The 115,343-nt window shown below is 63.3% G+C and carries 81 protein-coding genes, 1 tRNA gene and 17 pseudogenes (2 of these 99 cut by a window edge); 38 read left to right on the forward strand and 61 right to left on the reverse strand.

What is annotated here, in order from left to right:
• Positions 1-695, forward strand: the end of a protein-coding gene (locus BF95_RS01560) for an ArnT family glycosyltransferase (protein ID WP_235209517.1). The gene continues 880 nt to the left of window position 1, outside the view; 695 of the gene's 1,575 nt are visible here — the last part of the coding sequence; its start codon lies beyond the left edge, outside the window; the stop codon is at positions 693-695.
• 16 nt (positions 696-711) lie between these two features.
• On the opposite strand, the gene BF95_RS26020 is transcribed toward BF95_RS01560, so the two are convergent.
• On the reverse strand, positions 712-1,221 hold the full coding sequence (locus BF95_RS26020) for an energy transducer TonB (protein WP_161774203.1): 510 nt from the start codon (positions 1,219-1,221) through the stop codon (positions 712-714).
• A gap of 216 nt (positions 1,222-1,437) precedes the next feature.
• On the opposite strand from BF95_RS26020, the gene argJ reads away from it, so the two are divergent.
• Together argJ and BF95_RS01570 are read left to right on the forward strand one after the other, a co-directional pair.
• Complete coding sequence (gene argJ, locus BF95_RS01565; RefSeq protein WP_043148886.1) at positions 1,438-2,661, forward strand: bifunctional glutamate N-acetyltransferase/amino-acid acetyltransferase ArgJ; 1,224 nt, start codon at positions 1,438-1,440, stop codon at positions 2,659-2,661.
• Positions 2,661-3,458 carry an inositol monophosphatase family protein gene (locus BF95_RS01570; RefSeq protein WP_043148887.1) on the forward strand — a complete coding sequence of 266 codons (798 nt, stop codon included), beginning with the start codon at positions 2,661-2,663 and terminating at the stop codon, positions 3,456-3,458. The genes argJ and BF95_RS01570 overlap by 1 nt, the downstream gene beginning before the upstream one ends.
• 22 nt (positions 3,459-3,480) lie before the next feature.
• Here the strand turns inward: BF95_RS01570 and trxA are convergent, their stop codons facing one another.
• The 9 genes and pseudogenes from trxA to BF95_RS01615 form a co-directional block, all read right to left on the reverse strand.
• The gene (trxA, locus tag BF95_RS01575; protein ID WP_043148888.1) at positions 3,481-3,801 is read right to left on the reverse strand and encodes a thioredoxin TrxA; all 321 of its coding nucleotides are present in this window, start codon (positions 3,799-3,801) and stop codon (positions 3,481-3,483) included.
• A 30-nt stretch (positions 3,802-3,831) separates the two neighbouring features.
• On the reverse strand, positions 3,832-7,269 hold the full coding sequence (gene addA / locus BF95_RS01580; RefSeq protein WP_043148889.1) for a double-strand break repair helicase AddA: 3,438 nt from the start codon (positions 7,267-7,269) through the stop codon (positions 3,832-3,834).
• Positions 7,250-10,221: pseudogene (gene addB / locus BF95_RS01585) on the reverse strand (double-strand break repair protein AddB). Before addB ends, addA begins: the two are co-directional and overlap by 20 nt.
• The gene (locus BF95_RS01590; RefSeq protein WP_043148891.1) at positions 10,214-10,924 is read right to left on the reverse strand and encodes a nucleotidyltransferase family protein; all 711 of its coding nucleotides are present in this window, start codon (positions 10,922-10,924) and stop codon (positions 10,214-10,216) included. Before BF95_RS01590 ends, addB begins: the two are co-directional and overlap by 8 nt.
• Positions 10,921-11,907 carry an aminoglycoside phosphotransferase family protein gene (locus BF95_RS01595; RefSeq protein WP_043148892.1) on the reverse strand — a complete coding sequence of 329 codons (987 nt, stop codon included), beginning with the start codon at positions 11,905-11,907 and terminating at the stop codon, positions 10,921-10,923. The genes BF95_RS01590 and BF95_RS01595 overlap by 4 nt, the downstream gene beginning before the upstream one ends.
• Positions 11,904-12,362, reverse strand: a complete 459-nt coding sequence (tsaE, locus tag BF95_RS01600) for a tRNA (adenosine(37)-N6)-threonylcarbamoyltransferase complex ATPase subunit type 1 TsaE (RefSeq protein ID WP_043148893.1) — start codon at positions 12,360-12,362, stop codon at positions 11,904-11,906. The genes BF95_RS01595 and tsaE overlap by 4 nt, the downstream gene beginning before the upstream one ends.
• Positions 12,355-14,699: pseudogene (locus BF95_RS01605) on the reverse strand (PAS-domain containing protein). The gene tsaE and the pseudogene BF95_RS01605 overlap by 8 nt, the downstream one beginning before the upstream one ends.
• A gap of 219 nt (positions 14,700-14,918) precedes the next feature.
• Positions 14,919-16,337 carry an adenosylhomocysteinase gene (ahcY, locus tag BF95_RS01610; protein ID WP_043149054.1) on the reverse strand — a complete coding sequence of 473 codons (1,419 nt, stop codon included), beginning with the start codon at positions 16,335-16,337 and terminating at the stop codon, positions 14,919-14,921.
• A gap of 140 nt (positions 16,338-16,477) precedes the next feature.
• A complete protein-coding gene (locus tag BF95_RS01615) occupies positions 16,478-17,038 on the reverse strand; it encodes a YqgE/AlgH family protein (protein ID WP_043148894.1) in 561 nt (186 codons plus the stop codon).
• An 869-nt stretch (positions 17,039-17,907) separates the two neighbouring features.
• Here BF95_RS01615 and BF95_RS01625 point away from each other — a divergent pair.
• Together BF95_RS01625 and BF95_RS01630 are read left to right on the forward strand one after the other, a co-directional pair.
• A complete protein-coding gene (locus BF95_RS01625) occupies positions 17,908-18,390 on the forward strand; it encodes a peroxiredoxin (RefSeq protein ID WP_043148898.1) in 483 nt (160 codons plus the stop codon).
• An 86-nt stretch (positions 18,391-18,476) separates the two neighbouring features.
• On the forward strand, positions 18,477-19,931 hold the full coding sequence (locus tag BF95_RS01630) for an AMP nucleosidase (protein WP_043148899.1): 1,455 nt from the start codon (positions 18,477-18,479) through the stop codon (positions 19,929-19,931).
• Here the strand turns inward: BF95_RS01630 and BF95_RS28635 are convergent.
• The 5 genes and pseudogenes from BF95_RS28635 to BF95_RS26025 form a co-directional block, all read right to left on the reverse strand.
• A complete protein-coding gene (locus BF95_RS28635; protein ID WP_235209518.1) occupies positions 19,884-20,414 on the reverse strand; it encodes a GGDEF domain-containing protein in 531 nt (176 codons plus the stop codon). The two genes, BF95_RS01630 and BF95_RS28635, sit on opposite strands and share 48 nt — an antisense overlap.
• On the reverse strand, positions 20,380-21,084 hold the full coding sequence (locus tag BF95_RS28640; RefSeq protein WP_235209519.1) for a hypothetical protein: 705 nt from the start codon (positions 21,082-21,084) through the stop codon (positions 20,380-20,382). The genes BF95_RS28635 and BF95_RS28640 overlap by 35 nt, the downstream gene beginning before the upstream one ends.
• 32 nt (positions 21,085-21,116) lie before the next feature.
• Positions 21,117-22,994 carry a M2 family metallopeptidase gene (locus BF95_RS01640; RefSeq protein ID WP_043148900.1) on the reverse strand — a complete coding sequence of 626 codons (1,878 nt, stop codon included), beginning with the start codon at positions 22,992-22,994 and terminating at the stop codon, positions 21,117-21,119.
• 53 nt (positions 22,995-23,047) lie between these two features.
• Complete coding sequence (locus BF95_RS01645; RefSeq protein ID WP_043148901.1) at positions 23,048-23,809, reverse strand: alpha/beta fold hydrolase; 762 nt, start codon at positions 23,807-23,809, stop codon at positions 23,048-23,050.
• 39 nt (positions 23,810-23,848) lie between these two features.
• Positions 23,849-24,426 (reverse strand): annotated as a pseudogene (locus BF95_RS26025) (DUF2238 domain-containing protein).
• On the opposite strand from BF95_RS26025, the gene BF95_RS28645 reads away from it, so the two are divergent.
• A complete protein-coding gene (locus BF95_RS28645) occupies positions 24,355-24,507 on the forward strand; it encodes a hypothetical protein (RefSeq protein ID WP_235209524.1) in 153 nt (50 codons plus the stop codon). The pseudogene BF95_RS26025 and the gene BF95_RS28645 sit on opposite strands and share 72 nt — an antisense overlap.
• On the opposite strand, the gene BF95_RS01660 is transcribed toward BF95_RS28645, so the two are convergent.
• The 3 genes from BF95_RS01660 to BF95_RS01670 form a co-directional block, all read right to left on the reverse strand.
• Positions 24,494-25,519 (reverse strand): aspartate-semialdehyde dehydrogenase, encoded by a 1,026-nt coding sequence (locus BF95_RS01660; RefSeq protein ID WP_043148904.1) that lies wholly within the window; start codon positions 25,517-25,519, stop codon positions 24,494-24,496. The genes BF95_RS28645 and BF95_RS01660 overlap by 14 nt on opposite strands.
• A 207-nt stretch (positions 25,520-25,726) precedes the next feature.
• Positions 25,727-27,946 (reverse strand): S9 family peptidase, encoded by a 2,220-nt coding sequence (locus BF95_RS01665; protein WP_043149057.1) that lies wholly within the window; start codon positions 27,944-27,946, stop codon positions 25,727-25,729.
• 114 nt (positions 27,947-28,060) lie between these two features.
• A tRNA-Val gene (locus tag BF95_RS01670) sits at positions 28,061-28,135 on the reverse strand.
• Positions 28,136-28,297: 162 nt separating this feature from the next.
• Here BF95_RS01670 and BF95_RS26030 point away from each other — a divergent pair.
• Positions 28,298-28,399: an entericidin A/B family lipoprotein gene (locus BF95_RS26030; RefSeq protein WP_443018319.1), complete on the forward strand. Its 102-nt coding sequence runs from the start codon at positions 28,298-28,300 to the stop codon at positions 28,397-28,399.
• Positions 28,400-28,427: 28 nt separating this feature from the next.
• On the opposite strand, the gene BF95_RS01675 is transcribed toward BF95_RS26030, so the two are convergent.
• The gene (locus BF95_RS01675; protein WP_043148905.1) at positions 28,428-28,616 is read right to left on the reverse strand and encodes a hypothetical protein; all 189 of its coding nucleotides are present in this window, start codon (positions 28,614-28,616) and stop codon (positions 28,428-28,430) included.
• A gap of 174 nt (positions 28,617-28,790) precedes the next feature.
• On the opposite strand from BF95_RS01675, the gene hslV reads away from it, so the two are divergent.
• Together hslV and hslU are read left to right on the forward strand one after the other, a co-directional pair.
• Positions 28,791-29,357, forward strand: a complete 567-nt coding sequence (hslV, locus tag BF95_RS01680; RefSeq protein ID WP_043149060.1) for an ATP-dependent protease subunit HslV — start codon at positions 28,791-28,793, stop codon at positions 29,355-29,357.
• Between the two features lie 147 nt (positions 29,358-29,504).
• Complete coding sequence (hslU, locus tag BF95_RS01685; protein ID WP_043148907.1) at positions 29,505-30,806, forward strand: ATP-dependent protease ATPase subunit HslU; 1,302 nt, start codon at positions 29,505-29,507, stop codon at positions 30,804-30,806.
• A 52-nt stretch (positions 30,807-30,858) separates the two neighbouring features.
• On the opposite strand, the gene BF95_RS01690 is transcribed toward hslU, so the two are convergent.
• Positions 30,859-32,082, reverse strand: a complete 1,224-nt coding sequence (locus BF95_RS01690; RefSeq protein ID WP_043148908.1) for a polyhydroxyalkanoate depolymerase — start codon at positions 32,080-32,082, stop codon at positions 30,859-30,861.
• Between the two features lie 126 nt (positions 32,083-32,208).
• On the opposite strand from BF95_RS01690, the gene BF95_RS01695 reads away from it, so the two are divergent.
• Both BF95_RS01695 and BF95_RS01700 read left to right on the forward strand, forming a co-directional pair.
• On the forward strand, positions 32,209-32,865 hold the full coding sequence (locus BF95_RS01695) for a glutathione S-transferase (protein ID WP_043148909.1): 657 nt from the start codon (positions 32,209-32,211) through the stop codon (positions 32,863-32,865).
• A gap of 42 nt (positions 32,866-32,907) precedes the next feature.
• Positions 32,908-34,566: a M28 family metallopeptidase gene (locus BF95_RS01700; RefSeq protein ID WP_043148911.1), complete on the forward strand. Its 1,659-nt coding sequence runs from the start codon at positions 32,908-32,910 to the stop codon at positions 34,564-34,566.
• Positions 34,567-34,673: 107 nt separating this feature from the next.
• Here BF95_RS01700 and acnA read toward each other — a convergent pair.
• Positions 34,674-37,341: pseudogene (acnA, locus tag BF95_RS01705) on the reverse strand (aconitate hydratase AcnA).
• Between the two features lie 298 nt (positions 37,342-37,639).
• On the opposite strand from acnA, the gene BF95_RS01710 reads away from it, so the two are divergent.
• Entirely contained in the window at positions 37,640-37,852 is a 213-nt protein-coding gene (locus BF95_RS01710; RefSeq protein ID WP_043148912.1) for a hypothetical protein, read from the forward strand.
• Here the strand turns inward: BF95_RS01710 and BF95_RS01715 are convergent.
• The 4 genes and pseudogenes from BF95_RS01715 to BF95_RS01730 form a co-directional block, all read right to left on the reverse strand.
• A pseudogene (locus BF95_RS01715) lies at positions 37,853-39,606 on the reverse strand (DUF885 domain-containing protein).
• A 43-nt stretch (positions 39,607-39,649) separates the two neighbouring features.
• Complete coding sequence (locus BF95_RS01720; RefSeq protein WP_043148913.1) at positions 39,650-39,853, reverse strand: DUF5818 domain-containing protein; 204 nt, start codon at positions 39,851-39,853, stop codon at positions 39,650-39,652.
• A 4-nt stretch (positions 39,854-39,857) separates the two neighbouring features.
• On the reverse strand, positions 39,858-40,043 hold the full coding sequence (locus BF95_RS01725) for a DUF1328 domain-containing protein (RefSeq protein WP_043148914.1): 186 nt from the start codon (positions 40,041-40,043) through the stop codon (positions 39,858-39,860).
• Positions 40,044-40,118: 75 nt separating this feature from the next.
• The gene (locus tag BF95_RS01730) at positions 40,119-41,117 is read right to left on the reverse strand and encodes a 2-hydroxyacid dehydrogenase (protein WP_043149062.1); all 999 of its coding nucleotides are present in this window, start codon (positions 41,115-41,117) and stop codon (positions 40,119-40,121) included.
• 90 nt (positions 41,118-41,207) lie between these two features.
• Here BF95_RS01730 and BF95_RS01735 point away from each other — a divergent pair, with 90 nt between their 5' ends.
• Positions 41,208-41,705: an SH3 domain-containing protein gene (locus BF95_RS01735; protein ID WP_043148915.1), complete on the forward strand. Its 498-nt coding sequence runs from the start codon at positions 41,208-41,210 to the stop codon at positions 41,703-41,705.
• Between the two features lie 179 nt (positions 41,706-41,884).
• Here BF95_RS01735 and BF95_RS01740 read toward each other — a convergent pair whose 3' ends face one another.
• From BF95_RS01740 to BF95_RS01755, 4 genes and pseudogenes are all read right to left on the reverse strand, one after another.
• Positions 41,885-42,502 carry a hypothetical protein gene (locus BF95_RS01740; RefSeq protein ID WP_152542521.1) on the reverse strand — a complete coding sequence of 206 codons (618 nt, stop codon included), beginning with the start codon at positions 42,500-42,502 and terminating at the stop codon, positions 41,885-41,887.
• Between the two features lie 87 nt (positions 42,503-42,589).
• Positions 42,590-43,876 carry an amidohydrolase family protein gene (locus tag BF95_RS01745; RefSeq protein WP_043148917.1) on the reverse strand — a complete coding sequence of 429 codons (1,287 nt, stop codon included), beginning with the start codon at positions 43,874-43,876 and terminating at the stop codon, positions 42,590-42,592.
• A gap of 119 nt (positions 43,877-43,995) precedes the next feature.
• Positions 43,996-45,393 (reverse strand): amidohydrolase, encoded by a 1,398-nt coding sequence (locus BF95_RS01750; protein ID WP_043148919.1) that lies wholly within the window; start codon positions 45,391-45,393, stop codon positions 43,996-43,998.
• A pseudogene (locus BF95_RS01755) lies at positions 45,390-46,912 on the reverse strand (peptide MFS transporter). The gene BF95_RS01750 and the pseudogene BF95_RS01755 overlap by 4 nt, the downstream one beginning before the upstream one ends.
• 139 nt (positions 46,913-47,051) lie before the next feature.
• Between BF95_RS01755 and BF95_RS01760 the strand changes: the two are divergent.
• Together BF95_RS01760 and BF95_RS01765 are read left to right on the forward strand one after the other, a co-directional pair.
• On the forward strand, positions 47,052-47,630 hold the full coding sequence (locus tag BF95_RS01760) for a nitroreductase family protein (RefSeq protein ID WP_043148920.1): 579 nt from the start codon (positions 47,052-47,054) through the stop codon (positions 47,628-47,630).
• 72 nt (positions 47,631-47,702) lie between these two features.
• On the forward strand, positions 47,703-48,047 hold the full coding sequence (locus tag BF95_RS01765) for a GntR family transcriptional regulator (RefSeq protein ID WP_043148922.1): 345 nt from the start codon (positions 47,703-47,705) through the stop codon (positions 48,045-48,047).
• A gap of 22 nt (positions 48,048-48,069) precedes the next feature.
• Here the strand turns inward: BF95_RS01765 and BF95_RS01770 are convergent, their stop codons facing one another.
• From BF95_RS01770 to BF95_RS01805, 8 genes and pseudogenes are all read right to left on the reverse strand, one after another.
• A complete protein-coding gene (locus tag BF95_RS01770) occupies positions 48,070-50,187 on the reverse strand; it encodes a tetratricopeptide repeat protein (RefSeq protein ID WP_081764001.1) in 2,118 nt (705 codons plus the stop codon).
• A gap of 3 nt (positions 50,188-50,190) precedes the next feature.
• Positions 50,191-51,553: pseudogene (gene prsR / locus BF95_RS01775) on the reverse strand (PEP-CTERM-box response regulator transcription factor).
• Positions 51,553-53,619: an XrtA/PEP-CTERM system histidine kinase PrsK gene (prsK, locus tag BF95_RS01780; RefSeq protein ID WP_152542527.1), complete on the reverse strand. Its 2,067-nt coding sequence runs from the start codon at positions 53,617-53,619 to the stop codon at positions 51,553-51,555. The pseudogene prsR and the gene prsK overlap by 1 nt, the downstream one beginning before the upstream one ends.
• Before the next feature lie 10 nt (positions 53,620-53,629).
• On the reverse strand, positions 53,630-55,018 hold the full coding sequence (locus tag BF95_RS01785) for a TIGR03013 family XrtA/PEP-CTERM system glycosyltransferase (RefSeq protein ID WP_043149068.1): 1,389 nt from the start codon (positions 55,016-55,018) through the stop codon (positions 53,630-53,632).
• A 268-nt stretch (positions 55,019-55,286) separates the two neighbouring features.
• Positions 55,287-55,424, reverse strand: coding sequence for a hypothetical protein (locus tag BF95_RS28650; protein ID WP_235209520.1), 138 nt, complete (start codon positions 55,422-55,424; stop codon positions 55,287-55,289).
• Between the two features lie 54 nt (positions 55,425-55,478).
• Positions 55,479-56,174, reverse strand: a complete 696-nt coding sequence (locus BF95_RS01795; protein WP_235209521.1) for a sigma-70 family RNA polymerase sigma factor — start codon at positions 56,172-56,174, stop codon at positions 55,479-55,481.
• Positions 56,175-56,234: 60 nt separating this feature from the next.
• Complete coding sequence (locus BF95_RS30255; RefSeq protein WP_043148926.1) at positions 56,235-56,366, reverse strand: hypothetical protein; 132 nt, start codon at positions 56,364-56,366, stop codon at positions 56,235-56,237.
• A 79-nt stretch (positions 56,367-56,445) separates the two neighbouring features.
• Positions 56,446-57,237 carry a response regulator gene (locus BF95_RS01805; RefSeq protein ID WP_043148928.1) on the reverse strand — a complete coding sequence of 264 codons (792 nt, stop codon included), beginning with the start codon at positions 57,235-57,237 and terminating at the stop codon, positions 56,446-56,448.
• 67 nt (positions 57,238-57,304) lie between these two features.
• Here BF95_RS01805 and BF95_RS28655 point away from each other — a divergent pair, with 67 nt between their 5' ends.
• Positions 57,305-57,751, forward strand: a complete 447-nt coding sequence (locus tag BF95_RS28655) for a NepR family anti-sigma factor (protein WP_152542522.1) — start codon at positions 57,305-57,307, stop codon at positions 57,749-57,751.
• Between the two features lie 88 nt (positions 57,752-57,839).
• Positions 57,840-59,350 (forward strand): annotated as a pseudogene (locus BF95_RS01815) (sensor histidine kinase).
• A gap of 3 nt (positions 59,351-59,353) precedes the next feature.
• On the opposite strand, the gene tgt reads toward BF95_RS01815, so the two are convergent.
• Positions 59,354-60,484, reverse strand: a complete 1,131-nt coding sequence (tgt, locus tag BF95_RS01820; protein WP_043148930.1) for a tRNA guanosine(34) transglycosylase Tgt — start codon at positions 60,482-60,484, stop codon at positions 59,354-59,356.
• A 492-nt stretch (positions 60,485-60,976) separates the two neighbouring features.
• Here tgt and BF95_RS01830 point away from each other — a divergent pair, with 492 nt between their 5' ends.
• Positions 60,977-61,876 (forward strand): crotonase/enoyl-CoA hydratase family protein, encoded by a 900-nt coding sequence (locus BF95_RS01830; protein WP_443018317.1) that lies wholly within the window; start codon positions 60,977-60,979, stop codon positions 61,874-61,876.
• An 11-nt stretch (positions 61,877-61,887) separates the two neighbouring features.
• Here the strand turns inward: BF95_RS01830 and BF95_RS01835 are convergent, their stop codons facing one another.
• Positions 61,888-63,870, reverse strand: coding sequence for a putative bifunctional diguanylate cyclase/phosphodiesterase (locus BF95_RS01835; protein WP_443018320.1), 1,983 nt, complete (start codon positions 63,868-63,870; stop codon positions 61,888-61,890).
• A gap of 84 nt (positions 63,871-63,954) precedes the next feature.
• Here BF95_RS01835 and BF95_RS01840 point away from each other — a divergent pair, with 84 nt between their 5' ends.
• The gene (locus BF95_RS01840) at positions 63,955-67,314 is read left to right on the forward strand and encodes a PAS-domain containing protein (protein WP_235209522.1); all 3,360 of its coding nucleotides are present in this window, start codon (positions 63,955-63,957) and stop codon (positions 67,312-67,314) included.
• Here the strand turns inward: BF95_RS01840 and BF95_RS01845 are convergent.
• Complete coding sequence (locus tag BF95_RS01845) at positions 67,300-67,923, reverse strand: LuxR C-terminal-related transcriptional regulator (RefSeq protein ID WP_043148936.1); 624 nt, start codon at positions 67,921-67,923, stop codon at positions 67,300-67,302. The genes BF95_RS01840 and BF95_RS01845 overlap by 15 nt on opposite strands.
• A 94-nt stretch (positions 67,924-68,017) precedes the next feature.
• Positions 68,018-69,961, reverse strand: coding sequence for an acetate--CoA ligase (gene acs, locus BF95_RS01850; protein WP_043148937.1), 1,944 nt, complete (start codon positions 69,959-69,961; stop codon positions 68,018-68,020).
• A 245-nt stretch (positions 69,962-70,206) separates the two neighbouring features.
• On the opposite strand from acs, the gene BF95_RS01855 reads away from it, so the two are divergent.
• The 3 genes from BF95_RS01855 (at position 70,207) to BF95_RS01865 (ending at position 75,233) form a co-directional block, all read left to right on the forward strand.
• The gene (locus BF95_RS01855; RefSeq protein ID WP_043148938.1) at positions 70,207-71,535 is read left to right on the forward strand and encodes a DcaP family trimeric outer membrane transporter; all 1,329 of its coding nucleotides are present in this window, start codon (positions 70,207-70,209) and stop codon (positions 71,533-71,535) included.
• A 12-nt stretch (positions 71,536-71,547) separates the two neighbouring features.
• A complete protein-coding gene (locus tag BF95_RS01860; protein WP_043148939.1) occupies positions 71,548-73,218 on the forward strand; it encodes an MFS transporter in 1,671 nt (556 codons plus the stop codon).
• Positions 73,219-73,364: 146 nt separating this feature from the next.
• On the forward strand, positions 73,365-75,233 hold the full coding sequence (locus BF95_RS01865; protein ID WP_043149074.1) for an AMP-binding protein: 1,869 nt from the start codon (positions 73,365-73,367) through the stop codon (positions 75,231-75,233).
• A gap of 15 nt (positions 75,234-75,248) precedes the next feature.
• On the opposite strand, the gene BF95_RS01870 is transcribed toward BF95_RS01865, so the two are convergent.
• Positions 75,249-76,421 (reverse strand): NAD(P)/FAD-dependent oxidoreductase, encoded by a 1,173-nt coding sequence (locus BF95_RS01870; RefSeq protein ID WP_043148940.1) that lies wholly within the window; start codon positions 76,419-76,421, stop codon positions 75,249-75,251.
• Positions 76,421-76,870: a YaiI/YqxD family protein gene (locus BF95_RS01875; RefSeq protein ID WP_043148941.1), complete on the reverse strand. Its 450-nt coding sequence runs from the start codon at positions 76,868-76,870 to the stop codon at positions 76,421-76,423. Before BF95_RS01875 ends, BF95_RS01870 begins: the two co-directional genes overlap by 1 nt.
• A 110-nt stretch (positions 76,871-76,980) precedes the next feature.
• Here BF95_RS01875 and BF95_RS01880 point away from each other — a divergent pair, with 110 nt between their 5' ends.
• From BF95_RS01880 to dxs, 5 genes and pseudogenes are all read left to right on the forward strand, one after another.
• Positions 76,981-77,403, forward strand: a complete 423-nt coding sequence (locus tag BF95_RS01880; protein ID WP_043148942.1) for an iron-sulfur cluster assembly scaffold protein — start codon at positions 76,981-76,983, stop codon at positions 77,401-77,403.
• Complete coding sequence (locus tag BF95_RS01885) at positions 77,403-79,217, forward strand: cation:proton antiporter domain-containing protein (protein ID WP_043148943.1); 1,815 nt, start codon at positions 77,403-77,405, stop codon at positions 79,215-79,217. Before BF95_RS01880 ends, BF95_RS01885 begins: the two co-directional genes overlap by 1 nt.
• Positions 79,214-79,540, forward strand: a complete 327-nt coding sequence (locus tag BF95_RS01890) for a DUF423 domain-containing protein (RefSeq protein ID WP_043148945.1) — start codon at positions 79,214-79,216, stop codon at positions 79,538-79,540. The genes BF95_RS01885 and BF95_RS01890 overlap by 4 nt, the downstream gene beginning before the upstream one ends.
• A gap of 45 nt (positions 79,541-79,585) precedes the next feature.
• On the forward strand, positions 79,586-80,053 hold the full coding sequence (locus BF95_RS01895) for a Fur family transcriptional regulator (protein WP_043148946.1): 468 nt from the start codon (positions 79,586-79,588) through the stop codon (positions 80,051-80,053).
• Between the two features lie 49 nt (positions 80,054-80,102).
• Positions 80,103-82,038, forward strand: a pseudogene (dxs, locus tag BF95_RS01900) (1-deoxy-D-xylulose-5-phosphate synthase).
• A 148-nt stretch (positions 82,039-82,186) separates the two neighbouring features.
• On the opposite strand, the gene BF95_RS01905 reads toward dxs, so the two are convergent.
• From BF95_RS01905 to gpmA, 9 genes and pseudogenes are all read right to left on the reverse strand, one after another.
• Complete coding sequence (locus BF95_RS01905) at positions 82,187-82,606, reverse strand: DUF3035 domain-containing protein (protein ID WP_043148947.1); 420 nt, start codon at positions 82,604-82,606, stop codon at positions 82,187-82,189.
• Positions 82,606-83,115, reverse strand: a complete 510-nt coding sequence (gene lspA / locus BF95_RS01910) for a signal peptidase II (protein ID WP_043148948.1) — start codon at positions 83,113-83,115, stop codon at positions 82,606-82,608. The genes BF95_RS01905 and lspA overlap by 1 nt, the downstream gene beginning before the upstream one ends.
• A complete protein-coding gene (locus BF95_RS30905) occupies positions 83,112-84,950 on the reverse strand; it encodes a class I tRNA ligase family protein (protein ID WP_443018318.1) in 1,839 nt (612 codons plus the stop codon). Before BF95_RS30905 ends, lspA begins: the two co-directional genes overlap by 4 nt.
• A 442-nt stretch (positions 84,951-85,392) precedes the next feature.
• Positions 85,393-86,178: pseudogene (locus BF95_RS30910) on the reverse strand (class I tRNA ligase family protein); the annotation flags it as partial.
• A gap of 123 nt (positions 86,179-86,301) precedes the next feature.
• A pseudogene (locus BF95_RS01925) lies at positions 86,302-87,257 on the reverse strand (bifunctional riboflavin kinase/FAD synthetase).
• 138 nt (positions 87,258-87,395) lie between these two features.
• Positions 87,396-87,887 (reverse strand): dihydrofolate reductase, encoded by a 492-nt coding sequence (locus tag BF95_RS01930; RefSeq protein WP_043148950.1) that lies wholly within the window; start codon positions 87,885-87,887, stop codon positions 87,396-87,398.
• A complete protein-coding gene (locus BF95_RS01935) occupies positions 87,884-88,954 on the reverse strand; it encodes a 5-(carboxyamino)imidazole ribonucleotide synthase (protein WP_043148951.1) in 1,071 nt (356 codons plus the stop codon). The genes BF95_RS01930 and BF95_RS01935 overlap by 4 nt, the downstream gene beginning before the upstream one ends.
• An 8-nt stretch (positions 88,955-88,962) precedes the next feature.
• Complete coding sequence (gene purE / locus BF95_RS01940; RefSeq protein WP_043148952.1) at positions 88,963-89,451, reverse strand: 5-(carboxyamino)imidazole ribonucleotide mutase; 489 nt, start codon at positions 89,449-89,451, stop codon at positions 88,963-88,965.
• 227 nt (positions 89,452-89,678) lie between these two features.
• Positions 89,679-90,365, reverse strand: coding sequence for a 2,3-diphosphoglycerate-dependent phosphoglycerate mutase (gene gpmA / locus BF95_RS01945; RefSeq protein ID WP_043149076.1), 687 nt, complete (start codon positions 90,363-90,365; stop codon positions 89,679-89,681).
• 333 nt (positions 90,366-90,698) lie between these two features.
• Here gpmA and sppA point away from each other — a divergent pair, with 333 nt between their 5' ends.
• A complete protein-coding gene (sppA, locus tag BF95_RS01950; protein ID WP_043148953.1) occupies positions 90,699-92,582 on the forward strand; it encodes a signal peptide peptidase SppA in 1,884 nt (627 codons plus the stop codon).
• A gap of 125 nt (positions 92,583-92,707) precedes the next feature.
• On the opposite strand, the gene BF95_RS01955 is transcribed toward sppA, so the two are convergent.
• Positions 92,708-93,352, reverse strand: a complete 645-nt coding sequence (locus BF95_RS01955) for a trimeric intracellular cation channel family protein (RefSeq protein ID WP_043148954.1) — start codon at positions 93,350-93,352, stop codon at positions 92,708-92,710.
• Between the two features lie 119 nt (positions 93,353-93,471).
• A complete protein-coding gene (locus BF95_RS01960; protein ID WP_043148956.1) occupies positions 93,472-95,055 on the reverse strand; it encodes a M28 family metallopeptidase in 1,584 nt (527 codons plus the stop codon).
• A 121-nt stretch (positions 95,056-95,176) separates the two neighbouring features.
• On the opposite strand from BF95_RS01960, the gene BF95_RS01965 reads away from it, so the two are divergent.
• Together BF95_RS01965 and BF95_RS01970 are read left to right on the forward strand one after the other, a co-directional pair.
• On the forward strand, positions 95,177-95,884 hold the full coding sequence (locus tag BF95_RS01965; protein ID WP_043148959.1) for a head GIN domain-containing protein: 708 nt from the start codon (positions 95,177-95,179) through the stop codon (positions 95,882-95,884).
• Positions 95,885-95,980: 96 nt separating this feature from the next.
• Positions 95,981-97,767: pseudogene (locus BF95_RS01970) on the forward strand (cation:proton antiporter domain-containing protein).
• Here the strand turns inward: BF95_RS01970 and BF95_RS01975 are convergent.
• From BF95_RS01975 to BF95_RS01990, 4 genes and pseudogenes are all read right to left on the reverse strand, one after another.
• Entirely contained in the window at positions 97,764-98,708 is a 945-nt protein-coding gene (locus tag BF95_RS01975) for a glutaminase (RefSeq protein WP_043148961.1), read from the reverse strand. The pseudogene BF95_RS01970 and the gene BF95_RS01975 overlap by 4 nt on opposite strands.
• Before the next feature lie 118 nt (positions 98,709-98,826).
• Positions 98,827-100,238: pseudogene (locus BF95_RS01980) on the reverse strand (efflux transporter outer membrane subunit).
• A gap of 2 nt (positions 100,239-100,240) precedes the next feature.
• Entirely contained in the window at positions 100,241-103,393 is a 3,153-nt protein-coding gene (locus BF95_RS01985; RefSeq protein ID WP_043148963.1) for an efflux RND transporter permease subunit, read from the reverse strand.
• 3 nt (positions 103,394-103,396) lie between these two features.
• Positions 103,397-104,569, reverse strand: coding sequence for an efflux RND transporter periplasmic adaptor subunit (locus BF95_RS01990; protein WP_043148964.1), 1,173 nt, complete (start codon positions 104,567-104,569; stop codon positions 103,397-103,399).
• A gap of 117 nt (positions 104,570-104,686) precedes the next feature.
• On the opposite strand from BF95_RS01990, the pseudogene BF95_RS01995 reads away from it, so the two are divergent.
• Positions 104,687-105,293, forward strand: a pseudogene (locus BF95_RS01995) (TetR/AcrR family transcriptional regulator).
• Between the two features lie 21 nt (positions 105,294-105,314).
• On the opposite strand, the pseudogene BF95_RS02000 reads toward BF95_RS01995, so the two are convergent.
• The 3 genes and pseudogenes from BF95_RS02000 to BF95_RS02010 all read right to left on the reverse strand — a co-directional run bounded on the left by BF95_RS02000 (position 105,315) and on the right by BF95_RS02010 (position 110,487).
• A pseudogene (locus BF95_RS02000) lies at positions 105,315-108,204 on the reverse strand (M16 family metallopeptidase).
• Between the two features lie 121 nt (positions 108,205-108,325).
• Positions 108,326-109,711, reverse strand: coding sequence for a DEAD/DEAH box helicase (locus BF95_RS02005; RefSeq protein ID WP_043148966.1), 1,386 nt, complete (start codon positions 109,709-109,711; stop codon positions 108,326-108,328).
• Positions 109,712-110,016: 305 nt separating this feature from the next.
• Positions 110,017-110,487 (reverse strand): pyridoxamine 5'-phosphate oxidase family protein, encoded by a 471-nt coding sequence (locus BF95_RS02010; protein WP_043148967.1) that lies wholly within the window; start codon positions 110,485-110,487, stop codon positions 110,017-110,019.
• 95 nt (positions 110,488-110,582) lie between these two features.
• Here BF95_RS02010 and BF95_RS02015 point away from each other — a divergent pair, with 95 nt between their 5' ends.
• From BF95_RS02015 to miaB, 7 genes and pseudogenes are all read left to right on the forward strand, one after another.
• Positions 110,583-111,158: a NifU family protein gene (locus BF95_RS02015; protein WP_043148969.1), complete on the forward strand. Its 576-nt coding sequence runs from the start codon at positions 110,583-110,585 to the stop codon at positions 111,156-111,158.
• Positions 111,159-111,244: 86 nt separating this feature from the next.
• Positions 111,245-111,874: a tRNA (adenosine(37)-N6)-threonylcarbamoyltransferase complex dimerization subunit type 1 TsaB gene (gene tsaB / locus BF95_RS02020; protein WP_043148970.1), complete on the forward strand. Its 630-nt coding sequence runs from the start codon at positions 111,245-111,247 to the stop codon at positions 111,872-111,874.
• Positions 111,871-112,349 (forward strand): annotated as a pseudogene (locus tag BF95_RS02025) (GNAT family N-acetyltransferase). The gene tsaB and the pseudogene BF95_RS02025 overlap by 4 nt, the downstream one beginning before the upstream one ends.
• Positions 112,350-112,462: 113 nt before the next feature.
• Positions 112,463-112,891: a MucR family transcriptional regulator gene (locus tag BF95_RS02030; protein WP_043148971.1), complete on the forward strand. Its 429-nt coding sequence runs from the start codon at positions 112,463-112,465 to the stop codon at positions 112,889-112,891.
• A gap of 137 nt (positions 112,892-113,028) precedes the next feature.
• The gene (locus BF95_RS02035; RefSeq protein WP_037474568.1) at positions 113,029-113,451 is read left to right on the forward strand and encodes a Fur family transcriptional regulator; all 423 of its coding nucleotides are present in this window, start codon (positions 113,029-113,031) and stop codon (positions 113,449-113,451) included.
• 4 nt (positions 113,452-113,455) lie between these two features.
• The gene (locus BF95_RS02040; RefSeq protein ID WP_043149078.1) at positions 113,456-114,214 is read left to right on the forward strand and encodes a lysophospholipid acyltransferase family protein; all 759 of its coding nucleotides are present in this window, start codon (positions 113,456-113,458) and stop codon (positions 114,212-114,214) included.
• Between the two features lie 9 nt (positions 114,215-114,223).
• Positions 114,224-115,343, forward strand: a pseudogene (gene miaB / locus BF95_RS02045) (tRNA (N6-isopentenyl adenosine(37)-C2)-methylthiotransferase MiaB) (it continues 229 nt past the right edge of the window).

The raw sequence follows: 115,343 nt of genomic DNA on the forward strand, positions 1-115,343 counted from the left end.
CGCCAGAGCGCAAGCTGCCAGAACACAGGTTGATAGTCTGGATGATAGTCGGCGCATTGATCGGCGCAGCCTTACCGACCCCGACCCAGGTCCAGTATCTCATGCCCCTGTTGGTGCCGCTGGCATTGGCGCTGGGCTATCTGCTCGACGATGCGCACCGCTGGTCACCTACCTGGCGATACGCGCTGCTTGGACTGCTCGGCTTGGCAGCAATCCCGGGCTTGTGGGGCGCAGCCCGCGACATGACCGTCATGCTGCGCGACGGGTCCGCTGTGATCGCCGCGACGCGCGATGCGCGCTGGGCGGGCGATCGAGTGCGGGCCATGACCGGCGATGATGAGGTTCTGACTCTCTCTCCACATATGGTGGCCGACAGCGGCCTGACGATCGACCCGCGTCTGGCCACCGGGCCGTTCGTCTATCGCACCGGTTGGACGCTTGCCCCGGATCGCGCGCGCCTGCTCCATACGCTCACCCCCGCCACGCTCCCTGACCTCAACCGCGACCGGCCCGATGCGATCCTCGTGGGTTATGAAGCGGGCACTCGCAACCTGCCGCTTCGACCAGACGATATGCTGACGGCCTATGCGGTGCGGAATGGCTATCGCATGCTGACCATGCCTGACGGGATCGGGCGGCTTTTTGTTTGGACAAATCTAAGATCAGACCACGATCAGCGTCTTGAACATCCTTAAGATATGAGCATAAAAATCAGCGCGGCGTAATCTTCGTTTCAGTCACCGTTTCAACATGCGCTTTGACCGGATTACCGTCTGCATCCAGAATTGGACTGGGGCGATTTCGCTTCATCATAACCTCGCACGGATTGACTGACCGCGATAGCGCGGCGACAAATGTTGCATTCCCTACATTGTCCATAACCTTGCAGTTTTCTGTTACACCATTTTCATCGACATCAAAGGATAGGTGAAGACGCTTTGGATAATCCGCTAAGCGCAACGCGTGATTTTGCGGAATTCTCCAAGTAACACGACCGTTATAACTGCCTGGGATTGGAATATTTTCCTTATTGAGTGCCGTTTTGAAACGCGCACGCTCTTTGATCACAGTGCATGTCGTTTCGTCGAGGATGTCTGAACCGCTACTGCTAGTTATGATGCAATTTACGACACGCCCATCAACTCCGACTTCGAGCTGGAAGCCGACTCTACCCTCCGTGCCGTCAAGATTGGCAGCGACAGGATAATCCTGATCGGTCAACCAGCTTCCAGGACTTCCCAAGGGCTCTGGCTTCGTCGCATCAACAACTGGCTCACGGGCGGTGGCGGGTGATACCATAGGCAAGAGCAACAACAAGCCTAGGCCCCAGACATAACTACGCCAAAATTCCCTCATTACGATCTCCGCGAAAAACATGTTTGTTCAGTGAGAGGGTCTGCCTAAAGAAGCACCGTTCCACAATATAGCGAGACAAAAATGCAGCCCTCCCCGCTCGCCCCCGCCCACTTCCCCACGCTGCCGCCGATCGCAGGCGTGACGCTGCGCGTGGCGCAGGCGCGTTACAAGAATTGGGACCGCTGCGACCTGACCTATATCGAGCTGGATGCGGGCACGGCGGCCGCGGGCGTGACGACTCAAAGCAAATGCCCCTCGCCCGAAGTCGAATGGTGCCGTGACGCCATCCCACTGGGGTCGGCGCGGGCGCTGGTGGTCAATGCGGGCAATGCCAATGCCTTTACCGGACATCGTGGCCGCGCAGCGGTGGAAGCGATCGCGGCCAAGGTCGCCAACCATCTGGGCTGCCTGCCTTCCGACGTGCTGATTTCCTCGACCGGGGTGATTGGCGTGCCCCTGCCGATCGACAAGGCCGAAGCGGGCCTCGAAGCGGCATTCGTCGCTACACCCTGCGATTGGGAGGCGGCAGCTAGGACGATCGGCACGACAGACACCTATGCGAAGGGTGCCCATGCCTCCGCCATGATCGGCGACACGCGCATAGAGTTGGTCGGCATCGTCAAGGGATCAGGTATGATCGCGCCCGATATGGCAACGATGCTGGGCTATATCTTCACCGACGCGGCGATCGATCCAACGCTGCTTCAACAGATGCTGTCGGCGGCTAACAAGCGGACCTTCTCCTGCATCACCGTCGATAGCGATACCTCGACCAGCGACACGGTGCTGGCCTTTGCCACCGGCAAGGCGGGCAATACGCCGATGACCAGCATGGACGATGCGGGGGCGGACGCCTTCCACGCCGCGCTGTCGGACATTTGCCGCCAGCTCGCGCATCTGGTGGTGCGCGACGGCGAAGGTGCGACCAAATTCGTCGAGATCAGCGTCGAGGGTGCAACGAGTGACGAGAGCGCCCATCGCATCGGCCTGTCGATCGCCAATTCGCCGCTGGTGAAGACCGCGCTGGCGGGCGAGGACGCCAATTGGGGGCGCGTTGTCATGGCCATCGGCAAGGCGGGCGAACCGGCCGATCGCGACCTGCTCTCCATCCGCTTTGGCACGACGCAGGTGGCAACCGGCGGCCTGGCGGTCGAAGGCTATGACGAAGCGCCGGTGGCCGCGCACCTTAAAGGGCAGGACATCGAGATCGGCGTCGATCTGGGCCTGGGCGAGGGGCGCGCGACGATATGGACCTGCGACCTGACGCACGGCTATATCGCGATCAACGCGGATTATCGCAGCTGATGCGGCTCGATCTGCACATTCCCGTCGTCGATCTGATGCGTGAAGTCGCGCGCGACATCGTCATGCCGCGCTACCAGAATCTGGCGCGTCATGAGATCAGCGAGAAAGCCGCAAACGACTTCGTCACCATCGCCGACAAGGAAAGCGAGATCCGCCTGGCCGAAGGGCTGAGTGCGATCCTGCCCGAAGCCGGGGTCATCGGCGAAGAAGCCTGTGCGGCCGATCCGACGATCCTCGATCGAGCCGGCGAAGGGCTGAATTGGATCATCGACCCGATCGACGGCACCGGCAATTTCGCGGCGGGCAATCCACCCTTCGGCATCATGATCGCGCTGGCCGATGGCGGCGTGACGCTGGCGGGATGGATCCTTGATCCCCTTACGGGCCGCATGTGCCACGCCATGCTGGGCGGAGGCAGCCATATCGACGGAGAGCAAGTGCAGGCGCGCGAGAGCGGCGGCGACCTGCCGATCGCGGCGCTGGCGGTCTATTTCATGACGCCGGAGGAACGGGCGGACATTCAGCAGCGGTCGCAGGACCATTTCGCCCTGGTGGACATTCCCCGCTGCGCCGCCGAACAATATCCCCGGCTGGTGCTGGGGCAGAATGACGTGTCGGTGTTCGCGCGCACCTTGCCCTGGGACCATGCGGCCGGCACCTTGTTCCTGAACGAGGCGGGCGGTTGCTGCCAGCGGCTCGACGGGTCACCCTACCAGGTCGGCGATACGCGCCGGGGGCTGCTGGGCGCGTCCTCGCCGCGCTTGTGGGACAGGGCAGCGGACATATTGTTCCGCTAACCCTGCCCCGCATGCGCCGATGTTACAGAACGCTTTCGAGCCAGCTCTTGAGCGCGCTCTTGGGCGCGGCACCAACCTTGGTCGCGGCGGCTTCGCCATTTTTGAACAGGATCATCGTCGGAATGCCGCGCACGCCATATTTGCCGGGCGCGTCGGGATTCTCGTCGATATTGACCTTGGCGATCGTCACCTTGTCGCCCAGTTCTTCGGAGATTTCCTCCAGAGCGGGGCCGATCATCTTACAGGGGCCGCACCATTCGGCCCAGAAATCGACAAGCACGGGCTTGTCGGCGTCGATCACGTCCTGCTGAAAGCTGGCGTCGGTTACTGCCTTGGTGGCCATGTCACTATTCTCCTTGCGTTGCTTGGCTATCTAGGACGCCTGCCCGCCCGGCTCAACGGGCGGGAGCGGCAAATTCTCCTGCGCGGGCACAAAGCCGGGCTTGTGTGCGGCCAGCAGTTCGGACGGCAGGGTTATAAGACGCGGGGCGCTGGTATAGAGCAGCCCCGCCTCGATGGCCCGGTCGGGGAAGATGACTTGCAGCGCCGCGACATAGGCCGCCATCTGGCGGACATGCGCCATCGGCACCTCGGCCAGCGTCAGCGGCGCAACCCGCCCGGTCTTGAAATCGACGATCTGGACGCGATCCGCACCGACGCAAAGCCGGTCCACCGTGCCAGCAATCACGGCTTCGCCCACCACCGCCGCGATGGGCGCTTCGGCCAACGCATCGGGACTGAACAGTCCGGCGAAATCGGGCGCTTCGATCACGCGCAAAGCCTGGTCGATCACCTCCTGGCGCAGCGCGGTGTCCTCTGCCCCCTGCTGGGCCAGCCAACGGTCGGCCGCGTCCCGGCGGCGATCGACCGGCACGGCGGGCAGCCGTTCGAACAGCGCATGAAGCCAGCGGCCGCGGTCGGCGGCCGCGCGCATCGCAGGGGTGGGCGGCGGATAGGGCTGGTCATCCTCCACCGCCGCCGATGGCGCGAGCGGACGTGGTGGACGCGCTTCGACCGGCGCGGGCTGGCGCAGCCATGATGGCTCGGCGACGCTATTGCGCGCCTCGGCCACGTCCATATCGGCCTTGGCGGTCGGGAGGTTCTCGGTCCCCCGCCAACGACGCATCTGTCCCCAGATCGGTGCCTCTTCCCACGGCGCACCGAGCGATTCCATCGCCGCCTCGACCGCGCCATACCAGCTTTCAGGCTTCACCTGCCCCTTGGCCGCCGGACCCAGCGATCCCGCAACGACCAGCCGCTCCTCTGCCCGCGTCAGCGCGACATAGAGCAGCCGCCAATGCTCCTGCCGCTCGACCCGCGCCGCCTCGTCGGCGAGGGCACCGATCGGCCCCTGCCGTTCGGGCTTACGCGGTGGCAGGATTGGCAGGCCGTTCCATTCCAGCCCGTCCATCCGGTTGCCCGCATCAGGATCAAGGCAGGCGTCGGCGAGAATGACGATGGGGGCCTGCAAGCCCTTGGCCCCATGTACGGTCAGCAACCGCAACATGTCGCCCTGCCCCGCGGCATCACGCACAATCTCCACCTCGCCCCGATCGAACCAGTCGATGAAGCGCTGCAACGAAGGATGATCGTCATTTTCGAACGCCAGCGCGGCGTTCAGCAATTCCTCGATCGGATCGGCCGCTTCGGTGCCCAGTCGCCCGATCAGACGGCGACGGCCATCCATTGGCCCGGACAGGATCGCTTCGAGATAGCGGTAGGGCGTCGAAAAATCCGCCACCGCCAACAGGTCACGCAAGGGCTGGAGCAGGCCATCGTCCAGAGAACGGGTCAGGTGCCGCCACAATCCGCCGCGTCGCCCGATCAGCCGGGTCATGAGATCGTCCTGGCTCCAGCCGATCAAGGGCGACACCAGCAGCGCGGCGAGGTTGAGATCATCCTCCGGCTGCACCGCAAAGCGCAGCGCGGCGAGCAGGTCGCGCACGGCAAGCGGCGCATTGAGCCGCAGCCGGTCGATCCCCGCAACCGCGACCTTTTCCTCATAGAGGCGCGCGACGATCAGCCGCGCCAGTTCATTGCGGCGGCGCACCAAGATCATGATGTCGCCCGCGCGCACCGGACGCCCCCGGCTCTCCAGCATCAACCCATCGTCGATCCAGCTCTTGATCTGCCGCGCGATATTCTCGGCCAACTTGCGTTCCTGATCGGCGGCCCAATTTTCCTCGCCCTCGGCATCCTCGGTCAGACCCGCGATTACCGGCTTCCACAGTTGCACTTCGCCGGGGTGGAGATTGGCGCTGATGTGCCGCACATCGCCCGGTGCCAGCCCCAGACGCCCCGCGTCGAGGGTCGCGATGGTGCGGTCCACCACGTCCAGCACCGCAGGGGTAGAGCGGAAACTATGGTCCAGCGACAGATCATGGAGCCGGTGGCCCGACTGGTCGGCATCCCGCTGGAACAGAATTTGCGCGGCAGCGAAATTAGCGGGGCTGGTCCCCTGAAAGCCAAAGATCGCCTGTTTGAAATCGCCAACCGTGAAGATGGTGCGGATTTTTTCGCCGACTTCCCATTCACTTGCGAAAAACTCTTCGGCCAATGTGCGAACAATACGCCATTGGGCGGCGTTGGTGTCCTGCGCCTCATCCACCAAAATATGGTCGATCCGCTGGTCGAGTTTGTAGCGGATCCATTCGGCAATACCGTCCTGCTCCAGCAGGCGGGCGGCGCGGGCGATTAGATCCTCGAAATCCACGGCTCCCGCCAGCCGCTTACCTTCGGTATAGGCCATTGCATAGGCGCGCCCGGCATGAAGTCCTTGCGCCAGCAGCGCAGAGTAATCGGCGCGGGCCTTGGTCGCGAGCAGGCCGCCGCAAAGCGCGTACAGCCTTGCCGACAAGGCACCATAGCCATCGTCCGGCGGCACCCACCCCTTGGCCTCGATCAGATCGCCATCGGTCTTGGCCCAGGCGCGATGCAGATCGGCCAGAGTGGCCGCGCGCGTGGCGGGATCGGCAGCGCGCCAGACAGCGATCCGGTCACAACGTTCCAGCCCCCGCCCCTTGCCCCAGGCGACATTGGCGGCGACCAGCGCGGACAAGGTCCGCAGATCGAAGATATCATCGGAACATTGGACAGCAAGCCATTGATCAATATCACCTTCCGGCAAATCGAACTGCCCCGCGAGCCAGGGCGCGATGGGATCGGGCAGTGCCGCCAGCGCATCGCCCCGCGCGGCGCAGCGCAGCAGGAAATGCTCCGCCCCGCCCTCGCCCAGCCGCAGGCTGATCGCCTGTAGCGCGCCGATCAGGGCGCCATCGCCCTGCTCCTGCGCCCGCACCGCCATGTCGGCCAAGGTTTGCCGCGCCAATGCGCTCTGCTCGCGCTGGTCGAGCGGGCGGAAGCCGGGCACCAGGTCCGCCTCCAATGGAAAGGCTGTCAATAATTGCTGGCAAAAGCCATGAATGGTCTGGATGCGCAGGCCGCCGCCGATCGATTCCAGCACTTCGGCAAACAGGCGGCGGGCGCGTTCGCGGGCATCGGGGCCGGACTCTTCACCCAAAGCCTCAAGGTCAGCGAACAACCCCTTGTCATCCATCTGCACCCAGGCGGCGAGCCGGTCATGGATCCGATCGGCCATTTCCGCCGCGCCCGCCTTAGTGAAGGTCAGGCACAGGATATTTTCTGGGCGCACGCCTTGCAGCAGCAAGCGGAACACGCGCGCGGTCAGCACATGGGTTTTGCCCGTTCCCGCCGATGCGGACAGCCAAACATGGGCGTCGGGCGCAGCGGCCTGCGCCTGATTGCCGAGCAGCTTCTGGAGCGGGCGCGCCTTAGCCATCGTCGCGGCCATACCATTCCTCCAGCCGCATCAGCTGGTCATAATCACCATAATTGGCGACTTCGGGGTTAATCTGCGCGGTAAAGGGCGCGGAGCCAAGCAGATAGGCCTCGACCAATCCACTGAATTGCTCATGGGCATGAGCGGTGAAGCTCGACGTGACGATCTTGCCACGGCTGCCTGTCGGATCGACCGGGCTTTCGCGATAGCCAAATTGATCGCCCTTCTTGGCGAGGGACCAATATTCGAAGTCGGCCGCGCGCGGCTGATCGCCCAGCCCCGCAAACCCGCCCAGTTCGGCGATGACGCCTAGCAGACCGAGTTGCAACGAATAGCCCGCCTTCACCATCTTGGCGCTGGGCGGCTTGCCGGTCTTATAGTCGATGACGCCCAGCGTACCGTCGGACAAGCGATCGATCCGGTCGGCCTTCCCCATCAATGTGACGTCGGCGACCTCCGCCCGGCCCTCGCGCTCCACCGCCAATATGGTCCGCCCCGCCGCCTTGTCCTTGGCGACCTCCGCCGCGATCCAGCGGATCGCTTCCATCAGGCGCGGTTGCCACAAGGCTTTGAGCAAGGGATGGACTTCGGGCCGGTCGAACATCGCCTGCGCGCGGGCTTCAAGGTCAGCGGGGTGGAGCGTGCCCGCCTCCGCCCAATGCTGCAGGATTTCATGCACCGCCGTCCCGCGCCAGGCCGGTCCGGCATCGGCATCGACCGGATCGAGCCGGGCGAGGCGCAGGATACGTCGAGCATAGAAAGCATAAGGGTCGGCCTTGAGCCGATCGACATCGGTGACCGGGATCAGCCTTGGCCGCACGGCCAAAGGCGGCACTGGCGCGGGCCGCGCAGCCGGGTGATGGCCATCGGGCCGGTCGATCGCCTGCGCCAGCGCGACATAGCGATCAGCGCTTTTCCATTGCGGGCCGGACATAGCCTTCAACCGCAGCCAGAAACGCGAAGCGACCGCCGGGCCGCTGCCGCCGCGCCGGGCGCGAGTAATCATGACATGGGGCGCACCCAAAGCACTGGCGAAATCATGCGCCGCAAGGCCGATGCGGGTTTCGAGCCCCGGCAGACCGAGTTCGCGGCGGATGCGCGGCGCGAGCCAAGGGTCGGGCGCGGGCAAGCCCGGCCAGGTGCCTTCATTGAGGCCGCCCAGCACCATGAGGTCCGCTTGCTGTAACTGCGCCTCGATCAAGCCCAAGATCGATATTCGCGGATGGCCTCCTTGTGGCGGACGCACAGGCACGCCGCCTAGCATATGATCGAGCAAGACCGGCAGCGCGCGCATGTCGGCCTGACGCGGCCCTTCCGGTGCGGCGGCCTCCATTTCGGCGAAGAGGTCGGCGGCCGCCTGCCCCTGATGCCCGGTCCAGACAGCATCGGCGGTAAGCGCGCCTGCCTGCTCACGAATAGCCGCAAGTTGCCCCGACAGATCAGGCGCGGCAAGGAAGGCGCGCTCCAGCGGTTCCAGCAAGGCGCGCGCCTGGGGCCACCAGTCGCGCACCTGTTCACGCAAGGCACCTTGTCGATCCTCATCCTCGCGTGGGCGCAGCAACTGATCGATGCCGATCAGCCCGGCCTGCGGACGCGGCCCGCGCAGCAGCAGGTCAAGCCCGCGCGCGCCCTCCAGCCAGGCGAGACGCCCCGGCCCGCGCATTACCAATGGATGTTTGATCAGCGTGAGCAGCGCAACCGGCGCAAAGCGCTCCGCCACGGCCTGCGCCATCGCGATCAAGAGCGTGCCCGGCGGCAGGCGAGAGAGCGGCAGGCCCGCCGAATCGTCCGCCTCTATGCCCCAGCGGCGCAGATGCGCGGACACGCGCGTCGCCAATTGCCGGTCGGGCGTTACCAAAACCGCCGTGCGGCCCGGCGTTTCCAATGCCTCTCGCAGGGCGATGGCAATGGCCTGCGCTTCTTCGCCCGGCGTCGCGACATCCAGCGCTTCGACCCCGGCGAGCGAGCGATCGGCGGTCTTGAGATCGCGCCAGCCGCTGGTCAGGCGTGGCGGCAGCATCGCGTTGGAAATATTGCGCCCGCGCACCGCCCGCGCATCATGTTCGCTGCCCCAGCGCCACTGCGCCACATCATCGCGGGTCGCGCTCATGGCGTGAAGCAGGCGCTTGAGCGCATATTGGGGATGGCTCTCATGCCCCGCAGCGCGCGGCCCGTCACAGGGTCAGGATCGAACGGGCCGATCGCCTGCCAGGCGGCATCGTCCATATGCTGGTCCAGCCCGGCGAACACCACCATGCCGCCCGGCATCTCGCCGATCCGGCGCAACAGTCCCGCCACGGCAGGGGCGGTGGTCGAAATACCCGCTGCCACGACGAAGCCCGAAGGTGGCGCATCCGCCCAGCGTTTGGCCAACCGATCGAACAGGCGATTGCGCCGATCGACCAGATCGATACAGCCAAGTCGTGCCAGTTCGACTGGCCATCGCGCGATGATGATCTCGAACAAGGTCAAAGACTTCTGCCAATGACCTGATAGTTCGTCCGAAAGGCTGAGCTTGCGCAGCGCGTCGGGTGCGAGCCGCTCGACCTGCATCTGGTCCAGCACCTGCCCCAATGCCTGTCCGAGTTTCAGCGCCTGTCCGGCATCGACGCCGGGTTGGGCCTCTTGCACCAGACGGGCCAGGATCATCTGCCGCTGCATCGGCGCGATCGCGGGTGCAAGGGGATCATCCTCGCCCAGCGGATCGAGCGCCCCGCCGACCTGCTCACCTATGTCCGGGTCGCCGACCGGAATAAGCCGTGGGAGCAGCAATCCACCGCCCGATGCGCGCACGAAAGCGTCGGCGACGGCCCGCACGCCACGATTGCTCGGCAACAGGATCATGCCGCGCGACAGTGCCAGCGGATCGCGCCCCTCTCGCGCCATGATGCCCGCCACCAGCGCGTCGGCGAAGGCGCGATGCGCAGGAATTGTGAAAAGTGCGGGTTGTCCGCGATCACCCATGGGCGAGCATGGCTTCAACCACTGGAATGGCTTGCGGTGTGCCGACGTCGAACCAAAGCCCCTGGTGCGACACGCCATAGAGCCGCCCGGCCGCGATCGCGCGAGACCAGAAGATGTTGGTGGAGAAGACGTCCGAGGGCGGATCGACCAGCAGCGACGGGGATAGTATCTGTACGCCGGTAAAGACGAAGGGCGCGACATGCGCGCTCTTGCGCCGGGTCAGCCGTCCATTGGCGTCCATATGGAAATCGCCCGGTCCGCTATGGCAGTTGGCCCGCGCCAGCGGCACCAGCAGCAGCAGCGCGTCCATCCGCTCGGCATCCCAATGGCGCTGCATCAGCGCCAACGTATCCTGGGGCCCGTCGATCCACAGATTGTCGCTATTGGCGCAGACGAAGGGCTTGTCGCCCAGCAGCGGCTTGGCGTGGACCAGGCCACCGCCGGTTTCCAGCAATTTGGCGCGCTCGTCCGAGATCAGAAACTCGGCCCCGCCCTTGCGCGCACGCAGATGCGCCTCGACCGTGTCGGCGAGATAATGGACGTTCACCACCACCTTACGGATGCCGCCCGCTTCCAGCCGGTCGAGCGCATGGTCCATCAACGGCTGACCCGCCACCTTGACCAGCGGCTTTGGCCGGGTCGCGGTGAGCGGGCGCATCCGCTTGCCAAGGCCCGCCGCCATCAGCATCGCCGTGTCGATCATGCCGCCGCAAACTCCGTGAGCGCCTCATGGCGTTTGTCGGCGGGAATGTTGGCGGCGAACCAGTCCGCCACCGGAGCCAGCGCGGGATGGGCGAGGTCGCGCTCCAACAGCCCCCACATGCGCGGCAGATAGGAGAGATAGCGCGGCTTGCCATCGCGCTGCCACAGGCGGGTGAAGATGCCGATGATCTTGGCATTGCGCTGCGCCCCCAACACGGCATAGGCCGCATCGAAATCGGCGGGCGGGTTCGCCACCGCCTTGTAGTGCGCCAGCATCGCAGCTTCGACTGCCGGCGGCACATCGCGCCGTGCATCCTGCAACAGCGACACGAGATCATAGGCAGGATGGCCGGCGAGCGCATCTTGAAAATCGAGCAGACCCAGGCCATGCGATGCCGCCCGGTCGATCAGCATGATGTTTTCGGCATGATAGTCGCGCAGCACCGTAACGGTTGGGCTGGCCGATTGCTCGACCAGCGGCAGCACGGCATCCCAGGCCTTTGTATAGGCAACGCCATCGACCGACTGGCCGATGGCAGGACAATACCATTCCGTCAGCAATCCGGCTTCGCGCCGATAGACGGCACGATCATAGGCAGGCAAAGATGCGGCGGGCAGCCGGTGCAGGTCGGCAAGCAAATCGATCGCGCGGGCATAGACGGCCATTTCCTCATCGGGCCGGGCATCGAGATGCTCCTTGACGCGTAGGTCGCCAAAATCCTCGATCAGCACCAGTCCGTCGTCCAGGTCGCGCGCCAATATCCGTGGCGCGGCAAAGCCGTCGGTCAACAGATGTTCGGCGATGGCGATAAACGGGCGGGGATCTTCGTGCGGCGGGGGCGCATCCATCAAAACCGCGCGCCGGCCACTATCGATGACGCGGAAATAGCGGCGGAAGGACGCGTCGCCTGCGAGCGGAAGGATGGCGGCGTCGCCCCAACCCGCGCGGGCGAGGAAAGCGGGCGCGGCGGCGGGCGGGATCATAGCTGTGACCATCGCGCCGTCCAAGCGTCCGGCACGTCCGCTGTCAAGCACCGTCCGCCATCCGGGTCGAACGCAATGGTCAATCGCAACGCATGGGGCCATAGCGCGTCGCCCAGCCGATCTGGCCATTCGATGATCAGCAGGCTGTCCATGAGATAATCGCCCAGCGCCAGCTCATCGGCCTCGCGCGCGTCGTCCAGCCGATAGAGATCGACATGGGCGACCGGCAGGCGGACTTCGGGCACATCATAGGGTTGGACGATCGCGAAGCTCGGACTGGGCGCCTCACCTTCCAGCCCCAGCGCTTCGAGGATGCCGCGCGCCAGCGTCGTCTTGCCTGCACCCAACCCGCCATACAGCGCGATCACATCGCCGATGCGCGCCTGCCCAGCGAGGCGCTGGCCAAGGTCGAGCATCGCCGCTTCGTCGGCCAGATGGACCACGCGGTCAGCCACGCGGCAATTCGATCACGATCATCGTGCCTTGCCCTGCTTCGGATACCAGTTGCAACGTGCCGCCATGCGCTTGCGCCAGTTGCCGGGCGAGCGGCAGGCCGATGCCCGCGCGTCCCCCGGCCCGCGCCTGCCCCGCGCGCGCGGTCGGATCGAAAATCGCATCCTGTTGCGCCGTCGGGATGCCGGGGCCGTTGTCGGAAATCACGATCCGCGCCTTGTCCGCCCCGCCATCGCCGTGGAGCAGTACCCGTGCGCCCTTGCCGCAATGGGTCAGCGCATTGTCGAGCAGATGGTCGATCGCCTGGCCGATGCGCCGCGCGTCGCCCTGCACCACGCCCAGGCTGTTTTCCAGCGAGACGGCGAGGTCAATGCCCTTGGCCTTGGCATCGGCGCTCAGCCGTGCGGCGCTTTCCCGCGCCACGGTGGCGAGATCGACGGGCGCACGGTCGATCGGCAAGGTGCCTGCTTCACCTTGGGTCAAGTCCAGCACATTGTCGATCAGCATCGCCAGGCGGCCCGTGCTCTGGAGGATGCCATCGACATAGTCCTTGGCCGATGGGCTGAGTTCGCCAGCATAACCCGCGCTCATCATTTCGGCAAAGCCCGCGATGGTGGTCAGCGGGGTCCGCAGTTCATAGCTCATATTGGTAACGAAAGCGGTCTTGACCTGGTCCGCCTGCTCCAGCGCTTCATTACGGTCGCGCAACACCTGTTCGACCCGGCGGCTGTCGGTCACGTCGAGCATGGTGAAGAGCGCATTGCCGTCGGCAGCGGGATGGCGGCGAACTCGAAGATGCGCCCATCGGCAAAACCGACATGCCCTGCGCGCTGCTTGCGCTCGATCGTTGCGGCGCGGACCAATTCGCGTACCAGAGTGGCCTGCTGCGGCTTGGCGAGCCGGGACTGCACATCGCGCATCAGATCGTCAATGCGCGGATGGGTCGCCAACATCTCTTCGGTCGCGCCCCAAATGGCACGAAACCGGCTGTTCCACATCTGAAGGCGCCCGTCGGACGAAAATACCCCGATCGATTCGAACAGATTGTCAAAAGTTGCCGTCCGCACCCGCAGCAGCGTGTCGCGCGCGCTCGACAATTGCACCTGTTCGGTGCGATCCTCGAAGATCAGCAGCAGGCCGCCATCGGGCAAAGGCTGCGCATAGACGCGCAAATGCGTGCCGTCCTGCAACAGCCAGTTTTCCTCGCGCGGGTCGGGCGACAGGAACCAATCGCGCCGTTCCGCGCGCCATGCGGGAAAGTCGCGATGTTCAGGAATGCGCCGTGCATCGCGCATCTGGTCCAGCACCCGTTCGAACAGTGGCGCATCGGTCAGCCGGTCCTGATGCAGGGCGAATAGGCTGATGAAAGGCTGGTTCCAGAAACGCAACGCCCGATCAGGTCCGAAGCGCGCCACGCCCGCTGACAGGCGATCGAGCAAGTCGCGCTGTGCCGCTTCCAGCCGTCGATGTTCGACCCTAGCCTGTTCCAGTTCATGCTGATCGACTGCGTAGCCTGCAACCCCTGCTACACCGAGCGGCACATCGACAACGTGCATCGTGCGCCGTTCGCCATCAATCGTCGCGGGCACCATGCGCGCGACCGGCTCGTCCTGAGCGATGGCATCCGCAGCGGCGGCTTGTGCCGAATGGCCGCCCACCGGCTCGACCAGTTCGATGCCTTGGGCGATCACATCATGCGCGCTGCCGCCATCCACGGCGCGGACATAGGCGCTGTTGACGAGGCTAAGGCGCAGGTCAGGTGTGCGATGCCACATTGGAAAGGGCGCGGCCTCGACCAGACCGGCCAGCGCTTCGAGCGCATCGCTCAGCTGTTCGACCTTGCTCTGGAGCGAGCGGATTTCCGCCTGGCTGTCGGTTGCGTCGAATATCCACAGCACGACGCCGCCATTGGACGCCAGTTCCGGTCCGGCAGGGGCACCGCGCACCAGCAGCAACCGCGAAGACCCCAAACCCCGCACCGGCAAAGCAAAGCTCTTGCCCGCGCGCTGCGCCGATGCAATCTCGCCCGCCAGCGCGGCCGCATCCTCGCGCTCAAGCCCGCCGTCTGCGGCGGTGAGTTCGGACGCAAAGGTCGGGACGCGCGGCTTGCCCAACCATTTGGCCAGGCGATCGGCGGCTTCCAGCCGTCCGTCGGGATGGATTATGACCGGTGCGGCGGGCGCCGAGGCAAGGAGCGTGGCGAGCCGGTCGAACTTGCCCTGCGCCTGCATACCCTCGCGGCGCATGCGTTGCCCGCTGGCGAGTGCCCAGACCGCCGCAGCCAACCATCCGGCCAGCACGACTCCCAAAATGATGGCACCAAGGGGGCCGAGCGTCATCATAACGCCGTCTCCCCATTTCGCCGAACTCGCTTGTCCTTGTTCATAACTGCGCCCCGACTATCGCAAGTCGGGCGCAGCGGGAAGCGGGGATGCAAAGAATTGCACGGTTAGGGCAGAGCGGAGCGAATATGATGCTGCACGTCAAAGAAATACTCCCCCCGGCAGGAGAGGATCAACGAGAAAAGGGGGAAGGCATTGCCCTCCCCCTTTGTTGCATCAGTAGCGGTAGTGGTCGGGCTTGAAGGGGCCTTCGACCGGTACGCCGATATAGTCGGCCTGGCGATGGCTCAGCTTGGTGAGCTTCACACCCAGCTTTTCCAGGTGCAGTTCGGCGACCTTCTCGTCCAGATGCTTGGGCAGGACATAGACGTCGTTGCCGTACTGCTCGCTTTTGGTCCAAAGCTCGATCTGCGCCAGCGTCTGGTTGGTGAAGCTGGCCGACATGACGAAACTGGGATGGCCAGTGGCATTGCCCAGGTTAACGAGGCGGCCCTTCGACAGGACGATGATCTTCTTGCCATCGGGGAATTCGACCTCATCGACCTGCGGCTTGATCTCGGTCCACTTCATGTTGGCGAGGCCGGCAATCTCGATCTCGCTGTCGAAATGGCCGATGTTGGACACGATCGCCATATTCTTCATGGCGCGCATATGATCGACGGTCAGGACGGCTTCGTTTCCGGTCGCGGTGACGAAGATGTCGGCGCGGGGCGCGGCTTCTTCCATCGTCACGACTTCATAGCCTTCCATCGCCGCCTGCAACGCGCAGATCGGATCGACTTCGGTCACCAGCACGCGCGCGCCGCCATTGCGGAGCGAGGCAGCCGACCCCTTGCCGACGTCGCCGAAGCCCGCAACGCAAGCAACCTTGCCGGCCAGCATGACGTCGGTGCCGCGACGGATCGCGTCGACAAGCGATTCTTTGCAGCCATAGAGATTGTCGAACTTAGACTTGGTGACGCTGTCGTTCACGTTGATCGCCGGGAAGGGCAGCTTGCCCTTCTTGGCTAGTTCATAGAGGCGGTGGACGCCGGTGGTCGTCTCTTCCGACACGCCCTTGATCGACTGGACGGTCTTGGTCAGGAAGCCGGGACGTTCGGCCAATACGCGCTTGAGCACGGCGACGAAGATTTCTTCTTCCTCGTTCGACGGCGTGAACAATTCTTCACCGGCCTCGACACGCGCGCCCCACAGCGCGAACATGGTGGCGTCGCCACCATCGTCCAGGATCATGTTGCAGACGCCCGACTCATGATTGTGCCAGTCGAAGATACGCTCGACATAGTCCCAATATTCCTGCAGCGTTTCGCCCTTGATAGCGAATACGGGCACGCCCGATGCGGCGATCGCGGCGGCGGCATGGTCCTGCGTCGAATAGATGTTGCAAGTCGCCCAACGCACTTCCGCGCCCAGCGCGGTCAGCGTTTCGATCAGCACGGCGGTCTGGATCGTCATGTGCAGCGATCCGGTGATGCGCGCGCCCTTGAGCGGCTGCGACGCGCCAAATTCCTCGCGCAGCGCCATCAGGCCCGGCATTTCGGTTTCGGCAATATCCATTTCCTTGCGGCCAAAGGCAGCGAGGCCGATATCGGCAATCACATAATCCTGCGCCTGGGCGGCGGGTACAGTGGCCACGAGCATATCTCCGTCAGTCAAATAAAGGCTGGCACCGCTGACATGAGCCGGGCGGCGACGATGGGCCGGGCTTTACCAAGCGGCGGGCCTGATGGCAATGCAATATAAAGATGTCTTTATGTGCTTATCGCCGATGGCTTTCAGGCGGACCCGGCTCCGCCCACAAGATGCGACGAATCGATGCCCATCGCCGCGAAAATGGCCGACCATTTGCGGCGCGCAGGCGTTTCGAACAACAGGTCCTTGTCACCCGGTGCCAGGAACCAGCTTTCGCCGGTCATCTCCTGCTCCAACTGCCCAGCACCCCATCCGGCGTAGCCCAGCGCGACGAGATAGCGGCTCGGTCCCCGCCCCTCCCCGATCGCCTTCAAGATATCGAGCGAGCCCGACAGGCCCCAGCGGTCATCGACCTGCACCATGTCCTGTCCTGCCCAGTCGAGCGAATGCAACACAAAGCCCCGGCGCGGCTCGACAGGGCCACCGCGCAGCACCGGCATGTCCGGCACACCGCTGCCGTCGATATCGAAACTTTCGAGCAGGTCGCGCAGCCGCACCTCCTCCATTTCCTCGCCCACGGCTATGCCCAGAGCGCCATGGTCGTCATGAACGCACATCGCGATCACGGAATGATCGAAGCGGATGTCATCCATGCCGGGGAGCGCGAGCAGGAAATGCCCACCATAGAAACGCGACTGGTCCATGAAAGCAGCCTACAACTATCATCAGACGTCGGCAATCATGGCCGCTAACGGCATCGAACGGATATAATTCTGCCGTACAAGGCGGACGCTGGCCTTATGCCCTCTCATTAGGCACTTTTTAAACCAACATGGCCGATGACGGAGACTGGCTTCTTCTTACGGATCATTCTCGTGACCTCAGCAAGAGTATTGGGATTTACAACCCGGGCTCGTTTCAACCACCGCCGGCACACAGACGCTGATGGCAGTATCCTGTTTCTGCTCGCCCGGGGCGGGGCCGTTCGGCTTACACAAAGAGAATGGGCGAGAGTGGAGCGGAGGCACATCGACGCGATGGCGGTGATTGATCGACGTCTCTCGATAAGTTTTCTTTTTTCAATACCCATAGCCATGCTGACAATGGCGCTTATCCCGCGCACCCTAACTCAGTCGATCGACGATTTTGGCCCTGCGGCATCGCTGGCGGCGGGGCTCTTAACCCTATGTTGGTGGCCGCTCCTCCATATGTGGCTCCATTACCGATCCGTGCGCCACATTGATGGTGACCTCGACGCGCTCCTTACGCAGTTTCCGGCTGCGCCTGTTCCCAAGGGGCGGCCTCGGCTCTTCCAGGGGATTGAAATCGTCGCGATGGTACTGGCCGGCCCAGGCATTGCGATCGAGTTAGTCGCTCCACTCGTCCTCACTTGTTAGACGGCACGCCTTTAATGGGGCACCAGATTGGCGTATTTTCCGCCATCGGTCTGGCGGCTTTTCTCGTTGTGCTGGTTCGTAAGGGATGGCGACGGGACGGCGATTAAAGACCGTCCATCTTGAAAGCCTATGGAGCGAACACAATTTTGGGCGCTGCGCTTCAAGGAGAAATAATCATGACCATTGCCAAAGGCGACAGCCTGCCCAGCACGACTTTTACCAAGATGACGCAGAATGGTCCCGAACCCGTTGGTTCGGACGAATATTTCGCTGGGCGCACCGTTGCCATCTTCTCGGTCCCGGGCGCGTTTACCCCGACCTGTTCGGCCAAGCATCTGCCCGGTTTCGTTGAAAAGGCCGATGCGCTCAAGGCCAAGGGTGTTGACGAGATCGCCTGCACCGCCGTCAACGATGTGTTCGTCATGGGTGCCTGGGGCAAGTCAGCCGGTGCCGATGACAAGGTAACGATGCTGGCCGATGGCAATGGCGATTTCGCCAAGGCGGTGGGTTTGACCATGGACGGCAGCAAGTTCGGCCTCGGCACGCGCGGCCAGCGTTTCTCGATGATCGTCAAGGACGGCGTCGTCGCCGAACTCAATGTCGAGGAACCGGGCGACTATAAGGTTTCGTCCGCCGATCATATGTTGGGCCAACTCTGACAGCGATACAGGCGCGCCGGACATACCGGTGCGCCTTGTTGCGGTTCCGTCTTCCTTCCGTCACGCAAAGGCGGTAACAGGGGGCGATGACACAGAGCATCGGCAAAGCGACGGTCGCGCAACTCGACCATATCTATCAGACATCCATCGAAAATCTGCGTGAGGCGATGCGCGCCTACGCCCGGGATGGCCGCGTGCCTGCGGCTACCGCACGGAGCGAACGACTCTTCTGCTATCCCGAACTGCGGATCGTCTATCATGGCGAAAGCGACATGCCGCCGCCCGGCCGCTCGTTCGCGCGGCTGTCCAAGCCCGGCCGCTATGTAACAACCGTTACCCGCCCGGCCATGTTCGCCGATTATCTGGCCGAACAGATCGACCTGCTGGTCCGCGACTATGGCGTCGAGGTGGAGACGGGCCTTAGCACCCAGCAAATCCCCTTCCCCTATGTACTCGACGGGCTGGACATGAGCGCGCTCGATGGCACGCCGCCAACCGAGCTGGCACGGCATTTTCCGGCGACCGAACTGGCCGAGATTGGTGACGAGATCGCCGATGGCCTCTTCATCCCCAATGCCGATGGTGACCGGCCCCTGGCGCTGTTCGACGGGTTGCGCACCGATTTCTCGCTGGCGCGGCTTAAACATTATACCGGCACGCCCGCCGAAGATGTGCAGCGCTACATATTGTTCACCAACTATCATCGCTATGTCGATGAATTTGTGGCCTGGGCCTGCGCGGAGCTACAGCGGGAAGGCAGCCGTTTCACCGCCCTGTCGGGCGCTGGCGGCGTCTATGTCACGTCCGAAACCGCCGATCCCGCGCGGATGATCGCCGACAGCGCCTGGCGCAGGCATCAGATGCCCGCCTATCATCTGATCGCCCCCGACCGCAGCGGCATCACCCTCGTTAACATCGGCGTCGGCCCGGCCAATGCCAAGACGATCTGTGACCATCTGGCGGTGGTGCGCCCCGAAGCCTGGCTGATGATCGGCCATTGCGGCGGCCTGCGCCCCAGCCAGCGGATTGGCGACTATGTTTTGGCTCACGCTTATCTGCGCGACGACAAGGTTTTGGACGCGATGCTGCCGCCCGAAATCCCCGTCCCGGCGATCGCCGAAGTGCAGGTCGCGATGGCCAATGCCGCCGAGGCTGTGCTGGGTGGCGGTGATAAAGAGGATTTTCGCCGTCGCCTGCGCACCGGCACTGTCGTCACCACCGACGATCGTAATTGGGAATTGCGCTATTCCAGTTCGGCGCTGCGTTTCAGCCTGTCGCGAGCGGTCGGGATAGACATGGAATCCGCGACTATCGCTGCCCAAGGCTATCGTTTCCGCGTTCCCTACGGCACACTGCTATGCGTATCCGATAAGCCGATCCATGGCGAACTCAAGCTGCCGGGCCAGGCCAACCGATTTTATGAGGAAGCGATCGCCGGCCATTTACGCGTGGGATTGATGACCTGCGAACTGTTGCGCAAGGAGGGCGCTAAGCTACACAGCCGCAAGCTGCGTGCCTTCAACGAACCACCCTTCCGCTGATGGGCTAGCCGCGCGCCAGATGGCGACGCGGTTCTTGCCGTCTTTCTTGGCTTGGTAGAGCGCTGTGTCGGCGCGCGCGACCATATCCTCCAGGGTCGCATCGGATGCAATCAATTCGGCAACCCCAAAGCTGGCTTGCAAAGCGGCCTCTTGTGCATTCGGCACGATGAGACAGCTAATTTCCACGCGCACACGCTCCATGACATCGGCCGCAGCGGCGGCATCGGTGTCAATGAGCAGTAACCCGAACTCGTCCCCACCCATGCGGGCCACAATATCTCCGCGGCGCACCGCGCTGGTGAGTAACCGGGCGAAGCCGCGCAGCGCCTCGTCTCCGGCAATATGGCCGTGGCCATCGTTCAGCGCCTTGAACCCATCAAGATCGCATATTACCAATGCCAAAGGCCGTTGGTTTCGGTTGGCATGGCCTATGGCCCGGACCGCGGCTTCATCCAGCCCGCGCCGATTGAGGACATTTGTCAATGGATCGTGCCGCATCTGCTTGCGTAACTGGTAGGCGAGATCGCCAGCCACGACCATGATCGCCGCGACACCCAGCCCGACATAGATGGAAGGCAACCCCAGCCCCAGCAAAAACGCGATAGAATGCCAACCCCTCGCCTGGCACTCGCCCGAAATCCATAGCGGCACTGGCAACCAGTCCGACTTCGAATAGCGCCAGCGTAATACTCATACTGAAAAAGGCCAGCTCCGGCGCGTTCAGCCGCCGATTGCGCGGCCACAAGGCCACCGCCGACCAAATCATCAGCACACCAACATAGAACGGGACGATCATGCCCTGAAGCGACCTGTCGCCGATCACGGCCGCGTAAATGCCACCACCACCAGCCAGCGCGCCAAGGACGATCAAGGTAAGCCGGGGCAGTGGCCGGCCCGATCGCTGCCTAACCCCGACTAGCATTAACGTCCCGCTGACAACGATGCAGCAGGCAGTCACCGCCATCAACACGCCGCTCTGCAGCGCGACGCCACCTGCATTTGCCAGCCACTGTACTGCCGCGATGCCATACGACAGAGCCCAACTCAACACATGCCGCTGGCGACCAAAATGGAGCCACGCCACGCCCATCGCCAGCGCCATGATGACGCTGGTGAAGAACAACAAAGCAATGATGATAATCGTAGGGTCCATAGCGGGCAGCCTTTAAAGACTTTACGCCAAATTTACCAGCCGCATGACTTGCCCTTATTCTGCGTTATCAACCATTTCTGCAATGGTGCGAAGTAGGCCGTCATGGCTTTGCCGGAAATTGCGCGGCTTCCCGTGAAGGTTTGCAATGCATCGGGCCAAGGTTTGGACGCGCCCATTTCCAACATGGCATTAAGCTTGGCCCCGACGTCCTTGTTTCCGTAGAAAGAACAGCGGTGCAATGGCCCCTTCCAGCCGGCTTGCTTACAGGCTGCTTCATAGAACTGGAATTGCAGGATGCGAGCGAGGAAGTAACGCGTATAGGGCGTGTTGCCGGGGATATGATATTTGCCGCCTGCGTCGAACTTCGTTTCATCTCGGGGTGCAGGCGGTACGATGCCCTGATATTCCAGCCGCAAGTCGGTCCAGCCCTTCTGCATCTGGTCCTGCGGGATCGATCCGTCGAACACGCCCCAGCGCCATTTGTCGATCAGCAGGCCGAAGGGCAGGAAGGCGACCTTGTCCATCGCCTGCCGCAGCAACAACCCCAGATCCTTGTCCGCGCCTGGTACCTTGGCGGCATCGAGCAGGCCGATCTTCACCAAGTAATCGGGCGTGATCGACAGGGCGACAAAATCACCAATCGCTTCATGGAAGCCGTCATTGGCCCCGTCCAGATAGAGATAGGGATGCGCGTTATAGGCGCGCTGATAATAATTATGCCCCAATTCGTGATGAATGGTCACGAAATCGTCGCTGTTGATCTTGGTACACATCTTGACCCGCAGGTCGTCCTTATTGTCCAGATCCCAGGCGGAGGCGTGGCATACGACTTCGCGGTCGAGCGGCTTGATGAACTGGGTGCGGTCCCAGAAGGTCGCGGGCAATGGCGCAAGGCCGAGCGAGGAATAAAAGCCCTCGCCGATCTTGAACATCTGCTTTTCCCAATAGCCGCGCCGCTGCTGTTCCGGGGTATCGGGGCCGTCCACCTGATCGGGCCGGGTTTCGACAAAGCCCTTGGCCTTGAGCAGATCGCCGACGTCAAAGCCCAGGTCGCCAGCGCCTGCGGGTGCTACCACGTCATAGATGTTGCCCCATTCCTGCGCCCACATATTGCCGAGCAGGTCGGCGCGGATCGGGCCGGTCGCGGGCTGCACCTGCGCCCCATATTTTTCATTCAGCTTGCCGCGGGTGTAGCAATGCAATTCGTCATAAAGTGGTTTCACCTCGGCCCAGATCTTGTCGGTCAGCGCGGCAAAATCGTCGGCGGGCATGTCATATTTAGACCGCCACATTGCGCCGGTGTCGGCAAAGCCCAGTTCCTTGGCTCCGGCATTGGCGATGTCGACCAGTTGGGCATAATCGCCACGCATCGGCGCGCCGACATTGTCGTGCCAGCTTACCCACATTTCCTTGAGTTCCTGCGGGTTACGGCTTGAACCCATTTTCTCTTCGATGTCGCTGCCATTGATCAGCTGACCGTTGAGCGTGCCCTTCCCCCGGCCATAGGTGGACTGGAGCTTGGTGGAGAGATCATTCAGCTGTTGCGCAGCGCCCGGCGTGGTGGGCGCAGGCAGGGTCAAGGCGGTGCGGAGCAGGTCTAGCCGCCGCTTGGTTTCGACCGACAGACCCGGCGCCGTCGCATATTTCGCCGCCTCCAGCGCGTAATCGACAGTCATGCGGGTACCAATCGCACCGAAATGAGCAGCCACTGCATCGCTATCATCGCTGATATAGGTGGCATTGATCCAGGCGGCACGGCTCGAAATGAGCGAGTGGTCGAACATTGCCTTTTCCGCCTTGGCGAGGAAGGCGTCGGCCTCGGCCGCCGTCGGTGCGGGCACCTGCTGCGCCAGAACGGGTGAAACAACAAGAGCGGCCGCAAGCGCGGCGATCGAGACGGCGATTTTCATGGGATTCCCCTTTTAGGCGTATGCGGGGAAAGTGACCTGACCGTGCGATCCCGTCAAGCCGTCAGAAAATCCACCATTGCCTGCCCCATCTCTTTGCGGGTGACCGCATTCATATGATTGCCAGGAACTTCGACGAAATCACCGTGGGGGAGCAAGTCCGCCAGTTCCTGCGCCACGCCATTATCCTGGTCGTCCGCGCCACAGATAATCCTCGTCGGCTGCATGATCCCGGCGATGACCGGCTCGGGTGTGTCGACGAACGTATTGAGAATATGAAGCAACGCAACCGGATCGCCCTTGGTGGTCTTGAGGAAGGCTTCGGTCATCCATTGCGACGTGCCGCGTTCGAACGTGCCGAGATTGGTCAGCACATTCTTGTAATAGCCGCCATTATCGAGTGACTGCACCAGCCCGCGCAGCCCCATGCCTGCCAGGATCACTCGGCGCGGCGTCGCACCCCGCGCCAGCATCCGCACCGTCGTCCGCGCGCCCAGCGAATAGCCGCCAAGATCATAATCGGTCAGCCCCATCTGTTCGATCAGCGCCAGACCGTCATCGGTCAGCGCATCGGGCGGATAGGCGGCGTGATCATGCGGCTTGCCGCTTTCCCCATGCCCGCGCAAGTCCGGCATGATCACCCGAAACCCCGCCGCCACCAGTTTGGCGGCATGGCCATAGCGGATCCAGTTGGTGTAGGCGTTGGAGAAATAGCCGTGGATCAGCACCAGATCCCGCCCTTCCCCCGCAACATGTACAGCGATCGGCAGACCGTCATAGCCCTTTACGTCATGGCGTTCGATGGGGAGGTCGGTCATGGCATGGTCCTTTGGCTGGGGCGGTTTGCCGATATGGCGTCAGTCGGGGCGACGCAAGAGCGCGATCAATGCGAGGGCGCTGCCGACCTGTGCTGCCGCCATGTCCTTCTGCGCATCCCACACGTCGCCTTGCTGACCATTATAATAGTCCGCCGTCTCGCCCGCCGCGATGAGGGTGAGCAGCCATTCGAAAATCTCGTAGAGCGCGCTGCCCAGCGCGATGAAGGCGAAGGCGAAGGCAAGGCTCCATCCGCCGCGAAGGCTCCGAATTTACGGGATGTCTCCACCATAGGCAGGGTCAGCAAAGCCCCAAAAGCGAAATGAACCAGCCGGTCATATCCGTTGCGGGTCGTTCCGAAGAGGGAGGAGATGTCATGTCCAACCACCGCTCGTGCCCAGTCGTCATAAGGCACATAGGAATATATCCAGCGCGCGCCCAGCGTATGAAGCAAGAGGAAGGCGAAGATACAGCCAATCGCTGCGGTAGACAGTGGCCAGCGTCGCAACAGCCACGGCGCGGCGAAAAGCAGCGCAACAGTCGGCCCATGCTGAAGCGGCGCAAGGTCGGGATAGGGTTGCGCAATATTGGCCAGGCAAACCGCCACGGCCATAGCAATGATCATCCGGCGCTGCGCGACTGGAACGGCGTTCCAGGCAGCAGCAGCGCCGGCAATCATCAGGTTATCAGCCCTTCTTAAGGTGGCGACGGCCAAGCAGTTCGGCGATCTGCACCGCGTTCAGCGCCGCACCCTTGCGCAGATTGTCGCTGACGCACCACAGGTTGATGCCATTGTCGACGGTCGAATCCTCGCGCACGCGGCTGATGAAGGTCGCGAAATCACCGACGCATTCGACCGGCGTGATGTAGCCGCCATCTTCGCGCTTATCGACGAGCATGATACCGGGTGCCTCGCGCAAGATGTCCTGCGCTTCCTTAGCCGAAATCTCGTTCTCAAACTCGATGTTGATCGCCTCGCTATGGCCGACGAACACCGGCACACGCACGCATGTCGCGGTCAGCTTGATCTTGGGATCGAGGATCTTCTTGGTTTCCGCAACCATCTTCCATTCTTCCTTGGTCGAACCATCGTCCAGGAAAACATCGATATGCGGGATCACGTTGAAAGCGATCTGCTTGGTGAACTTCTTGGGCTCGGCCGGATCGCCGACGAAGATGTTGCGGCTCTGCTCGAACAGCTCATCCATGCCCGCCTTGCCCGCGCCCGACACCGACTGATAGGTCGAAACGACGACGCGCTTGATTTTGGCAACGTCATGCAGCGGCTTCAACGCCACGACCATCTGTGCGGTCGAGCAGTTGGGGTTGGCGATGATGTTCTTCTTCTTGTAGCCATCGATCGCATCGGGGTTCACTTCCGGCACGATCAAGGGAACGTCCGGGTCCATGCGATAGAGCGAGCTGTTGTCGATCACGACGCAACCGGCTGCCGCTGCCTTGGGTGCATATTCCGCTGTCGGGCCGCTGCCGACCGCGAACAGAGCGATATCCCAACCGGCAAAGTCGAAATGCTCGATGCTCTGACATTTGATAGTCTTGCCACTGTCGCCGAAATCCACGGTCAGCCCCTGCGATCGCGAGGAAGCGACGGCCGCGATCTCGTCAATCGGGAACTCGCGCTCGGCGAGAATGGTCAGCATTTCGCGGCCCACATTGCCAGTGGCACCTACGACGACGACCCTGTAACCCATGACTAGACTCTCCACTCCAAAGCAAAACTTTCAGAGTGCGCTCCCTAGCGATCTTGGCCCTTTTGTCCAGAAAGAAGGGCTTGGCCAGCCGATAGCGGGCGCGATATCCGTCGCGGCGCAGCGGCCGGGTGGGCCATGCGCCGCGTCTTGCACAGTAAAAACCGTTACCGCCATCTGACCGTCAACGCCTGGCGACAACGGCAGCGCTCACTCGGCGGACGCAATCCCGCGACGGGCCAGAAAGTCCTCGATCGTCCGCCACAGATGCACGCTGACGCCAGGCCCACCGACGCGATGGGTCTGCCCCGGATAGGCCATCATCTCGAACGGCACCGCCGCGCCCTGCATTTTGGCCATCAGCGCGGTGGCATTGTCGAACACGACATTATCGTCGGACATGCCGTGGATCAGCAGCAGCGGATCGACGATCTTCACCGACTCCTCGACCGCGCCCGAGGCGGGATAGGCACTAGGCGTGTCCTGCGGCTGGCCCATATAGCGTTCGGTATAATGGGTGTCGTACAGTTCCCATTTCGTCACCGGCGCACCGGCGATCACCGCGCCAAACACGCCCGGTGCCTTTTCCAGCAGTTTCAGGGACATATAGCCACCATAGGACCAGCCATAAGTCGCAATCCGCGTTGGATCGACGAAGGGCTGGGCCTTGAGCCAGTCGACGCCCACTAGCTGGTCCTCGACCTCCACCGTGCCCATCGCCCGGTAGAGATGGTCCTCGAACGCCTTGCCGCGATCGGGCGTGCCGCGATTGTCGATCGCAAAGACGATCCAGCCCCGATCGACCAGATATTGGTTGAGCGCCCCGCTCCAGACATTCGTCGCCTGCCGTCCGCCGCCAGGGCCGCCATAATGGATCATGAACACCGGATAGCGTTTCCCCGGCTCGATCGGCGGGGTCATGATCTTGGTGTAGAGCGTCGTGCCGTCCGCCGCCTTCACCGTGCCGAATGTCGTCTTCACATGGCTGGCGACATAGGGCGCATAGGGGTGGCTGCCGGTCAGCGCATTTTCCGACAACCATTGCAGCTGCTTGCCCTTATTGTCGGCCAGATAGACCTGCTTTGGCTGGTCGCTATTCTGGCGGCTGACGACGATCCGGCTGGCCTTACCGTCCATCACGGCATCGTTCCACCAGCCACTGCGCGTCAACGCCTGCGCTTCCCCGGCCTTTTTCAGCGGCGCGGTATAGAGTTGCTGTTCCAGCGGCGTTTCGCGATTGCCAGTGAAATAAACGAGGCTCTTACCCTCATCCACGCCCACCACGTCGCGCACGTCCCACTTGCCGCTGGTCAGCGCCGTCCATTTGTCACCACGCACATGGTAGAGATGCCCATGCCCGGTCTTCTCCGACCACCACAGCAAACTCCCATCCGCCAGGGGTCTGAAATTATTGGACAGATTGACCCAGCTCTTCGCCGTTTCTGCGAGGATCACCCGGCCCTTGCCCGTGGCGGGGTCAACCGCCAGCAGGTCGAGCCGTTTCTGATCGCGGCTTTCCCGCTGGACATAGAGGGTCCGACCATCCTTAGACCAGTTGACCCGCGCCAGATAAATGTCCGAATCCGGGCCGAGATCGACCTTCACCTGGCCCGATCCATCCGGTTTCATCACATACAGATCGACTAGCGCGTTGGGCGTGCCTGCCGCCGGGTAGCGTTGTTGATAGACCTTGGTCCCCTCCCCGCCGATCGCGGTGCGGGTGACGATGCCGACCGGACCTTCATCGACCCGCGCGACGGCGATCATCGCTTCATCGGGCGACCACCAATAGCCGGTGCGCCGGTCCATTTCCTCCTGCGCGACGAACTCGGCCACGCCCCAGCTCACCGTATCGCTCGCGCCCTGCGTTATCTGTCGTTCCACACCATCGATCGGCTGCACGAACAGATTGCCGCCCCGCACGAAGGATACGAAACGCCCCTTGGGACTGACCACGCCGTTCAATTCGCCATCGGGCGTGTCGGTCAGCCGTGTCACCTGTCCATCCAGCGCGGCGAGATAGAGGTCGCCATCGACGGGCACGAGGATGGTCTTGCCATCGGACGACCAGTCATAGCTGGTAATCCCGCTACTGCCCGCGACGCTGCGATCCCGCTCGCGCTGCATTTTTTCCGCTTCGCTGAGCGCCGCGCCGCTGCCGGTCCTTTTCGAATCGACCAGCATCCGCTCCGCGCCGGTAGCGGTGTCGATCGCCCACAGGTCGAGCCGCTCCTTCTCATCCGCGCGTGGCTTGAGCAGGGTCACAAGCGTCCCGTCCGGCGATAATGTGAGCGCGCGCGGCTGCGGTCCGGCAAGATCAGGGCTGGCGAACACGCGTTCCAGCGTCAGTTTTTCCTGCGCCTGCACGGACACAGCGGAACTCAACAGCAAAGCGCCAAGCGCGGCACTGGCTTTCAGATAAGGGGGCATCGACATCCTTTCGGCTCGGCGCGCGCACGCGCCGGATCAGGACCGCAGGATTAAAGCTGCGTATCAAAAGATCAATGCCGGGAAATAATCTGTCCTGCCATGGCGGGTAAGCCATGGTGGGCGCGGCAGGGATTGAACCTGCGACCCCACCCGTGTGAAGGGTGTGCTCTACCACTGAGCTACGCGCCCCCTGTCGGGAGGAAGCGGCCATTGGCATTGCGGGCCGCCTCTGTCAAGCGGAGGTGAAACGGTCATGCACAATCGCTCTTCCCGCCGTCGCCACCCGGTTATAGAGGATCCCAATAACCAATGTGGAGTGATGCCATGATCCGTCCTCCATTATGCCTGTTGATGAGCGGATGGCTGCTGGCCCTATCGGCCTGCAACACGGTGCAAGGCGTCGGCCGCGACATCGAATCAGTGGGCCGCGCCGGCAAGGAGGCGATGCGATAAGGGGAACGGCGTCGGCGATCCGCCCAGCTTATTGCAGAACGCGCCCGATTACCTTGGGGCTTTTGCGCAGGCGGACACCATCGCAATCAGGCTCGCCACAGGTGCAGGCTTCGAGCGTGTAGCGGACACCGCACATGACCAACACGTCGTGATCGAAACTATAGTTGGAAATTCCCGCGCGCTCGACTTTTTCCTGAGCCATGGCCTTGAGAGACATGCGAGTCCTACCCCCTTTTATTCGACGTTGATATTTGATGCTGCGCTGCACAATGTCAATTAACCAACATTAGTTCCTACAATATTTGTCACAATATTGTCGCGCAAATGCCACGCTTCGACGATGCACATGGCCCGGCTTGCACAGGGCGATCTCGCCTCCCATATGCCGCCCATGAACGACCAACATCGCAGCGCCATGCCGGTCTGGCATGGCACCACCATCATGTCCGTCCGCAAAAATGGCAAAGTCGTCGTCGCTGGCGACGGTCAGGTCTCGATGGGCCAGACCGTCATGAAGCCCAACGCCCGCAAGGTGCGGCGCCTGCATGACGGCTCCGTCATCGGCGGCTTTGCCGGCGCGACGGCCGACGCCTTCACTCTGTTCGAGCGGCTGGAAGCCAAGCTGGAGCGGCACAATGGGCAGCTGATGCGCTCTGCCGTCGAACTGGCAAAGGACTGGCGCACCGACAAATATCTGCGCAATTTGGAAGCGATGATGATCGTCGCAGACAAGGATGTGACATTGATCCTGACCGGCAATGGCGACGTGCTGGAGCCGCTGAACGGCGTTGCGGCGATCGGATCGGGCGGTAATTTCGCGCTGGCGGCGGCCCGTGCGCTGGTGGACTATGAGGCGGATGCCGAGGCACTGGCGCGCAAGGCCATGGCCGTGGCGGCGGATATTTGCGTTTATACCAACGATCAGTTGACCATCGAAACATTGGATTCGGTCGCCTGATTAACGTGCCCCTCCCTGCCAAGGGAGGGGTTGGGGTGGGTAGCGAGCAAAGCGAGCCGCAATCCCATTCCACCTATTTTGCGAGCGATTGCTGTGCAATCGCACCCACCCCCTGCCCCTCCCTTAGAAGGGGAGGGGGAGTTTGGAATGAACGACAATCTGACCCCCAAAGCCATCGTCGCGGCACTTGACGCGCATATCATCGGCCAGAAGGATGCCAAGCGCGCTGTCGCGGTGGCGCTGCGCAATCGTTGGCGGCGGCAGCATTTGCCCGACGATCTGCGCGACGAGGTAACACCCAAAAATATCCTGATGATCGGGCCGACGGGGTGCGGCAAGACCGAGATCAGCCGTCGCCTGGCGAAGCTGGCCGATGCGCCCTTCGTCAAGGTCGAGGCCACCAAGTTCACAGAAGTCGGCTATGTTGGTCGCGATGTCGAACAGATCGTCCGCGACCTGGTCGAGGAAGCGGTGCGGCTGGAAAAGGATCGCCGCCGCGAAGCGGTGCGCGAAGCGGCGTCCGAGGCGGCGATGAACCGCCTCCTCGACGCGCTAACGGGCAAGGAAGCGAGCGAGGCGACCCGCCTCTCCTTCCGCCAGCGGATTGAGCAGCATCAGATGAACGATGTCGAGGTCGAGGTGGAAATCGCCGACAGCCCTTCCATGCCGATGGATATCCCCGGCATGGGCGGCCAGATGGGTATGATCAACCTGTCCGACATGATGTCCAAAGCATTGGGCCAAAACCAGAAGAAGCGCCGCAAGCTGCGCGTCGCCGATGCCTGGGACAAGCTGATCGAGGAGGAACAGGACAAGCGACTGGACCAGGATGATGTCGCGCGCGTTGCCATCACCAGCGCTGAGCAGAATGGCATCGTGTTTCTCGACGAAATCGATAAGATTGCGGTCAGCGACGTGCGTGGCGGTTCCGTCAGCCGCGAGGGCGTACAGCGCGACCTGTTGCCCCTGATCGAGGGGACGACGGTTGCGACCAAATATGGCCCGCTCAAGACCGACCACATCCTGTTCATCGCGTCGGGCGCTTTTCATGTCGCCAAGCCCAGCGACCTGTTGCCCGAATTGCAGGGTCGCCTGCCGATCCGCGTAGAGTTGCAGGCGCTGACCGAAGAGGATTTCGTCGCGATCCTCTCGGACACCAAGGCAAGCCTGGTGGCGCAATATCGGGCGCTGCTGGCGACCGAGGGCGTAACCATCGACCTGACCGCCGAGGGCATCCGCGCGGTGGCGCGAATTGCAGCGGAAGTGAATGGCGAGGTCGAGAATATCGGTGCCCGCCGCCTGCAGACGGTGATGGAAAAGCTGCTGGAGGATGTCAGCTTCGAGGCCGAGGACCGGCGGGGTGAAACGCTTGTGGTGGACGCCGCCTATGTCGAAAAGCAGCTGGATGCGATTGCGCGCGACACCGACCTTAGTCGCTACGTCCTGTGACCAGTGGGCAGCCGACCGATCCCCTCCGGATCGGTCGGTTGCCTGATTGCGATCAGTTCATCGCGAGGATCATGTTCCGCACCTGCGGATAGACCTGGCTTTCCCATTTGCTGCCGGAAAATACGCCATAATGACCGACGCCCGGCTGGAGATGGTGACGCTTCAAGTGCGGCCGCAGACCGGTGCATAGGCCATGGGCTGCCGATGTCTGCCCTACGGCGCAGACATCGTCCCTTTCGCCCTCGACCGTCAGCAACGCCGTATGGCGAATGGCGCCCGGTTTGACCAACCGCCCCCGGTGCATCAATTCACCCTTGGCGAGGGAGGCTTTCTGGAACACCAGATCGACGGTTTCGATGTAAAATTCGCGGGTCATGTCCAGGACCGCGAAATATTCTTCATAGAAATTCTTGATCTTGTCGGCTTCGACGGTCTTTCCATCGGCCAGCAATTGGTACAGTTCCCGATGCTGCGCGCCATGGCGTTCCATGTTCATCGCCATGAAGGCGGATAGCTGGATGAAGCCCGGATAGACTTGGCGACCATGCCCCGCGTAGCGCAGCGGCACGACGGAGATCAAATTCTTCTCGAACCATTCGATCGGCTTTTCATTGGCCAGATCGTTGACCGCAGTCGGCGCTGCGTTGGGATCGATCGGCCCGCCCATCAACGTCATCGACTTCGGCGTCGCGGCGTCTTTATCTTCCGCCATCAACGCGACTGCTGCCAGTGCCGGGACGCAGGGCTGGCACACCGATACCATATGTGCGCCAGGCCCCATATGCTGGAAGAACTGGATCACATAATCCACATAATCCTCGAACCCGAAGCGGCCGGCCGACAGCGGCACGTCGCGGGCGTTCTTCCAGTCGGTGATATAAACGTCATGATCGCGCAGCAGGGTTACGACGGTGCTGCGCAACAAGGTTGAAAAATGGCCGGACATAGGCGCGACCACCAGCACTTTGGGCTGAGCCGCATCGACCTCGTCCTTGACGAAGTGCAACAGGTCGCCAAACGGCAAATCCAGCGCCACTTCCTCGCGCACGGCCACCTGTGCATTGCCGCTGGTAACCGTGCCGATATCATAAGCGGGACGCTTGTGGGTCAGCTTGGCACCTTGGAACACATCCATCAGTGCGAACAGGCGACGCGGCATCGCCCATTGGGCCGCTGGCCCCATCCGGTCCCGCATGCCAAGAGCAATCTGCGCGCCAAAGCGCGCCGGCGCCAGCATATCGTTCCAAGCCTGATAACCGCTATAGAGCATCCGCATAATCGCAATCTTGCCTTGTTATATCACCGCCAACGAATCGGTCTTATCATGTAACGCTATACAATCTTTTTATGTTGCGCCGCATCATCATAAATGGGAGGTTCCCCTGAAGCGGGAGGGATTGCCATGGCTATCGCGGAACTCACTCTATCCAGCAAAAATTATTCCTCCTGGTCGCTGCGCGGCTGGCTGTTATGCCGGATTGCAGGCCTGCATGTCGAAGAAAAACTAATCGCGCTCGATAACGCGGAGAATCGCGCGGAGCTGCTGTTGCTCTCCCCCTCTGTGCTGGTCCCGCGTCTGACCCATGAGGGGGCGAGCGTATGGGATACTTTGGCGATCGCCGAATATCTCCACGAACTTTATCCCGATGCCGGCATGTATCCCGCCGACCGGATCGCGCGCGCCCATTGCCGGTCGGTGTCGGGCGAAATTCATTCGGGCTTTGCCAACTTGCGCTCGGCTTTGCCGATGAATCTCAAGGTGCGGCATGCCCGTTTCCCTATTTTCTCCGGAGCGAAGCCGGACATCGAGCGGATCGAAGCGATCTGGGCAGAATGCTTGGGCAGTTATGGCGGTCCTTGGCTGTTTGGGGACAAGCCCACCGTGGCCGACGCGATGTTCGCGCCCGTCGCCGAACGTTTCCTGACCTATGCCGTGCCGGTGTCGGCTACCGCCGCGGCCTATTGCCAGACGATCAATGGTTGGCCGCTGATGCGCGAATGGATCGACGACGCGCGGATCGAGCCGGACGAGGTCGAGGAACTCGATATCGAATTCTGACGCGCCCTTCCCCCTGCGTTGGCAAGGGGTTAGAAGCGGGTCATGACCATACGCACGCTTGGCCTGGCTCTGGCCCTCACTGCCGCCCTTCCCGCCTCTCTCGCTGCGCAGACGACCGATCCGCAGCAACTGGCCCAATCCGTCCGCACGCTGGCGTCCGACCTGTTCGAAGGGCGCGCGCCCGGTACGATTGGGGAGGAGCGGACGATCGGCTATCTGGTCGGCCGGTTTCAGGCTTTGGGGCTGGAGCCGGGTGGTCCCGATGGCCAATGGGTGCAAAGCGTGCCCCTGCTCCACACCCGCCTCGGCAAAGCGGAGCGGCTGGGCATCGCGCAGGGCGACGTCGCGAGGGACTGGGCGGTCGGCGACCAGGTCTATCTCTCCACCCTCCAGCCCAAGGACAAGGTTGTGGTGGACGCCGCGCCGCTGGTGTTCGTGGGCTATGGCGTCTCCGCGCCCGAACGGGGCTGGGATGATTATAAGGACGTGGACCTGAAGGGTAAGGTCGCGGTCTTCCTGATCAACGATCCCGACTTCGAAGCGACCAAAGGCGAGGATGCTTTCGGCGCGTTCGGTGGACGTGCCATGACCTATTATGGCCGTTGGACCTACAAGTTCGAGGAAGCCGCGCGACGCGGGGCGATCGGCGCGCTGATCGTCCATGACACGCCCGGGGCCGGCTATGGCTGGAATGTGGTGGTCAGTCCGGGTGGCGAAAATTACGATCTCGTTCGTCCAGCCGATAAACTGACTAGCCTCGCCGTGCAGGGCTGGGTCGAGGGAGACGCCGCCAAGGCGTTGTTCGCTGGCGCGAGCCTCGACCTGGCTGCGCTGCGCAAGCGGGCGCGCAGCAAGGCATTCCGTCCGGTGGAGCTGACCGGCGCGCGCTTCTCCGCCGCCTTCCCGGTGACGCAGGAAGTGGTGCAGAGCGCCAACGTCCTGGCGCGCATTCCCGGCACGAAACGGCCGGATGAAACGGTGATGTATGGCGCGCATTGGGACGCCTATGGCAAGGGCGCGCCGGACGCACAGGGGCGCATCTATCGCGCCGGGGCGAATGACGATGCGCTTGGCATTGCGGGCCTGTTCGAAATTGCGCGCGCGTTCAAGGCTGGCCCTGCCCCCGATCGTTCGGTCCTGTTCGCGGCGTGGACGGCAGAGGAGCGCGGATTGCTTGGCTCCGAACATTATGCCCAGAACCCGGTGTGGCCGTTGGACAGCACGGTTGCCAACCTGACCCTCGATATCCTCCAGACTGCCGGCAAGGCGAAAGACGTCATCCTGGTGGGCAAGGGCCAAAGCACATTGGAGGATGATCTGGCGAAAGTCGCTGCCGACCAAGGCCGCGTCGTCACGCCAGAAAGCCTGCCTGAACGCGGCCTTTTCTATCGCGCCGACCATTTCTCCATGGCCAAGCAAGGCGTTCCCGTGTTGTTGCTGATGGGGATTGCAGGCGCGTCCGACCTGGTCGAAGGCGGCCGCGCGGCAGGACAGGCCTGGGTCGATACCTATACCGGCCAATGCTATCATCAGGCGTGCGATGCGATCGGCCCAGACTGGAAGCTGGATGGTGCGGCGCAGGATGTCGACCTGCTGCTGACTATCGGTCGCGACCTCGCCAGTTCGACCCGCTGGCCGCAATGGAAGCCGGGATCGGAATTCAAGGCGGTGCGGGACAAAAGCGCGGCGGCACGTCGCTGACGCCTAGAGGCTGATCGCGCTATTGGATCACAGGAGCGCGGCCAAGAAAAAAGGGCTTCTCCCGCGTGGGAGAAGCCCTTTTTTTTTCAGCCTAGCCTGTCAGCCGATCAAGCGGCCAGCTTGCGCAGCACATATTGCAGGATACCGCCGTTCAGGAAATATTCCAGCTCGTTGATGGTATCGATCCGGCACAGCGCGGTGAAGGTGAAGGTCGAACCGTCGGCGCGCTTGACGATGACGTCCACGTCCTGGCGTGGCTTGAGGCCCGCGACATTCTGGATGGTGAAGCTTTCGTCGCCGGTCAGGCCCAGCGTATCCTTGCTTTCGCCATCCTTGAACTGGAGCGGCAGCACGCCCATGCCGACCAGGTTCGAGCGATGGATACGTTCGAAGCTTTCGACGATGACCGAGCGCACGCCCAGCAGGTTGGTGCCCTTGGCCGCCCAGTCGCGCGACGAACCGGTGCCATATTCCTTGCCGCCGATGACGACCAGCGGCGTGCCGTCGGCCTTGTGCTTCATCGCCGCGTCATAGATGGGCATGACTTCGCCTTCATAGCGGGTCATGCCGCCTTCGACGCCGTCCAGCATCTGGTTCTTGATGCGGATGTTGGCGAAGGTACCGCGCATCATGACTTCATGATGGCCACGCGCGCGCCATAGCTGTTGAAGTCGGCCTGGGCGACCTGATGCTCGCTCAGCCACTGGCCGGCGGGGCTGCTCGCCTTGATCGAACCGGCGGGGGAGATGTGGTCGGTGGTGATCGAGTCGCCGAAGATCGCCAGCGGCTTCGCTTCGATGATATCGTTGACCGGCGCCGGGGTCATGCTCAGCCCTTCAAAATAGGGCGGGTTGGCGACATAGGTAGAGCCTGCGCGCCAGCTATAGGTGTCCGAGCCGGTCACGTCGATCGCCTGCCAATGGGCGTCGCCCTTATAGACATTCTCGTAGCGCGCCTGGAACATCGCACGGTCCATGCAGCCTGCCATGGTCGATGCGACCTCGGCATTAGTGGGCCAGATGTCCTTGAGATACACGTCGTTGCCAGCGGTGCTGACGCCGATCGGCGTGGTGATGAAATCTTCGATCACCGTGCCCTTGAGCGCATAGGCCACGACCAGCGGGGGGCTGGCAAGGAAGTTGGCGCGCACGTCGGGCGACACGCGCCCTTCGAAGTTGCGGTTGCCCGAAATGACGGCGGCCGCGACCAGGCTGTTTTCGTTGATTGCCGCGCTGATAGCAGGGGCCAGCGGCCCGGAATTGCCGATGCAGGTGGTGCAGCCATAGCCAACCAGGTTGAAGCCGATCGCGTCCAGATGCTCCTGGAGGCCTGCCTTATTGAAATAGTCGGTGACGACTTGGCTGCCGGGGGCCAGCGAGGTCTTGACCCAAGGCTTGGGCTTGAGGCCCAGCTCATTCGCCTTCTTGGCGACGAGGCCCGCGGCGACCATGACGCCGGGGTTCGACGTGTTGGTGCAACTGGTGATGGCGGCGATAGTGACGTCGCCGTCGCCGATGTCGAAATCCTCGCCTTCGACCGGAACGCGCTGCTGCGCCTTCTTGTAGACATTGGCCAGGTCAGCGTTGAACACGTCATCGACTTCCGGCAGCGACACGCGATCCTGCGGGCGCTTGGGACCGGCGAGGCTGGGGACGACTGTCGACAGGTCGAGTTCCAGCGTGTCGGTGAAGACCAGATCGGCGGTGGGATCGATCCAGAAGCCTGCTGCTTGGCATAGGCTTCGACCAGCGCGAGATTTTCGTCGCTGCGGCCGGTCAGGCGCATATAATCGATCGTCTTGTCGTCGATGCCGAAGAAGCCGCAGGTCGCGCCATATTCCGGGGCCATGTTCGCGAGCGTCGCACGGTCGGCGAGGCTGAGCGACGCCAGGCCCGGGCCGAAATATTCCACGAAACGGCCAACGACGCCCTTCTTGCGCAGCATTTCGGTGCAGGTCAGCACCAGGTCGGTGGCGGTCACGCCTTCGTTCATCGTGCCGATCAGCTTGAAGCCGACGACTTCGGGGATGAGCATGGAGACGGGCTGGCCCAGCATCGCCGCTTCCGCCTCGATCCCGCCGACGCCCCAGCCGAGCACGCCCAGGCCGTTGACCATCGTGGTGTGGCTGTCGGTGCCGACGCAGGTGTCGGGATAAGCGACCATGGCGCCATCGGTATCTTTGCTCGACCAGACGGCCTGCGCGATATTTTCCAGGTTCACCTGATGGCAGATGCCGGTGCCGGGGGGCACGGCGTAGAAATTGTTGAGCGACTTGCTGCCCCATTTGAGGAAGTCGTAGCGCTCCATATTGCGCTGATATTCGATTTCCACATTCTGTTCGAACGCCTTGGGCGTACCGAATTCATCGACCATGACCGAGTGGTCGATGACGAGATGGACGGGCACCTGCGGGTTGATCTTGCTGGCGTCCGCGCCGAGCGCGTTCATCGCGTCGCGCATGGCGGCCAGATCGACCACGCAAGGCACGCCGGTGAAATCCTGAAGCAGTACGCGCGCGGGGCGATACTGGATCTCGCGCTGGGCCTTGCCCCGGTCATTCTGCCAATCGACGATCGCCTGAATGTCCTCGACCGTCACGGTGACGCCATCTTCGAAGCGGAGCAGGTTTTCGAGCAGCACCTTCATCGAGAAAGGCAGGCGCGAAACGTCTCCAAGTTTAGCGGCGGCCTTTTCGAGCGAATAAAAAGCGATGTCCTTGCCGTCGACATTCAAAATGTCGCGGGTGCCGAGCGTGTCCTGTCCGATGGCGGTCATAAGTTGTGCGTCTCCTCGCAAATGCCGCGGCCATGCGGAGGCAAGATGACGCTTTCCACCCGTCTCTCGCCGACCGGCCCGATGGTCCGGGCAGCAAGGTGGAGGGATGCGCCCCAACCGTCGGCCGAAGCGGGTATGTCCCGATATCGCAGCGCCATACAGACTGCCGCGCCCAAGTCAAATGGACAAAGCAACCGTTGCACCTTTGGGGGAGGCGCATTTATTGCGCGCGCCTGGACAAAGCGGGAAACAACCGGACGGAAAGGCGTTGGAGCCGAACGAGAGGGGGACTTCCGCCATGCTGCCTTCCACGATTCCAAACGCCAGCGGCCATATCGGCCTCTATCGCCCCGGTGGCGCGATGCGCTGTCCTGATTGCGGGCAGAGCCAGTGGCTGATCGGCCGGGTTATGGCGGAATGCGCCTGTTGCGAAGCAGCCCTGCCGCTGGACCTTGGCTATCGGGCGTGGCTGGACATCAGCAACGCCCCGCCCCGATCCCTGCGAATTTGATCAGCGCGCTTTTTCGGCCGCAATCCAACTATCGATCTGGCTTTCCAGCACGGTCAGCGGCACCGCGCCTTGTGCGAGAACCGCTTCATGGAAGCGGCGCAGGTCGAACTTTGCGCCCAAGGCCGCTTCGGCTTTCGTCCGCAACCCCCTGATCCTGATTTCGCCGAGCTTGTAGCCCAGCGCCTGGCCCGGCCAACTGATGTAGCGATTGACCTCTGCATCGATATTGGCCGCAGACAGTGCGCTGTTGTCGGCCATGAAGGCGACGGCGCGCGCCTTGTCCCAGCCCTTGGCGTGGATGCCGGTATCGACCACCAGACGGCAGGCACGCCACATTTCGTAAGACAGGCGGCCCATCATCTTTTCAGGCGTGTCGTAGAGCCCCATCTCTTCACCCAGAAATTCGGTATAGAGCGCCCATCCTTCGACATAGGCAGTAAAGCCCGCAAGATATTTGCGGAAGGGCGGCAGCGGCAATTCCTGTTGCAAGGCGATCTGATTGTGATGACCCGGCACCGCCTCATGCGCGGTCAGCGCGGGCAGTTCCCAGAAGGGCCGCTGGTCGAGCTTGGACGTGTTGACGAAATAGGTGCCAGCGATACCGCTTTCCGGCGCACCGGGCATATAATAAGCGGTGGTGGTGCCTTCCGCTTCGGCCTCTGGAATGGCTTTGAGGCCATAGGGCAGACGCGGTAGGGTGTTGAAATAGCGCGGCAGCAGGCCGTCGATCGCCTTCGCCTGACGCGCGGCGACCTGGAGCAGTTCTTCGGGGGATTTGGCATAGTAGCGAGGGTCGGTGCGTAGATGCTCAATGAAGGCGGTGCGGCTGGGATAGCCTGCCTTGGCTGCCACATCGTCCATGCGGGCACGGATGCGGGCGACTTCGGACAGGCCGATGGCGTGAATCTGGTCGGGGGTCAGGTCGGTGGTCGTATGCGTCCGCACCCGGCTGGCATACCAGGCCGCGCCGCCCGGCAGGGTCGCCGCGCTATCGCTCTTGCGGCAGGCGGGCTGATAATCCTTCACGAACAGGTCATGCCATTTGCCATATTCGGGCGTGATGACATCGCGGATCAGGGTGATGGCGCGCGCCTGCATCGCGGACCAATCGGCGTCGCTGATTGTGCGGGGCTTGGGGCGGGTTAACGGCTCGTAGAAGCGGGTCGCTTCCGGCTTGCCCGCGACGATACCGCTGATGGTGGCGGCATAATTGCCGAGGACGGAGCAAGGCAGAACATAGCCGCCCTCGATCGCCTGCCGGGTGATGGCGAGGCGTCGCCATTTTGTTTCGGGTAGAGCGACAGGCGGGTGAGATAGCTGTCATAGTCGGCGCGGTCGTAGAAAGGCAGGCCGTCGCCCATTCCTGCAAAACCCTGATGCCAGCCATAATAGGTGGTGAACAGCATCAGCCTTTCGGCTTGGTGTGCCTCCCCCGCTATGTCGTCGCGGAGCATCCACAGCAGCACGGCGCGGTTGACTCGGTCGGCGGGGGCGAGCATCGTCTCGCCGATTGCTTCCAGCCGGGCAACGAAGGCCTGTTCGGCCTTGATCTGCGCGGCGCGGGCGGTGAGCGACAGGTCGTAGATGCGGTCATCATAGGTGCGGACGCCACGCGCGGTGGCCTCGACCGGATGGGTGGAGAGCCACCAGTTCCAGTGATCGTCCATGACCTGTGATAGAGTGTCGCGGGGCGTTTGGGCCTGGGCCAGAACGGGCGTGGCGACGGAGAGGAGAAACAGAAATATCTTGCGCATGACGCAAGGGGATCGCGTGTCCCCGGCGGTTTGGCAAGGGGTTTCAGGCGGGCGCTACGCCATCAGCCTCGACGATATCGTCGCCCATATAAAAGCCCTGAACGCGCACCCGTTTTTCGACAAGATCGACGGGTACGCGTAGCAGGACGAGGCGGTAGGTGCCGCCAAGATCGCGCCGAAACAGAAAACCGGCGGCGTCGCGAACGAGCCGCCCGGTTTCATCCACGCCTGCGCCAGACTCTGTCATGCGGTCAGTCTATCGCATCCTTGATACCCTTGCCGGCCAGCAGACCGAGCACGAGAAACAGGACGAAGACAGCCAGCGCGATGAAGAAGAGGATCTTGGCGATACCGACAAAGGTGCCAGCGGCGCCACCGAAGCCGAGAACCGCCAGCACAGCGGCGATGACGAGCGAGATGACTGCGAGTTTCAACATGATGATCCGTCCCTTTCGATGGAAATATTATGTTTTCCGAACGGATGAGGTCGCGGAGGGTTCCCCCGTGCCGGGTCAGACCCAGCCTTCCAGCACTTGATTGGGTGGACGGTGTCCATCGACCCAGCTGCGAATGTTGGCGATGACGCGCGCGCCGGTCGCGTCGCGGCCCTCGAACGTGGCCGATCCCATATGCGGCAGCAATACGACATTGGCGAGGTCGAACAGGCGCGCATCGACCGCCGGTTCATGGGTATAGACGTCAAGGCCTGCGCCAGCGATCCGCCCTTCGTCCAGGGCGACGATCAACGCCGTCTCGTCGGTGATTTCGGCGCGGGAGGTGTTGATGAGATAGGCGTCGGGACGCATCAGTGCGATCCGTCGCGCATCGATCAGCCCGCGACTGTCGGCATTGAGCGGGCAGTGGATCGAGATGATGTCGCAGGCCGAAAGCAAACCGTCGACATCGCCCACCCATTCCGCCTCCAATTCCTGCTCCACCTCGAACGGCAGGCGGTGGCGGTTATGATAAGCGATCGACAGGCCAAAGGCGCGGGCGCGGCGGGCAACGGCACGACCGATACGGCCCATGCCGATAATGCCCAGCTTCTTGCCACCGATACGATGGCCCAGCATGCCCGACGGGCTCCAGCCGCGCCACTGGCCCGACCGGACGAGCTTTTCCCCCTCCGCCAGGCGGCGGGGCACGGACAGGATCAGCGCCATGGTCATGTCGGCTGTATCCTCGGTCAGGACGCCCGGCGTGTTGGTGACGATGATCCGCTTTGCCTGCGCAGCGGCCAGGTCGATATGATCGACCCCGGCCCCGAAACTGGCGATGAGCTGCAATCGCTCCGGCGCGCCGTTCAACAGGGCGGCGTCGATGGTGTCGTTGATGGTCGGCACCAGCACGTCGCACTGCGCCATCGCGCGGGCGAGTTCGGTGCGGCTCATCGGTGCGTCGCCGACATTGAAGCTGGCGTCGAACAGTTCGGCCATGCGCGCCTCGACATTGGGCGGCAGGCGGCGCGTGACGATGACGCGCGGCTTGGCAGGGCGCATTTTTTTGGCCATGGCCCAGCCGCTATGCCCGCCTGCTGCGTCGGTCAAGCGGTTATGCGGGAATGACTGTCGCGATGGCGCGCGGCGGGCTAAGGAAGCATCATGGGTGACATGGGAAATGGGTCGGGAATGAAGCTGTTGATGCTGGGTGCGGGCGTGGCGGTGGCGCTGGGTATGGCGGGCACAAGTCTTGCCGCGCCGGGCAGGCCGACGCCCTATTGGGCCTCTATCGCGCAGGACGAGGCCCGCATGCGCGTGGGGCCGAGCCTGGATTACCCGTCCAACTGGGTCTATCGCCGCCGCGACCTGCCGGTGAAGGTCGTGCAGGTGCTGGGGCTTTGGCGCAAAGTGGAAGACCCGGACGGTACGCAAGGGTGGATGCATGTGCGCCTGCTCAGCGATACCGCGACCGGCATCGTCAAGGCGCAGGTCGCCCCGCTGCGGCAATCGGCAAGCGATGGCGCACGGACCGTCTTTCGGGCCGAGCGCGGCGTGGTGGGCCGACTGTCCGACTGTTCGGGCGGATGGTGCCGTTTAGACGTGCGGGGCCAGCGCGGCTATGTGAAGGCCAGCGACGTGTGGGGCGCGACCGACCAATAGGATCGGACGCGCTTAACTTCGCATATTTCCCGCAAATCTTGAAATTTTCATGTCGTATATGGTAATTTTATTACAGCGGGAAGCTGATCAAGACCATTATACTGCTGCGCCAGACATAGCATGATATCGACGTGTAGGACAGGATTGTGTAGTCCGCAGGCCCGATCGATATGTCGCCGTCAACGGCGGCGTTCAACTGATACCGAAAATTTCGGCACAAGTGCGCAATCCGCAGGCGCACTGCCAAAGGCGGCGCGGTCCAGGCAATTTGCGGCAGAAGCAAAGTTTGTCGCGATTGCTGCGCGCGCGATACCATTGCCCCGCATGGATGCCTCCACGCCACCGCCTTCCACCGAGGTCGTGATTTCCCTGTTGAACAGTTCCTGGCCGTTGTCGATCCGCACTAGTCGATAGTGTAGCGTGACACTCGCCCTATTTCGTGTTGCTATGCGAATGGGCGTATGGCTCCCCACCCAGCGAGCGGTCAGGCGCACGCGCGCAGCGGTCGCATCCGGTGCCAGCATATGCATGTCTTTCAGGCTATCCCGTAGCGCCTTGTTCACACTTGATCGCTTGGCGGCACCAATCCAGTTGAGTGACGTACTTTTAACGATTGAGGGCAATCCTTCGATGTCGACAACGTCAATGCGTTGATAGAGCGGATGAGTCGCTGCGAGCGGCGTGGGTGTTTCCGGCGCGTAAGGAAGCCCGATACCAACCATCGGAATGTCACCCGCTGCGGCCGCGGCCGGTGACACTATAAGGGCGAGTATCGTAATCGTGATTCTGTTGCGCATGACGATGTTATGCGCGGATTTTATTCATCATCTCGTTAACAAGGGAAAGGCACGAAACGAACTTTGGTTTGGGACACCGACCGCGCGTCACCAGGCGTAGGCTTTGGGTAATGCGCCTTCCTCCGGTGTTGCATAGCGGTCGCGCAATTTGGTCTGGCGGTTGTCGAGCGGTTGGGCGATGCCATCGATCCAGACGGCGAGCGGCGCGGAGGTCATTTCGAGCGGGTCGCCGTCCCATAGCACGACGTCCCCTGCCCGTCCGGCCTTGAGCGATCCGATGCGATCGCCAAGGCCCATGGCCTCGGCCGGGGCGGAGCTGATGGTTCGGAGCGCCTGGCCCCAGCTCAATCCGGTCGCGCCGGGCACCTTGTTCAGTGCGACCATATTGCCCGCCTGCTGCGTGGCGAGGCGCAGTTGCAGCCCCTCGTCGCGGTCCATCAGGCCCATCGAGACGGCAACGCCCGCCTTGACCATGCGGCCGACATTGCTCTGGGTGGCGGCGAGTTTTTCGAAGCTGGAGGGGAGATCGTCGAGGCCACCGGCGATGACGGGCACCTTGGCGGTGGCGATCTGTGGCGCGACCATCCAGCCTTCGGCAGCCCCGGCAAAGATGAGTTTGAGCGCGGGGAAATCCTGCCGCAGAGCAAGCACGGCAAGGATGTCCCGGGCGCTTTCGACATGGACCATGAGCGGCATGGCACCGGTCACGACCGGGACCAGGGCTTCGGCATCTATGCGGTTGAGTAAGGCGTCCTTCGATCGACCGTCATAGCTGGCAGGGGCTTTGGCATATTGCTGGGCTTCACGCAGCATCGTCTTGAAGGTCAGGATCGCGGCGGGGCGGCTGCCACCGGCGTCCTTGGCCCCCTCCTCACCCATTTCGACATATTGGAAGGCGCGCGGCTTGGTGATCGGGTTCATGTCCGCGCCGAGATCCACCACCGCGCCTTGTCCGGCGAAAATGCCGGTGCCGGTCGAGGGGACGACGACGGCGCGGGTGATACCCGCCGTGCGGCTGATCGCGACCGGGTTGGCAAGGGGGTTGATCGCGGGGGCGACGTCGATCGCGGCGGAGAAGGGCGAGCGCGCGCTCGCATCATTGGTCGCCCCGACAGCGGGCACTTCGACCAAGCCGACGCGGGAGAAGCCGGAGACGAGGCCCGGCGTGACCCATTTGCCAGCGGCGTCGATGGTTTTCGTGCCAGGCGGTATGGCGATGCCTGCGCCTGCTGCGGTGACTTTGCCAGCGGTGATGACCACGGTGCCGTTGCGGATCGGTTCGGAGCCGTCACCGATGGCGAGAGTCGCGCCGGTGATGGCGAGGGATTGGGCGAAGGCCGGGGTGGAGATGGCAAACAGCAGGCCCGCTAGCACCGTTCGGGCTGAGTGAAGTCGAAGCCTTTCGCTGAGCGCAGCGAAGTGGCTTCGGCTTCGCTCAGCCGAGCCCTTCGACAGGCTCAGGGCGAACGGGGGGAGAGGATGGTTCTGGTCGCTCATTTCACGTCTCCCGCGCCGATCTGGCCGACTTCAAAGTCGCTGACGGGGCGTAGTTTGGGGTTGGCGCTATCGTAGAGCAAAGCGCCGTCGATCCACACTTTGTCCGGCCGGGTATAGGTGCTGAACGGATTGCCGTTCCACAGGACGACATCGGCCATCTTGCCGACCTTGAGGCTGCCGGTCTGGTCGCTAATGCCCATGGCGCGCGCGGGGTTGATGGCGAGCCAGGTCCAGGCGATTTCGTCGGAGATATCTATGCCCATGCGGCGACCCGCGCCCAGGGCCTTGGCGGCTTCCTGGTTCAGGCGCTGGATGCCGTTGTCGTCGTCGCTGTGGACGATGGTGCAGGCACCCGCGCGATGGACCAAGGGCACATTCTCCTTGATGCCGTCATAGGCCTCCATCTTGAAACCATACCAGTCGCCCCAGAGCGCCGAGCAAATGCCATTGTCGCGCAGCAGGTCAGCGATCTTGTAGGCTTCGACCGCGTGGTGGAAGGCGGTGACGCGATAGCCGAATTCCTTGCCCATATCGATGACATTGGCCATTTCATCGGCGCGATAGCAGTGATTGTGGACGAGGATCTTGCCCTCCAGCACATCGGCCAGCGTTTCCATGCCGAGGTCGCGGGACTGGTCCTTACCGGCGGCGCGCTTCTTCTGATAATCGCGCGCCTTGATCCAGGTGGCGCGGTTGACCGCCATATTGCCCATGCGGGTCGAGGGTTCGCGCCCCTTGCTGCCATAAACGCGCTTGGGATTTTCGCCGCACGCCATTTTGAGGCCATGGGGCGCGCCGGGGAACTTCATGCCCTGCATGGTGCGGGCGGGGACGTTCTTCAGAGTAACGCTGCGGCCACCGAACAGGTTGGCCGAGCCGGGGAGAATTTGCAGGCTTGTGACACCGCCGTTGGCGAGTGCGCGGCTGAAGCCTGCATCCTGCGGCCAGATGCTATGTTCGGCCCAGACATGGGCGGTGACGGGCGCGGTGGCTTCATTGCCGTCGGAATGGGCGTCGACGCCGGGCGAGGGATAGTTGCCGAGGTGGCTGTGAATGTCGATGACGCCGGGGGTGACATATTTGCCGGTGCCGTCGAACACCGCGATATCGGCAGGAATCGGCGTGTCCGCGCCGCCGATCGCGGTGACTTTGCCATCCGACAGGAAGATGACGCCATTGTCGATGCGGCCGCCCTCCCCATCGAAGATCGTCGCGCCGCGAATGGCGGTGGCGGTGCCGGGATAGGCTTTGTAGGTGGACGGATAAGGATTCTCCGGCGCGGCCGAACTGCTTTGGGTGGCAGCCGGGGCATCCTTGTCCTTCTTCGCCCCGGCGGGACCGGCCACCCCGGCCAGCAGGGCGGCGATCAGCAACGGTGTTGCGCTTTTTCTCATGGCTTATCCTCCGAAGCGATCAGGTCGAGATGCATCAGGCGTTTCACATAGGGGGAGACGAGCAGGACGAGGCCGCCCACCACGATCGCGAACCAGCCGATGCGGCTATACACGTCCAGCACCTGGGTCACGCCGCCTGCGTCGCCGCTGCCGGTGGCGCGGGCGATGAGGCCAGCGATGAAATTGCCCGCCGCCATGGCGAGGAACCAGGTGCCCATGACGAGGCCGACCATGCTGGGCACCGACAGGCGCGTCATCGCCGACAGGCCGACCGGTGAGAAGCAGAGTTCAGCATGGTGTGGAAGAGGTAGATGAGGAAGACGAACAGGACGGGGGTAAGATTTTCCCCCGCCATGGCGGCACCCGCCACAAGCACCAGGAAGCCCGCGCCGCACAGGATCAGGCCGATGCCGAATTTCGCGGGTGAGGATGGTTCGAGGCGGCGCTTGTCGAGGATGGTCCACAGCAGCGCGAACAAAGGCGCGAGCAGGATGATGAAGACCGAATTGACCGACTGGAACATGGAAGCGGGGACTTCCCAGCCGAAGAGGACGCGATCGACATTGCGGTCGGTGAAGATGTTGAGCGAGGAGCCGGTCTGTTCGAACAATCCCCAGAAGAGCGGGTTGAGCGCGATCAGAAACAGCGCGGCGAACATACGGTCGCGGTCGACCTTGCCGAGCGTCTTCATCGTGCGCCAGACGATGTAGAGGACGGTCAGCGCGGCAAAGCCAAGGAGCGCATAGCCCAGCAATTCGGCATAGCGGATCACCAGCCAGATGGCGACGACGCCGAGCGCTGCGCCGAGATAAATGATCCATTCCTGGCTAAGGCCTGCCGCCACGGGCGCGCGCAACTGGGCGGGTGCGGGTGGTTCGCCCTTGCCGAGCAGCCAGGGTTTGAGCCAGACGAACATGACGAGGCCGAGCAGCATGCCGACGCCCGCCGCGCCGAAGCCCCAGCTCCAGCCGTACAGTTCGCCGAGCAGGCCGCAGATGATCGGCCCCATCATGCCGCCGACATTGATACCCATGTAGAAGATGGAGAAAGCCGGATCGCGGCGGGCATCGTCGCGGGGGTAGAGTTCACCCACCAGAACCGAGATATTGGCCTTGAGGAAGCCGGTGCCGACGATGATGCTGGCGAGCGCGAGGTAGAAGCCGTTGAGGAACAACGGATCCTGCCCGCCCGGCCCTTCGGTGATGGCGATCAGGAAATGGCCGATGGCGATGAAGACACCGCCCACCAGCACCGCCTTGCGCGGCCCCAGGAAACGATCGGCCAGATAGCCGCCGATGACCGGGGTGATATAGACCAGCGAGGTATAGGCTCCGTAGAGGAGATAAGCGCGATCCTCGCCGAAGAGGAAATGTTTGGTCAGGTAGAAGATCAGGATGGCGCGCATGCCATAATAGGAGAAACGCTCCCACATCTCGGCAAAGAACAACAGGAACAGGCCGCGCGGATGGCCGAGCCAGGTCTTGCCCGCTGCCTCCACGCCAGAAATCGAGGTCGCCATCGGGAACCCTTGTCATATGGTTTGACCGGCCCGCCGAACGGGGGCCGAATGATGCATCAAGAGTAGAGCCTAATTCGCGCCTGTCAAAAGTGCAGGCGGCCCTTGCGTCGCGGCGGCGGGCGGGGCATTTGTCGCGGCGATGTTCAATGATCTTTCCTCTCCGCTCGCCCTGCTCCAGACCCGCCGTTCGGGTAAACCCCGCGACCTGATCGCGCCCGGTCCCGATGACGCGCAGGTGCGGCAGATATTGGAAGTGGCGCTGCGGACGCCCGATCATGGCAAACTCGCGCCGTGGCGCTTCGTCGTGGTGCCGTTGACGCGGCGCGCGGCGTTGGCCGAATTGCTGGAGAATGCCTATCGCGCCGAGAAGCCCGATGCCGGGCGGCTGGAGATAGAGGCGATGCACCAATTTGCGCATCAGGCCCCGACCTTGGTGGTCGCCCTGTCCGCGCCGGTCGCGGGCAGCAAGATCCCGGTCTGGGAACAGCAATTGTCGGTGGGGGCGGCGATCATGAACCTGCTGCACGCTACCCATGCGCTGGGCTTTGCTGGTGGCTGGTTAACGGGATGGCCGACCTATAATGCGGATGTGCGCGCGGCCTTTGCGCAGGGGGACGAGACGATTGCGGGCTTCGTCTTCATCGGCACGCCGGGCAAAGTACAGGAAGAGCGTCCCCGGCCAGATTATGACGCTATCGTATCGGTTTGGGACCGATAATTGCCGCTTTAACCATGATTTGCGCAATGGTCTGACTTGACCCGCATGGCTGTATTATGGCAGTGATGCACCATGGCCGACGACTCAAAACCCGTCTATCTCCGCCTGCGTGAGATCATTGCCGCTTCCATATTGGACGGGGACTATAGCGATGGCGACCTGTTGCCATCGGTGCGCGCCTTTGCCGCGACCCAAGGGGCCAATCCGCTGACCGTGGCGAAGGCCTATCAAAGCTTTCAGGATGATGGCTTGGTCGTGGTGCGGCGTGGGGTCGGCATGTTCGTGGCCGATGGCGCGACCCGGCGGCTGCGCATAGCCGAGCGCGCGCATTTCCTGGAAACGGTATGGCCGCCGGTGGCGGCGCAGATCCGGCGGCTAGGCATACGGGCCGATGATCTGGACCTGCAGAAGGTCTGAGGCGTTCGGCGGCGGGCCTGCCCTATTCATGGAGCAGCGTCATCCCGTTCTTTCGAGCGAAGTCGAGAAAGGCTGCGTGGGCGTTTCTCGACTGCGCTCGAAACGAACGGGCGTTAGCGTCGACGGCATCCTGACGGCCCGCAAAATTCCTGACCGCGACTGCCCGGCCCAACGCCAGTTTAGCGTCATCCTTGCGACCTGCGGCAGCATAGGCTTGCCCCAGATGCAGGTTGAGCATCGGATGAGCGGGCGCGCGGGCGACCGCCTTTTCCAGCAGATCGACCACAGCCGGTCCCTTTTCGCCGCTTTGCAGCAGGGTCCAACCATATAGGTCGGCGATCATGGGGTTGGCGGGCATCAGACGATAGGCGTGAGCGGCATAGGCGCGTGCGGCCGGTCGGTCGCCGGTTTCGAGCGCGGCGCGGGCAAGGTCCGCCATCAGCAGCGCATCATTGTCCCCCCGTTGCGCACGCACCGCCTGAAGCATCCGCAGCGCCCCGCGCCAGTCATTCGCGTCCATCGCGACGGCAGCGGCGAGGCGGCGCATGGCATTGTCGGCCGGGTTCTGGGTCAGGAATAGTTGCACGATCCGGGCCGCGCGGGCCGGATCGCCAGCGCGGTTCCATGCTGCGGCCAGGCGCAGGGCGACGGCCCGATCGAAGCGGATATTGGCAGCGCTTTCATAGGCGCGGGCCGCCTCCCCTGCCCGTCCGGCGGTGCCCAGCGTATCGCCCAGTACGATCCAGGCATCGGGCGCGCCGGGGTTGGTGCGGCTGAGTATCTGGGCGCGATCGACTGCCGCGTCGGTGCGGTTGGTACTAAGCAGGGCGCGGATATAGGGGATATTGTCGCGCGCCGTGGCGGCATTGGCGGGCGGCGTACCGCTTGCCAGTTGCGCGTCGCGTGGCCCGGCAAAGGGGTCGGCGGCGGCGCGCACTGGCCAGGCGGCGCGAGCGAGCATGTCGGCAGCCATGTCGCGGTTGCCGAGCGCTTCCTGCACACGTGCGGCCAGAGTCAGCACATAGGGATCTGCATCCCGCTGAGCGACGATCGAGGCGAGCGTCGTGGCGGCGGACGCCATGTCGCCGCCCATCTGATAGGCGCGGGCCAGCAGGGTGCGGGCGGTGCGGTTGTCTGGCTGCATCGCGACCAACGGGGCGAGCGTGTCCGCCGCGAGAACCGCGTTGCCATCCTGCATATGCAGCACGCCGCGCAGCAACATTGTGGCGGGTTCGCCATCAAGCCGCCCCTGCGTTCGCGCGAGCAGCGACCGGGCGAGATCGGCCTTTTCCGCGCGGGCCGCCATGACCGACTGCATCATCCAGGCCCGGTCGTTGTCGGGTTCGAGCGCGAGGATGCGGCGGGTGAGGCCGAGCATTGCGCCGGCTTCCCCCGCGTCAGCGAGCGTCGCCGCATAGGATTCCAACGTCGGCACCGATTCCGGGTTGGCAGCCAGCGCGCGTTCGAACCAGGGGCGCGATGCAGTAAGACCATATTGTCCGCGCGTCAGTTCCGCGCGCAGGGTCAGCGCCTTGGCATTGGACGGTGCCAACGTCACCGCCCGGTCGGCCGCGCCGATCGCCCCGGCCTGATCGCCGGTCGCCAGGCGCAGGCGGCCAAGATCGACCCAGCTTTCGACGTCATTGGGGGCGTTTGCAAGGGTGCGGGCCAGTTCCGCCTGCGCCGCGCGCATATCGCCCTTTGCCATGGCGGCGCGCGCGCTGATCCGTGCGGCGGCGAGACTGTGGTCGGCCGGGACATCGGGCGCGCCCGCTTCGCGCAATGCCGCATCGGCGTCGCCCTGCAACAACAGGGCATGTGCCATGACGTCGCGGGTGTCGGCGGGCGATCCGCCAAGTTTTCGCGCGCGCTCGACCTGGGCTTGCGCGCCTGCGCCGTCGCCCAGTTCAACGAGCGCCCGCGCCTGCGCCTCCCGCGCGACGACCGATCGGGGATTACCCCTGATCGCGTTCATCAGTTCGACGCGCGCGGTGCGGGCATCGCCCTTGTCGAGTGCGGTCAGGCCACGGGCCAGCGCCGCGCTGCCGTCGCGTTCATGGGTGCGCCATTGCCACAGGCCTGCCACACCCAGCAGCAGCAATGCTATTCCGGCCAGCAGGGCGATGCGGGTGCGGCTCATCGGTTATCCCTGCATCTGATAGTGTTTGAGAAGATCATATAAGGTGGGACGGCTGATCCCCAATATCTTGGCCGCGCCCGAAATATTGCCGTCCGTGCGCGCAATGGCGCGGCGGATCGCGCGGCGATCGGCCATTTCGCGCACTGCTTTTAAGTTCACCAATTCGCCGCCCTCGGCCCGTTCCTCGTCCAGGTCGAGATCGGCGCAGTCACCAGCTTGCCGTCGGCCATGATGACGGCGCGTTTCATGCGGTTTTCCAGTTCGCGCACATTGCCGGGCCAGGGCCAGGCGTCGAGCGCGGCGAGGGCATCGGGGGCGAGGCCCTTGACCGCCGGATTCATCTCGGCCGCAAAGCGGGTCAGGAAATGGCGGGCAAGCAGCGCCGGGTCGCCAGCGCGCTCCTTAAGCGCGGGGATGCGGATGACGATTTCGGCGAGGCGATAATAAAGATCCTCGCGGAAGCTGCCCGCACCGATCATGGCGTCCAGATCCTGGTGGGTGGCGCACACGATGCGCGTATCGACGGCGATGGGCGTGCGCCCGCCGATGCGTTCGATCACCCGCTCCTGCAGGAAGCGCAGCAGCTTCACTTGGAGCGCGAGCGAAATGTCGCCGACTTCGTCGAGGAACAGCGTGCCGCCCTGCGCCTGCTCGATTTTACCCGGCGTCGTCTTGATGGCCCCTGTAAACGCGCCCTTTTCATGGCCGAACAATTCGGATTCGAGCAGGGCTTCGGGGATGGCGGCGCAGTTGATCGGGACGAACGCGCCCTGGCGGCGTGGGCTGGCATCGTGGAGCCCCTGGGCGAGCAATTCCTTGCCGGTGCCGCTCGCGCCCAGCAACAGCACCGACACTTGCGCGCTGGCCACACGCTCGATCATGCGGGCGACCTTCATCATTTCGGGCGCGCCGGTCAGCACACGGCCGAGCACACGGCCATCGGCAGGCGCGGTTTCGGCGAGGCGCGCATTTTCCTGTTCCAGCGCGTGAACATGGAAAGCGCGGCGGACGATGAGGCCGAGTTCATCGATATCGACGGGCTTTTGGTAGAAATCGTAGGCGCCGCCCGAAATCGCATCAAGCGCGCTTTCGCGCGCGCCATGGCCGGACGCGACGATGACTTTCGTGTCCGGCTTGATCCGCAAGATGTCGGCGAGTGTGGCGAAGCTTCGCTGGTGCCATCCGGGTCTGGCGGCAACCCCAGATCGAGCGTCACGACGTCGGGCGCATGGGCGCGCAGCAGTTCGACCGCCTCCTCCCGGTCGCCCGCGATGAAGAGTTGATAATCCTCATAGGCCCAGCGCAATTGCCGCTGAAGGCCCGGATCATCCTCTACGATCAGCAATTTGGGGCGGGTATCGCTCATCAGGCGGCCTTTTCCTGTGTGTGGGGTGCCAGCGGCAGACGCAGGGTGAAGCGGCTGCCAACGCCGGGGCGACTGTCGACGTCGATCCGCCCGCCCATCGCCTGCGCCAGGGCGCGGGCCTCGAACGCGCCGATCCCGAAACCGCCCGCCTTGCTGGACGAGAAGGGCTTGAACAGTTCGCGGCGGACATATTCGGCGCTCATGCCCCGGCCCTGGTCGACGATCTCAACCAGCACATCGGTAGCGTCGGCGGACAGGCGCAGTTCCACCGGCGCGTCGGGCGCGCTGGCGTCGATGGCATTTTGCAGCAAATGGGTGACGATCAGTTCGACACGCGCCGGGTCAGCGAGCGCCAAGGGTGCGTCGCCGTTGACCAGGATCGGATGCTGGCGCGCACGGATGTGCGCCACATGGTCGAGCAGAGTGCGCAAGGCGAGCGGGCGCGGTTCTTCTGCGCGGCCCTTATGGTGTTGCGACAGGCGCGCGAGCAAGTCATTCATCTTGCCGACCGATTCCTGCAGCGTCAGGATCATGTCCGCGCGAAATTCCGGGTTGTCGGCATGGCGCTCCGCGTTGCGCGCCAGCAAGGATAGCTGGCTGACCAGATTTTTGATGTCATGAATGATGAAGGCGAAGCGGCGGTTAAACTCGTCGAAGCGGGCGGCATCGTTGAGCGCCTGCTGCCCCTGCGCCTCGCTGATATAGGTGGCAACTTGCCGTCCGGCGGCGCGCAGCATGTCGAAATCCTCCCAGTCGAGCCGCCGGTCTATGGGCGGACGAGCAAGAAGGATCGCGCCGGTCAGACGGTTGAAATGGATAAGTGGCACCAGCGCCCAGAGGCGCGCATCCTGCGTCATCCAGTCGGGCAGCGGCAGAGTGGCGTCGGCGGCGCGGCGTTTGCCAAGGTCGATGATCCAGCCGCTTTGTTCGAGACGGGCGACGATAGTGGGCGACAGGGACGCATCTTCGGGCAGGTCGCCATTCCAGCTCCAGCCGGTTTCGAGCATCAGCCCGCCCTGATCATCACGCAACAGCAAAAGGGCGGCAGGAGAATCGGTGATGTCGGCAATCGCCTTGGCGACGCGCTCGCCCAGCGGCGCGGGGTTTTCGCCGGGACGGCCGATCGTTTCCCCAAAACGCATCCATTCGGTACGATAGTCGTAGCGATGCTGGAAGAAATGCTTGGCGACCTGCACCTTCCACAGGGCGCGCAATCGGGGCGATGGCAGCAAGACCAGCGCGGTGACAGCAGCGAAGAATACCGCAGCAATCTCCACCATGCGGGCATAGGGTCCGGCGATCAGTTCGATCAATACGGCGGCGGCGGTGAGCACGATGACGTAGAGCGCGACTGCGAAAATGGAGAGGGACTGAAAGGTCAACGTTCGCGACAGGGTGAGCCGTTCCGTCATCCCCTTGCGCAGGCCGATGGCGATCACCGGCGCGAGAAGGGCCATCAGCAAACCGCGCAGCGCATAGAGTTCGCTCGCCCGGTCAGGCACAAGATAGCCGATCGCGTAGAGATTGAGGTCATATGTCCACATCGCCGCCAGCGCGCCGAACAGGAGAACGACACCGCCCCGCTCCCGCAATGGCCATGCGGCATAAAGATGGTGGAGCAGGAGCAGGCTGCCGATCGCCGTCATCATGCGCAGGATCAGCGATACGGTGACCAAGGCCTCGTGCAATTCACTGTCCTGGGGCAGTTGATGCCAGACAAGGTCGGTAATAGTCTGAAGCAGAAGCAGTCCGGCAACAGCAGCATAGACGGCAACGACGGCCCCGAGGGCACCGCCCCTTCCCACCGGACCACGCCGCAGCATGACGAACATCGTCGTCAACCAAGCCGCATTGCGCATATTTTCGGCCACGCCCGAAAGCGGTTTGGCGACGCCACCGAACGACACATAGAGCGCCCAGCAGGACGTCAGCAGCAGCGCCACCGCCAGCATGCCCATTTCCGCGGCTTCGGCGCGACGGCGAAAGAGGAAGATGCCGAGCGCGGCAAACAGCACGGCGGCCAACGCGTGGCCCCAGTCGCCGATAAATTGGAGCAATAGGCCCACCGTACCGCCCTTAACGAGCGCCATCAGGCCAGAGGATGACCCGCACCGTCTGGATCAGGATCAACAGGTCGAGGAAGGGCGTGTAATTCTTGGCATAATAAAGATCATATTCCAGCTTGTGGCGACTGTCATCGATCGACGCGCCATAGGGATAATTGATCTGCGCCCAGCCGGTAATGCCGGGCTTTACCATATGCCGTTCGGCATAATAACGCAGATGCTGTTCCAGATCTTCGACGAACTGGCGGCGTTCGGGGCGCGGGCCAACGAAGCTCATTTCGCCTTTCAGCACCGTCCAGGTCTGGGGCAGTTCGTCGATGCGTAATTTGCGCAGCCAATAGCCAAGGCGCGTGATGCGCGGATCATCCTTTTCCGCCCAAACCGCTTGACCCGCCACTTCCGCATCTTGCCGCATGGTGCGGAGTTTGACGATCCAGAATTCCTGGCCGAAGAGGCCGACCCGTTGCTGACGATAGAAGGCCGGGCCTTTGCTATCGAGCTTCACCAACAACGCAGCAAGCAGGATGATCGGGCCGGTCAGCAGCAACAGCAGGGAGCTGGCGATGATGTCGAACAGGCGCTTGGCGATGCTGGAAAGGCGACGTCCCGCCGAAAAGCCATCCGAAAAGATGAGCCAGCTGGGATTGACGCTGTCGAGATCGACCCGGCCGGTCTCGCGCTCCAAAAAGGTCGAGAGATCGTTGACATGGACGCCGGTGGTCTTGATGCGCAACAGGTCGGACATGGGGATGGCGTTGCGCCGTTCCTCCAGTGCCAGCACCACTTCGCTGGCATTCAGACGGACGACGAAATCGGACAGGTTATAGATGGCGCTGCGGTTGATGGCTTCCTGCACCACCTGCGGCCCGTCATTCATCGCGATATAGCCGACGACGAGATAGCCCGCGCCCCGCTTCTTTTCCAGTTCGCGGATACGGTCGGCCCGGTTGCCAGCACCCAGCACGACCAGCCGCCGCTTAAACGCCTCGCCACCCAACATCGAGCCAAGCAGGATGCGCGTAACAACCAGCATCGCCATGGCGAGGCCCATGGCGTAGAGCGAATTGGAGCGCCACAACGTCATGCCGGGCATGAGGAAATAGAGCACCGAGAGGAAGATGACGCCCAGCGAGACCGCCACCAAGAGTCGGGCGAAAGCGAAGCGGATCGATTGAAGCGCCTCCGTCCCATAGACACCGACCGCGATCATGGCGGTCTGAACGGCGAAGGCGAAGCTGAGCAGCGGTCCCATGCGCGTGATCACATGGTCGATCTCCATGCCGATTTGGTGCGCCCGTAAAATCCAGCCGCCTTCGGCTGCGCACAGCAGCACGACGAAATCGAGCAGCCCCAGCAGCAAAACGGCATGCGGCACATAATGTTTGAACAGCCTGATCATCGTCGCGTTTTTTTCCACTGCCGCCATTGGCGAAGCTGACAATGTCGGACGACGCCTTACAACGAACCGTAAGGAAATCCGACAGTGACGATACCCTGCCGGAAAATCACGAAGATTTTCTGAATCTGGCGTAAAGTAGAACGCGCAGCTTTATTATCAGCGCAATCTGTCAGCGGCATTTCGCGCCGCTTCCTCCATGACGCGCGCGGCGTCATCGACGGATTTCGCGGCACCGGTCACGGCATCGGCCTGCCTGCTGCCACGGCGATCATTGGTCAGATAAAAAAAAGCCGATCGCAAGAACAAGCGCGATCGCGATCAAACCGAATATGACGCTATTGGCATGCGGATGACGCATTGGATCTTGCGCCAACCGCTTCGCCTGTTTGTCGGGATCCCTACCCACGTGTGAAGTCCTCCTAAAGACAATCAACGGGTAGCGGAATGCTATCGTTCCCGATCAGCTATCAGCAGCAGGCCCACCGCGTCCGCGGCTGAGGCGATCCACATCGTCCATGATCTCATCGAGCACGGCGGTGTCGGTCGTTTCCTGGCTGCGCCGTGACGGCAGGTCACCACTCTCCATGAGCAATTCCAGCGCGGCGCGGCCGCGGGCAACCCGGCTTTTGATCGTGCCGACGGCGACACCGCAGATTTCCGCAGCCTCCTCGTAGGCAAAACCGCCTGCGCCGACCAGAATCAACGCTTCGCGCTGGGGTTGCGGCAATTGCAGCAGCGCCCGTTGCATATCGCTCAATTCGACATGCTTGTCCTGACTGGCGGGTGCCGCGAGGATGCGGTCTGCGGTCAGATCATCCCATTCGCCACGAAAGCGCGATCGGCGCATTTGCGACAGATAATGGTTGCGCAGGATGATGAAGGTCCAGGCCCGCATGTTGGTGCCAGCCTGAAAGCGCGCACGCGCCGCCCAAGCCTTAAGCAGAGTTTCCTGAACGAGATCGTCCGCCACGTCCCGGTTACCCGATAAGGAACGACCGAAGGCGCGCAGATGCGGGATAACCGCAGCCAGTTCACGCTTAAAGTCCGAATCCGACAGCGCGGCGCGCTCTTCGATCGGCTCCGCATTTTCATCCACGGAGACAACCCCTGTATTGGCTGCCGCCCTCGCTGAAGGAACCGACGTCGTCAAAGCCATAAATGCGCCTATATGGTGAATAGATTTTTATCAAAGACCCGCAGGCCACAAGCCCTGTGGTCAGAGAACCAGAACGACCAGCATGCCGATAACCACTAAAACAAGCGATATGCCAAGGACATACCGCACGACATGATCCTTTGAACCGCCGCGCGCTTCTTCGGATGTAATATGTTCTTCCTGATTTGTCATGATCTCTCCCCGATCGTTACGCATTACTAACGCAACGACCGGCGGGGAGTTCCGACAAGACGCTATATAAGCGTAACGATCATGCTGGCGCGGTCGCCTGGTCGAAGAAGAGCGCCTGCGAAATGGCGGCCTTCACGGTCGAACGCTGGAACGGCTTGGTGATCAGGAACGTCGGTTCGGGCCGCTCCCCGGTCAACAGGCGTTCGGGGAAGGCCGTGATGAAGATGACCGGTACGGCAAATTCAGCAAGGATATCCTTCACGGCGTCAATGCCGCTGCTGTCATCGGCCAGTTGGATGTCGGCCAACACAAGCCCTGGACGATCCGCCAGCGCCTCGCGCACCGCGTCTTCAGCGGTCACGGCGATTGCGGTCACATCATGACCAAGGTCGCGAACAATCGTTTCGATGTCCATCGCAATGATCGGCTCATCCTCGATGATCAGCACCTTGGCCCGGGTCTGCGCCTCGATTTCACTCAGCGCCTCTTCGACCAGGCCTTCCACATCAGCGCTGTCGAGGTCGATGAGATAGGCGACATCCTCAACGGTAAAGCCCTCCAACGCGGTCAACAGCAAAGCCTGGCGCGGCAAAGGCGTCAGGCGCGCCAGGCGTGCCTGCGCAATCGCTTCCCGGTCGCCGTCGGCAGTCAGTGGCACATCTTCGAGATGGGCCGACGACCAGATGGCATGAAACGTCCGATACAGACCAAGGCGCGGATCGACGTCAGATGGAAATTCTTCCGGTGCAGCGACGATCGCTTCGAGCGAGGCGCGAACATAAGCGTCGCCATGCGTTTGGCTACCCGTGAGCGCGCGGGCGTAGCGACGCAGGAATGGAAGATGGGGGTGTAGTTGCTGTCCAAGCGACATCGTCAATTCGTCTCCCTGCCCATATGCGGGCCTGTTGTATCCGACACGGGGAAGGATGAAGCACAGGATGGAATGTCCAAGCCGTGATGACAACCCCCTACCCTTCGACGTCCCCCGAAACCGGCAGCGTCAAAAAAACGCTCGCTGGGCCGGAACCAACGAAGGGCAGATTTGTTTCGCAGTGACATGGTTTTTTCGGCAAGAGTACGATCATCGTGACTTTAATGCGGAACGACGAATTGACGCGCCGCATGATTCCCGCGAATACGGACAGGCTGGCGTGACAGAGATTGCTTCAGAGGGGCAGATTTTGGTTTCTTCTACCACGGATAATCGTTCGGCCGCAGCAGACCGGGAGAAAGGCGCGAAGACCGCCTCTGCCCCGCGCAAGGGCCGGGCTGCTAACCCTATGGATGAAGGTCATGTGTCGCAGGTCTTACGCAATGTCTATCAGCGCGCGGTTGACGAAGATATTCCCGCCGAAATGCTGGACCTGTTAAGCAAGCTGGACTGAGCAGCGCATGTTCCGGGGCAGCCTTCCTCCGGCAGCCCGGTCGCTGACGGAGCCGATTTTTCGACTTTTCAAATCCACTGGCGTCAAGATGTTTCTGATCTTGACGCTGGCCCTATTGCCGCTGGGACTGATCGCCCTAGTCGCGTCGCTGCAGGCCATCCGCACAGCAGACCTGGAAAAGGAAGCGTTGCTGCGGATCGCAGTTACGCAAAGCGCGCGCAAATTGACCGCCGACTTGCAATCGGATCGGACGGCGCTGCAGTTAACGGTCGACAATCTCGCGTCCAACAGAGCCGATCGCACTATCTGTGTGCGCCTGTCACTGTTTCTGGCATCCAACGATGCGAGGGTGGTCGCTATTATATCTATGATCGGGCCGGTCGCCGCCTTTGCCAATCCGCCGATGCCGAACCGGCGCCGATGGCTTTGGCGAACCGCTTCAACGGGCCACCATTGGAATTGCTGGCCAACGCCCCCTATCTCGTCAGCCGAATTCGCAGCACCGATGACCGCGTCGCGGCGCTGATCTATTATTCGCGCAAGCATCTCGAAAGCGTAGCCGATCCTGCCACCGCCTTGCAGAACCGCAAATTGACCTTGCGTCAGGCGGATCGGCAACTCGCCATCAGCCATGTCCGCAAGGATCCACCCGGCGGCAAACGCAGCAGCCTTTCGGCGCGCGTCGACCCCTATGACCTTGATCTGACGATGACGGTGCGCGAACCGCCTGCCACGCTGGCCCGGCTGCTATCGCTATTCCTGCCACTGGTCATGTGGTTTGCGGCGGCGGCGATCGGCTGGTTCGTGGTTAATCGGCTACTGATCCGTCCTCTGGTGATATTGCAGCGCGCGGTTGCGGCCTATCATCCCGGTGAAGTGCTGGAACCGCTGCAGCGGATGCGGACGCCGGCGCAGGAGATCGTCGCGCTCGGCGAAACATTCCGTGAAATCAGCGAGGATGTGGCAACGCATGAGGCCGAGATGGCTGAGGGACTGGAAACGCAGCGCAAGCTGACCCGCGAAGTCCATCATCGGGTCAAAAACAACCTGCAGATTATCGCCAGCCTGATCAATCTCCACGCCCGATCGGCCCATGAACCCGAAGCTGTCGAAGCCTATGCCTCCATCCAACGGCGGGTCGATGCGCTGTCGGTTGTGCATCGCAATCATTTTGCCGAGTTGGAGGAAAATCGCGGTGTCGGGATCCGTCCTTTGATCAGCGAATTGTCGGCCAGCTTGAGGGGTACTGCCCCCTTTGCTGCGCGACGATTCGGCATCCAGATCGACAGCGACAACCTGCATATCAGCCAGGATGTAGCGGTGCCGATCGCTTTCCTGCTGACCGAACTGGTTGAACTGGCCATGATGCTGGATCCGCAAGGCGCGATGCGGATTTCCGCGCAGACCCTGCCAGGACAGGACAACCGGGCGCTGCTTAGCGTCGTGTCGTCGGGCTTGCGCACGTCCGAGGCGATGACATCTCATCTGGCCGAGCGTTATGGTCGGGTGTTGACCGGGCTGTCGCGCCAGTTGCGTTCCGCGTTGGACCATGACGGCGGTGCGGGCAGCTACGCCATCGCGATCACCGTCATTCCCTAGCGATCAGGCGTGCTGATAGTCGCGGCGGAAGTCGGCGGCGAAGGACGCAAACCGCCCGTCAGCAATGGCCTCACGGATGCCCTGCATGAGCGCCTGGTAGAAATGGATATTGTGCTGGGTCATCAACATGGCCCCCAGCATTTCGCCTGACTTCACCAGATGGTGGAGATAGGCACGGTTCCAGGTCGCGCAGACCGGGCAGGTGCAACGCGGATCGAGCGGCTCCTGATCCTCGGCAAAACGGGCGTTGCGGATGTTGAGCGGCCCGGCCCAGGTAAAGGCCTGGCCATTGCGGCCCGACCGCGTGGGCAGCACGCAATCGAACATGTCGATACCACGCTCGACCGCGCCGACGATATCGTCGGGCTTGCCCACCCCCATCAGATAGCGCGGTTTGTCAGCCGGCAGCATGTCGGGCGCGAAGTCGAGCGTGGCGAACATCGCCTGCTGCCCCTCTCCCACCGCGAGGCCACCCACGGCATAGCCGTCGAAACCGATGTCGATCAGTTGCTGGGCCGATTCCCGCCTTAGTCCTTCGTCCAGTGATCCCTGCTGGATGCCGAACAGCGCGGCACGCTCGGCATGGTCGCCACCGGCATCGAACCCCTCGCGCGAGCGTTTGGCCCAGCGCATCGAGCGCTCCATGGATTTGGTCGCCTCGTCATGCGTGCAGCCATTTTTCGTACATTCGTCGAAGGCCATGACGATATCGCTGTCGAGCAGGCGCTGAATCTCCATCGACCGTTCGGGAGTCAGCATATGCTTGGAACCGTCGATATGGCTGGAGAAGGCGACGCCCTGCTCGCTCATCTTGGTCAGCGCGGACAGGCTCATGACCTGATAACCGCCACTGTCGGTCAGGATCGGTCGGTCCCAGCCCATGAAGCCATGCAACCCGCCAAGACGCGCCATCCGTTCAGCGCCTGGGCGCAGCATGAGATGATAGGTGTTACCAAGGATGATATCGGCGCCGGCCGCGCGCACTTCGGCTGGTCGCATGGCCTTGACGGTGGCAGCGGTGCCAACGGGCATGAAGGCAGGTGTTCGGATGTCGCCGCGACGCATCGCGATCGTGCCGGTGCGGGCCTTGCCGTCGGTCGCGGCGATGGAAAAGGAAAATCTGGGCTGAGTCACCTGCGCCCTCTAGGAGCGAATGCGTGAGCGTTCAACCCGCCTTGCGGACGCCATCGAACAGCGCCAGCGCATCGATATTAAACCCTTCGACTCGGCGATAAGGACCGATGAAACGCAGGCAGTCGGTCGAGAGACGCAACGGCCAGTGCGCGCCTGATTGATCGTGTAATGCCAGCGTGGCAATTTGGGGGGCGGGGCGCTCTCGATGCATGGCATGAGAATAACGGGCAAAGGTTAACGATGTGCTCTTGGTAAATCTTTACAATTTCAAGACATAAGCATTTGTTGCATTAACGCAACTATCCGCCGCCGCAGCCCCATTTTCGGACAACCCGACTGCAACAGTTGCGGATAAAAATGGTTAACGGCGCATTGTGGGCATTACGCGGATTGCATCCCTTTCACCGCCCTGTTTTGTTTCACGCGCAATAAAAAATCGGGGCGCACATGATTGATTCAGGACAGTTTAATTCCACGGGCGAAACACGTCCGATGGCAGCGGATATCGACGCGCGCGCATTAGCCGCAGAAAGTGCGACGCAGCAGGCGCTGGTGGCCGATATCGAACGCTCGACATTGTTCGACCTCGGTCAGATCGATGTGCGCTGGGATCCCGAGCTTTCAACCCTATGGGCGTTCATGACGCCGCTCGAACGGCCCAATTCCAACCTCTCCCTCATTCGCGATACGATGGCATGGCAGCAAGAGAGCCGCCGCGTGTTCGAAGACAAGGGCGGCATGCTCAAATTCATGGTGTTGGGGTCTCGCTTTCCGGGCGTGTTCAACCTGGGCGGCGACCTGGAGATGTTCGCTGAATGCATCCAGCGCCGCGACCGGGACACGCTGCTGCGCTATGGCATCGCCTGCTGCGAGATCGTTGATCGCATCTGGCATTGCAACGATATGAACATCCTCAATATCGGGCTGGCGCAGGGCGACGCGCTGGGCGGCGGACTGGAGGCGCTGATGTGCTTTGACGTCATCATCGCCGAACGGCAGGCGCGCTTTGGCCTACCCGAAGTCCTGTTCGGGCTATTCCCCGGCATGGGTGCCTATTCCATCCTGTCACGGCGGGTCGGCCCCGTGCTGGCGCGCCAAATGATTACCGACGGGCGCGTTTATAGCGCCGAGGAAATGTTCGAGATGGGCATCGTCACCCAGGTCGTCGAACAAGGGGAAGGCGAAGCGGCGACAGCGGCGTGGATCAAGGATCATCAGGCCCATCATGCCGGCTATGTCGGCATCAACCGGGCCGGTCGGCGGGTTAATCCGATGACGTTGGACGAGCTGACGGACATCGTCACCACCTGGACCGACACGGCGCTGGCCCTGTCGGATCGCGACTTGCGGATGATGCGGCGGTTGGCGGCAGCGCAGACCCGGTTGCGCTGATAGCGCGCGTTTCAGGCGAGGCGGCGGCGGTGGATGACAGGATCGGGTCGTTCTTCGCCATGAAGGGGACCGGCCTCGATCAGTTCGATGATCCGCTCATTGGGGACTGGGCGGCTGAACAAATAGCCCTGGACGTTGGTAAAGCCAGCCTCGCGCGCATGGGCGAGTTGATCGTGCGTTTCGATCCCCTCGGCGATCGTGTCCATCGACAGATCGCGCGCGAGATTGCCGATCGCGCGGACGACCGCGCGATCTTCGGGGTTGGCGCTTATCCCCGCCATGAAGCTCTGGTCGATTTTGAGCGTGTCGAAGCGATAGGAGCGCAGATAGGATAGCGAGGAATAGCCCGTGCCAAAATCGTCGAGCGCCAGCCGCAGGCCGATGCGTTGCAGTTCGCGCAGGATCGTGCTGGTCTGGCCGCTATCGTCGAGAAAGATGGATTCGGTAACTTCCAGTTCGAGCCGACGCGCGGGCAAGCCGGTTTCCAGCAGCGCGGCGATGACATTGCCGGGCAGTTCGTGCGACTTGAGTGAGGCTGGCGAGATGTTGATCGCCACCCGGACCTCGCCGGGCCATCCGGCTGCTGCGATGCAGGCCTCACGCAACACCCAGCCGGTCAAGGCTTCGATCAGGCCCATGCTTTCGGCGATGGGGATGAATTCGGACGGAGGAATCGCACCCAAAACAGGGTGGTTCCAACGGATGAGCGCTTCGCAGGCTTCGATATCCCCGCCATCAAGGGCGATGATCGGCTGGAACAGCAGCTTGAGTTCGTCCCCTTCGAGCGCGCGGCGCAGGCCGGTCTCGATCTCGTGGATGCGGTTGAAGCGTTCTTTCAGCGACCAGTTGAAGCTGGATGCCCGGTTGCGCCCGGCCCCTTTCGCTTCGTAGAGCGCGAGGTCGGCATGCTGCATCAGTTCGTCCATGTCGCGGCCGTCCTGGGGTGCGACAGCATAGCCGATCGAGGCGGTCATCTGAAGATGATGATCGCCAAGATCGAAACCATGCGAAAAATAGGCTATGATTTCCTGCGCGATCGTCGCCGCCGTGACCCGGTCCGTATCTGGACAGATGATGACGAATTCATCGCCGCCGAAGCGAGCAATGCGCCCCCGCCCCTGCACCACGTCGTTCAACCGTTCAGCCACGGCGCGCAGCAATCGGTCGCCGACCATATGGCCGAGCGAATCGTTGATCTCCTTGAACCGATCGACATCCATCCACAGGATCGCGACGGCGTCGGCGCGCTTTTCGCTGGTTTCGAAAATCTCACGCAGCCGCATTTGCATGGCCATGCGGTTTTCCAGGCCGGTCAGATTATCGTAGCGCGCGAGCCGTTCGAACTTTTCGGCGAGCAGCGACTTATCACGCCGACCGATCAGCGCTTGCACCACGATGCGATGCGTGGTCGCGCTGATTTCAGCCAGACCTAATATCATCGCCACCATCGCGACGGCCAGCACCCGATAACCAATTGATCCTTCCAGCCACAGACCCAGTGCCGTCGGCAGCAGCGCAAGGCAAACCTGACCGATGGCGATCTGAACCCGACCGGCGTTGCGGCCGGAAATTCCCCCGGCATAACCAGTGGCCATCGATACGCTGAGCATATGGATGATGGAATTGGTCGATCCCGTCAGTGTGACGAGGCCCATGAGGCCCAACAGCCCGGAATAGGCCCACGCTCCCAATTCATAGGCCAGTTCCCAATTGCGCGACGCGACCGCCGTGCCGCGCAGCAACTGGCGATGAAAGAAGATGGCGGAAAAGACGCGCAGCGCCGCAACGACACACAGAGCGGCCACGACAGCATGGATGGCAAGGCCATTCGACATGCTGCTGATGACGAGGCCGACGGCCGTGCCGGTCGCTGCGCCGATCGTCAGAGACGCTGGCGACGCATAAAGCGTTTCGACCAGGCTCCGCCGTACATCGGCATCCTGTTCCGGTGATTGCGCCCTGCGCTTTTTCAGCAATGTCCTCAAAGCGCCCAATTGGCCGGTCTCCGGTTCCTGCACCCTCTTGGCAGTTTCCCTTTATTTTTTCGTTAACTGCATGAAGCCAGCAAACTGGCGCGTTTGCGCGCGCACGCCTATGCCAGTCGATCTGATCGACGCGGAACGGGGAGCATCGCCATATCTGCCCAACTGTTCATCGCCCTCGCCTATGTCGCGCTGCTGTTTGGCGGGACGGCGCTGGCGCATGCCCACCGCCATCGGCTGCGTCAGTCGCGCTGGCGGATTCACGCCTATACGCTGGCGCTGGGCGTCTATTGCACCAGTTGGACCTATTTTGGCGCGGTCGGGACAGCGGCAACCGGGGGATGGAGCTTTCTGCCCATCTATTTGGGGCCGATCCTGCTGATGATCGCAGGCGGGCCGTTCCTGCGCCGGTTGAATGCCGAAGTGCAGGAAGATGGCGCGACGTCGATTTCCGATTTCATCGGGTCGCGTTTCGGCAAGAGCCGCACGATTGCGGCGCTGGTAACCCTCATTCTGGTGTTCGGCACCATCCCCTATATCGCGCTGCAACTGCGATCCGTGGCGCTGAGCTTCGCGCTGGTGTCGGGCGTCGCGCAGCCGACCGCGCCGCTCATCGGAGCGGCGGCGATATTGGCGCTGTTCGCCATCGCCTTTGGCGCGCGGCGCTATCAGGTGGCGGGGCAGAATGAAGCGATCCTGTTCGCCGTCGCGTTCGAATCGCTGTTCAAGCTGATCGCATTGCTGCTGGTCGCGGCGCTTGCCATCTGGTTGTTGTGGACCGCGCCGACCGATCGGATCGCAGCAGGCATGACAACCTTCCGCAGTGGCTTCGCGCCCGCGCGGCTGGACGTGAATTTCGCGGTCACGACCCTGTTGTCGGTGTTGACGATCATCTGCCTGCCCCGGCATTTCTTCATCAGCGTGACGGAGTCGCGGACACCCGACAATATTTTGACCGCGCGCTGGGGCTTCGTCATCTATTTGCTGGTGACCGTGCTGGCGGTGCTGCCCATCGCCGCGGCAGGCGTGGCCTTTTTGGGTCAGGGCGCGACGCCCGATCTGTTCGTGCTGAGCCTGCCGCAGGATTTCGGCTATCGTGGCCTGGGGCTGTTCGTCTTTTTGGGTGGACTGTCGGCGGCGCTGGCGATGGTGGTCACCGAAATCGTCGCCATTTCCAGCATGATCTCCAACGACCTGTTCGCGCCCGTGCTGCTGCGGCGATCGGCCGAAGACTCGCATATGGGCGAGCGATTGCTGTGGATTCGCCGCAGCGCCATCGTCGGGTTGATCGGTGCGGCGGTGCTTTATGCGATGGCGACACCGTCGACGACGCAACTGGCGTCGGTCGGGCTGATCGCTTTCGTCGCCATCGCCCAATGTGCGCCCGCCCTGATCTGCGCAGTCTATCGGCCGCATAATGACCCGTTGGCGGGCAAGGCGGGACTGGTGACCGGCTTTGCCCTATGGTTCGTCATCCTGTTCCTGCCCGCCATCGGTAGCCCGGCGATCACCCCGCCTACCTGGGGCGGCATCAGCGCGGTGACGGCGGGCACGCTGATCAGCCTGGGCGGCAATCTGCTCGCCTTCCTGCTGGTATCGGCGCGCAGCGTCGGCGCGGTGCGGCTGGTGCGGCAACGGGGGATTGCGCCGGTCACGACGATGGAGGCGCTGGGCGATCTCGTCACCCGCTTCGTCGGCGCGGAGGCGATGATCGAAGCGTTTGGCGCGACCGAGGGCAGCGACGTGCTGATCGACCGGGCCAGCGCGCGCGCGGCCGAGCGGTTGATCGGCAGCGTGGTCGGCGCATCATCGGCACGGGCGATCATGGCGTCGGCCATTTCCGGCCAGGGCATGGGCTTTGCGCAGATTGCACAGGTGCTCGACGCATCGGGACAATCGCTGCATTTCTCCCAAGGCTTGCTGGCGGCGACGCTGGAGAATATCGACGTCGGCGTCAGCGTGGTCGATCGCGACCTGCGGCTGGTGGCGTGGAACAGCCGCTATCTCGACCTGTTCGACTACCCACCCGGCTTGATCCGGGGCGGCGTGCCGGTGGCCGACCTGATCCGCTTCAACGCCGAACGCGGCGATTGCGGCCCGGGCGAAGTGGAGGATCATGTCGCCCGGCGACTGGCGCATATGCGCAGCCGCCGCCAACATGTGTTCGAGCGGCATCGCGCCGATGGTCGCTGGATCAAGACCGTGGGCGGCCCGATGCCCGATGGCGGCTATGTCATGTCTTTCACCGACATCACGGTCGAGGCGCAGGCGCGCGCGGCGACGGAGACCGCCAGGCGTGACCTGGAGCAAGCGGTCGCCGCCCGGACGGCGGAGTTGAGCGAGGTCAACGCAAAGCTCGCGGCGGCGATGGCGGACAAGACCCGCTTCCTGGCGGCGGCGAGCCATGATCTGCTGCAACCGCTGCATGCTGCGATGCTGTTTTCATCCGCCCTGCGGCGGCGGCTGGGAGAACCGGAGAAAGCCATGTTGTCGCGGCTCGATCGATCGATCGAGGGCGCGAACGACCTGCTGCGCGCGTTGCTCGACATATCGAAGCTGGATGCGGGCGGGGTGAAGCCGCAGCCGAGCCGCTTTGCGGTGCGGCCGATGCTGGTCGATCTGGCGGAAAGTTTTCAGCCCCTGGCGGCGGAAAAGGGGCTGGTGCTGCGGGTCGGTCCGGGGGATGGCTGGGTCGAGACGGATCGGAGCCTGTTGCGATCGATCGTCCAGAATTTCCTGTCCAACGCTGTCCGCTATACCGAAGAGGGCCGCATCGTCGTCGCGGCGCGGCGGCGGGGTGCGGCGGTTCGCATCGAGATATGGGATAGCGGGATCGGTATTGCGCCCGACAAGCTGGCGCTGATCTTCCGCGAATTCGAGCGGCTGGGTCAGGGGAGCGAGAGCGGCATCGGGTTGGGGTTGGCGATCGTGGAGCGATCGGCCGCTTTGATTGGCGGGACGGTGGCGGTACGATCCTGGCCCGGCAAGGGCAGCTGCTTTGCGATCAGCCTGCCATTGGCAGCGCCATCGCCGGTGATGGCGGCACCCGTGGCTGCGGCGGTCGTTGCACCGACAACTGCCTTGCGCCTGCTGGTCGTGGACGATGATCCGGCCAATCGCGCGGCGATGCAAGCGGCACTGGACAGCATGGGGCATGGGTGCGTCGTGGCGGCGGGGGAGACCGAAGCGTTGGCGGCCAGTGGGCCATTTGATGGCGCGCTGGTGGATTTCGCCCTGGGCACGGCGCGCGACGGCATCGACCTGATCGATGCGCTGCGTGACCGGTCGCCGACGCTGGCGGTTGCGCTGGTGACTGCCGAACGGGGCGAGGCAATGCTGGCGCGGCTGACGGAGCGGGATATTCCCCTGCTCGCCAAGCCTTTGGCAGCAGCGGTGCTGGAACAGTGGATTGCAGCGGTGGCGCGACGCGGCGCTGGCGGGTCAGCGGTTCCCTAACCCCAGCGCGCGAGCGGCAAGCGCCGCCTGGGTGCGGTTCTGGACGCCGAGTTTGGCGAGAACCGTGGTCATGTGGGACTTGATCGTGGATTCCGCGACGCCCAGTTCCCAGGCGATCTGCTTGTTGAGTTGCCCGTCGAGCACGCCGAGCAGGACGCGCAGCTGGGTGGGCGTGAGCGATGCGACCTTGCCGGCCATATCATCTACCTCGTCGGGCATCAGGGGCGTTACCGCTGGGGTTTCGCCCGCGAGAGCGGCGGCGATGGCGTCTTCGATGACGCTCAGATCCTGATCCTTGCCGATGAAGCCGACCGCGCCATAGCGGCGCGCTTCGGCGGCGGCGATCTGCGCATCGGCGCTGGAAATGACGAGGATGGGGACTGAGGGGCGTTCGGCGTGGAGCAGGGCCACGCCGGAAAAGCCAGCCGACCCCGGCATTTTGAGGTCGAGAAGGATGAGTAGCAGATCGCTGGCGGCGGTAGCGGTTTCCACCGCGCGGTCCAGCGTCGCCGCCTCCAATATGCGCGCGTCGGGCGCGACGTTGGAGGCCGCCATGACCAAAGCCTGACGGAAGAGCGGATGATCATCCGCCACCAAGATAGTGCCTATCGTCGTTGGCTCGTCCTTCCCTCTCCGACGCCATCCTGCCCTTGACCGGGCAGCGATGCAAATAGGGGTTGTCCCCTAACGGAACAAGCCTGTGTCAGGCCGCTGCCATCTGGCTGTCGGCGATCAACGCTTCGACCACCGACGGGTCGGCGAGGGTCGAAATATCCCCCAGCGCGTCGGTCTCGCCCTCGGCGATCTTGCGCAGGATGCGGCGCATGATCTTGCCCGATCGGGTCTTGGGCAGGCCGGGGGCGAACTGGATGATGTCGGGCGTGGCGATCGGACCGATTTCGGTGCGGACCCAGGCGACCAGTTGCTTGCGCAGCTCTTCCGACGGCTCGTCATGCGCATTGAGCGTCACATAGGCGTAGATGCCCTGCCCCTTGATCGGGTGCGGCATGCCGACCACGGCGGCTTCGGCGACTTTCGCATGGGCGACGAGCGCGCTTTCGACCTCGGCGGTGCCCATGCGGTGGCCGGACACATTGATGACGTCATCGACCCGGCCGGTGATCCAATAATAGCCATCAGCATCGCGGCGGGCACCGTCGCCGGTGAAATAGCGGCCGGGGTAGGTCGTGAAATAGGTCTGGAAGAACCGCTCATGGTCGCCATAGACAGTGCGCATCTGGCCGGGCCAGCTTTTGGCGATGCACAAATTGCCTTCGGTCGCGCCGTCCAGTTCCTTGCCATCGGCATCGACCAGTAGGGGGTGGACGCCGAACAACGGCTTGGTCGCCGACCCCGGCTTCAAGTCGGTCGCACCGGGCAGCGGGGCGATGAGGATGCCGCCGGTTTCGGTCTGCCACCAAGTATCGACGATCGGGCAGCGGCCTTCGCCGACGACCCGGTGATACCATTGCCAGGCTTCCGGATTGATCGGTTCGCCCACGCTGCCCAGGATGCGCAGCGAGGCGCGGCTGGTCGCCTGCACGAAGGCGTCGCCTTCGCGCATCAGGGCGCGCAGCGCAGTCGGCGCGGTGTAGAAGATGGAGACGTTCCATTTATCGCAGACCTGCCAGAAGCGGCTGTGGTCGGGATAGTTGGGCACGCCTTCGAACATCAGCGTCGTCGCGCCATTCGCGAGCGGACCATAGACGACATAGCTGTGGCCGGTGACCCAGCCGATGTCGGCGGTACACCAATAGACTTCGCCGGGTCGGTAATCGAACACCTGGGCATGGGTCATCGCCGCCCAGAGCAGATAGCCGCCCGTGCTGTGCAGGACGCCCTTGGGCGTGCCGGTGGAGCCGGAGGTATAGAGGATGAACAGCGGGTCTTCCGCGCCCATCGCTTCGGGCGCACAATCGGTCGCGGCGGCATCGCGGGCGGGGCCGTAGAACAGGTCGCGCCCTTCCACCATCGGCACATCCGCGCCGGTGCGCTGGACGACGATGACGGTTTCAACCGACGTGCAGTGGGCGAGTGCCGCATCGACATTGGCCTTTAACGGCACGGCCTTGCCTCCGCGCAGCCCTTCGTCGGCGGTGATGACGAGGCGGGAGTCGCAGTCGCGGATGCGGCTGGCGAGGCTATCGGGCGAGAAGCCACCGAAGACGATCGAGTGGACCGCGCCGATACGGGTGCAGGCCAGCATGGCGAAGGCGGCTTCGGGGATCATCGGCAGATAGAGCGTCACCCGGTCGCCGCGACGGACCCCCTGCCCCTTGAGCACATTGGCGAAGCGGCAGACTTCCTCATGCAGTTGGCGGTAGGTGATGACACGGCTCTCGCTCGGATTATCGCCTTCCCAGATTATCGCGGGCTGGTCGCCGCGTTCGGCCAGGTGCCGGTCGATACAATTGGCCGCGACGTTGAGTTGACCGTCGGCGAACCAGCTTATGCCGAAATCGGCTTCATCGAAGCTGCTTTCGTCCACCTTGGTAAAGGGGGTGATCCAGTCGAGCCGCTGCGCCTGATCGCGCCAGAAGGCGTCGGGGTCGGCAAGCGCCTGCGCATGCATGCGGGCGGCGTCGGTAGCCGTGACCCGCGCGTCGATGGCAAGGGCCGCGGGTACGGGATAGAGGGATTCGCTCATGATCTTGGCCTCTCCAAACTCTTTCGCACTAGCGTAACGAACACAGGTCAACCCGCCATCCTCGACCAAAGTGGGAGGGACTTGCGACCATGGTCCGCCTTATCCTCACCCTGCGCCGACCCGCATGATGCAGTCATAGCCGGATCGCCATATCCCTTCGCAGAAAGGGGCGAGCGGCAGAGAGAGGATGGATGATGACGCATAGGGCATTCCTAAATCTGAGGCGCGGGATTGCGAGCGGAGCGATGGCGGCAGCGCTCGCCACCGGATCGCAGGCCATGGCGCAGACGGCGCGCGAGGCGGAACTGGAAGCGCGGTTGAACCAGTTGGAGGCTGCCGTATCGGCCCTCCGCAGCGAGTTGACGCAGGCGCGCGCCGAGCAGCAGACATCGACACAGGTCGCACAAAAGGCCGACAGCCGCGTCGCCGCACTGGAAGCCAAGCCAGCCTCCGAGGGCTTCAAAGTCGGGGCCACCACCTTCAAGCTGGGCGGTTTCGTCAAGGTCGTCGGCAGCGCCACCCGTTATGATGATGGTACGGTGCCGGGCGGATCGCTGGGCAAGGAATTCTACCTGCCGCAACAAATTCCGGTCGGCGGCCAGAGCAGCCGCGATATCATCGGCCATGCGCGCCAGACGCGGCTGGCGTTCAGCACCTCTACCCCGCTGGGCGGCAAGGAGATCAAGAGCGTGGTCGAGTTCGACTTCGCACTGGCCGCCGCGCCCCTGGGCGCGCAGCGGGCGACCAACCCCTATACCCCGACCTTCCGCCGGGGCTTCATCAGCTATGGCAACTGGCTGGTCGGGCAGGAATGGACGACGTTCCAGAACCCGGCCCATTTCCCCGAAACCACCGATTTCGTGGGGCCGATGGACGGCGCGATCTTCGTGCGGCAGATGATATTGCAATATAGGCAGCCCCTGTCCGCCGACTGGAGCCTGTATCTCGCGGCAGAAAATCCCCAGACCGAAACGATCACCACCACGTCAGCCGCGCTGGGCGATAATGATAGCGACCGGATGCCCGACCTGGTCGCCAAGCTGGCCTATAAGGGCAAAGCCGGGGAAATGCATGTTGCGGGACTGTATCGCAAGCTCGCGGTGCATGCCAACGGGATGGGCGACAATGCCAACGGATGGGGCGTAAGCGCTGCGGGCAAGGTGCCGTTTGGTCCGCAAGGTCGGCACGACATTCGGTTCAGCGCCACCTATGGCCAGGGCATGGGTCGTTACTTCACGGTCGGCTTCGCGCCGGACGCCGTTTATGATCCAGCGGTTGCGGATCGGCTATATGTCGTGGACAATTTCGCCGGTTTCGCCGCAATCAAGCTGGGGTGGACGGACAATGTGCGATCGACCGTCATGGCCGCCTATCAGAAGGCCTGGTATCCCGATGGCATCGCTTTGCCGGGCCTGGCCAACGTCGCATCCTATAGCGTTGCGGGCAATCTATTCTGGTCACCCGTCAAGCAACTGGATCTGGGGATCGAATATCGTCATGCCGAACGCAAAGTCGCCAGCGGCCTGACGGGGCAGATGGACCGCCTGGAAATGGCCGCGAAATATACATTTTAAAGGAGAGGGCAGATGGCGACAACATATAAAGACGGCCAGCCAAAGCGCAGCGTGACGGGGCAGAATGAGAAGCTCGTCATTGCTGCGTCATCGCTGGGCACGGTGTTCGAATGGTATGATTTCTATCTCTACGGCCTGCTGGCCACCTATATCTCGGCCCAGTTTTTCTCGGGCGTGAATGAGACGACGGGGTTCATCTTTGCGCTTGCCGCCTTTGCCGCCGGTTTTGCGGTGCGGCCGTTCGGCGCGATCGTGTTCGGGCGGATTGGCGACATGGTCGGGCGCAAGAATACGTTTCTGGTCACCATGGGCATTATGGGCCTGTCGACCTTCGCGGTAGGCGTCCTGCCCAACTATGCCAGCATCGGCGTTGCGGCGCCGGTCATCCTGCTGGTGCTGCGTCTGGCGCAAGGCCTGGCGCTGGGGGGCGAATATGGCGGCGCGGCAACCTATGTCGCCGAACATGCGCCGGAGGGCAAACGCGGCCTCTATACCAGCTGGATCCAGACCACGGCGACCTTCGGGCTGTTCGCCGCGTTGCTGGTGGTCATCGGTTTCCGCTTTGCGCTGGGTGAGGAAGCCTTTGCCGCCTGGGGCTGGCGTCTGCCCTTCCTGATCTCGATCTTCCTGCTTGGCGTATCGATGTGGATCCGCCTGCAGCTGAACGAAAGCCCCGTCTTCCAGAAGATGAAGGACGAAGGCACCACGTCGAAAGCACCGCTGACCGAAGCCTTCGGCAAATGGGGCAATCTGCGCTGGGTCATCATCGCGCTGCTGGGTGCGGTCATGGGTCAGGCGGTGGTCTGGTATGCCGGGCAATTCTATGCGCTCTTCTTCCTGGAAAAGACGCTGCGGGTGGATGGCGCGACGGCCAATATCCTGATCGCTATCGCGCTGGCGCTGGCCACCCCCTTCTTCGTCTTCTTCGGCTGGCTATCCGACAAGATCGGCCGCAAGCCGATTATCCTTGGCGGTTGTGCGCTGGCGGCGATGACCTACTTCCCGCTGTTCGGGGCGCTGACCAACGCCGCCAACCCGGCGCTGGCAGCGGCGCAGGCGTCGGCTCCGGTGACGATCGTCGCCCATGGCGAGGAATGTTCGTTCCAGTTCGATCCGGTCGGCAAGAACAAGTTCGACACGTCGAGCTGCGACGTCGCCAAGACCTATATGGCCAAGACCGGCGTCAGCTATGACAATGTCGAAGCCGCAGCGGGCACGCCTGCGGTGGTCAGGATCGGCGACGTCAGCCTGACCGCGCCCGATGCTGCCACGCTGGCGGGACCGGACAAGAAAGCGGCAATCGCGGCCTATCAGACGCAGTTGCAGGCGGGGTTGGTTGATGCAGGCTATCCGGCCAAGGCCGACACCGCGAAGATCAACAAGGTTGCCGTCGTGGCGATCCTGTGGGCGCTCGCGATGCTGGTGACGATGGTTTACGGACCGATCGCCGCGATGCTAGTGGAACTCTTCCCCAGCCGCATCCGCTACACGTCGATGTCGCTGCCCTATCATATCGGCAATGGCTGGTTCGGCGGGTTCCTGCCAACCACGGCCTTTGCGATGGTCGCGGCGACCGGGAACATCTATTACGGCCTGTGGTATCCGGTTGTCGTCGCAGCAGCGACAGTGGTCATCGGCCTGCTGTTCCTGCCCGAGACGTTCAAGCGCAATATCGACGACTAGTACAGCGACCCGTACAATGGAATTGAGGGCGGTCACCAATAGGAGGCCGCCCTTATTTTATGTCCCGAGTAGCCTGCCCCACTAACGTCGAATGGCCTTTCCTACAGCTTTACGGCATGATTATTTCCAACATGGGAGAGAAAATCATGGCGCAGGCCTATCTGGACGCACAGATGCGCAGTCAGGACGATCGCGAAGCCTATTGGCTGGACGCGGCGCAGGCGATCGAGTGGCAGGTGCCGCCGGTGCGCGCCTGGAGCGAGGGCGAAGGCTGGTTTGCGGGCGGCCTGATGAACACATGCCATAATGCGGTAGACCGCCATGTCGCGGCGGGGCGCGGCGAGGATCTGGCGCTGATCTACGAAAGCCCGGTGACGGACACGCGGCTGACCTTCACCTTCGCCCAGTTGCAGGACGAGGTCGCGCGCACGGCAGGCATGATCGTCGCCCAGGGCGTCGGCAAGGGCGATCGGGTCATCCTGTATATGCCGATGGTGCCGCAGGCGGTGATCGCGATGCTGGCCTGCGCGCGGATCGGCGCGATCCATTCGGTGGTGTTCGGCGGGTTCGCCGCGCCTGAACTTGCCAAGCGGATCGACGATGCGACGCCAGCCCTGTTGATGACGGCATCCTGCGGGATCGAGGGCAGCAAGGTCATTCCCTACAAGGTGCTGGTGGACAAGGCGCTGCAAATGGCGACCCACCGGATCGAGCACGTCATCCTGCTGCAACGGCCCCAGGCGATCGCGCCGATGCAGGAGGGGCGCGACCTCGACTGGGCCGACACGCTGGCGGAGGCGGAGCCAGTCGATTGCGTGCCCGTCGATGCGACTCATCCGCTCTATATTCTCTATACGTCGGGCACGACCGGCACCCCCAAGGGCGTGGTGCGGCAAAATGGCGGTCATGCGGTGGCCATCGCCTGGAGCATGGCGCATATCTATGGCATCCGTCCGGGCGAGGTTTTCTGGGCGGCGTCCGATGTCGGCTGGGTCGTGGGGCATAGCTATATCGCCTATGGGCCGTTGCTGGCGGGCGCGACGACATTGTTGTTCGAGGGCAAGCCGGTGGGAACGCCGGACGCTGGCACATTCTGGCGGACCATTGTCCGCAACGATGTCCGCATCTTCTTCACCGCGCCCACCGCGATCCGCGCGGTGCGTAAGGAAGACCCGGAGGGCGACTATATCCGCCAGATCGGCACGGGCAATTTGCGCGCGCTGTTCCTGGCGGGCGAGCGGGCGGACCCGGACACGATCCATTGGGCCGAAGCGCAGCTCAAACTGCCGGTGATCGACCATTGGTGGCAGACGGAATTGGGCTGGCCAGCGCTCGCGACCTGCTTTGGCCTGGGCGATACGCGGCGCAAGGCGGGCAGCGCAGGCTTTCCGGTGCCGGGCTATGGCTTTCGCGTGGTGGACGATGGCGGCGCGGACGTCGCGCCGGGCGAAACGGGCAATGTGGTGATGACGCTGCCGCTGCCGCCGGGCTGCTATGCGGGATTGTGGAACAATGAAGCGGGCTTCGCCAAGGCCTTTGCCGGTTTTCCCGGCCATTATGAGACGGGCGATGCGGGCCATGTCGATGCCGATGGCTTCGTCAACATCATGGGGCGCACCGACGACATCATCAATGTCGCGGGCCACCGGCTGTCGACCGGGCAGATGGAACAGATCGTCGCCTGCCACCCGCTGGTGTCCGAATGCGCGGTGATCGGCGTGGACGATGCGTTGAAGGGCATGGTGCCGATGGCCTTCGTCGTTGCGCGGACGGGCGCGTGGGACGCGGCGACGCTACGGGCCGAGATCATCAAGGCGGTGCGCGACGAACTGGGGCCGGTGGCGGCGCTGAAGGACGTGCATATCGTGGGTGCGCTGCCCAAGACGCGGTCAGGCAAGATCTTGCGCGCGGCGCTGCGTCAGGTCGCGGCGGGGGAGATGATCGCGATGCCAGCGACGATCGAAAGCCCGGCGGCGCTGGAAGCGATCATGGCGATTTTCGCGAAGGTGGAGTGAGGGGGACGGCGGCGGTCAGACCGCCTGCCCCGCCGCCCAGCCGCTGGCCCAGGCCCATTGGAAATTATAGCCGCCGAGCCAGCCGGTAACGTCCACAGCTTCGCCGATGGCATAAAGGCCGGGCATTTTGTTGGCCTCCATCGTGCGAGAGGACAGGCCAGCGGTCGCGATGCCGCCGACGGTGACTTCGGCCTTGGCATAGCCCTCCGTCCCGGTCGGGGCGAAGGGCCAGTCGTGGAGGCGGGCGCTCAATTGGCGCAGCGCCTTGTCGGAGAGATTGCCCATTTCGCCTTCAAGCCCGACCCGCTCAAGCAGCGCGTCGGCGAGCCTTTCGGTCAGCGCCTGCCCTACCACCTTGCGTAAGGAAGCGCGGGGGCGGTCCCGTTTCGCTTGGAGGAGCCAGTCGGCATCGAGGTCGGGCAGGAAATCGACCTGAATGGGGGTGCGATGCTGCCAATAGCTGCTGATCTGAAGCATGGCCGGGCCGGACAGGCCGCGATGGGTGAAGAGCGCCGCCTCGCGAAAGCGGGTCTTGTTCCAGCGCACTTCGACGGGGGCGGAAACGCCCGACAGCGCTTGGAACAGCGCCTCCTCTTCGCCCAGCGTGAAAGGGACGAGCGCAGGGCGTGGCTGGATGATGGCAAGGCCGAACTGTCGCGCGACATCATAGGCAAAGCCGGTCGCGCCCATTTTGGGGATGGATGGCCCGCCGGTCGCCAGCACCAAGGCGGGGGCGCGATGGTCGACCGCGCCCAGCTTGACCCGGTAGAGGCCGTCGCCATGGGTGACGTCGCCCACGGGCTGGGCCAGCGCCATGGTGACACCGCCGATGGCGCATTCCTCTTCCAGCATCGCAACGATCTGCTTGGCCGAACCATCGCAGAATAATTGCCCCAGCGTCTTTTCATGCCAGGCGATGCCATAGCGGTCGACGAGCGCGATGAAATCCTGCGCGCTATAGCGGCCCAGCGCCGATTTGGCGAAATGGGGGTTGGCGGACAGATAGCGGTCGGCCGCGGTGTGGATGTTGGTGAAGTTGCACCGGCCACCGCCGGAAATGAGGATTTTCTTGCCCACTTGATCGGCATGATCGACCAGCAGCACCCGCCTGCCCCGTTGGCCCGCTATCGCCGCGCACATCATCCCCGCCGCGCCTGCGCCCAGGATGATCGCGTCCCAATCCGCCATTATCGGCCCCGCTTCAGGCGCACCAGCGCCTCGTCCAGCGCCGAGAGAAAGCGCGATCGGTCGGCCTTGCCGAAAGGCGGTGGCCCGCCGATCTGATCGCCGCCCGCGCGCAGATCCGCCATGATCGCGCGGGTCGCGATCGCTGCGCCGATGGAACTATGGGTGAAGGGCTTGCCGATGGACGAGATCACCACCGCGCCAGCCTTGAGGCAGCGATCAGCGAGCAGGATGTCGGCGGTGATGCAGACGGTTCCCGCATCCGCCCGCTCCGCGATCCAGTCATCGGCCGCATCGAAGCCGTCGCTGACCACCACCCGGTCGAGCAGGTCGTGCGCGGGGATGCGGATCGGGCTGTTGCTGACGATCGTGACCGGCACGGCATGGCGAAAGGCGACCTTGTAGATCTCCTCCTTGACGGGGCAGGCATCGGCATCGACCAGAATCTTCATGGGGGCGCGATAAGCCGCCGGACGTGGGGAGACAATGGTCGCCGCGCTAATTTCGAAGGACGCTATTCCCCGCCTTCACCCCGCGACGATCCTGTCCTACATGGGACGGGATGAGCGCTCCCCTGTATAACAAAGACATATTGCGGCTCGCCGCCAGCATCCCGCACCATGCCCGCCTGCCCGAACCGCAGGCGAGCGTCGAGAAACGGTCGCCGACCTGTGGGTCGCGCATCGTGGTCGATGTGGCGATGGCGGACGGGCGGTTGGCCGAGATGGGGCTGGACGTGAAGGCCTGCGCGCTGGGGCAAGCATCGGCGTCGCTGATGGCGGCGCAGGCGATCGGGATGAGCGCGGATGAACTCGCCGAGGCGCGCGACAAACTGACTGCCTATCTGTCGGGCGCGAGCGAGGATCTGGATTTCTGGCCGGGCTTGGGCGTGTTGGCCCCGGCGCGCGGCTATCCGGCGCGCCATGCGTCCATTCGCCTTGGCTTTGAAGCGATAGCCGAAGCCGCGCGGATGGCGGACGCCTGATGCAGATTATGCCTGCCCCCCTGCCCATTCCGGTCAGCGCCACCGACATGCTGTTGTCGGAAGGCGTCATCCTGCTGGGGGCCGCCGTATTATTCGTCCTGCTGTTTCGCCGGTTCGGACTGGGTGCGGTGCTGGGCTATCTGGTCGCGGGCGCGGTGGTCGGGCCGCAGGGGCTGGGGCTGGTCGGCGGCGGCGAATCGAAACTGGCGATTGCCGAAATCGGTATCGTGCTGCTGCTGTTCCTCGTCGGGCTCGAACTTAATCCGGCGCGGCTGTGGCGGTTGAAGCGCGACATCTTCGCGCTGGGCCTGGCGCAGGTGGTGCTGTGCGGTTGCGTGCTGACGGCGATCATCTTCTATTTCACCGGCTTTACCTGGGGCGCGGCCATTGCGCTGGGCTTGCCGCTGGCGCTGTCGTCCACGGCGCAGGTGCTGCCGGGGCTTAAGTCCAGCGGCCGGATCAACTCGCCCTTTGGCGAGAAGGCCTTTTCGATCCTGTTGTTCCAGGATCTGTCGATCGTGCCGCTGATCACGATCATCGCCGCCCTGTCGCGCAACCCGGCCGATGCCGCCGGGCCGCCGGGATGGGTGCTGGCGGGCTATACGGTCGCGGCGATTGCGGGCCTCGTGCTGGCGGGGCGGTTCATCCTGCGGCCGTTGCTGGGACTGGTCGGGCGTCTGGGCGAGCGCGAATTGTTCGTGGTGGTCGGGCTGTTCACCGTACTCGCGGCGGCGGCTTTGATGCACAGCCTGCACCTCTCGACTGCGCTCGGCGCGTTCGTCGCGGGCGTGATGCTGGCCGATTCGCCCTATCGGCACGAGATAGAGGCCGATGTCGAACCCTTCCGCTCGATCCTGCTCGGCCTTTTCTTCCTGGCGGTCGGCATGGTGCTGGACCTCAAGACCGTAGCGGCCAATCCGGTGTTCGTCATCGGCATGGCGTTGATTCTGGTCGCGACCAAGGCAGCGATCATCACCGGCCTCGCCCGGCTGTTCGGCATGGATTGGCGACCGGCACTGGGTGCGGGGCTGCTGCTGTCGCAAGGGGGCGAATTCGGTTTCGTCCTGTTCGCGCAGGCGCAGGGCGCGATGCTGATCGCGCCCGCAGCGTCCAGCCTGTTCAGCGCGATCGTCACCTTCTCCATGGCGACGACGCCGTTCCTGATGCTGTTCGCCCGCCGGTTCGAATTTGCCGCGCCACGGGACGGCGCGGACCTGCCCGGGCCCGACGGCGCGCCGCGTGGCACCGCCATCATCGTGGGCTATGGCCGATTCGGGCAGACGGTCGCGCAGATGCTGATCGGCCATGGCTTTGCTGTCGTGTCGATCGACAAGAAGCCCGCGCAGATCGAAGTGTCGCAGCGGTTCGACACGAAGGTCTATTATGGCGATGGCACGCGCATCGACCTGCTGCACCGCGCGGGGGCGGACGAGGCGCGGCTGATCGCTTTCTGCATCGACGATCCTTCGCTCGACAATCGCGCGCTCCAGCCGATCGCCGAGGCCTTTCCGCAGGCCGCGCTGATGGTGCGCGCCTTCGACCGCAAGCAATTGCTGGCGCTTCGGAATATGGACCTGGCCGGGGTCGTGCGCGAAGTCTATGAATCGGCGATCTGCATGGGGGTGCAGGCGATGCAGGCGCTGGGCGTGCCGGCCGAGGAAGTCGAAGAGGTCGAGCGGCAATATCGCGCCAATGACGAGCAGAGGCTGGCGCTGCAGATCGAGCATGGCGACCTGATCTCCGGCAAAGACCTGATCTACCGGCCCGGAAAGGGCATGCGGCTGCTGACGCGCGGCGATGGAGAAAAGACATGATTGCTGTGCTGGCGGCCCTGTCCGCTGCGATCGCCATCGGCGCGGGGGCGTTCGGCGCGCATGGGGTGAGCGATCCCAAGGCGGTGGAGTGGCTGCGCACTGGCGGCGTCTATCAATTGATCCATGCCGTCGCGGCGATCACCATCATGGGCGTGGCGCGCGGCGCGGCGGTGGTGCTGCTGATCGGCGCGGCGATTTTCGCGCTGACCCTCTATGCCATGGCGCTGGGCGCGCCCCGCTGGCTGGGGGCGATTACGCCGATCGGCGGGGTGCTGATGATCGGTGGCTGGCTGTGGGCGGCATGGCAGTTCGGGCAGCGCTGACAGCCTGCCCTTGCCCCCGGCCCCGGCCCGGCCTAGATTGACCCGATGGCCGACCATAAACATCATCATCATGAGCCGACCGGCACCAAATTGGCCGATGCCGCGCGCCGCACGTTGGAAGCCCAGAGCGAACAATGGACGCCGATGCGCGCCGCGATCTTCGACGCGCTGACGGCCGAGGAAAAGCCCGCATCCGCCTATGACATCGCCGATACGGTGTCGCAGGCGCGGGGCAAGCGGGTGGCGCCCAACAGCGTCTATCGCATCCTCGACCTGTTCGTGACGAACAATATCGCGATGCGGGTGGAGAGCGCCAATGCCTATATCGCCAACGCGCATCCTGGCTGTCACCACGACTGCATCTTCCTGGTGTGCCGCAATTGCAAGCAGGCGACCCATGTCGATGATGACAAGGTGACCAACGAAGTCCGTGCCGTCGCCGAGCAGGAAGGCTTCAAGCCCGAACGGCCGGTGATCGAAATATTGGGCACCTGTGCGAAATGCGCGGCGTGACCGACGCATCGCGCCGCCTGCCCCACCGCCCCAGCGCCTACACGAGTCTATGCCTTTCATGAATGATCGCCCGCAAACGCCGTTGCTCGACCAGGTCATCTGGCCATCCGACCTGCGCACCCTCAAGCCCGACCAGTTGCCGCAGCTGGCCGACGAGTTGCGGCAGGAGGTGATTTCTGCCGTGGGCGTGACGGGCGGCCATCTGGGGTCGGGCCTGGGCGTCGTGGAACTGACCACCGCCATCCATTATGTGTTCGACACGCCGCGCGACAAGCTGGTGTGGGATGTCGGCCACCAATGCTATCCGCACAAGATCCTGACTGGACGGCGCGACCGCATCCGCACCTTGCGTCAGGGCGGCGGGCTGTCGGGCTTCACCAAGCGCACCGAATCCGACTATGATCCGTTTGGCGCGGCGCATAGCTCGACCTCGATCAGCGCGGCGCTGGGCTTTGCCATCGCCAACCAGATGCAGGACCGGCCGGGCAAGGGCATCGCCGTAATCGGCGACGGCGCGATGTCGGCGGGCATGGCCTATGAAGCGATGAACAATGCGCAGGCGGCGGGCAATCGGCTGGTCGTCATCCTCAACGACAATGACATGTCGATCGCGCCGCCGGTGGGCGGCCTGTCTGGCTATCTGGCGCGGCTGGTGACGAGCCGCGAGTTTTTTGGGGCTGCGCGACCTGGCCAAGAAACTGGCGCGCAAGCTGCCCCGACCGCTGCATAATGCGGCGCGCAAGACCGATGAGTTCGCGCGTGGCATGGCGATGGGCGGCACCTTGTTCGAGGAACTGGGCTTCTATTATGTCGGGCCGGTCGATGGCCATAATCTGGACCAGTTGATCCCCGTGCTGGAAAATGTGCGCGATGCGGCCGAGGGGCCGTGCCTGGTCCATGTCGTGACGAAAAAGGGCAAGGGCTATGCCCCGGCCGAAGCCGCCGCCGACAAATATCATGGCGTGCAGAAATTCGACGTGGTGACGGGCACGCAGGCGAAGGCCCCGCCCGGCCCGCCAAGCTATACAAATGTCTTTGCCCAGGCGCTGATCGCCGAGGCGCAGCGCGACCCGAAGCTGTGCGCGATCACGGCGGCGATGCCGTCGGGCACGGGGCTCGACAAATTCGCCCTCGCCTTCCCCGATCGCATCTTCGACGTGGGTATTGCCGAGCAGCATGCGGTGACATTCGCGGCGGGCCTGGCGGCGGAGGGGATGCGGCCCTTCTGCGCCATTTATTCGACCTTCCTGCAGCGCGCCTATGATCAGGTCGTGCATGATGTCGCGATCCAGAATCTGCCGGTGCGCTTTGCGATCGACCGGGCCGGGCTGGTCGGCGCGGATGGATCGACCCATGCGGGCAGTTTCGATGTCACCTATCTCGCCACTTTGCCCAATATGGTGGTGATGGCGGCGGCGGACGAGGCGGAACTGGTGCATATGACGCACACCGCCGCGATGCATGATAGCGGGCCGATCGCGCTACGCTATCCGCGCGGCAACGGCACCGGGGTGGCGATGCCCGAAACGCCCGAACGGCTGGCGATCGGCAAGGGCCGGATCATGCGCGAAGGGCGGCAGGTCGCGATCCTCTCGCTCGGCACGCGGTTGGAAGAAGCGCTCAAGGCCGCAGAGGTGTTGGAGGCCAGGGGCTTGTCCACCACCGTCGCCGATCTGCGCTTCGCCAAGCCACTCGACGAAGCGATGATCCGTCGGTTGCTGGCCACCCATGAGGTCGCCGTGACGATCGAGGAAGGCGCGATCGGCGGCCTGGGCGCGCATGTGCTGACGCTGGCGAGCGACCTGGGGCTGACCGATGCGGGGCTGAAAATCCGCACCCTGCGCCTGCCGGATATTTTCCAGGATCAGGACAAGCCTGAAAAACAATATGCCGATGCGCGGCTGGATGCCGATGCGATCATCGACACGGTGCTGACCGCGCTGCGCCATAATAGCGCGGGGATTGGCACGGAAGCGCGGGCTTAGTGTGATGAGCAGTGGTGGGGTATCGCCCTAGCGAGGGCGGGACACCCCTCCGTCAGGGCTGCGCCCTGCCACCTCCCCTGCCAGGGGAGGATCTAGGAAGAGTGACGCAGATAGGAAAAAGGGGCCGATCGGCCCCTTTTTTTGTCGCTTACGGCTGCGGGGTGGGCGTTACGGCCCTGGCGTCCTGGCCGTCGCCTTCGGGGGCGGCGATGATGTCGCGGGTGGTGGCGCCCTTCTCCACGACTTCAGTGGCCGGATCGCCCGCCGAGGAGCGGATGCCGGGGGCCGCGTTGGCGCGACCGGCGGCGTTCAGGGTCGCGGTTTCGGTGGCGCTACGCTGGGCCGGGCCGCCGAACATGGCGTCCATCGCAGCCTTGCCCGAATCGACCGAAGCGGCCGACGGGGAGCCGGGCGCGGGCGGAACGAGCGCGAAATCGGGCGGGACGACCAGAGGGGCCTGGCGCGAGACGGCGAATTCGTCGGGGCGCTGGCGATTATACAGGCCGCCGCCGCCGCCACAGGCGGACAGGGTGGTGAGCAGACCGGCGGCGAGGATCAATTTACGCATTACTTCAAAGTCTCCGTCTTTGCGTCCTTGTCGCGCAGCAGCAACGCCCGCGCAAGCAGGATCAGCACCCCGATGGTGATGGCCGCATCGGCCAGGTTGAAAATCAGGAAGGGCCGCCACTCACCAAAATGTAGATCGGCATAATCAATAACATAGCCGAGCCGCATCCGGTCGACGATGTTGCCGATCGCACCACCCAGCACCAGCCCCAGCGCAGCGACATCCTGCCGCGCCTTTTCGCGCCACATCCATACGGCAACGAACCCCGCGATCAGGATGGTCATGCCCACGAGCGCCCAGCGCATCAGGTCGGTATCGGCGTGGAAGAAGCCCATCGAGACACCGCGATTTTCCAGCCAGCGCAGGCGGAAGATCGGCAGGATTTCGATGCCGATATCCGCGCGGCTTTTCAGCGCCAGCGGATAGGTGACGGTATATTTGATGAGCTGGTCGAGCGCGAGCGTCACGATCGCCACGGTCAGGCCCAGCGGGCGGTGGTTGACGCTCATCCCGCCAGCACCGCGTCGCAGCGGTTGCAGAGCGTGCCGTCGGTGGCGACTTCGGGCAGTTTGCGCCAGCAGCGGCCGCATTTATGCCATGTGCTGGGCTGGACGATGATGCCATCCCCCTGCCCCATGGTCACGCGCGCGACGATCGCGACTTCGGCGAAATCGACATCGCCCACCGCGAGCAGTTCGCCCATGGTGACGTCGGCGTCGAGGCTGGAGCGGACGATCTTTTCGCGGCGCAGCGGCTCGATCGCTTCGTTCACCTGCTCGCGCTGGGTGCGCAATTCGCGCCATTTTTCGTCAAGGCTGCGGTCGATCCAATGACGGTCGATCTCCGGCCATTCCAGGAAATGGACGCTGTCTTCGTCACTTGGGAAGCGGCTTTGCCACACTTCCTCGGCGGTGAAGGGGATGATCGGCGCGGCATAGCGGACGAGCGCGTGGAACAGCGTGTCGAGCAGGGTGCGATAGGCGCGCCGCTTCGGGTCGGACGGCGCGTCGCAATAGAGGCAGTCCTTGCGGATATCGAAGAAGAAGGCCGAGAGGTCGCTATTGGCGAAGTCGAACAAGGCGCGGGTGTAGCGGCTGAATTCGAGCCAATTGTCGCTATCCGCCGCCTTGTCCACGACCGACTTCAGTTCCGCATCCAGCGCGGCCAGCCGATGGAGCATATAGCGTTCCAGTTCGGGCATGTCGGCGTAGGAAACGGCTTCGGTCGCTTCATCATAATCGGCAAGAGCGCCGAGCATGTAGCGGAATGTATTGCGCAATTTACGATAGGCGTCGGACGACCCAGCGAGCACTTCCTTGCCGATGCGGACATCGTCGAAATAGTCGGTGCTGGCGACCCAGACGCGCAAGATGTCAGCGCCGCTTTCGGCCATGATCTTGAGCGGATCGACCACATTGCCAAGCGACTTGGACATTTTCTTGCCCGTGCCGTCGAGCGCGAAGCCGTGGGTCAGCACCGCGTCATAGGGCGCGCGGCCGCGCGTGCCACTCGATTCGAGCAGCGAGGATTGGAACCAGCCGCGATGCTGATCGGACCCTTCGACATAGAGGTCGGCGCGGGTGCCTTCGCCATAGCGGGCCTCCACGACGAAACTATGGGTCGAGCCGCTGTCGAACCAGACGTCGAGAATGTCGGTCACGACTTCATAGTCGGCCAGGTCATAATCGGGACCGAGCAGCGCCTGATGATCGGCGCCGAACCAGGCGTCGGCACCGGCCGCCCTGAAAGCATCGATGATGCGGGCATTGACCGCCGGATCAACGAGATACTGGCCGCTCTTGCGATGGACATAGAGGGCGATGGGGACGCCCCAGGCGCGCTGGCGGCTGATCACCCAGTCGGGGCGATCGCTGACCATCGCATTGATGCGATTGCGCGCGCGTTCCGGCACCCAGCGGGTGTTCTGGATCGCGTCGAGCGCGACGCCGCGCAGGGTCGGGCCGTTGGTCGGCAGGGCCGTCGCCAGCGCGCCGGTGATCGGCTCCAGCGGGGGCAGCGGATAGTCGGGCATGGTGTTGCCCGATGGCTTGTCCATCGGGATGAACCATTGTGGGGTGCAGCGGTAGATGATCCGCGCCTTCGACCGCCAGCTATGGGGATAGCTGTGGCGGAAGTCGCTGGCCGAGAGCAGCGCACCGGCGGCGCGCAGGTCGGTGCAGATCGGGCCGTCCACGCCGTTGAACTTGGTGTTGATGACGCTGCCCTGGCCCGGCAGCCATTCCCAATCGTCGCGGTAGAAGCCTGCATCGTTCACCGCGAAGACGGGATCGATGCCGAGCTTCTTGCAGGCGATGAAATCCTCTTCGCCATGGTCGGGGGACATATGGACCAGGCCCGTGCCCGCGTCGGTGGTGACGTGGTCGGCGGGGAGGAAGGGACGCGGGCGATCGAAGAAGCCGAGTTGCGCTTTGTCGTCACCCCAGACTTGATCCGGGGTCCCACTGCCTTCGCCGCCTTCGAAAGAAGAAGCGGGATCCCGCTTTCGCCGGGATGACGGAGGGATTTGGCCATGGGGTGGCGCGCGATAGCACCGGCGAGGTCGGTGCCTTTGAAGGTTTGATGGATCTTCGCCGTGAACCGTGCTTCAGTCCCCCAGCTGTTAGCTACAACAATGTCGGTGTAGCTCTTAGACAGACGCGCTAGAAATTCGGGTAGAAGCTGACTAGCTACCAAATATTCTTGGGTGTCAAAGACGTGAAATTCTGGCGTCCGAAGAACCACGAGCGGGTCGCTATTTACAGATTGCACGCCGGGTAACAACTCAACCCGAACATATTCAATCTCTTCCCCATAAGCGATCGCCTGGTTCACCGGGATCGTCCAGGGGGTCGTCGTCCAGATCACTGCATGAGCACCGACCAGTTCAGGCGCGTTCGGCGCTTCCACGATCTCGAACGCGACATCGATCTGGGTCGAGGTGACGTCCTCATATTCGACCTCCGCTTCGGCCAGCGCGGTCTTCTCCACGGGCGACCACATCACCGGCTTCGCGCCGCGGTACAATTGACCGCTTTCCGCGAATTTCAGCAGTTCGCCGACGATGGTCGCTTCGGCGTCGAACTTCATGGTCAGATACGGATCGGCCCAGTCGCCCATGACGCCCAGACGCTTGAACTGTTCCTTTTGCACGCCCACCCAGCGGTCGGCATAGGCGCGGCATTGGGCGCGGAATTCCTGCGCGGGCACCTCGTCCTTGTTCAGCTTCTTCTTGCGATATTCTTCCTCGATCTTCCATTCGATCGGCAGCCGTGGCAATCCCAGCCGGGCACATAGGGCGCATCCTTGCCTAGCAGCGACTGGCTGCGGACGATGATGTCCTTCAACACCTTGTTCATCGCATGGCCCATATGGATGTCGCCATTGGCGTAGGGCGGGCCGTCATGCAGGATGAAGCGTTCGCGCCCGGCGCGCTTTTCGCGCAGCTTGCCATAGAGGTCCATCGCCTCCCACTGCGCGGCGATCGCCGGTTCCTTTTGCGCAAGGCCCGCCTTCATCGGGAAGTCGGTCTGCGGCAGGAATACGGTGGACTTATAGTCAGGTGCGTCGGTCATGGGGTTCCAGAACAACCAAAATCCGTTCGCCCTGAGCCTGTCGAAGGGCCATTCTTCTTTCAGGAAAAAGGAGAAGGCTTCGACAGGCTCAGCCCGAACGGGTGAAAAAACGTGGCCCGTGCCTTAGGCGAGGTGGGGCGTTCCCGCAAGGTTTTGGCCCGCAAGGATTTGCCGTGCATCGACGCAGTCCTGGGCAATGCCGTTCATCAGGCGTCCAGCCCGTCATAGGCGCGTTCGGCATGAAGATAGGCGATCAGTTGCACTGCGATGCGCTGGTCATAGAGGCTTTCGGCGAAATCGAAGAAATGCGGCTCCAGCAGCAATTTGGGCGGGTCGAACATAGGCCGGATGCCCAGGTTCGCCGCGCCGTCGAGCACTCGCCCGTCTGGCAGCAGCCCACGCACCGCGTAAATGCCATAGGCCGGGCGCAGATAATCGCCCATGTCGATATTGGCGGTGGGGAAGCCGATGGTACGGCCGAGCTTGTCGCCATGCTGCACCACGCCTTCGATGGTGAAGGGTCGGGTCAGCAGCCGGGTGGCGCTGGCGCAATCGCCCGCCTGCAACGCAGTGCGGATGCGGGTGGAGGAGATGATGTCGCCGCTGGCATCGGCGACCGGGGCAACTGCCTGCGTCCATAGGCCCGAAGCTGCGCCGAGTTCCGCCAGCACCGCGACCGATCCGGCGCGGCCCTTGCCGAAGGTGAAATCCTGTCCGGTGACGACGCCCGCTACGCCCATATCCTGGACAAGCAGGCGGACGAAAGCCTGCGGGTCGAGCGCGGCAAGCTCTGGCGTGAAGGCGAAGACCAGCATCGCGTCGGCCCCGGCGGCGGCGAACAGCGCCTGCCGCTGGTCGAGCGTAGTCAGGCGGAAATGGGGCGTGTCGGGCCGGAACAGGCGCATCGGGTGCGGATCAAAGGTCGCGACGATGACCGGGCGACCCTCCGCCCGCGCGCGCGCGACAGCGTGGCCGACCACGGCCTGATGCCCGGCATGAAATCCATCGAAATTGCCCAGCGCCATGACGGCCCCGCGCAGATGCGCCGGAACCGGGGCGCTGCTTGTCAACCGCTCCATGGCGCGGCCTATAGGGGGGTGGGATGGACGTGGCAATTGGCGATCCACTAGCGCTCCGTTCGCCCTGAGCAGAGCGAAGGGGCTTGGACCTCGCTGCGCTCGGCCGAAGGCTTCGACAAGCTCAGCCCGAACGGATTTTCAAAGTCCGCAATTTTTCACCAGCGTCACGAAACTATAAGCGGGGCGGCCGTCGAGCGCGGGATGAGGGTCGCGGGCGACTTCCACCCAGTCGGCCGGGTCGGGATAGGCGATGCTGGCGTCGCCTTCCGCTTCCAGATGCACTTCGGTCAGTTCGATCCGGTGTGCCAGCGGCAGGAACAGGCGGTAGATTTCCGCGCCGCCGATGACCATGACGCTGGGCGCATCGGCCAGTGCCAGCGCGCCCGCCACATCATGCGCCACGTCGGCCCCTGCCCCGGTCCAGGCCCGGTCGCGGGTCAGGACGATGTGGCGGCGGCCCGGCAGCAGGCCCGGCAGGCTGTCGAACGTCTTGCGGCCCATGATCATCGGGTGACCCAGCGTCAGCGCCTTGAAGCGTTTGAGGTCGGCAGGCAGTCGCCAGGGCAGGTCACCATCCCGGCCGATCACGCCATTGTCGGCGCGGGCGAGGATGAGCGTGATTTCAGTCACAGCGCCAGCTGCGTCACATGGCCCATCTTGCGGCCCGGCCGGGCTTCTTCCTTGCCATAGAGGTGCAGATGATTGGCCGGATCGGAGAGGATCGCGGCCCAATCATGCGCGGCGTCGCCGATCAGGTTGCGCATTTCCACCCGGCGCGCGGCGAGCGCAGTGTCGCCCAGCGGCAGGCCGCAAATCGCGCGAACGTGATTTTCGAACTGGCTGGTCAATGCACCCTCGATCGTGCCGTGGCCGCTATTATGGACGCGCGGGGCCATTTCGTTGAAGACCGGGCCATCGGCGCTGGCGAAAAATTCGCAGGTCAGCACGCCGACATAGTCGAGCGCGTCGGCAATCTGGCGCGCCAGGGCGCGAGCGGCGGGCACCTGCCCCTCGATCAGCGGCCCGGCGGGCGCGATCGACGTGTCGAGAATGCCGTCGACATGGACATTGGCGGCGCTGTCCCAGAAGCGGACTTCGCCATCGACGCCGCGCACCAATATGACCGAAAATTCCTCCGCGAAGGTGACGAAGCCTTCGAGGATCGCGCTCTGGCGACCGATGGCGTTCCAGGCACCGACCGCGTCGCCCGGTTCGTGCAGACGCGCCTGCCCCTTGCCATCATAGCCCATGCGGTTGGTTTTCAGGATCGCGCGGCTGCCGATCGTCGCGATCGCCGCTTCCAGATCGTCCAGGCTGTCGACCGGGGCGAAGGGCGCGGTCAGCCCGCCCAGATCGCAGACGAAGCGCTTTTCGGCGAGCCGGTCCTGCGCCACGCGCAGCGCCTGCGCGCCGGGGCGGACAAGGCCATGGCCCGCCAGCGTTTCGACCGCCGAGGGGGCGATATTCTCGAACTCATAAGTGACGACATCGACGCTATCGGCAAAGGCCGCCAGCGCGTGTGGATCGTCATATTCGCCCCGCGTCCAGCGCGACGAGACGTCGGCGGCCGGGCCACTCTCATCGGGCGCGAAGATATGGGTGCGATAGCCGAGCTGCGCGGCGGCGATGGCGATCATCCGGCCGAGTTGGCCGCCGCCAAGGATACCGATGGTCGAACCGGGCGGGATGGTGGTCATGGGCGCGATCAGTCCTCGACCGTTTCGGCGACCGCGTCGGTCTGTTTGGCGCGCCAGGCGTCGAGCCGGTCGGCGAGCGCCGGATCATTGGTGGCGAGGATGGCGGCGGCGAGCAGCCCGGCATTGATCGCGCCAGGCTTGCCGATCGCCAGCGTCGCCACGGGGATGCCGCCCGGCATCTGGACAATCGAGAGCAGCGAATCCATGCCCTTGAGCGCCTTCGATTCGACCGGCACGCCCAGCACCGGCAGCCGCGTCATCGACGCGCACATGCCCGGCAAATGCGCGGCGCCGCCTGCGCCAGCGATGATGACTTTCAGGCCACGGCTGACTGCGCCGGTCGCATAGTCGTAAAGGCGTTGGGGGGTGCGGTGCGCGGACACGACCTTGCATTCATGGGCGACGCCGAGCGCGGTGAGCGTGTCGGCGGCGTGGCGCATCGTGTCCCAGTCGGACCGCGAGCCCATGATGATGCCGACCTCGATTGCCCCGCTCATGTCCGTGCTTCCCCTCATGGCGCGGCCGCTACGGTGCCGCTCGGAAAGCAAAGCCCCTTAGCGGGCAGGCCGCCGGGGGGCAATGCTAATCCTCCCCTCCTTCCAGGGAGGGGAGGGCTGGGGGTGGGTCCGCCGCGTAGCGGCGGCTCCGCCATATCTCAGCGCCGAAGCTCGCTGCGCTCGCACCCACCCCTAACCCCTCCCTTTAAAGGGAGGGGATGATGTTGTTACCGTTCCGAGAGATAATAGCGGTCGATGGCGCTCAGGTCGTCGGCCAGTTCGTACACGATGGGCTGGCCGGTGGGGATTTCCAGATGGGTGATCTCGTCATCGGGGATGTTGGAGAGATGCTTGACCAAGGCGCGCAGCGAATTGCCGTGGGCGGAGATCAACACGCGCTTGCCGGTCTTGAGGTCGGGGGCGATCGTCGCGTCCCAATAGGGCAGGACGCGGGCGATCGTGTCCTTGAGGCTTTCGGTCGCGGGAATCGCGATGCCCGCATAGCGGCGGTCCTGGCTGAGGTCGAACTCACTGCCCGCTTCGAGCGCTGGCGGCGGAATGTCGAAGCTGCGGCGCCAGATCTGGACCTGATCATCGCCATGCTTGGCCGCCGTCTCCGCCTTGTTGAGGCCCGTGAGGCCGCCATAATGGCGCTCATTCAGACGCCAGTCCTTTTCGACCGGCAGCCACAGCCGCCCCATTTCCTCCAGCGCCAGATTGAGCGTCTTGATCGCGCGGGTTTGAAGCGAGGTATAGCATTGATCGAAATCCAGCCCCTTCTCCTTCATCAACTGACCTGCGGCGCGCGCTTCGCCCACGCCCTTTTCAGTCACATCGACATCCCACCAGCCGGTGAAGCGATTTTCCAGGTTCCACGACGATTGGCCGTGACGGATAAGGACGAGAGTGGGCATCGGGCACGTCTCCTGCACAAGAGCGAACATGTAAGTCCCATGACGGGATTATCGCATAAATCGCTGCCCCCACACCCGTTCGCCCTGAGCTTGTCGAAGCCTTGTCCTTCTCTTCAAGAAGTGCGGCCCCCTTCGACTGCCTGCCAAGGCAGGCGCTCAGGACAGGCTTCGACAGGCTCAGGGCGAACGGGGAAAGGTAGGCCGTGATTATGCAACGATCCCCATAGCAACCAAAATCGGGGGCGCAAGGTTGCAGCCGCCCGCATCGCGCCCACATTGCAGTCGATCGGGCGATGGGGTAGCCATGGCGGACAGGGTAGAAGGAAGCGGCATTTGGCATTTGTGAAGGGCGCATGGCGCATATTGGTGGCGATCAAGGACGGGCTGGTGCTGCTGTTCCTGCTGCTGTTCTTCGGTGCGCTATACGCCGCCCTCTCCTTTTCGCCAAAGCCGGTGGCCAGCGTCAGTGCAGGCGCGCTGCTGCTCGACCTCGACGGGACGATCGTCGAGCAGCCTGCTGACATCGATCCCTTTTCGCTGCTGTCCGGTTCCGGCCCCGACATGAAGGAATATCGCCTCTCCGACATCGTCGCGGCGCTGGAAGCAGCCAGGGCCGACACCAAGGTCAAGGCCGTGGTGCTGGACCTGGATGGCTTCATGGGCGGCGGACAGGTCGCCCTCGCCCGCGTCGGCGAAGCGCTGGACGGCCTACGCGCCGCGAAGAAACCGGTGCTGGCCTATGCCATGCTTTATACCGACGACAGCTATCAGCTTGCCGCCCATGCGAGCGAGGCGTGGAGCGATCCGCTGGGCGGCGTCGCGATCATGGGACGGGGCGGGTCGAACCTCTATTATAAGGGGCTGATCGACAAGCTGGGCGTCAACACCCATGTCTATCGCGTCGGCACCTATAAGAGCTTCGTCGAACCCTATATCCGCGCCGACCAGTCGCCCGAAGCCAAGCAGGCCAATCAGGCGTTGGCGGACGTGCTGTGGCGCAATTGGCAGGATGATGTCGCCAAGGCACGGCCCAAGGCGAAGATTGCCGCCTATGCGACCGATCCGGTCGCCGCCGCTCGCGCCGCAGGCGGGAATATGGCGAGCGCCGCCCTGTCCGCTGGGCTGGTCGACAAGCTGGGCGACGCCACCGCTTTTGGCGCGCGCGTGGCGGAGATTGCGGGCGAGCCTTCGGATGCCAAGGCCGGTGCATTCGCGAAGGTCGATCTGGCGACCTATGTAAAGGCGCGCAAGCCCGCCAATGACGGGCAGATCGGCGTGCTGACGATCGCAGGCGAGATCGTCGATGGTGAGGCCGGTCCCGGCACGGCGGCAGGCGACACGATTTCCGACCTGCTGCTGACCGCGCTCAATGAAAAGGATTTAAAGGCGCTGGTCGTGCGCGTCGATTCGCCGGGCGGTTCGGTCATGGCATCGGAACAGATCCGAAGCGCCATAATGACGGCGAAGGCGGACGGCCTGCCGATCGTCGTGTCGATGGGCAATGTCGCGGCCAGCGGCGGCTATTGGGTGTCCACGCCCGCCGACATGATCTTTGCCGAGCCAGATACCATCACAGGATCGATCGGCGTGTTCGGTATATTGCCGAGCTTTGAAGGGACGCTCGCCAAGATGGGCGTCACCACCGATGGCGTGGCGACCACGCCACTATCGGGCCAACCGGACCTGGCAGGCGGCACATCGCCGCAGTTCGATGCGATCATGCAGATGGGGGTCGAGGATATCTATCGCCGCTTCGTCGGCCTGGTCGCGCAATCGCGCCGCAAGACGCCCGAGCAGATCGACGCCATCGCGCAGGGCCGCGTCTGGGACGGCGGGACCGCGCGCCAGAACGGCCTGGTCGATCGCTTCGGCGGGCTGGAGGACGCGATTGCAGAGGCTGCGCGCCGGGCGCAGATCGACCCCAAGACCGCGCGCGCCTATCGCATCGAGAAGGCACCCGAACCTTGGGCCGCATGGATCGAGGCGATGGCGGAGCGCGACGCGGACGACGCGAGTGCGCCACGCGACATGCTGGCACGCCAGGCGATGGTCCAGCGCGGCTGGGCGATGCAGGCGGTTGCGGACGTCAAGGCGCTGGTGACGGGCGCGGGCGTGCGCGCGGACTGCCTGGAATGCCGCAGCTATGGCGCGCCGAGGATGCGCACTGCGGCGGAGGAGCGCGGGGTGATGGCGATGCTGGCGGGGTTGTGGGGGTAAAATTCCACCCCGTCATCCCAGCGAAAGCTGGGATCTCACTTCTTAGCGGCACCGCTGACAAGAAAGAGAGATGCCAGCGTTCGCTGGCATGACGGGAGGGGATGCTATTCTCGCTCAGGCTATGCCTATTCCTCGCCATCCCGATACACCGGTAATCCCAGCCCGCGCCGGATCGCAATGGCACGTAGCGTGAAGCCCAGCAGGGCGGCGATCAGGCCGGCGACGGGTACGTCGAGGCCGATCCAGCGCAGCAGCACGAACAGGCCGGACGCGACGGCCGCTGCGGTCACATAGAGTTCGGGGCGCAGCAGGATGGACGGTTCGCCCGCCAGCAGATCGCGCATGATGCCGCCGACGCAGCCGGTGACGACGCCCATCATCCCGGCGACGAAGGGCGGCACGCCAAAGCTCATCGCCTTGGCCGCGCCGAACACCGCGAAGGCCGCCAGGCCGATCGCATCGAGCCAGTCGAGTGCGCGTTCACTCCAGAATTTGCGGGGGGTGAACCAGACCATCAGCGCCGCGACCATGCAAGCGATGGCGGGTATGGGATCAGCGACCCAGAAGACCGGCGCGTCGATCAGCAGATCGCGCACCGTGCCGCCGCCGACGCCAGTCACCAGCGCGAAAAAGGCGAAGGTTACCAGCGTCTGCTGCAACCGCGCGGCGGCCAGCGCGCCGGAGGCGGCGAAGACGAAGGTGCCGACGATGCTCAAGGTTTCGAGCACCGGGCCGATGGTGGTTGCGAGCGAGGCGGTGGGCGGAAGCATGGCGCGATCTAACGCCACGCCCCCTGCCATGTCGAGCGGACCGCGTCACATTATCGCATTCGCAGCGCGGGAATGGCGAAGGGGTGAGCGACATGCCCCTGCCCCCATCCGCCCCAAGCCTATTTTGCGAACCGTTTGAAGAAACTGTCCGCATTCCATGTCGGTCGCGCCGCCTCGTTCGCGACCCGCAGCGTCACCGCCGTCACATAGGCGTTCAGCTTTGCCGTTTCGGCGGGCATCACCGGCTGATTGAGGTCATCGAAGGGCGAATGATAGAGGTTCGCGCGCCAGGCTTTTTCCGTTTCGGCTTCGGGCGTGCCCGCCTTGAACCCATATTTGAAGAAGAGTGCGGGGATGCCTTCGCGGATGAAGGCATATTGGTCGGAGCGGATGAAGACGTTGCGGTCGGGGAAAGGATCGGGCGTGATGGGCAGGTTCATGGCCGCGCTCACCGCCTGCGCCACCCCGCCGAGCGAGCTTTGATCATAGCCGATCGGAGTCACGCTGGTCAGTGGAAAGATCGGCAGCGCCATGTCGAAATTCAGGTTCGCGACGATGGCCTTCTGCGGCACCGTAGGGCGGCGCGCGAAATAGCGTGACCCCAGCAACCCCTTTTCCTCGGCCGTGACGATGGCGAAGAGGATCGAGCGTTTGGGCTTTACTTTGCCGGCCTTGAGCGCCTTGGCGATTTCCAACAGGCTGGCGACGCCCGATGCGTTGTCGAACGCGCCATTATAGATGGTGTCGCCCTTGATCGGCGTGCCGAGGCCATAGCCGTCGAGATGCGCGGACAGCACGACATAGTCGTTGCGCAATGTGGGATCGCTGCCGGGCATGACGGCGATCAGATTGGGCGAGGACAGATCGCGCCGGGTCGCGGCGACCTGCGCCTTGAGGCGCAGAGCGAGGGGAAAGGAGGCGACCGGCGCGGCGGCATCGGCGGCGGCGGCGATCGCGTCAAAATCATGACCCGACCCCGCGAACAGGGCGGCGGACTTGGCGGGGTCGAGTTGCGCGCCGAGGAACGGCGTGCGCGTTTCACGCAGCGTGGCATCGCGATAATAGAGCGCTGGCGCACCGGCGAGCGCCACCCGCCGCGTCCAGGGGATTTCGACCTGCTTGGGCGTAACCAGCGCGATCATGCCGACCGCGCCCTGCGCCGCAAGCCATTGGGCGCGTTCGGACCGGGCATGGGATTTGAGCGCACCCGAAATCGTCGTCGGCCCGCCCGAGAGGACGACCACCACCTTGCCCTTGAGGTCGAGCCCGGCAAAATCATCATGGCCAATTTCGGGCAGATGCAGGCCATAGCCCGCGAACACCATCGGCGCATCGATGCTTTCGGGGACCGGGCCACCGCTCCCTGAAAAGATGAGATCGCCCGGTACTGCCAGCGGCACCGCCCCCTGCGGCCCGACCAGCGCCGCACTGCTGCGGTCGGACTGGATCCGCTGTTCGACGAAATCGACCGGCTGCTTATACCCGTCCACCCCGGCGGGCTTGAGGCCGAGCGCCTGGAACTGGCCGATCACATAATCGGCGGCGCGGTCATAGCCCGGCGTGCCGGTCCCCCGACCCTCCATCGCGTCGGCGGCCAGCGTCTTGACATGCGCCCACCAGGCCGCACCGTCATCCTCCTGCGCCAGCGCTGGTGCGGCGAGCGCCAGCGAAAGAAGCGGGAGAGCGGAAAAAAGCGCGCGCATGACGAAAAGCTCCTCTATGTACCAGGCGCTATCTTGCCCTAACCAGTGCGACGAACAAGGGGGTTGGAACCGCTAACGCCCGGTCTTTCCCTCGCGATAGTAAGAGATATGGGAGAATGAGATGCCACGCCCCTCCCCCCTGATGGTGCTGTTGATCGGCCTATCCTTGGGCCTGGTCCTGCCCGCTGAGGCCGCCACGCGCGGCTATACCATTACCAGCTTCGACGCGATCCGTGTGGACGCGCCGGTCACGGTGGTGGTGACGACGGGCAGCGGCGCGTCGGCGCGGGCGGAGGGCGACCAGGCTGCGCTCGATCGGCTGAAGGTCGATGTGTCGGGGCGGTTGCTGATCATCAGCATGGCGCGCCCACGGTCCGGCGAGAAGAGCGGCGGGGCGGCGACGTTGCGGCTGTCGACGGGAATGATCGACCGGATCATGCTGACCGGCGGCGGTTCCGTGATGGTCGACCGGATGAAGGGATTGCAGGGGCAGATCGTGCTGGGCGGCAATGGCGATGTCGGCGTGGCCGATGTCGCGCTCGACCGGATCGATGTGGCGCTGGCGGGCGGTGGCCGCGCGACGCTGGGCGGGCGCACGGGCGTTGCCAATATCCGGGTGAACGGGCCGGGCGCGGTGGCGGCGGAGGGGTTGCGCGCGCGGCAGGCAAGCATCAGCAATGACGGGCCGGGGAGCGTCACGCTGACGGCCGAGGTGACTGCGAAGGTCGTATCGACGGGGTCGGGCGATGTGACGGTCGGCGGCAAGCCCGCCTGCACCATCGACAATCGCGGCACCGGGCGGATTCTCTGCGATGGCGAGAACTATTAGCCGCCCGGCGCCCCGACCCGCGCAAATGTTGCGCCGCATCATGATTTTTCAACCAAAGGACTGGATATTCCGCTGGCTTGGCGCGATGGTGCGCCCATGGCCGGTGCAATAGATCCCCACAGTTTCAGCGACTCCCTCGTCATCCTGGGCGCGGCGGGGCTGGTCATTCCCGGCTTCTCACGTTTTCGCATAAGTCCGGTCATCGGGTTCATCCTGGTGGGACTGGCGGTGGGGCCGGCGGGTCTTGGTTCGCTGGTCAATCAATATCCCTGGCTCTATCATGTCACGATATCGAACCAGGAGGCGATCGAGCCGTTCGCCGAGTTGGGCGTCATCCTATTGCTCTTTTCGATCGGGCTGGAACTGAGTTTCCGCCGATTATGGACCATGCGGACGCAGGTGTTCGGCGTCGGTGCGGCCGAGTTGATCGTCAGCGGCCTGCTGATCGCGGGCGGCCTCTACCTGCTGGGGCAGCCGACGGCGGGGGCGATCGGCCTGGGCCTGGCGCTGGCGCTATCCTCCACCGCCGTCGTATTGCCGATGGTCGGAACCCAAAGCGCGGTCGGACGCGCTGCCTTTTCGATGCTGTTGTTCGAGGATCTGGCACTGGTCCCGATTATCTTCATGCTCGGCGCACTCGCGCCGTCCGTCGCGGCCAGCCCGGACGGGGCATGGGGCGCAATGGGCGACACATTGCTGCGCGGCGGCATCACCATCGCCTTCATGCTGGTGATGGGCCGCTTCCTGCTGCCCCATGTGTTCAGCCAGGCGGCCCGGACCAAAAGTCCCGAAGTCTTTCTCGCCGCCAGCCTGTTGGTGGTCATCGTGTCCAGCCTGGCCACGTCGATCGCGGGATTGTCGCCGATCGTGGGGGCGCTGCTCGCCGGGTTGTTGATCGCCGAGACGGACTATCATGGCGAAGTCGAGGTGATGACAGCGCCATTCAAGGGCCTGGCGCTGGGCGTGTTCCTGATCACGGTGGGGATGAGCCTGGACATTCGGGTCATCCTTGCCAACTGGCAGAGCCTGGTGATGGCTGTCGTCGGCGTGGTGGTGGCCAAGACGCTGGTGACGTCGGCGCTCCTCTATTTCTCCGGCGCGCGCAAGGGCACGGCGTTGGAAGTCGGCGTGCTGATGTCCAGTCCGTCGGAAACCACGTTGATCGTGCTGTCGACGGCGGCGGCCGCGCAACTGATCCTGCCCTCCACCGCTGCCTTCTGGCAGATCGTGACCGCAATCGGCCTGACGATCACGCCACTGCTGGCGCGTGTGGGACATGATGTTGCGCGGCGGCTGGAAATGGCGCTGGGCGAGGATCGCGTCGAACCGATCGAGGAGCATGCCGAAGCGGCGGCTGTCGTGATCGGCTTCGGCCGGGTCGGACGTATGGTGTGTGATCTGCTCAAGACGCATAAGCAGCGCTTCATCGTCGTGGAATCGGACCCCGATGTCGTCGCCGAGGCACGGCGGGCGGGCTATCCCATCCTGTTCGGTGACGTGTCGCGGGTCGAGATGCTCGACAAACTGCGGCTGGGCCATGCCCGCGCGCTGATCCTGACGATGGACGATCCGGTGCTGTCGGTGCGTGTGACGCAGCGGGTGCGCGGATGGGTGCCAGACCTGCCGATCATCGCGCGCGCGCGCGATGCCGACCATGCCGCGCAACTCTATCGCGCGGGCGCGAGCGATGCCGTGCCCGAAACGCTGGAAAGCTCGCTGCAACTGGCGGAAACGGCTTTGGTCGATCTGGCGTTGCCATGGGACCAGTGATCGCGTCGATCCACCAGACGCGCGAGGATTTGCGGATGGGGATAAAGGAAGCCGCGCAGATGGAAACGGCCCCGAAACTGCGGCGGTTGCGGCCGGACGAAGAGGCGGCTTAATCGTCCACGATCGGCGGGCTGAAAACCGACCAGCCGGTGCGGCGGGCCAGTTCCTCCAGCGCGTCCGTGCCGATCTGGCTATTGCCGCTGGCGTTCAGGCCCGGCGACCAGACCGCGATCGAGGCACGGCCCGGCACGATCGCCAATATGCCGCCGCCCACGCCCGATTTGCCGGGAATACCCACGCGAAAGGCGAAATCGCCCGACGCATCATAATGGCCGCAGGTGAGCATCAGGGCATTGATCCGCCGCGCCCGCCGGGGTGACACCACCCTGCCCCCGCCCGGATGCTGCCCATCGAGCATGAGGAAGCGCCCCGCCAGAGCGAGTTGACGGCAGGTCATTTCGATCGCGCATTGATGGAAATAGCTGCCCAGCACCAGATCGACGGGGTGACGGACATTGTCGAAGGCGCGCATGTAGTTGGCGAGCGCGGCATTGCGGAAGCCGGTCGCGGTTTCGGACGCCGCCACCGCCTCGTTGATCGCGATGCTATCGTCGCCGCTGAGATAGTGGAGGAAGCGCAGCATTTCGCCGATCGCCACGCGCGGCTGATGTCCGCCCAGATTGACGTCGCTAACCACGATCGCACCGGCATTGATGAAGGGATTGCGGGGAATGCCCTGCTCATGTTCCAACTGGGTGATCGAGTTGAAGGCATTACCCGACGGCTCGCGCCCGACCCGTGCCCACAGTTGATCGCCAACCTTGCCCAGCGCCAGGGTCAGCGCAAAGACTTTGGAAATCGACTGGATCGAAAAGCCGGTATCGGCATCCCCGCCCGCAATGACCTGACCATCGGCGGTGACGATGGCGATACCGAACTGCGCCGGATCGACCTTGGCCAGTTCGGGAATATAGGACGCGACGGCGCCGCGCTCTTGCGCCTGCGCCATTGTAGCGATGATGTCGGCCACAATGGCGTAGAGGTCAGGAGTCATGGGCGCTGGTGGATATCCGCAAATACTATGACCCTAATCATAGGCGCTATTCCTGGTGGGTGGACAGAAAAATATGGTCCACCCCTGTCCCGCTCCCCCCAGACCCGTCGCCGCGTTCCTATTTCAGCCCACCGCCCATGGCACGATAGAGTTCCACCATGTTGGAGGCGCGGGTCAAGCGCGTCGCCAGCAGGCTTTGTTCGGCATTGGATAGTGCCCGCTGCGAATCGAGCGTCGTCAGGAAGCCATCGACCCCCGCCCGGAAACGGGCTTCCGAGAGCGTATAGGCAACCCGTGCCGCGTCGCGTTGCGACATTTGGGCCTCAAGCTGTTGCCCCATAGTGCCGCGCCGGGCGAGCGCGTCGGCGACTTCGCGAAAGCCCGTCTGCACGCTCTTTTCATAGGTCGCCAGCATCGCGTCATAGGTCGCCTTGGCATAGGCAGATTGCCCTTGTTCTTCCCGAAGTCGAAAATCGGCAGAGAGGCGGTCGGCGCTACCGACCAGAAGCTGCTACCCGACCCGAACAGATTGGACAGGCCAAGGCTGATCGAGCCAAAGGCCGCCGTCAGTGAAATATTGGGAAAAAAGGCCGCGCGCGCCGCACCGATATTGGCATTGGCGCTGAGCAATTGATGCTCCGCCGACGCAATGTCCGGGCGACGCAGCAACACGTCCGAGGCGATGTTGCCCGGCAGGTTATCGATCGTCGGATCTGCTGCCGGAAAGCTTTCGGGCAGATCGGTGGCGGGTACGGTCGTCCCGGCTAGCAGGTTCAGCGCATTTTGGTCCTGCGCGACCAAGGTGGTCGTTTCGGCAATGGTCGAACGGGCCGCGTCATAGCTGGTCTGCGCCTGACGCACTTCCAGTTCGGACGCGATGCCCTTGGCAAAGCGCGCGCGGTTGAGTTCCAGCGTCTCGCCGAACGCCTGTTCCAGATCGCGCGCGATGCGCAGCCGTTCCTGATCCGCCGCCATGGTAAGCCAGGCATTGGCCGTTTCCGCAATCAACGCGGTCTGGGCTGCATTGCGTGTTTCGACGCTGGCGAAATATTGCTCCTGCGCCGCTGTGCTGAGATTACGCACCCGGCCGAACAGATCGACTTCCCAGGCGGAGACGCCGACCTGCGCCTGATACAGATCGGTCCGTCCCGATCCTGCGAGCGAAAAGGGCGAATCCTGATAGGTGGCGGTGCCGCCCGCTGAAACGCCGGGCAACAGGTCGGCCCGCTGCACCCGATATTGCGCCCGCGCCTGTTCGACATTGGCGAGCGCAACGCGCAGGTCGCGATTGTTCGCCAGCGCGGTTTCGATCACGCGCGCCAGGCGGGCATCGGTGAAGAAATCGCGCCAGGCCGTATCGGCCGGAACGATCGCCGCGCCGCTGCCCAAGCCATTGCCCGCACCATAGGCCGGCCCTTGAGGCGAGGCCGCCGGGACCGCCAGTTGCGGCCGCACATATTTGGGTGCCATGTCGCACGCGGCGAGCGCCAGCGAGAGGGTGATGACGCTCAGCGCCTTTACATTATGCATGTTCATGCCTCCTGCGGCGCGGCGGGCGTTGCCCGGTCGTCGGCCGCTTCATGAGTCTTATGTTCGCGGAACAGCCGCTTCACGACGGTGAAGAAGACGGGCACGAAGAAGATCGCCAGCACCGTCGCCGACAACATGCCCCCGACCACGGCCCAACCGATCGCATTCTGACCGCCTGCACCCGCACCGTTGGACAGCGCCAGTGGCAACACGCCAAAGATGAAGGCGAAACTGGTCATCAGGATCGGCCGCAGACGCAGCTTGCCCGCTTCCAGCGCCGCCGCGGCGGGTGAGAGCCCTTCGCGCATCTTCTCTTCGGCGAACTCGACGATCAGGATCGCGTTCTTGGCCGACACGCCGATGGTGGTGATCAGACCAACCTGCAGATAGATGTCGTTGTTGAGCCCCGCCAGCGTGGCGGCGATCACCGCACCCAGCACGCCGAGCGGCACCACCAGCATGACGGCAATCGGCACCGACCAGCTTTCATAGAGCGCCGCGAGGCACAGGAACACGATCAGCAGCGACAGGGCATAGACATAGCCCGCCTGCCCGCCAGACGTCCTTTCCTCATAGGAAATGCCGTTCCAGCTATAGCCGATGCCCGGCGGCAATTTGGCGATATGTTCCTCCATCGCCTGCATCGCCGTGCCGCTGGCGACGCCGGGCGCAGGGGCACCCATGATGTTCATCGACGGCACGCCGTTGAACCGTTCCAGACGGGCCGGACCCTGGGTCCATTCCGACGTCACGAACGACGACAAGGGGGCCATGACGCCGCCGCTGCCCCGCACATGCAGCGCACCGATGGCGTCAGGCGATGCGCGATAGGGCGCATCGGCCTGTACGAAGACGCGCTTCACCCGGTCCCGATCAATGAAGTCGTTGACGTAGCTGCTGCCCATATTGGTGCTGATCGTGTCGTTGACGTCCGCCTGGGCGATGCCCAAGGCACCGGCTGCGGCCTGATCGACATTGAGTTTGAGTTGCGGCGTGTCCTCAAGGCCGTTGGGACGGACCTGCGCCAGCCGTTTGTCGGCCATCGCCATGCCCAATAGCTGGTTGCGCGCTTCGAGCAGCTTTTCGTGGCCGACATTGGCGTTGTCGAGGAGTTGAAGGTCAAAGCCGGACGCATTGCCCAATTCCTGGACGGCGGGCGGCACGAAGGCGATGACCATGCCCGACGAAATCCGGCTGAACGCCATATTGGCGCGCTGGGCGACCGCCATGACGCTGTTGTCCGAACCTTTACGTTCCGACCAGTCCTTCATCCGCGCAAAGACGATGCCGACATTTTGCCCCTGACCGACGAAACCGAAGCCGGAAATGGTGAAGACGGCGGCGACATTATTCTTCTCCGTCTGGAGAAAATGGTCACGCACGCGCGCCAATGTGCGTTCGGTCTCTTCCAGCGACGAGCCGGCAGGCAGCGACACCTGGGCGATCAACGACCCCTGATCTTCTTCCGGCAGGAAGCCGCTGGGCAAGCGCAGGAAGACGAATGCCATGCCCAAAACGATGAGGCCATAGACGATGAGACTGCGGCCCCAGCGGCGTTCGATCTTTTCGACATTCTTGCCATAACCCCTTACGCCCTTGTCGAAGGTGCGGTTGAACCAGCCGAAAAAGCCTTTTTTGTCCGCATGGTCATGTTTGGCGGGCTTGAGGATCGTGGCGCACAAAGCGGGCGTCAGGATCAGGGCCACGAGCACCGACAGGATCATCGAAGACACGATGGTGATCGAAAATTGGCGGAAGATGACGCCGGTCGATCCAGCGAAGAAGGCCATCGGCAGGAACACCGCCGACAAAACGAGACCGATGCCGATCAGCGCGCCGCTGATTTCATCCATCGATTTCCTGGCGGCCTCTTTCGGACTGAGCCCCTCATCCTGGATAAGCCGCTCGACATTCTCAACGACCACGATGGCGTCATCGACCAGCAGACCGATGGCCAGCACCATGCCGAACAGCGTCAGCGTGTTGATGGTAAAGCCCGCCGCGCTCAGGATCGCCAGCGACCCCAGCAGCACCACTGGCACCGCGATCGTCGGAATCAGCGTCGCGCGCCAATTTTGGAGGAAGAGGAACATCACCACGAAGACGAGAAGGACTGCCTCGATCAGCGTGTGGATGACCTGTTCGACCGACAGGGCCACGAAGGTCGAGTTGTCGACCGGAAAATCATATTTAACCCAGGTCGGAAAGTTCTTCGACTGGGCCTTGATCTGCGCCTTGACGCCCTCGACCGTATCCAGCGCGTTGGCGCCGGGAGCCAGCTTGATACCGAAGCCTGCGGCCGGATGACCATTGAACTTCGCGCCGAAGCTGTAATTTTCCGACCCCAGTTCGACACGCGCGACATCCGACAAGCGCACGACCGCGCCGTCGCTGTTGCTGCGCAGGCGGATGGCGCGGAATTGTTCGGGCGTGCGCAAGCGCGACTGGGCGGTGATGGTGGCGTTGAGCGCCTGGCCGGCAGGAGCCGGCGTGCCGCCGATCTGGCCTGCGGAAACCTGCGCATTTTGCGCCTGGATCGCGGATTTCACGTCGCCGGTCGTAACGCCCAGATTGGCCATCTTATAGGGATCGAGCCACACACGCATGGCATATTGCGCACCCAGCAACTGGGTGTCGCCGACACCATCGACACGGCTGATGGGATCCTGCAGGGTCGAGGCGACGAAATCACCGGCATCCTGCTGGTCATGAATGCCGTCATCGGCATAAACCGCCATGACGAGCAGGAAGCTCGACGTCGATTTGGTGACGCGCAAGCCCTGTTGCTGCACTTCCTGCGGCAACAGGGGGGTTGCTTGCGACAATTTGTTCTGGACCTGAACCTGCGCGATGTCGGCGTCCGTCCCCTGTTCGAAGGTGAGGGTGATGGACAGGTTGCCAGCGCCGTCACTGGTAGAGGCGAAATAGCGTAGATTATCGATGCCCTTGAGCTGTTGCTCGATGATCTGCGTGGTGGTGCTTTCCAGCGTTTGCGCGTTGGCGCCGGGATAGCTGGTGGCGATGCTGACCGAGGGCGGCGCAATTTCCGGGAATTGCGCGACGGGCAGCGAGCGGAGCGCCAACAGGCCCGCCAGCATCAGGACGATGGCGATGACCCATGCGAAGATGGGTCGGTCGATAAAATAGCGAGCCATGGCTTAGTTTGCCCCGCCCTGCTTTTGTGCCTGTGGCGCACCCTGCGCCGCCGTCACCTGCTGCGGCGCACCGGGGCGCACGACGGTGCCGGGGCGCAGATTGACCAGTCCCTCGACAATCAGCTTGTCGCCCTGCTTCAGGCCTTTGGTGACGATCCACTTGTCGTCCACTGCGCGCGACACCTGCACCTCGCGCATCTCGGCCTTATTATCCTTGCCGATGACCATAGCGGTGGCGCGGCCGCGCGCGTCACGCGTGATACCCTGTTGCGGTGCCAATATCGCCTGGCTCTGGCGGCCTTCCACCAGCTTGGCGCGCACATACATGCCGGGCAGCAACATGCCATCCGGATTGGGGAAGGTCGCGCGCAGCGTCACGGCACCGGATGTCGGATCGACCGACACTTCGGAAAATTGCAGACGCCCCTCGATCGGGTAGGTGCTGCCATTGGGCAGCAGCAACTGGATGCGGGCACCATCCGCTTCGCTGACGCCGCCGCTCTTCATCGCCTGCTTGAGATCGATGATCTCGGCAGCCGATTGCGTCATGTCGACATAGACCGAATCGCTGCGCTGGATCATGGCCAGCGGATCCGCCTGACCGGCCTGGACCAATGCGCCCGGTGTGAACAGCGATCGACCGATGCGGCCCGAAATCGGGGCTTTGATACGGGTGAAGGCCTGGTTGACCTGCGCCGCCTGCACTGCGCCACGCTGCGCTGCAACATCGGCGCGCGCCTGCTGCGCCGCCGCGTCGGCATCGTCATATTCCTGGCGGCTGACGGCATTTATGCCGACCAGATCCTTGTAGCGTTGCGCCTGCAGCGCGGTCGATCGGATCGCGGCATTGGCGCGCGCGAGCGAACCCTGCGCCTGCGCCAGCGCAGCGCGATAGGGAGCATCCTCAATCTCGTAGAGCAATTGTCCCGCGCGAACCATGCCGCCTTCGGTAAACAGACGCCGACGAATGACGCCGCTGATCTGCGGCCGGACTTCGGCGGTTTCCAGGGCAACGACTCGGCCCGGCAGTTCATTGATGAGAGGGACCGACCCTGTCGTCAGCGTGACGACGCCGACGGCCGGCGGCGGCGGCGCGGGCGGTGGACTTTCCCCGCACGCGCTGAGCGCCAATGCCGACGCACACGCCAGCAGCCCGATGAATGTCCCCTTATGCATCACCTGAATTCCGTTCGCTGTGAATAGCAATTAGGAATGAACGTTCATTCCGCTTGCCCCGCAATTAGGATCGTGCCACAAGATATTCAAGAGGCAAAATCATAAGGGGCGCAGAAATTGGTTGCGGTGCAGCATGACAAGCGTGGAACAGTCGGGGAGAAGTCAGGCAAGGCCCGTATTCTGGCGGCGGCCCGCGAACTGTTCGACAGCCATGGCTTCCACCAGACATCGATGGCGGAACTCGCCACTGCTGCGCAGGTCTCGGTTGGCCAGATTTATCGACTTTTCAAAGGTAAGGAAGATATTATCGAGGCGTTGGTGCATGCCGACGCGACGATGGTGCGAGGATATGGCTGCGTTGCGTCAGCGGCTGCAGGCTGGCGAATTGACGGTTGAACAGACGTTTGAACAATTATTGTTGCATACGATTGACGAAAAGAATGAGGCCCTGTCCTTCGACATATTGGCCGAGAGTTTCCGTAACGAGGCCGTTGGCGACACGATCGCGAATATGTGCATGCGGTTTCGCACCTATATCCGCGATTTCGCCTGTGCCGCCAATCCCGACCTATCGGGCGAAGCGTTGGAAGGCGCAGAGGAGGTGGTCCTGGCCTGCATGTTCGGGCTGGGCCATCGCAGCCTGTCGCGCCCAAAGCTGAGCGCGGCGGCGACCGGCACCTTGTCCGCGCGGATGATCATCGCCGCGTTGCGCGCCATCGGCTGATCGGCGGCTTGGGCCGCGCGATTATTTCGCGGCCACACCGTCGGCCAAGACGATCGCCGACCAGCTTTTGCCCGGCACGAGATATTTGCTTGCCAGCGCCTGTAACTGAGGCGCGGTGACGGTCAGCATATCCTGCCCCATCGTGTGCATCGCCTGAACATAGCGGGGATCGTGCGTCGCGCCCTCCATCTGGTTCATCCAGAAGCGTTGCCGGTGCTCGCCCGTGCCAATAATTGCCGCATCGGCGCGACCGCCCGCTGCAATTCATCGTCACTGACAGGATTTTTCACCAGGTCGGCCGCCGTGCTTTTTACGACGTCGTAGAAATAGGCGATGCGATCCGGCCGGACCTGGCTGGTGACCAGTATATAGCCGCCATTCTCATAGGAGAAAGGCAGCTATTCTGGACACTTGGCGAATAGGCCGCGCCTTCGGCCGAGCGCAGCCGGTCAAACAGGCGATCGTTGAAGATCTGGGTGAGGATTTCCAGCTGGCGCGCTTCCTTTTGCAGGGCAAAGCCCCCTGCCGTCGGCCAGGCCATCACTGCGGCAGCCTGTTCCTTGTCGCCTTTGTGGCGCAGAACCACCGGCGTTTTGACAGGTGCGGGGAAGTTCATCGCGCGGTTGGCGGCGGGCGCGGGCTCGTCGGACCGGGGCGGCAAGGCGCCAAAGGTCGCGGCGACCGCCTGGATCGCATCCTCTGCCTTCACATGACCGAATATCTGAACCTCGATCGGCCCCGATGCCAGCACAGGCTCCCACACCGCGCGGAAATCCTGCGGCGTCAGCGCCGCAATCTCTTCGCGCGACGGCGTGCGGAAACGCACATCCTTATCATGCAACAACCAGTTAAGGTCGCGCCCCAACACGGCGTCGGGCGATTGCGACATGGCGTCATAGGCAAGCATCGCGCCCGTCTTCACCCGCTCGATCGGCGCAGGATCCCAGCCCGGCATGGCGAGCTTGGTCGCGAACAGGCGCAACTGGTCCCGATAATCCGCCGGCCGGGTCACGGCCTGTAATTCGAAGGCATCATCGTCGATGGCGAACTCCATGCCCATGCGGCGGCCATTGGTCAGTTCGTCCAATTCGCGCTGGCCCAGCTTGCCGATACCGCTGGCGACGAGCGCATAGCCCCCTGCCCAGCTCGCCACTGGCTTGGTCGGCGAAAAACTCTGCTGCCCATGGCCGAAGCGGACATTGATCCGCACCTTTTCCGTCTCGGCATCATTGGCGAACAGGGTCAGTTTAACGCCGTTCGAGAAGGTTATGCTTTCCATGCCGGGCAAGCCGACGGCGCTGCGCGATACGACCGTGGCCGGTGCGCCCAAGGTGGGCAGGTCATCCATCGTCACCGGCTTTTCCGCCAGCCGGACGTTGGTGGCCGCCTTGACCGGGGCGGCAACGGCGGCCGCGAGGCGGGCATCGGTTCCCGCCTCCACCTTGCCGGTCACCAGCAGGGCACGAAAGACGTCGGCGGAAAAGAGCCGCCGGGTGGAATCCAATATCTTCTGCGGGGTCATGGCGGGCTTGCCGGCGCGGAATATCTCCACGGCGGCCTGCGGGCTGACGGTAGTTTCCCGAATATCGACGGCGCTCACCAGATCGCTCGCCTGACTGGCACTGGCTTGCGTATCGGCATTTTCGACCTGGATCGACAGGGCGGTGTCCATTTGCGCATATTCGCGGTCGATTTCCAGCTGGCTGGGCGGGCTTGCCTTGGCATCTTCCACGATGGCGCGCACATCGGTCAGCGCCTTTTCCCAATCATCATTGGCGGGAATGATCGACATGAAGGTGCCGTCTGCCGAACGGCTGACATCCTGCTGCTCGACACTGGCCTGCAGGAAACTCCCCCCTGCCCGCGCCGCCTGTTCCAACCGGCGGCTGATGATCTGCAGCGCCAGCATGTCGGTCAGCTTGTCCTGATTATAGACGATCGTGTCGGCGCGCGGCTTCCAGGGACGCAACCAGGCGGCGGTGAGGCCGACCGGCGCGCCGGGTTCGACCAAGACACGCGTCGCGGGGCTTTTGGGATCGGGCTTGCCGAAATCGGGCATGGGTGCCCCTTTGCCCGCCACGGTCCAGGCCGCGAAATTGTCGCGGATGAGTTGCTCGGCCTGCGCGGGGTCGATATCGCCCGCGATCGCGATCACTGTATTTTCAGGGCGATACCAGCGCTGGTGAAAGGCAGTCATCGCCTTGGCGGTCGCGGCGTTCAACGTGGCGACGGTGCCGATTGGCGAATGATCGGCCAAAGGCTGCTTGGCGAAGAAATGCTGGCGGCTGGCATCGGATATCCGCATTTGGGCACCCTCGCTTTCCCGCCGCTCGGCCAATACCACGGCGCGCTCAGCGGCGATGGCGCTATCGACGATGTTGGGATCAGCCATCATGCCCGAAAGAATTTTCAAACTTTCGCCAAGGCTTGCCTGCGTGGCTTGGGGCAAGTCGAGTGCGTAAGTCGTGCCGGTCGGCGACGTTATAGCGTTGCTGTCGCTGCCGAAGGTCACACCCAAACGTTGCCAAATCCGTTTGGATTCGCCGTCCGGCACGTGGCGCGACCCGCGCATCGTAAGATGCTCCATATAATGGGCATATCCCATTTCATCGGACCGCTCCATGAGCGACCCTGCGTCGATCCGCAGCCGCACAGACACCTGACCCGGCGGCACACCATTGCGACGGATCGCATAGCGCAAACCATTGGACAGCGTACCGAAATGCCACGCGGCATCGATCGGCACATCGCTATTTTGGTAAAGCCAGGGGCGGGTTTCGGCCTGCGATGCGCCCGACCTGGCAAGCGCCGTTGGCGTTTCGGTTTGGGCCGAAAGCGGCGCGGTCGAAACCGACAGCAGCAGGGCGAGGACGGAGAGCGAAGCAGCCGAACGGCGGGGGGAAAAATGCATAGGCGTCGGAGCCTAGCGACAGTTTCCTGAATGGCCACTGACAATCATCGTCACGACGGGAGACTGTTTCTCCCATCGGGTAGAGCGTGCCGGGAACCTGTCCCGGCACGCGCCATCCTGATTATACGCGCGGTGCGCCGGTGCGCTGAACGGCGCTCTTGTGCGCGCCGACCGGGCCGCCGCTGCGACGACGACGGAAGGGGCGCTTCTCACCACCCTCCGCTTCAGGGCGATGGGCGCGATCCGGGGTGCCGCGCGATTGCTTCTGGCCGTCCTGATATTTGCGCTGACCATCGGCGCGACGCGCCTGTTGCTGCGGCGACTGGCTCGGACCCTTTTTGGGAGCCGCGGGCTTTGGCATGTTGCGCACCGCTTCCATGAAATTCTCAGGCAGCGCTTCGATTTCCAGCTTTACGCGGGTCGTCTTTTCGATCGACTTGAGGAAAGGCCGCTCGTCATCCGCCACGAAGCTGATCGCGATGCCCTCAGCCCCGGCGCGCGCGGTGCGGCCGATGCGGTGGACATATTGTTCGGCCACATTAGGAATTTCAAAGTTGATGACGTGGGACACGCCCGACACGTCGATACCGCGCGCAGCGATATCGGTCGCAACCAACAGCTTGACCTTGCCCTGACGGAACGCCTGCAACGCGGTGGTGCGCTGACCCTGGCTCTTGTTGCCATGGATCGCGAAAGCGTCGATCCCGGCACCTTCCAGGAAGCGCACGACGCGGTCGGCCCCATGTTTGGTGCGGGTGAAGATCAGCGCGCGGTCGATATCTTCGCTCTTGAGCATCAGATGGAGCAGCGCCTGCTTTTCCGCCTGGTTCACGAAGATCGCGCGTTGGCGCACACGCTCTGCGGTGGTCGATTGCGGCGCGACGCTGACCTTGATCGGATCATTGAGGAACTGGGCGGCGAGCGCCTCGATTTCCTTGGGCATGGTGGCCGAGAAGAAGAGATTCTGCCGTTCGCGCGGCAACATCTTGGCGACGCGCTTCAAGGGATGAATGAAGCCCATGTCCATCATCTGGTCGGCTTCGTCGAGGACGAAGATTTCCGTGTCCTTGATGGTGAAGGCGCGCTGGTCGATCAGATCGAGCAGGCGGCCGGGCGTTGCGACGACGATGTCGACGCCACCGGCCAGCACGCGGATCTGCTTGTTGATCGGCACGCCGCCGAATACGGTCTCGACGCTCAGCTTGAGGAAGCGGCCATAGTCGCGGAAGCTCTGCGCGATCTGCGCGGCCAGTTCGCGGGTCGGCGCCAACACCAGCATACGACAGCCCTTGAGCGGCGTGACCTTAGGGTTGCGGGCGAAATAGTCGAGGCTGGGCAGCGCGAACGCCGCCGTCTTGCCCGTGCCGGTCTGCGCGATGCCGCACAGATCCTTGCCTTCCAGCAGCGCCGGAATGGCTTTCTGCTGGATCGGCGTCGGGGTGACGTAGTTTTTGGAGGCGAGCGCCTTCATGATCGGCTCAGCCAGACCAAGTTCGTTGAATTGCATGTATAAACTCACAAGTGGGCCATGCGCCAACCTGATCTGCGGACGCAGCAAGGGCGCTAAGGCGGGTTACGAAACGACCCGCGTGAAAAGGGAAGCCTCAAGCTTAACGCAGACTCTCATTGGCCGGTCCGTGAGCCCTTTGTGGCTGCTTCAGCCACCATAGGTTTGCGGACGATCACGCTGCCAATCGCTGTGGAGCCAAAATGGCCCCTCTGCTGCGCTGCAACGCATATGGCGAAGTCGCAGGCAAAAAGCAAGCGGCCGCGACATCATGCCGCGACCGCCTGTTTACTCGTGGAATATGATCAGAGCTTTATTTCGACATGCTTGGTCTTCAGCTCATCGCGCACGTCGCCGCCGAACATCATCTTGAATACGCCCGTCAGCGACATGTCCGCGCGCCAGATTTCGGCGGTGCCAAGATCGAAGCGCAGCATCAACAGGTTCGGATCATTGCGCCCACCCGGATACCAGGCTTCGACCTGCTTGGACCAATGCCGATCGATCACCACCGGGTCGGTTTCTTCGGTCAACGTCCCGTCTATGCAGGCGAACAGGTCATGATCCTTTGCCGAATATTGCGCCATGGCGGCACCACCGGGGGCCAATCGATTATCCTTGCTGGTATAGAACCAGAAGCAATGATTGGCGTCGGGGTCGAGTTGGGCGGTCATCGGCAGGCTATGTTCATGGCTGTTCTGCAGCCCGATCATCAGGAATGGACTGCTGGCCAGATCGCTCCAGAAACGGTCGCGAATTTCGGAATGGGTGCTCATTGAGGCTCTCCTGTTGCGTCCTTCAATCAATCAATGGCCGCCTGCGAAGTTCCCCACCGCTTGATCTTGCCGCTGCTTGTCGCCACATAGCGTTCATGCTGATCGAGACCGAACTGACGCCCAACCCGGCGACCATCAAATTCCTCCCCGGCCGCACCGTGATGGGGGCAGGTACGCGCGATTTCGCGACGCCGGAAGAAGCCGAGGCGTCGCCTCTCGCCGATGCCCTGTTCGGGCTGGGTGATGTGACCGGCGTGTTCTTCGGCAGCGATTTTATTTCGGTTACGATCGCACCGGGATCGGAATGGGCCTATGTGAAGCCGGACATTCTGGCGACTTTGCTGGAGCATTTTTCCGCCAACATGCCGCTCTTCAAGGCGGGCTCTGCTGCCGAGATTAGCGTACCGGGCGATGAGGGCAGCTTTGGCGACGACCCGGAAGATGCCGAGATCGTCGAGCAGATCCGCGAATTGATCGATACGCGCGTGCGTCCCGCCGTTGCCAATGATGGCGGCGACATCATCTATCGCGGCTTCGACAAGGGCACGGTCTATCTCAAGATGCAGGGGGCTTGCGCGGGTTGCCCGTCGTCCACCGCGACGCTCAAGAACGGCATCGAACAGTTGCTCAAACATTATGTTCCCGAAGTCACGGAAGTGCGCGCCGTCTGATCCGCGCCTGTCATTTGGCAAATCGCGCCTGATCGACTAACCGCTAGGCGAATCCGCTCTTTTGCGGAGCCTAAAGGGAGTATGGTTTGCGCCTGCTGGTGATCGACACTGCGACACAGGCTTTGTCTGTGGCGTTGTTGGAAAACGGCGCGCCGATCGGCCGCCATCATGAGATCGTCGGCCGCGGCCACGCCGAAGCCTTGCTGCCCGCCATTGCCGCGCTGCCCGACGGTGGTCGCGCCGACGCCATTGCGGTGGATGTCGGGCCAGGCAGCTTTACCGGGGTTCGCATCGGGATAGCAGCAGCCCGCGCGCTTGCGCTGGCGTGGCAGCTGCCGCTTTCCGGCTACAGCGCGCCCTCCATGATCGCCGCCAGCGCCGCGCGCCAGCATAGGGGCGATGATCCGATCATCGTGACCATCACCGGAGGCCACGGCGAACTATTCTGGCAAGCGTTCACCAGCGACGGCATGGCGGCGACTGGGCCGATCCAGTCCACGCCGATCCCCATCCTGGCAAACCAGATCACCGCGCCCGTCATCTATGGCACGGGTGCCGAAGCGTTGGTCACGGCACGGGGCGCGGGCGCGGCCCAAACCATTTATCCCGATGCGGCCGACTATCCACTGATTGCGGCTCTGCCCCCCTTGCCCTCGACACCGCTCTATGGCCGAGGGGCCGATGCCAAGACAATGGCGGAGCGTGCAACATCATGATGCCCAATCTATTCTTCGACACCTATGACGAAGGGGAGCGCAACGCCATCGCCGACGCCATGACGGTGATGGAAGCCGCGTTCGACCCGGTATTTGGTGAAGCCTGGACCGCAGCGCAACTTTCCGGCGTCATGATGATGCCGGGCACCTGGCTGACAGTCGTGCGGATCGACGCCGCCCCATTGGGCTTTGCCTGGTGCGATCAGTATTGGATGAATGCGAACTGTTACTGCTCGCGGTTGATCCGCTGTGGCGCGGACGTGGTGTCGGCGAAGCACTGTTGCGCGACAGTCTGATCCGGGCACGCCGTAGGGGCATCACGTCGATGAACCTGGAAGTGCGGTCCTCCAATAACGCCATAAAACTATACGAAAAAAGCGGGTTTGAATATGTGCATCGTCGTCCCGGTTACTATCGCGGTAACGATGGACAACTTCATGATGCTCTAAGCTTTCGTATTGATATGCGGATATAACCCTCTAGCCCCTTGCGAAATCAGCCCATGAGGTCTAGCGGAGACATACCGCTGCAGAAAATCAATTTCCGCGGACGGGTCGCATTATAAAAGCCTTCGTAGGAAATAGATAAATGGAAACCGAATCGGCACAGAGCGAACTGCTCATCACTTTGACTTCCGACATCGTCGCGGCGCATGTCTCCAACAATAGCGTTGCAGTATCGGACGTCGCCACTTTGATTCAGAATGTTCATGGTGCTTTGTTGGCGCTGAACGAACCGGTCGTCGCGCCTGAAGTCAAGCCGGAGCCCGCTGTGTCGGTCCGCTCTTCGATCAAGCCCGACTTCATAATTTGCCTGGAAGATGGCAAGAAGCTCAAGATGCTCAAGCGCCATCTGGTGACGCATTATCAGATGACCCCGGACGATTATCGCGCCAAATGGGGCCTGCCGGCCGACTATCCCATGGTTGCCCCCAACTATGCCGAACAGCGCCGCAACCTGGCGAAGAAGATTGGCCTGGGCACCAAGCGCCGCCGGACTGCCCGCGTCGCAAAATAACCACGCGCCCGCATGGATATGGGAAAGCAGGGGTGCATCGCTGATGCGCCCCTTTCCTGTATCTGGCCTTTCCTGTCCCTGGAAAAGCCGCTAGGCATAAGCCCAATTCCCTGGACTTTCCATTTGAGCGAGCCTTCATGAACCGCAAGATCGACGTCGAAGCCCTGTGCCATGAAAAAGGCCTTCGCATCACCGAACAACGGCGCGTGATCGCGCAGGTGTTGAGCGACGCCATGGATCACCCCGATGTCGAGGAATTGCACAAGCGGTCGGCCATGATCGATCCCGGCATCTCGATCGCCACGGTGTACCGCACCGTCCGCCTGTTCGAGGAAGCGGGGATTTTGGAGCGGCATGATTTCGGTGATGGTCGCGCCCGCTACGAGGCGGCACCGGAATCGCATCACGATCATCTGATCGACGTTGAAACCGGCAATGTCATCGAATTCGTCGATCCAGAGCTGGAACAGCTGCAAAAGCAGATCGCCGAGAAACTGGGTTTCCGGCTGGTCGATCATCGCATGGAATTATACGGCGTCGCGCTCGAACGGAAGAACTGACGCGCTGGCCCCTGTGCGACGCACGGTCCGCATAGCAGCGCTGGTCGCCAGCCTGCTTGCCTGCCTGCTCCCCCATCTGCTCTGGAAACTGGCCAGGCGGCAATCGCCCTGGCCGCGCCGCTTCCTGGCGTTAGCGACGCGCGCGATTGGTGTGCGCGTGGAGATTGCCGGGCAGCCGCATGATGGTGACATGTTCCTGCTCGCCAATCATGTCAGCTGGATCGACATATTGGTGCTCGGCGGCGCAACCGGCGCAGCCTTCGTCGCGCATGACGGGATCGCGCGCTGGCCGGTGGTCGGCTGGTTGGCAGCGCAGAATAATACGCTGTTCGTGGCACGCGAACGGCGCGGCGCGCTATCCCACCAACTCGATGCTTTGCGCGCCGCCTTGCAGGGGCATCAGCCGGTCGCGCTCTTCCCCGAAGGCACCACCAGCGACGGCAGCGGCCTGCTGCCGTTCAAACCCTCGCTGCTCGCCGTCCTTCTTCCCCCTCCTCGCGCCGTGCTGATCCAGCCGGTGCATATCGACTATGGCGCGGCGACCGGCGAGATCGCCTGGCATGGCGATGAACCGGCAGGCACCAACGCTTGGCGTGTGCTCGGCCGCAAGGGGCCACTGGTGGTCACGCTGCGTTTTCTGCCGCCGTTCGACCCGGCGACCTGCGCTGATCGCAAGGTCATTGCAGCCACCGCGCGCGAAAGGATCGCCGCGAGCATTGCCCTGCACCAGCGCCCTTTCGCTTATGCCCCGCCCTCTATATAGCTGGTGGCCATGAATCGTACCGATGCCCCCAAAGCGCCTGCCACCTTCCACGTCAAATCCTTCGGTTGCCAGATGAACGTCTATGATGGCGAGCGGATGGCAGAGATGCTTGGCGCGCGCGGCATGACGGCGGCGGCGGACGGGGTGGATGCCGATCTGGTTATTCTCAACACCTGCCACATCCGCGAAAAGGCGGTGGACAAGGTCTATTCCGACATTGGCCGCATGACCCGCGAGGATGGCACCCGTCCGATGATCGCGGTCGCGGGCTGTGTCGCGCAGGCCGAAGGCAGCGAGATCAGCCGCCGCGCCAAAACCGTGGATATCGTCGTCGGCCCGCAAGCCTATCACCGCCTGCCGACCTGATCGAGAAGGCCGGGCGCGGCGAAGAGGCGGTCGATACCGACATGCCGGCCGCCTCCAAATTCGGCGCACTGCCCGCCCGTGGAAAACAGGCGCGCCCCACCGCCTTCCTGACGATCATGGAAGGGTGTGACAAATTCTGCACTTATTGCGTGGTCCCCTATACGCGTGGCGCAGAGATCAGCCGTTCGTGGACCGCCATCCTCGACGAAGCCAGGGCGCTGGTCGATGGCGGGGTGAAGGAAATCACACTGCTGGGCCAGAACGTTAACGCCTGGTCGGGTGAGGATAGCAGGGGCGTGATGCAGGGGATGGACGGGCTGGTCCGTGCGCTTGCCGACATTCCCGAGCTTCAGCGCATCCGCTATACCACCAGCCATCCCAACGACATGGGCGATGGCCTTATCGCCGCACATGGCGATTGCGCCAAGCTGATGCCCTTCCTTCACTTGCCGGTTCAGTCGGGCAATGACCGCATCCTGAAAGCCATGAACCGCAGCCATGATGTGGGCAGCTATCTGCGCCTTATCGACCGGGTGCGCGCCGTGCGGCCCGACATCGCCCTGTCGGGCGACTTCATCGTCGGCTTCCCCGGCGAAACCGACGCGGAGTTCGAAGATACGCTCCGCATCGTCGATGCGGTCGGCTATGCGCAATGCTATTCGTTCAAATATAGCCCCCGTCCTGGCACCCCTGCCGCCGACATGGACGGGCAGGTGCCCGCCGCCGTCATGGACGAACGCCTCGCCCGGCTGCAGGCCGCAAT

Origin of the sequence: Sphingobium sp. Ant17 (assembly GCF_000588875.1) — a bacterium.
In the GTDB taxonomy this organism is placed as follows: domain Bacteria; phylum Pseudomonadota; class Alphaproteobacteria; order Sphingomonadales; family Sphingomonadaceae; genus Sphingobium.

What these genes read in the sequence shown, in the direction of transcription:
- BF95_RS01895 (WP_043148946.1), top strand. Translation starts at nt 79,586, where the DNA reads ATGGCCGACCATAAACATCATCATCATGAGCCGACCGGCACCAAATTG.
- BF95_RS01935 (WP_043148951.1), bottom strand. Translation starts at nt 88,954, where the DNA reads ATGACCACCATCCCGCCCGGTTCGACCATCGGTATCCTTGGCGGCGGC.
- BF95_RS01890 (WP_043148945.1), top strand. Translation starts at nt 79,214, where the DNA reads ATGATTGCTGTGCTGGCGGCCCTGTCCGCTGCGATCGCCATCGGCGCG.
- BF95_RS01690 (WP_043148908.1), bottom strand. Translation starts at nt 32,082, where the DNA reads ATGCGGATGCTCTATAGCGGTTATCAGGCTTGGAACGATATGCTGGCG.
- BF95_RS01675 (WP_043148905.1), bottom strand. Translation starts at nt 28,616, where the DNA reads ATGTCTCTCAAGGCCATGGCTCAGGAAAAAGTCGAGCGCGCGGGAATT.
- acs (WP_043148937.1), bottom strand. Translation starts at nt 69,961, where the DNA reads ATGAGCGAATCCCTCTATCCCGTACCCGCGGCCCTTGCCATCGACGCG.
- BF95_RS02030 (WP_043148971.1), top strand. Translation starts at nt 112,463, where the DNA reads ATGGAAACCGAATCGGCACAGAGCGAACTGCTCATCACTTTGACTTCC.
- BF95_RS01665 (WP_043149057.1), bottom strand. Translation starts at nt 27,946, where the DNA reads ATGCCCCCTTATCTGAAAGCCAGTGCCGCGCTTGGCGCTTTGCTGTTG.
- BF95_RS01985 (WP_043148963.1), bottom strand. Translation starts at nt 103,393, where the DNA reads ATGGCTCGCTATTTTATCGACCGACCCATCTTCGCATGGGTCATCGCC.
- BF95_RS01735 (WP_043148915.1), top strand. Translation starts at nt 41,208, where the DNA reads ATGGGTGACATGGGAAATGGGTCGGGAATGAAGCTGTTGATGCTGGGT.
- BF95_RS28655 (WP_152542522.1), top strand. Translation starts at nt 57,305, where the DNA reads ATGGAATGTCCAAGCCGTGATGACAACCCCCTACCCTTCGACGTCCCC.
- BF95_RS01870 (WP_043148940.1), bottom strand. Translation starts at nt 76,421, where the DNA reads ATGGCGGATTGGGACGCGATCATCCTGGGCGCAGGCGCGGCGGGGATG.
- BF95_RS02015 (WP_043148969.1), top strand. Translation starts at nt 110,583, where the DNA reads ATGCTGATCGAGACCGAACTGACGCCCAACCCGGCGACCATCAAATTC.
- BF95_RS01865 (WP_043149074.1), top strand. Translation starts at nt 73,365, where the DNA reads ATGGCGCAGGCCTATCTGGACGCACAGATGCGCAGTCAGGACGATCGC.
- BF95_RS01905 (WP_043148947.1), bottom strand. Translation starts at nt 82,606, where the DNA reads ATGCGTAAATTGATCCTCGCCGCCGGTCTGCTCACCACCCTGTCCGCC.
- BF95_RS01570 (WP_043148887.1), top strand. Translation starts at nt 2,661, where the DNA reads ATGCGGCTCGATCTGCACATTCCCGTCGTCGATCTGATGCGTGAAGTC.
- BF95_RS02035 (WP_037474568.1), top strand. Translation starts at nt 113,029, where the DNA reads ATGAACCGCAAGATCGACGTCGAAGCCCTGTGCCATGAAAAAGGCCTT.
- BF95_RS01740 (WP_152542521.1), bottom strand. Translation starts at nt 42,502, where the DNA reads ATGCGCAACAGAATCACGATTACGATACTCGCCCTTATAGTGTCACCG.
- BF95_RS01955 (WP_043148954.1), bottom strand. Translation starts at nt 93,352, where the DNA reads ATGCTTCCGCCCACCGCCTCGCTCGCAACCACCATCGGCCCGGTGCTC.
- BF95_RS01770 (WP_081764001.1), bottom strand. Translation starts at nt 50,187, where the DNA reads ATGAGCCGCACCCGCATCGCCCTGCTGGCCGGAATAGCATTGCTGCTG.
- BF95_RS01590 (WP_043148891.1), bottom strand. Translation starts at nt 10,924, where the DNA reads ATGATCGACACGGCGATGCTGATGGCGGCGGGCCTTGGCAAGCGGATG.
- addA (WP_043148889.1), bottom strand. Translation starts at nt 7,269, where the DNA reads ATGGCCGCGACGATGGCTAAGGCGCGCCCGCTCCAGAAGCTGCTCGGC.
- purE (WP_043148952.1), bottom strand. Translation starts at nt 89,451, where the DNA reads ATGAGCGGGGCAATCGAGGTCGGCATCATCATGGGCTCGCGGTCCGAC.
- BF95_RS01880 (WP_043148942.1), top strand. Translation starts at nt 76,981, where the DNA reads ATGAGCGCTCCCCTGTATAACAAAGACATATTGCGGCTCGCCGCCAGC.
- gpmA (WP_043149076.1), bottom strand. Translation starts at nt 90,365, where the DNA reads ATGCCCACTCTCGTCCTTATCCGTCACGGCCAATCGTCGTGGAACCTG.
- BF95_RS01830 (WP_443018317.1), top strand. Translation starts at nt 60,977, where the DNA reads ATGGCAGCGGATATCGACGCGCGCGCATTAGCCGCAGAAAGTGCGACG.
- BF95_RS01720 (WP_043148913.1), bottom strand. Translation starts at nt 39,853, where the DNA reads ATGACAGAGTCTGGCGCAGGCGTGGATGAAACCGGGCGGCTCGTTCGC.
- BF95_RS01640 (WP_043148900.1), bottom strand. Translation starts at nt 22,994, where the DNA reads ATGAAAATCGCCGTCTCGATCGCCGCGCTTGCGGCCGCTCTTGTTGTT.
- BF95_RS01625 (WP_043148898.1), top strand. Translation starts at nt 17,908, where the DNA reads ATGACCATTGCCAAAGGCGACAGCCTGCCCAGCACGACTTTTACCAAG.
- BF95_RS02010 (WP_043148967.1), bottom strand. Translation starts at nt 110,487, where the DNA reads ATGAGCACCCATTCCGAAATTCGCGACCGTTTCTGGAGCGATCTGGCC.
- BF95_RS01630 (WP_043148899.1), top strand. Translation starts at nt 18,477, where the DNA reads ATGACACAGAGCATCGGCAAAGCGACGGTCGCGCAACTCGACCATATC.
- BF95_RS01615 (WP_043148894.1), bottom strand. Translation starts at nt 17,038, where the DNA reads ATGGACCAGTCGCGTTTCTATGGTGGGCATTTCCTGCTCGCGCTCCCC.
- BF95_RS01700 (WP_043148911.1), top strand. Translation starts at nt 32,908, where the DNA reads ATGACCATACGCACGCTTGGCCTGGCTCTGGCCCTCACTGCCGCCCTT.
- BF95_RS01975 (WP_043148961.1), bottom strand. Translation starts at nt 98,708, where the DNA reads ATGACTCCTGACCTCTACGCCATTGTGGCCGACATCATCGCTACAATG.
- BF95_RS01695 (WP_043148909.1), top strand. Translation starts at nt 32,209, where the DNA reads ATGGCTATCGCGGAACTCACTCTATCCAGCAAAAATTATTCCTCCTGG.
- argJ (WP_043148886.1), top strand. Translation starts at nt 1,438, where the DNA reads ATGCAGCCCTCCCCGCTCGCCCCCGCCCACTTCCCCACGCTGCCGCCG.
- BF95_RS02005 (WP_043148966.1), bottom strand. Translation starts at nt 109,711, where the DNA reads ATGCAATTCAACGAACTTGGTCTGGCTGAGCCGATCATGAAGGCGCTC.
- BF95_RS01725 (WP_043148914.1), bottom strand. Translation starts at nt 40,043, where the DNA reads ATGTTGAAACTCGCAGTCATCTCGCTCGTCATCGCCGCTGTGCTGGCG.
- BF95_RS01965 (WP_043148959.1), top strand. Translation starts at nt 95,177, where the DNA reads ATGCCACGCCCCTCCCCCCTGATGGTGCTGTTGATCGGCCTATCCTTG.
- BF95_RS01960 (WP_043148956.1), bottom strand. Translation starts at nt 95,055, where the DNA reads ATGCGCGCGCTTTTTTCCGCTCTCCCGCTTCTTTCGCTGGCGCTCGCC.
- BF95_RS30255 (WP_043148926.1), bottom strand. Translation starts at nt 56,366, where the DNA reads ATGACAAATCAGGAAGAACATATTACATCCGAAGAAGCGCGCGGCGGT.
- trxA (WP_043148888.1), bottom strand. Translation starts at nt 3,801, where the DNA reads ATGGCCACCAAGGCAGTAACCGACGCCAGCTTTCAGCAGGACGTGATC.
- lspA (WP_043148948.1), bottom strand. Translation starts at nt 83,115, where the DNA reads ATGAGCGTCAACCACCGCCCGCTGGGCCTGACCGTGGCGATCGTGACG.
- BF95_RS01750 (WP_043148919.1), bottom strand. Translation starts at nt 45,393, where the DNA reads ATGAGAAAAAGCGCAACACCGTTGCTGATCGCCGCCCTGCTGGCCGGG.
- BF95_RS01795 (WP_235209521.1), bottom strand. Translation starts at nt 56,174, where the DNA reads ATGGCTTTGACGACGTCGGTTCCTTCAGCGAGGGCGGCAGCCAATACA.
- BF95_RS01760 (WP_043148920.1), top strand. Translation starts at nt 47,052, where the DNA reads ATGTTCAATGATCTTTCCTCTCCGCTCGCCCTGCTCCAGACCCGCCGT.
- BF95_RS01990 (WP_043148964.1), bottom strand. Translation starts at nt 104,569, where the DNA reads ATGCATAAGGGGACATTCATCGGGCTGCTGGCGTGTGCGTCGGCATTG.
- BF95_RS01875 (WP_043148941.1), bottom strand. Translation starts at nt 76,870, where the DNA reads ATGAAGATTCTGGTCGATGCCGATGCCTGCCCCGTCAAGGAGGAGATC.
- BF95_RS01595 (WP_043148892.1), bottom strand. Translation starts at nt 11,907, where the DNA reads ATGATCCCGCCCGCCGCCGCGCCCGCTTTCCTCGCCCGCGCGGGTTGG.
- BF95_RS01855 (WP_043148938.1), top strand. Translation starts at nt 70,207, where the DNA reads ATGGCGGCAGCGCTCGCCACCGGATCGCAGGCCATGGCGCAGACGGCG.
- BF95_RS30905 (WP_443018318.1), bottom strand. Translation starts at nt 84,950, where the DNA reads ATGTCCCCCGACCATGGCGAAGAGGATTTCATCGCCTGCAAGAAGCTC.
- BF95_RS01805 (WP_043148928.1), bottom strand. Translation starts at nt 57,237, where the DNA reads ATGTCGCTTGGACAGCAACTACACCCCCATCTTCCATTCCTGCGTCGC.
- BF95_RS26030 (WP_443018319.1), top strand. Translation starts at nt 28,298, where the DNA reads ATGAGCGGATGGCTGCTGGCCCTATCGGCCTGCAACACGGTGCAAGGC.
- BF95_RS01730 (WP_043149062.1), bottom strand. Translation starts at nt 41,117, where the DNA reads ATGGCCAAAAAAATGCGCCCTGCCAAGCCGCGCGTCATCGTCACGCGC.
- BF95_RS01860 (WP_043148939.1), top strand. Translation starts at nt 71,548, where the DNA reads ATGGCGACAACATATAAAGACGGCCAGCCAAAGCGCAGCGTGACGGGG.
- BF95_RS01765 (WP_043148922.1), top strand. Translation starts at nt 47,703, where the DNA reads ATGGCCGACGACTCAAAACCCGTCTATCTCCGCCTGCGTGAGATCATT.
- BF95_RS28640 (WP_235209519.1), bottom strand. Translation starts at nt 21,084, where the DNA reads ATGGACCCTACGATTATCATCATTGCTTTGTTGTTCTTCACCAGCGTC.
- BF95_RS01710 (WP_043148912.1), top strand. Translation starts at nt 37,640, where the DNA reads ATGCTGCCTTCCACGATTCCAAACGCCAGCGGCCATATCGGCCTCTAT.
- BF95_RS28645 (WP_235209524.1), top strand. Translation starts at nt 24,355, where the DNA reads ATGCTGAAGCGGCGCAAGGTCGGGATAGGGTTGCGCAATATTGGCCAG.
- BF95_RS01785 (WP_043149068.1), bottom strand. Translation starts at nt 55,018, where the DNA reads ATGATCAGGCTGTTCAAACATTATGTGCCGCATGCCGTTTTGCTGCTG.
- BF95_RS01885 (WP_043148943.1), top strand. Translation starts at nt 77,403, where the DNA reads ATGCAGATTATGCCTGCCCCCCTGCCCATTCCGGTCAGCGCCACCGAC.
- BF95_RS01660 (WP_043148904.1), bottom strand. Translation starts at nt 25,519, where the DNA reads ATGGGTTACAGGGTCGTCGTCGTAGGTGCCACTGGCAATGTGGGCCGC.
- hslU (WP_043148907.1), top strand. Translation starts at nt 29,505, where the DNA reads ATGAACGACAATCTGACCCCCAAAGCCATCGTCGCGGCACTTGACGCG.
- hslV (WP_043149060.1), top strand. Translation starts at nt 28,791, where the DNA reads ATGAACGACCAACATCGCAGCGCCATGCCGGTCTGGCATGGCACCACC.
- BF95_RS01645 (WP_043148901.1), bottom strand. Translation starts at nt 23,809, where the DNA reads ATGACCGACCTCCCCATCGAACGCCATGACGTAAAGGGCTATGACGGT.